A 95,184-nucleotide genomic window follows, 5' to 3' on the forward strand; every position below is an offset into this window, starting at 1 on the left:
CCGTCTGGTGGTCCCGTCTGGTGGTCGCCGATGATCTGGTCGACGACCAGGCCGACGCGCTCCGAGCCCGTGGAGATGACCACGACCTTCTGGTACGGGTCCGGCTTGGTGCCGGTGCGGAAGAGGTCGCGCAGGCGGATGAACGGCACCAGGCTGTCGCGCAGCGAGATGAAGCTGCGGCCGCGCGAGCGCATGTCCTCTTCGAGCGACAGTTCCAGGCATTCCTCGACCGCCGAGAGCGGGATGACATAGCGGCTCGAACCGACGCGGACGAGCAGGCCGTCGATGATGGCGAGCGTCAGCGGGATATTGAGCACGATATCCGAGCCCTTGCCGGGGGTGGAGGTGACGTTGATCGAGCCGCGCAGTGTATCGATGGTGCGCTTGACCACATCCATGCCGACGCCTCGGCCGGAGAGGTTGGTGACGCTCTGCGCCGTCGAGAAGCCCGGCTGGAAGATCAGCTGCAGCAGTTCCTGATCAGAGAGCACCGCATTGGGTGCAATGATGCCGGAGCTTTCCGCCTTGGCGCGGACACGCTCGCGATTGATGCCGCGGCCGTCGTCGCTGATGGTGATCTTGACCTGGCCTCCGGTCTGATGCGCCGTCAGCACGACCCGTCCCATCGCCGGCTTGCCCGCGGCGAGGCGTTCCTCCGGCTGCTCCAGACCATGGTCGCAGGAATTGCGCACCAGATGAACGAGCGGATCGGCAAGGCGTTCGACGACGGTCTTGTCGACTTCGGTGGACTCGCCCTCGGTGACCAGTTCGATCTGCTTCCTGGTTTCGTGGGCCAGATCGTGGATGAGGCGGCGGAAGCGGCCGAAGAGCTGGGTGACCGGCACCATGCGCAGCACCATCATCGTGTCGCGCAACTCGCCCGAAAGCCGTTCGATGTCTTCGGAGACCGCGCGCAAGGCAATGTCGCTGCCGGCTCTGGCAAGCTGCGAGAGCCGCGACTGGGCGATGACGAGTTCGCCGACCCGGTCCATCAGCTCATCGAGGCGTTCGGCGGGAACACGAACACTTTCGCTGACCTTACTGACCTTCGTGTCGCCAGACGCAGCCGGAGGATTTGCCGCTGCGGAAGCCGACGCATTCACCGCCGTCGAAGGCGGCATTTCTATGTGATCAGCTTCGACGTGCTTGAATTCCAATACTGGTTTCTCAACCACCACAGGCGCAATGGCTTCATCATCACCGACCAGAGAAATATCGAGCACCATCTCGTCCATGACGAAGATGAACACATCTTCGATCGCCGAACGGGGTGCTTCGGTTTTCAGGTCGACCGTCCAGGATACATAGAGGGTCGAGGGATTGAAAGCGCYGAGGGCGGGGACAGTGGAACGATCGACAACGAAGCTGCATTCACCGAGGTCGCGAAGTTCATCGAGCAGCGCCAGAGGATTAGTGCCATTTGCCATGGCGTCGGCCGGCAGTGAAAACATCACCTTCCAATGCCGTAATCTGGCGCTGGCGACGGCGGCAGGTACGTCGCCGCCGGCGCGGGCGGCTTCGACAGCCTGATGCAAGCGCTCAAGCAGTGCCGTGCTTTCCGCGTCGTGGTTGCCGCCCGGGATTTCGACCAGAGTGCGCATATGGCCCTGGGTATCGAGGACAGTCGAAATCAGATAGTTGGTTGCGGGAACTTCACCCTTGCGGACGAGATCGAAAGCGGTCTCGCAATGATGGGTGAAAGCGGCGAGCGCTGAAAAGCCGAACATTGCGCCCGAGCCCTTGAGCGTATGCAGGCTCCGGAACACCGAATCGATCTGCTCCTTATCCGAAAGGTTCTCGAGCAGGTCGAGCAAGCCGGCTTCGATCGCTTCGAGCAATTCAGCCGCCTCGGTCCTGAAGACTGCAATCGGATCCGGATAATTCATTTGCCGAGCACCTTCTTGACGATCTTCACCAGATTTTCCGGGTCGAAGGGCTTGGTCAGCCAGCCGGTGGCGCCGGCTTCCTTGGCCTGCTGCTTGATGGATCCGTCGGATTCGGTGGTGAGAAAGATGATCGGAATACCCGTCTGGCTCGGGATCTTGCGCAATTCGCGGATCATCGTCAGGCCGTCCATGACAGGCATGTTGAGATCGGTGACGACCAGGTCGAATTGTTCGGACGTCGCCTTGGCGATGCCCTCGGCACCATTTTCCGCTTCGCTGACGGAATAGCCCGCGCTCGACAGCGCAATATTCGTCGTCAGGCGGACGCTTGCCGAATCATCGACGGTCAGGATCTTGGCAGACATCAAATAACCTCCTTATGAAACCAAAATTGCCCGTCTTCCGCAGAAAGACCGTCAAGGAAGCCCGCACGCCGGAGCGTATCGGTGACAGCTTCATTGACTGGCTTCACCAGCCTGATCTCCTTGCCGGCGGCGCGGCCTTGGATGCGAGCCGCTTCGATCAATTGAATGAGAGACAGATCGCACTCACCGACGCCGTCAGCGTCGATCTCGACCGTGTCCAGTTTCGCGAACTGGGCCAGCAGTTCGACATAGATGTCGCGGATATTGCGAATGTTGACCTTTTCGGCGATCTGATACGCCATGCTTTTTTGCCCGCTATTCGAGTGGAATTCGGCGTTTGGTTGCGTTCTTAACTTGCTATAGTTCGGATAATAAATGGTTAACGCCGCTGGAATATACTTAAATTACTAATTTATAATAAAGTATTTTTATGCTTATATGCACGTTTCACCAAGCAATACAACCAATCATCGCGTATAATAATTGACATATGTCAATGAATTTCGTTATTTTGTATGACGTTATTTTATTTTCTTCCCTCATACTTCGAGTAATATAGCAGAAAACAACAATATATGCGAAACATACTCAAACATATTCACATAAATATAGAAATATCTAAAAATGTAACTACGTTACAACAGCGTCACCGCCAGCAACGTTAGCGAGTAGAAGGATTTTTCCAAGTCCAGGGCATGGCGTTGGAAGAGCGCTAAACAACGGCCAATTGAAGAACTTCGGGTTCTTCATGGCGCGCCTGCTGCAGATATTTACCTGCACCTCGAGGACGCGAGAGTTCGATCCCAGCCGCCTGCCCAGCGACAGAAAGTGGGCGGCAAAACCGGTTCTGCCGATGGGCACCACGGTTCGTTGCGCCCCGAGGAGTATGATGAGATCGTATCTTTTCGCTCGCGCCACATCGACCAGGGGAACCAGGTTGCCGGCGAAGGAACGCTCCTGCGGGCGCTCTGCATGACCGCAATGTCAAGGCGCGGTTTCCCGGCGTTGATGGCCTCGGCCTGAAGCGTCTGTGGGCAGGCACCATGACGGGGTGCGCCAGCGTTTTTCAACAGCGAGGCGACTCACCCGCCCGATTCGCCATCTCCTCGGGCGGAACGGCTCTGCGCATCGATGGCGTCTTCGTCACCATGGGGCGCTATCCAGCGCATCGAGCGGGAATTTGAGGTATCGTCGGCCATTGCTCTCCGGCTCCGGCAAGCGGCCGCCACGAAGGTTTACCTGCAACGCGTGAAGGATCAGCTTCGGCATCGGCAACGTCTTGTCACGTGCTTCGCGCAGCGCCACGAACCTCTCTTCGTCTATTCCGGCGATATGCGGGTTGGCGCGCTTCTGCTCGCCAACCGTGCTTTCCCATTTCGCGTGTCGTCCACCCGGGCGGTAATCATGGCCGGTGAACAGTCGCGTCTCGTCGGGCAATGACAGAATGCGCTGGATCGAAGACCACAATTCTCTCGCGCTCCCCCCGGGAAAGTCCGTGCGGGCCGTCCCCGAATCCGGCATGAACAGCGTATCGTGGATGAAGGCGGCGTCGCCTATGCCATAGGTGACGGAGGCGAGCGTGTGGCCTGGCGAGAACATCACGCGACCTTCGAGGCCGCCGATCCTGAATCCGTCGCCGTCTTCGAACAGGCGATCCCATTGCGATCCATCAGCCGCGAAGTCCGGCATGTTGTAGATGTCCTTCCACAGTCGCTGCACGTCGACGACATGAGCACCGATCGCCGTGCGGGCGCCGGTCTTCTGCTTGAGATAGTGCGCAGCCGAGAAGTGGTCGGCATGCGGATGCGTGTCGAATATCCATTCGACGCTCAGCCCTTGGCTCCACACATAGTCGAGAATAGCGTCGGCATTGCCGGTCGCCGTCGCGCCGGATTTCTCGTCGAAATCGAGCACGGGATCGATGATGGCGCAGACCTTTGCCTGGGGGTCACTGACGACATATTGGACGCTGCCGGTTCGGGGATCATAAAAGCCTTTGACCTCCGGCACGCGGCCATCCTCACGCTCCAGCCAGCGTACAGCACCGGCCAGGTCGAAGCCGAAGCGTCTGCCGAAGCCCTCCACATCGCGGCGCTCCATCCGGCCGTCCAGAACTTCGCCGAGGATGTGGAGTGTGAGCGCGCGCAGGCCGCTGTCGCAATGCGCCAGAACCGGCTTGTTCGCAGCCGCAGCCACGTCCTGGAAGGCGCGGATATCTGCCTCGGTGATGGTGGGGCCGGTGACCGGGACGAAGGCATAGTTGAGACCAGCCGCGCGCGCGGCCTCAGCCTCTGCGGCATTTCCGGGCTGAGCGGGCTCTTCACCGTCGGGTCTTGCGTTGATGATGCCGGCGAAGCCCTCTCCGGCAAGGCTGCCGAAGGCGGCAAGGTCAGGTTGGGCTGACACCGTCAGGTTTTCCGTGATTTTGATGACCGTCATTGTCATTACTCCGCCTCCACATTCACTATACGGCCAAGCTAATCTATATTGAGCTCAGCTCAAGCGGCTGCCGATGCTGCGGCCGGCTCGAGGGCAGTCCAATCCGGCCTGGAGCCGTCACATCATGGTAGAACGGCCCGTCCAGAAATTCGCGTGGCGAGACCTGACAGCCATTCAGCGCTTGTGGCCAAGATAGGTCGTCGAGATCGAGGCACGCCGCGGCGGATCCTGGTACGTATGCAGCTCGAGCGTGTCACCGGTCCCCGCCGCTCCCATATGCCAATCCACCTCACGTCGATCGCCGTTGGCGGTCACCTTATCGGTCCGGTCGTGAGTCTTCAGGGATTGCTCGATGAGATCGGCCAGACCGTCGGTCGAAGCGCTGAGAGAGTGCACGGAACACGAAACGGTAGGACGATCGACAGGGCCGGTGAAATAGGCGGAGAGGCCGACTTTCTGTCCCCGCACCATCAGTTTTGCAAAATACACAATGTCGATCTTGGGTCCGCTTTCCCATTCAGGAGAGACCGGGCCATGTTCGCTGGCGAAACCCACCTCCGAGGCGATGCGGTCCAGTTCGCTTGGCAATGCCGGCCGAAGTGCGCAGGTTTTGACGAAGAGATCGACCAAGGTAGGCGCGTCAACCTCCTCCGCGGCGGCCCCGCCCGTAAGCGTCAGAACAGCAAGTGCCGCGAACGCCAATCGAATCATGCCAAGCTCCTTACCACCCCGGGGCTTGCGCCTCGGTTTCTCGTTATGGGAGATTGTGTCGTCTTCTGCCGCCCTACCCAGCCTATGCCAGCCGCCACCGACCGATCGCCAGAATGGCGCAACATTTGCTCCGCGAGAACGTCAAACAGAACGCGCCAACGGCCAGTTGGAGCAGCTAAGCCGCTCATTCGAATAGTATATCCAGCCGCCCGCTCCCAAGCCTTGATCACTACACCACTTTTGAATCGAAATCCATTGACAGTCCTCTGTCTCTCGCACCCACCTGGCAAACACCACGCACCGTCGGAACAGGACGTCGCCATCAACGAACGATTTGACACCGACATTGTTGTCGTCCGCACCGTTGCGATATGGTTTGATCTACCCTGGTCTCGACCGACCGGCCGAGGTTGAGGAAGAACCGTCGGTCACCAGATGTTTTGCTCCAACCTGTCCGCCTGCTCCGTCTCCAGAGCCAGGCAATGGTTCGGCCAGGCACAGCGATGATTGAAGAGGCGAGGTTTCAAGTTTTGTTTTTGTTTGGTTTTGTTTTCTGTCTCCGTTGTCCGTCTCAGTCTGTGTCTCTGTCTCTGTATGTCGACACCCGTCCGACACCGGTGTCTGACTTCGGCCGGACATTTGTTTGATGACAATCTCGTAGAAGATGTGCGGATATTTTCCGGTCAACTCCTGCGGGGTCGGCTTGAGCGAACCCGGCTCCCACCAGTCCTTGACCGTCTGGAGAGCTTCCCACGCGGTCTGCCGGTCCCGCTCCGACGAAAGCTCGTGGAAGACGCCCTCACAGACCACGCATCGCCAATTCTGATAGTCCGACAGGTGCTCGATCTCGACGCAGACTTTCGGATTGGCCCGCATATAGCTGATCTTCTGCCCCGGCATGGAAAAACTGAAAAAGCGATTCAGCAAATATGCATAGTGGATCGGCACGACATAGGGCTGGTTGTCGTGGCAACAGGCAAGGCGAGCGATCCGCTCGCTTTGAACGAGGCTGTGACATTCCGCTGCACGCATCTCCTGGATAATCATGATTTTGCCACCTATCGCTATGTTTCGTGTGAGCGCATTTGTAACATCATCCGTCCGACATGCCCAAAAGCGGTTGAAACCGCTCCGAGGGTGCATCGTCCGGCAAGGATTGTCCCCTCCCACACGACCGGACGCATTGACCCTGGTCAAACCGGCTTCGTCGAGCGCTCTCATGGAAATCAACGGTCTCAGGCTGCCGGATGGCAACAGGACGCACATCGCGGCAGACAATTGAGTTTGGGCCAAAATTATCCAGTCGGAAAGCCGCGATCCTCGATTTGAGCGCGTATCATGTCGTAGGCGACGGCTGTGTTCGACACCGAACGATAAAAGTTGATCAACTCGTCCCAGGGATCGGCGATCTTGTTGAGGCCCGAAATGAACACCACCAGCGTGCCGACCTGCGTCTCGCCGTGGATCACGAGGTAACCACCAACGGTCAATACCACGATCACTCCCATGGAATCGAGGAAATTGCCGAGTGCAGCCAGCGCATATTTGCGCGCATAGATCGCGATCCTGAGAGAAAATATCCGATGGATGATGCTTGCCCCGGTCACGCGCATGGCGATGGCCGCATCGGTGATGCCGGCGGCGATATGGCCGAGATGGCGGACGTTGATGATCCTGAGACGCGCCAGGCGGTTGATCGTATACTGCGTCAACGGCACGATCAGCGCCTGCGGCAGGTAGAGCGCCAGCGCGAAGGCGGCAATCAGGGGCTGGGCCCAGAGCAGATAGCCCACGACATAGACGATCGTGCCGCCGGTCAGCAGCGGCAGGCCGAAAGCCTCGCCGCCGAAACCGCTAACATCCTCGGTCTCGGCCGCCAGCATGGAGACGATCGTGCCGGGGCTGAGGTCCGGACCGGTTCTGCCATCCGATCCATCGGTATCCCGCACGCGTTCGACGATCCTGAAGCGAATATCGCGGGCAATCCCCTCGATCGCCATGCCCTTGAGCATGTTGAGCGCGAACTTGATGGCGCCTTGCAGGCATATGACTGCGAAATAGATGCTGCCCAGGATGGCCAGAAGAGCGATGTCACCCTTCTGCACCGCTTCATTGACAATCCGGCGCTGCAATTCGAGCGGCACCATCATCATCGGCGCCAGGATCATCGTCAGCACAGAGATCCAGGCCTGCTTGGACCGGCTTTCCGACCAGATATAGCCGTAGAGATCGAGGCTTATCCGCAGGGTTCGTCGGAACGGATCACTCATTCGAAGGTGATGTCGGCAATTCGGGAATCCGCTCTGGCGAGCATCTGAAGCGAGCGGGAAATGGCGTCGAGCCGCATGTCTCAATTCCTCTCCTAAAAATATGACCCTGATCCGAAAAATTCGGCAGGGCCAATGGTGACGGGTGACGGCTTCATGGTCGCCGCGGCGCGGTGGTTCTGGTGCGCTTCAAGAGCAGGCGCCGGACTTTGATCCGGCGCCCTTCAACTCTTGGTCAGTGCGCGAAGAAAACCGGGATCGTCGGGTTGTCGATCATTGAATGCGTGGTCCCGCCGAAAATCCGCTCCCGCAGCCGCGAATGACCATAGGCCCCCATGACGATCAGGTCGGCATTGATGTCGACCGCATGCCGCCGCAACACCTCATCGACCTCATGATCGCCACTCGCCAGCACGTCGACCGTTGTCTTGACGCCATGCCGGGTGAGGAAAGCGGCAATATCGGCGCCCGGCTCCTGACCGGTCGCGCCGCTTGTCGCGTGGGGGTCGACGACCACCACGCGAACATCCTCGGCGCCGGCGAGGAGATCCATGGACTGCCGCAGCGCCCGTCCAGCCGCGATGCCATCATTCCAGGCAACCACGACCCTTTTCGGAGCAAAGTCGATCTCCTTGCCCTTCGGCACGAGGATCGTCGGCGTTGGCGTGTCGAAAATCGCCCCATCGAGCACACGCTTCAGCAGGAATTCATCCTTGAGCATGTCGCCGCCGACCACCGTGACATCGGCATAGCGCGCCCGCTCGCCGATCTGCTGGGCAATATCGCCCTGAATGCAGTAGACCGGCTGCAACTCGCCAGGCAGGCTCTTGTCCTTGAGCAACTGGCGAAGCTCGCCAACCCTGCGCTCGAGGCGATTGTTTTCGTCTTCCCACATCTGCGACCAGGCTTCATAGGCATCGCCGCCCATCTCGCTGAATGGCGGTGGCGGGACACTGGCAACCACAATCCCGCTGAGATGTGCGCCTGAACGATCTGCAAGACTTGCAACTGAAATGACATCGGCATTGTCGTGATCGATACCGATGACAGCGAGAATGGTCTTGAATGTCATATCCGTCTTCCTTCCGTTGACCGATGAAGGCAGACTAGCTGGCAGCCATCCGCTCGCCTTGACTTTGATCAACAGCAATGGCGTTCGAAACGCTTGCGCAAAATCAAAGCCGACCGGCCCTGTCTGCGGGGCCTGACGACGGTTGGGCACACTCTCCTTCGATTGGGTTTGGCGCTGCTGGCAGGGCCGCTCGGTTCAGAATCCAGGTCGCCCGAATCCCAGTGCTTTGATCGGAGTCAATGCCGATCTTTCAGCGCAGGCAAAAATGCGCCCACAGCGCATAGCCACGACAAGGACCCGAAGGAGCGAACAGATGCAAAGCCAATTCTTTCTTCCCCTGATGACCTATCCCGACCAGACGTCCGACGTGACGATCGGCAACGCCGTCAAATTCGCCAGCAATTGCAACGCCCTGCTGCACGCGGTCGCGGTTGAGGTCACCATTCCGCCGATCACCGATCCCTGGGCATCGCTGCTGGTCAATGTCGACACGATGGCACTCGAAGCCGAACGCGCAAGTGCGGAAGCCGGCAAACGGCTGCGGAGCGTGCTTCAGCAGCATGCGGTCGGAACCAACGTCAAGCCGAGTTGCGAGACAGTATCGATCAGCAGTGTCGAAGTGACCGAGGCTGTCGGCGAAATGGCGCGCAACTATGACCTGACATTGCTGCAATCGACCGCACCGTTCGAAGCCCTGTCGCAGGCAGTGATTTTCGACTCCGGCCGTCCCGTCCTCCTCTTTCCCGATACCCCCTCGCTTGGTCGCATCGACCACGTCGCCATCGCCTGGGACGGCAGCCGGGCGGCGGCACGCGCCTTGGCCGATGCCACGCCTCTGGTTGGCGTCGCCACGCAGCTTTCGATCATCTACGCGGTGGACGAAAAGCCGCTCGGAGATGATCCCGGCCGGCGATTGTTCGACAGTCTGGCGGCGCGTGGCTTGCATGCGGAGCCCTATGCGATCCATACGCATGGCCGCGTGGTCGGCGAAGCATTGCAGGAAAAGGCGATCGAACTGAGCGCCGATCTACTGGTGATGGGTGGCTATGGCCATTCGCGTATGCGCGAATTCATTCTCGGCGGCGCGACATTGGATATATTGACCAATCCGATGCTGCCGATCCTGATCTCCCACTGAGATGTGACGGACCTATCGTCAAGTGTGCTGAGGACGAGCCGACTTTGCCCATCCTCGGCACGTATTCGCTGCGGGTGGAATATGCCGCCCGTCACTTCCGGCATCAGGCCGCAACGTGCCTACCGATATCGGCGACCGGCAGATGGACCAGGTCCTTGTCCAGTTCGCCGACAACCGATGCTCTGACAGAGTCCGAAATAACGGCTCTCAGTTCCGCCAGCGCCTTCGGCGGCGCGATGAGGACGACGCAAGCAAAGCCCTTGTCGGCCTTCATGGCGTCCAGAGTCTCCGCAGCCTGTTCGAGGAAGCGCCGGCCGGCAACCGCGTGCCAGTCGGTCTGGTCGACGGTACTATGATGGCTTCCCGAATATACTGTCCCCGGCGCATCCGTGCCCTGTTCATGGGTGCGCGGATTGGCCGCCGCCTGCATCACCTTGCGGACTTCGAGATGCGGCGCAACCGGCGTACCCTTGTTCTCGAGCAGGATCGCTTTGCTATGGTCGGCGACCATGATCCAGGCGCCGTTCGGGACACTGACATTTGCCATTGAACTTCTCCTTCTTGTCTTGAAACCGGTCTGCGCCCGACAAGGTTGCCAAACCTTGATCGAGGTCAACGGCAGTGGCCCCGGCTCCGCTAAGGTCATTGCATCAACGGCCTCATAGGAGAGATGTTCATGCTTGCCGGAGACATCATGACCAAAGCGATCCTGTCGGTGACACCGGATCACAGCATTCGCCACGCCGCCCGGATCATGCTGGACCATCATGTCAGTGGACTGCCCGTCATCGACGGATCAGGCAAACTTGTCGGCATTTTGAGCGAAGGTGACCTGCTCCGCAGGGTTGAGCTGGGTCCTGCGGCGATCAAGAGCGAGGGCCGCCAGAGCGCTGAAGACTATATCAGGACCCATGGCTGGCGCGTCGCCGACACGATGACCAGTCCCGTCGTGACGATTTCCGAGACCACGCCGATCGACCAGATCGCCGCCCTGCTGAGCGCCAACCGGATCAAGCGCGTGCCGGTCATCGACGACGGAAAAGTGGTGGGCATTGTCAGCCGGGCCGATATTCTGCGCGGCATCATCGCAAGCCCGCCGGACGACAGCGCCTGCAGCGACGAAGCGATCCGGCTCGCCATCACTACCCGTCTCCACCACGAGCTCGATCTCGATCTGGCCCAAGTCAGCGTCACAGTCAGCAATGGCGACGCCCATCTCTCGGGCCAGGTCCGCTCCGAAGCGGAACAGAAGGCGGCCTATCTGGTGGCGGAGACGGTCAACGGCGTGCGCGGCATCATCAACGACCTCCGTGTACCCTCGGATGCACCGAACGCAATCGATGCTGCAGTCCGGTCAGCGTGAGCGGCTTTCGACATTTCCTGCTATGCGCCTGAGAGCGACGCTGCATCCGGACACGTGCTCAAATGGTTGTATTCCGCGGTGCAAATTTCTGTGACTGGAAAACGCCATGATCGTGGAAGACCAGAGCGATGTCGTAGCCTTCCTGCGTGACGCCGGCAGTTACGGCCTGACCGCGCCGGTCGAAACCCAGATTGAAACCATTGAGACCCATATTTCGCGCATCTTCCTTGTCGGCGACCGCGCCTTCAAGATGAAGCGTGCCGTCAAGCTGCCCTATGTCGATTTCTCGACCGCAGAGCGACGCCTCGACGCCTGCGAGAAGGAAGTGGTTTTCAATTCCGCCGGCGCACCCGGCCTCTATCTCGGCATCCGCCGGATCAGCCGCATGCCCGATGGATGCCTGGCCTTCTCGGACGAAGGACAATTGTGCGATGCGGTCGTGGAGATGCAGCGCTTCGACCAAGAGAATCTCGCCGATCGGATGTCGGTTGCTGGCACGCTGACGCCGCAGTTGATGACCGCTACTGCCCGGATGATTGCTGCCTTTCATGCGACGGCGCCGGCGGTGCACGCCGGCGGCGGCGCGGCCAATATCGAGGCCGTGCTCGCCATCAACGAGGCCGGTTTCGCCACCAGCCATGTCTTCGACCCTGCTATAGTGCAGGCGATCGGCCGGCGCTTCCGCGACCGGCTGGCAATGCACGCCGCACGGCTCGACCGGCGCGAGGCCGAGGGCAAGGTCCGCCGCTGCCATGGCGACCTGCATCTGCGCAACATCTGCGTCATCGACGGCCAGCCGCGTCTGTTCGACTGCATCGAATTCAACGACCAGATCGCCACGGTCGACACCCTCTACGATCTCGCCTTCCTGCTGATGGATCTCTGGCATCGCGGTTTCCGGTCTCACGCCAATCTCGTCGCCAATCGCTATCTAGATCAGTCGGACAATGAAGACGGATTCATTCTGCTGCCTTTCCTAATGGCCATCCGTGCCGCCGTCCGCGCCCATGTGACGGCAACGCAGATCGAAGAAGGCAGCAGCAAGACCGGCGCGCTCGTCGACGAGGCCAGGTCCTATTTCTCGCTCGCATCCGATCTCTTGGGAGAGGCCCCGCCACGGCTCGTCGCCATCGGCGGCCTAAGCGGATCCGGCAAAACGACGCTGGCTGAGTCCCTGGCGCCGGACATCGGCATGCCGCCGGGCGCCCGGATCATCGAGAGCGACCGGGTGCGGAAAGCGATCCATGGTGTCAGCGCGGAAACCAGGCTCGACGCGTCAGCTTATAGTCCGGAAATGTCGGAAAGAGTGTATCAGGACATGGCGCGACGCGCGGGCGGCATTCTCGCCGATGGCGGCTCGGTCGTTGCCGATGCGGTCTTCGACCGGCCGGAAAACCGGGCGCTGATCGAGGCCGCAGCCGTCGGCGCGCATATCCGCTTCGATGGCATCTGGCTGGAAACCCAGCCGGCGATACTGCATGACCGCGTCGCGGCCCGCCATGGCGGGCCGTCGGATGCCGATGTCAATATATTGGCCCTTCAGCTCGGCAAGACGCTGGCGCCCATCGCCTGGCGCAGGCTCGACGCCGGATTGCCTATACCATCCCTGGTCCGGGACATCCTGAACCGACCCGCAGAGGACTGAGGCCAGCGACGATCAGGCGAGGTCGAAGACTTTGCGGTCATCGATCGCATTCAGACGCTCCGGATTGACCCTGGTCAACATCAGGGCGATCGCTGCAAGCTATACCGTCACTGTGCGGCAAAGGCAGGATCACACCGTGAACGAAATCATAGCCGGACTGACAGAAGATGAGGCACGGGCGCGGCTGATTGCGGAGGGCATTAACGAGCTTCCGGGCCCGGCCAGGCGAACTCCACTTCGCATCATATTCGAGGTCCTGCGGGAGCCGATGTTTGCCCTGCTTCTTGCGGCCGGATTGATCTATCTTCTGCTTGGGGATCTCGGCGAAGCGCTGATTATCGTTGCCTTCGCAGCGCTGTCCACCGTCATCACGATCGTCCAGGAAGCAAGGACGGAGCGCGTTCTCGAAGCTCTGCGCGATCTGACAAGCCCACGCGCCGCGGTCATCCGGGACGGCGAGCGGAAAGTCATCGCCGGCCGCGATGTCGTCAGGGGCGACATTATCCTGCTTGCGGAAGGTGACCGCGTCGCAGCCGATTGCCGGCTCATCGAGGCGCAGGACCTGCAGGCCGACGAATCCCTGTTGACGGGAGAGTCCGTGCCCGTCCGCAAGGCGATGAGCGACCTGCCGAGCCTATCCATCCTGCAGCCCGGCGGAGACGACCTTCCGGTCGCTTTTGCCGGGTCGATGATCGTGCGGGGCAGTGCGAGAGCGGAAGTCACGGCGACGGGTTCACGCAGCCAGATCGGAAAAATCGGCCAGAGTCTGCGCGCACTGGAAAGCGAGCCGCCTCGCCTTCAGGCCGAGACCTCCCGCCTGGTGCGGATATCTGCCGTGGGTGCGGCGCTGGTGACGCTGCTGACGATCGTGCTCTACGCAACCCTGCGGAGCAACTGGCTTGATGCCCTGCTGGCCGGCATCGCCATCGGCATGTCGATGTTGCCGGAGGAATTCCCGGTGATCATGACCGTGTTCATGGCCATGGGCGCATGGCGTATTTCCAAGGCAAATGTCCTCACCCGCCGGGCGGCCGCGATCGAGACGCTCGGGGCGGCGACCGTCCTCTGTACCGACAAGACCGGCACGCTGACCGAAAACCGCATGACCGTCACCGAACTGCGCGTTGCCGGCGATTGCGATCTTCCGCTGACGACCCACACCGTTCCGCCCGGGCTTGGCGAAGATTTCGATCGTTTGGCCGATACCGCAGCGCTCGCGAGTGCTCCGGACCCGTTCGACCCGATGGAGAAAGCTTTCCATGCCTTTGCCCGCGGCAGAGCACTTGCCGCCGCGGACGAGCGGGGTTGGCGGCTTGTCAAAACCTTTGCACTCCAGCGCGATCTCCTGGCCATGACGCAGCTGTGGCGCATGCAGGACTCCGGCCTCATCGCGGCCTGCAAGGGAGCACCCGAAGTCGTTGCCGAGCTGTGCGGGCTGGAGGGTGTGGCGCTCGATCATGTGCGATCGGCAATTGCTACGATGGCCGAGAAGGGCCTGCGTGTTCTCGGCGTCGCCCGCGCTGCCCTGCCGGGCGACACGACGCCTCCGTCACAAAGGCAATTCGATTTTGAGTTCCTGGGGTTGATCGGATTGTCCGATCCGCTGCGGCAAAGCGTACCTGCTGCAATCGCAGACTGCCGTGCTGCGGGCATCAGGGTGGCGATGATCACCGGCGATTTCCCGATCACGGCCCGGGCGATCGGCGAGCAGGCGGGCCTCGAAAAGAGCGGGATTCTGACCGGCGCCGACATCAACCAGATGAGCGATCCGGAACTCGCGGAGCGCGTCAAGACGACGAACGTGTTTGCCCGCATCATGCCGGAGCAGAAGCTCAGGATCGTCCAGGCCCTCAAGGCAAACGGCGAAATCGTCGCCATGACCGGTGACGGCGTCAACGACGCGCCCTCGCTGAAAGCCGCGCATATCGGCATCGCCATGGGCGCCCGGGGAACCGACGTCGCCCGCGAAGCGTCGTCGCTGGTGTTGCTGAACGACGATTTCGGCTCGATCGTCAATGCCATCCGGCTGGGCCGGCGGATCTATGACAATCTGAGAAAGGCGATGGGCTTCATCGTTGCCGTTCATGTGCCGATCGCGGGCCTTACCCTCCTGCCGCTACTCACAGGACTGCCCATCCTCTTCTGGCCAATCCATATCGCCTTCCTCGAAATGATCATCGATCCTGTCTGCTCCTTGGTCTTCGAAGCCGAGGTCGAAGAAAGAAATGCCATGCAGCGTCCGCCGCGGCGACCGGATGCTCCTCTGTTTACATGGCAGTTGATCGGCTGGAGCCTGCTTCAGGGTGCGATCACGTTCGGTGCAGTCGCCGTTGCCTATGTGGTGGCGCTGGACAAGGGCCTGCCGACGGCGGAGGCCAGGGCGTTGGCGTTCTCCTGGCTCGTGCTTGCGCTCATCTGCCTGATCCTCGTCAACCGGTCGTTCAGTACATCCCTCTTGCGTGCCTTCAGCCGCCCCAATCCTTCTCTCGCCTGGGTCGTGGCAGCCGTAGCCGCCATTCTCGGTCTTTCACTCTTCTGGCCGGCCGCTTCCGAACTCTTTCATTTCGGGCGTCTTGCTCTCAACCAATGGGCCGTTGCCGCTGCATTCTTTCTCGGCCTTCTGCTGCTCTTGGAAACATTGAAATCTCTGCTGACGCGGTATGTCCAGCTCTGAAGACCGACGACAGACTGCCAGGTCTCGACCAAACCAAAGCCGCAAGCCTCTCTTATGCTATCCCGAACTCCGATCGCGGCAAAGCGGTGGCCTCCCGACGCCCCGGCGCCTGTCTTCAGAGCCCGACCCTGTCATCGCCCCCGCGACCAATCACGATGTCAACGGCGGTGGACCGGAATGGAAAACCAGATTGATCGCGGAAGATGCACGAGCCTCGCTGCCGGCCATCGACGCTAAAACAACCCAAAGTCCCCCGCCTCCACCGTGGGCTGGCCCCTCAGCACGGCAAACAGAACTCGCCGCTCCGCGCCTATGCCGTCCGGATCGAAGTAAAGCCGGCCATTGTCGGTGTCATAGAGCAGGCGATCGCTGGCATCATGGGCTTTGCCATCCTGGTTCGCGTAAAATGCCTGTACCGACAAGGGTTTTGGGGCGACAGTGCTGAGATGGTTGACATCGATATTGAGCTTGGTCTTCGAAATGCCAGGCATTATCCGGTCGTCGATCCAGATCGAGTCGAAATCTCCCGAAAAATCCCTGATCCGATCGACATTCGTGACAGGGTCCAACTTGGCATCGAAAATGAAGAAATCGTAGTCCCTATGCCCGATCAGCGTATCGTTGCCGGCCCCGCCGAAAAGCCTGTCGAATGAGCCGCCGCCTATGAGGATGTCGCCGCCGCCGCGCCCGTGAAAACGATTGATCCCACCCGCGCTGGTGATGACATTTGCCCCACCCGTTCCATAGATGACGTCGCCACCGTAGCTGTTGAATTTCTCTGCGATGACATTTTCGATGCTGATCAAGGTGTTGGTGGCCGGGAGGTTTGAATTGCGCTCGGGATGGGCCAGATCCAGAACCGTGAATGCAAAACCATCGGGGTCGCCATAGGCGTGAAACTCCGCAAGGCTGAGCGTATCCGACCCGGCGCCGCCGATAAGCGTATTGGTGCCGGTGCCACCGCGCAGGATATCGTCGCCACCGCCGCCTGACAGCCTGTCATTGCCGCCGCGACCGAAGAGGATATCGTCTCCACTGGCTCGGCTGCCTTTGGCATCACCATAGATGAAATCGTCCCCCACCCCACCGACCAGCCTGTCGTTACCATAGCTCGCCGCCAGCGGATCGGCACGGTTATCCGTCATGAAATCGCCGAAGATCGTCACGCCGATGCCGGCATGGGCAGCATTGATGCGGTCGGCGCCAGCGGTGACATCGGCATCGGCCGACACCGACTTGGCATCGCCGTAAAAGATCGGCCGCTCGAAACCGGCTGCCGCCGATATGGCGCCGATCGACAGGATGTCGTCGCCGAAGACCGTTGTGGCGGCTCCGGTCCGCTGCTCCACATCGCCCCAGATCTCCGAAACCACGCCGCTGATCGCGAACCTGTCGTTGCCCATCAGCGCCAGCTTCAACAGGCGCTGAATTTCCGCCTCGTTGGCGAAATCATAGGGGTTCGCACCATTGAGAGTGGCCGCGAGCGACAGGTTGCTGATGCTCATCACCACCGAGAGCGCGTTCGACAGTCCAAAGCCGGCCGAAATTCCGGTAATCGTCTCCTGTCCCAGATCGTCGGTCGACACCGACAGCGTCGCGGTCCGCATATCCGGCGGCGACGTATTGTTGTCGGCGCTGATGCTGGTCAGCTTGGCATCGCCGAAATCATCGGTTCCGGATGTGGCGAATGCGTCGATATAGGAAATATCGTCAAGAACGGCCGTCCCCGTCCCCGTCAAGTAAGTATTGACGCCTGCGAATGTGACACTAGCCATTGGCCTACACCCCCACGGTATTCCTCATGGATATTGGACTATTCCTGGAATACCACAATCGAATTCGTGAATTGGAAGGTAGGAAGACAAATATCTTCCCGGCCTTCCAACATGCTTCGGCAGCGAAAGTACCTTCCAGCGCACAATTTGAATTGCGGATTTCAAATAAAATCGAAATATCGGCCATTGCAAACGGAGTAATCAGCCGAGCCGGGCTTATGGCAAATGGTTAGCAAGTAAGGTTATCACGAGCTTTGAGTTGAAGATGAGCGCGACCGTTGCGATACATTAGCTCTGCCTTATGGAGCAAGGTCATGTTCGGAACGGAATATATCTGCGTCGCGAATTTCACGCCTCATATCCCCAATGTTGCCGCTTTGGAAACGAAGTTGATTGAAATAGGTCTGCACCGTGAAGCCTTCAGTATCACGACGTCGGCGGCCGGAAACACATTGATCAAGTTCTGGGAACCCGATCGACCTGAGGCTGTTCGTCTGCTCGCGAAGCTTGACGAGATGTCGATCAGCTGACGACAATTGCTCGCAGAGCGCTAGCCAAGGAGGCTGACTTTCGAGCGACAGGAGCCGCCGTCGACTTCAAATTTGCTGATGCCTGTCGCCGATGCTGGCCAGGCAACTGACCTTAGCCAATAGAGGTACGACCACTGAACTGAACCCGGCGGGAAAGCAGAACCACCGATGATTTTGTGTCGTCCGAGGCGCAATCAAGCCAAGAGAAATGTGATTTGCCGCAGTCGAAAGCGGGCCTTTTTCTTGCAGATCATTGTTCTAGCCAGCGGATATAGTGTGTTATCCTGCCGATAGCCGGGCTGGTCCTGGCAATAGGGAGCAACAGTGATGGGCGAGACGCGGAAGCTCGCGGCGATCCTGGTTTCGGATGTCGTCGGCTATAGTCGCCTCGCCGGCGCCGACGAGGACCGTATCCTGGCGCGGCTGAGGACGCTGCGGAGCGATCTCATCGATCCGACGATCGCAGTCCACAATGGACGCATCGTCAAACGAACGGGAGACGGAAGTCTCATCGAGTTTCGCAGCGTTGTCGACGCGGTCCGTTGCGCTGTCGAAGTCCAGAACGCCATGATAGAGCGCAATGCCGGGGTCGCAGCAGATCGCGCCATCGTCTTCCGCATCGGCATTCACCTAGGCGACGTCGTTGAAGAGAGCGACGGCGACCTTATGGGCGACGGCGTCAATATTGCCGCCCGCCTGCAAACCATTGCCGCTCCCGGCGCTATCTGCCTTTCGGAAGATGCCTATCGACAGGTCAAATCGAAGCTCGATCTGGTTGCCAATGATATGGGCGAGACCGAACTCAAGAACATTGCCGAGCCGGTCCGGGTCTATGCAGTTCAGGTTGGCGTTGCCGCATCGGTGAAACAGGCGTCACCGGCGCCCCGTCAGGCAAGAGCCGAGCCATCTGCGCCGCCCCTCCCCGACAAGCCGTCCATCGCCGTGCTCGCGTTCAACAACATGAGCGGCGATGCTGAACAGCAGTATTTCTCCGACGGCATCAGCGAGGACATCATTACCGACCTCTCGAAGCTGCACGAGCTGCACGTCATCGCCCGCAACTCTTCCTTCGTCTACAGGAATGTTGCCGTCTCCATCCCGGATGTCGCCAAAGCACTTGGCGTCCGATACGTGCTGGAGGGCAGCGTTCGAAAAGCCGGCAACCGGGTGCGGGTAACGGCGCAGTTGATCGATGCCGAGAACGGCGGGCATGTCTGGGCAAGCCGTTTCGATCGCGATCTCACCGACATTTTCGCCGTCCAGGATGAACTCACCCAGGAGATCGTGGCGGCGCTGAAACTCACACTCGCGCCCGGCGACCAGGACAAGCTCATCCGCTCGCATGCAATCAGCATCGAAGCCTACCAATTGCTGCTGCGAAGCCGAGAACAGGCCTTCACGTCGACGCCTGCCGGAAACCTGGAGGCGCGCCGCCTGGCAGAAGCCGCGATCGCCATCGAGCCGGATTATGCAGCGGCCCATGCTTTCCTCGCCTTCAGTCACGTTCTCGATTATGTCAATGGCTGGAGCGCCGATCCGGATAGCTCGCTTGCGATCGGACTCGAAGGCGCCGAAAAGGCCGTGGCCATGGACGACCAACAGCCAAACGTGCATTTCGCGCTCGCTTTGGCATGCATGTGGAACCGGCAGCTTGATAGGGCTCGGGCGGAAGTCGAGCGGGGATTGGCCGCGGCGCCCAACTCCGTCGAACTGCTGATGGTGAAGGCCCACATACAGATATTCTCCGGTGACCCGGCGACAGCCCTCGATACGCTCGACAACGCAATGAGGCTCGATCCGCACTATCCCGAGATCGTGTTGCAGTTTGTCGCCGATGCCCGCTTTTCGCTTGGCGAATATGAGCTTGCAATCGCCGCCATCGAGCAGCGCCTTGCCCGCAACCCACAATCGGAGACCGCCTATGCGCTACTTGCCTCATGTTACGGCCATCTGGGCCGTCTGGAGGAAAGCCGGCAGGCCTGGGCGCGCACGCTGAACATCAACCCGAGCTTTTCCGTCGAGCGCCGGCGCCGCGTGCTGCCCTTCCGCAACCCCCAGGATTTCGAGCGCCGCGTCGCAGGAATTCGCAAGGCAGGATTGATAGGCTGATGCGGAAATCCGCGCTCGCTCGCACCTGTCTGGCTGAGAGCCTCTGGACACTGTGTCAGGAAATCCAAAGACCGGCAATTGGTTCGCGCAGAGCGACCTACATCGGCGCGGTCGGCATCTGCTTCGCGCCCGTGTCCATGACCGAGTTGAATTCTCCGTCATTGTTGCGAGATTTGCCCGGTGCGGCGCGCCTCCCGGCACCGATGCGTTGCCATACCCGATCATTTATTCTCAACAGCGGAGATATGAACGCGCCGAAGAGAGTGTTGAATTTCTGCAGCTCGGCCTCACTATACCCCGATATGCCGAACGTGATTTCCTCGCCCCTCACCGGTTTGTAACCGGTGTTGAACAGCCAGTCGAAGATCGACAGGTTGTTGCCGAAATTCTTGTCCCAGTGCTGCTGCAACTTGCTGTGATGCACCTGATGCATGTGAGGGCTGATGAAGATCTTGTCGAACCAGCCGAATCCAACTGGAATGTGAGAATGTTTCAGAGGGCTGAGCGTCCAGAGATTGCCGATCTTGTTTGTGAAAGCCTGTAGCGCGATTGCTTCGATGAGGCTGATGCCGAACAGAAACATCAAGAGGCCGACAGTCGCGCCGACGATAATGCCTGAGCAAATTCCGGAATAGACCAATGCGATCGAATGTCCACGCCTCGCCGTCAACGGATTGACGATATCCGCGGAGTGGTGAACTTTGTGCAACTCCCATAGTATGGGTATTTTGTGTTCCGCGTAGTGAACGATATAGTCTGACAGTTCGATTGCAAACAAGATCGCCATCACGCTCAGAAACGCTGTCCAATAGCTGGGCTGGGTGGCCGCATGATCCGGAGCCAGGCCCAGGAGCGATGTGTCGACAACACTCGACACAATGGCCATGACGGCCAATCCGGGAAAATAGAAGATGGAGTCGGTGGCTGCGTGTATAATATACATCTTCACGTCCATATGGACGCTTTTCGAACGAAAAATGTTGTAGGGAATGCAATGCTTGAGCATTTCCTTGAGAGAAAAGCTTTCACGATTTCTCAGAATATGAATCAGGAAGCTTAGACAACCGGCACCGAAGAAAAAAATGCATGTAATTAAAATCTGAGGGCATTTCATAAAATACCTGTACAATTCCTCCACAACCCTACTCCCCACGCTACGCTGCTACTTTGACGCTATACTACTGCTGCCACGGTCGGATTTCAGCGCCACGCACCTCTCGTATCGTAGACCACCTTGCCGCCCAGCCTGGTGTGACGAATGGCCTTGAACGGATCGTGCTCGACGAGCAGCACGACGATATCTGCGCGTTCGACCGCCGCGTGGGCGCTTTCGAGATGCAGGTTGTCATAGCCGGCCAGCAGTTTCGGGATCGTGGTAACGAAGGGATCGGCCGCCAGAACCTCGACATCGGGCAAAGCCTTGGCGATCAGGCCAACCACCTCGATGGCCGGACTTTCACGGATATCGTCGACATTCGCCTTGAACGTCAGTCCGAGGCAGGCAATGGTTGGCGAGCGGAACCGGCGTGCCTTTTCCACCACCTGCTCGGCGACATGATGCGGCCGCCGGTCGTTGACTTCGCGCGCGACCCGGATCAGTCGCGCCTGTTCCGGCGCGGCGGACACGATAAACCACGGATCGACGGGAATGCAGTGACCGCCGACGCCGGGCCCCGGGCTGAGGATGTTGACGCGCGGGTGCCGGTTCGCCAGGCGGATCACCTCCCAGACGTCGATGTGCAGCGTTTCTGCAATCAGCGACAATTCATTGGCAAAGGCGATATTGACATCGCGATAGGCGTTTTCGACCAGCTTTGCCATTTCGGCGCTGGCGGCGTCGCTCAGCAGGATCTCACCCTGCGCGAAAAGCCTGTAGATCGAGGCGGCTTTCTCGGCGCAATGGGGTGTGAGCCCGCCGACGACGCGGTCATTGGTGATGATCTCGATCATGATACGACCCGGAAGCACCCGTTCCGGGCAATGCGCCACGTGGATGTCCGCACCGTTTTCACCATCCCGGGGCATTTTCAGGTCGGGCCGCATGGCGCCGACCCAGGCCGCGAGCTGTGCGGTCGTACCGGGAGGAGAGGTGGATTCCAGCACCAGGATGTTGCCGGACCGGAGGCGCGGCGCGATCCGTTCTGCAGCCGCCTTGACATAGGAAAGGTCTGCAGTGCGATCTTCGTTGAACGGCGTCGGCACCGCGATAATGAATGCGTCGGCTTCCGGGACTTCGAGGCTGGCTGTCAGCCGGCCCATGGCGACGGCACCGCTGACGCCGACCGCCAGATCCGGCTCGACAAATGGCACCTCGCCCCGTGACACCGCGGCGACCGTCGCCGGATTGATGTCCACGCCAACGACATCGATGCCACGCGTCGCGATCGCAACCGCAGTCGGCAGACCGATGTAACCCATTCCGATCACCGCGAGGCGACCCTTGAACACTTCACTCATACACTACGCTCCACTGAAATTCTTCGGGTACTATCGAACCCGACTGCAGCATATTTCCACGACTGATCGACCTTGAACGGCGCCGACGGGTGGATCATTTCGGCGGCCGTCAGCCGGATGAAGCCGCTGTTTGTCGACAGATATCGCCACCACAGGCGACGCGGCTCCTGCAGCACGCGGAATGCCCATTCCAGGCCGGCCTTCTGCCATCGGACAGGCGCCCGCCGCGTCAGGCCGGCCATGACGTCGAACGAGCCGCCGACGCCATGCATCAGGGGCACCCCCAGGGACGCCCCATACGTTCCAAGGAAAATTTCCTTCTTCGGCGAGGTCATGCCGATAAACAGCATGTCGGCGCCCGATTTCCGGATTCCCTCGGCAATCGCATCCGATTCGCCGGTGTGAAAATATCCGTGGTGACTATAGGCGATCCTCAGGCCGGGATATTTTCTTACGATCACGGCCTCCAATCTCGCCAATACGTTCGGCTGGGCGCCGAGAAGCGCGATCGGGCGCCCTTCCGCCTGCGCAAGCGCCAGCAGCCGCTCGAAAATATCGATCCCCGCGACGCGCTCGGGAAGCGGTCGCCGGAGCAGCCGGCTTGCCCAGACGATGGATTGTCCGTCCGCCAGCAGCAAATCGCATTCCAAAAGCGAATTTCTGAGCAGCGTGTCACGGCGCAACTGCATGATCTTGGCTGCATTCAGAACGCCGAGCAGCATTCGCTGACGTTTTGTCAAGGCGAGGTGGCAGCGCTCCATCACCTCATCCATGCTGATGGCGTCCACATGCATGCCGAACAGGAGCTGGCGGTCGCAAGTCATTTCAACCCCCCTAGTGATGAAAACGGTTTCTAATGGCCGTCGTTGGCGAGCTCGGCGACAGCGCCGCCCGAAAGCCATGCATAGAGAAGCCACCCCAGCTCATATGGGCGGCATTCATAGTCCACGCGGCGCGGCGGAAAGAGCGTATCCAGTCCGGGCATATGCAGACCTGGGGAGATTGCCGTCGTGAATGCCGCGATGGCGCGCGACGCCTTGTTAGGCTCGCGGCGCGCGACCTTGCGCCAGACCACTCCCTTTTCCGGTATTACCAGCGGCACCGCGACTTCAGGTCGCTCGTTCAGCCATCTCAACCCCTTGATGATGGCTGGCAGATAATCGCTTCCCCCGGCCTCGCGAAGTTCGAGCAGGATCATCGGCGCCATGGCGTGCTGGTGAACGCTATAGACGGGATAGCCCTCTGCCACCGCTCCGTCGCGGATATCGTAGTGCCACCACCACTGGCCGTCGCGCCCTTGCAGGCCGCACAGATGTTTCGCGCACTGTTCGGCCATGGACAGCAAGCTTCGATCGCCGAAGGCCGCATGAAAACGGGCCAGCGCCTGGATGGGATAGACCTGGTCGGCAAAACTGCCGATGTGCGAACGCATTCGCCCGCTCGCCGCGGCGGGAATCTGATGGGGGAAAAGCCCGACTGCCGATCTCGCCTGAACGAGCTTGTTGCGCGCCAGGACAATGACCTCCGACGTCTCACCCAGGCGCCTGCCTGCGAGCCCGGCGACCAGCGCCCAGGCGCAGGCAACCGTCGGCATCGGGGCATCCGATGCAAGGTCCTCGGCAAGCCTGCGAAACAGCCGTGTCGCATAGACATGCCCCACCTCCGCCGATGCCCAGGCTGCAAGAGCCACCGCACCGATATCGGTCGAGCTTTCAGCGCGTCTGGCCGCCACGCGGGCAAGGTCGGCGGCCGTCAAAGAGCCCAGGACCTGCCTTTGTAATCCTTCGCTCACTCGGGACAGTCCAAGAGCGGCCATGGCCGTGTAACGGAGGCTTTCACCCTCAAGCCGCTCGCCTGGCGCCGCCGCGGAAGCCGGCTTCGTTTTGACGCGGCGTAGCGTGTGCGCGAACGACCCGGCTTTATGCATACGCGACAGGCCCGCGAGGGCGAGATCGATAAGGCCATCGACCTGCAATCCGGCAGAGGCGGACGTCTTCCTCAGGTGCACCAATCTGTCATGCCGAATATTTTCGGTCCAGGCGGTGAAGTGTGTTTGTGGGATGGGGCTACGTGGAAGGACCTGATACGCTGTCGCTTCCTCCAGATCGTTGCCATCGACTGCCATGAGATCCGACCTAAACAAATGGAGTGAAGATTTGTTCTGTGCGTTGTTGGGGCCGCAAAAGCTCTTCTGAACCCTCTGGCATGCTATAAAATTACCGATTGTAAGAAAGCGCTCTCAAAGACTTATGGGAGGTAGGATATCCATGTCCGGCAATGCAGATATGCGCCGATAGAAGGATGCCGAAAGTAATTCTGATCGGCTCTACGACTTAGTGGAGTATGATTGGCGGGGTAGCGCTACCTCTCTCGGCAGTCTTTCGGTGTGAGCCGTCTCGCGAGAGGATATAATGCCTGATCCGAAACCAGGGAGCGGAGATGAACGTGTTTTCCGAACCATCCGAAGCCGCGAGAGAGATGACGACAGCACCGGTTCATACGAAGGCAGCGGCGGCTGTCGCGGTCATCATCGTGACGTACAACAGCGCTGCTGTCCTCCCTGGCTTGCTGGATTCGTTGTCATCGGGATTGGAAGGAATCGATCGATATGAGGTGATCGTCGTCGACAACGATTCTCATGATCTGTCGGCGGAAATTGCCGAGCAGCATTCCGTCAAAGCCAAGGTGATCCGCATGGGGCGAAATGCCGGCTATGCGGCCGGCATCAATGCCGCGACGGATTTGATCGCAGCGGAATCGGATATTCTCATCCTCAATCCGGACATACGTCTGAGCAAGGGATGCATGCACCATCTTTACAAGCGGCTTCGCGGCGACAAAGTCGGCATCGCGGTGCCCCAGATTCTGAATGAGGACGGCACGATTGCAAAGTCGCTGCGTCGCGAACCCAGCCTGCTGACTGTCTGGGCGGACTCGCTGCTTGGCTCCAAAATCGCGGCCTCTCTTGGTCTCGGTGAAATCGTGGCAACGCCGCAACTCTACCGGCGCGGCGGCGCGGTGGAATGGGCCACCGGCGCAGCGCTTGCTGTTTCAGGGCTGGCGCGCCGGACAGTCGGGCTTTGGGACGAGTCCTTCTTTCTCTATAGCGAGGAAGTCGACTATATGGAGAGGGTCCGTCGGGCGGGATTGCAGATCACCTATGAGGCCAGGGCTCGCGCCGTGCATATCGGCGGCGAATATCATGCAAATCCTTATCTTTCGGCACTGATGACGGCCAATCGTATCCATTACTATCGGCGCCATCACGGACCTGCGGCCACAATACTATTCCGGCTAGCCATCATCGTCGGCGAAACCATGCGCTTCACGCTCGGTCCAGGCCACCGTGCAGCACTTTGGGCAGCGCTTTCACGCTGGTGAGGCAACGGCAAGGGGTGCCGACCTTTGGGCCTGTTTGATCAGGTCGGCATAGATGCAATCCATCCGATCCAGTTTTGCCGACCACAGGGCGGTTTGCCGGACATGCTCGTAGGCTGCCACACCCATCTTTCGGCGTAGCGCAGCGTCCGTCGCCAGCCGGCGGATCGCCTCGGCGACATCGATTGCCAGCGCGTCGGGCGTGGTGGCGGAGAGCTTKACGGCACASAGCGGCGAGACCGCGCTTCCCGGACCGCCGCGATCGACGACGATCAGCGGAAGCGAAAACCCCATGGCCTCCAGCGCAACATTCCCGCCAGGCTCGCGATAGCTGGGAAAGACGAAGACATCGGCTTGCCGGTAGAATTGCGAAAGCTCTGCCTTCGACTTCCAGCCATGCAGGCAGATTCGCCCGGCGAGCCCGAGGCTCGACATCAGCCGCTCGCATTCATCCCTCTCCGGCCCTTCTCCGACGATGTCGAGCTCGACCGGCAGGTCGCGCAGCAGATTCATGGCACGGATGACGTCGCGCACGCCCTTCGTGCGGATCAGCCGGCCGACGAACAGCAGTTTGACCGGCCCTGACCTCTGCGAGCGATCGACCGGCTCCGGCACGTCATCGAGACCGGTCTCGCTCATCACCTCGAACCTTTGCAGCTGCAGGCCGGTCAGATGCTCGCGGACATAGCCTGCAATGCCAAGCACGCAATCGGCGCCCTGGAATGTCGAGCGCAGAACCGGGTCCCAGCGAAGCCGAAAACGATCCAGATGCCGCAGCTTCATGAACCATGGGGTGGAGCCCTCGTCCGCCGCGAAGCCCGGCGGGCTCGCCAATCCGCCTCCCAGCGGCCCGATCACCAGCGGCATGCCAAGGTTGGCGGCGGGAGAAGGATAGCGCATCGCCACCGGCACCGGCTGATGCGCGAGATCGAACTGTTCGCCCTTGGCAAGCGCGTTGGCGATCCAGCGGCGCGCCCGGAAATAAAACGGGACGTAGCCCGGTTTGAGGATGCTGTTCAATCGCTCGGCGCGTCCGAGCAGGGGTGGTTCCAGCCATTCGACGATGCGCATGCCGGACAATTGCTCTGCCGCCGGCTTTGCGCCGCGTTTGCAATAGGTCAGCAAGGTGATGTCATGGCGTTCGGCAAGCCGCCGCGCCCATTGATAGGCGACCCAGGCTTCGCCGACGTCCTCGCCATTGCAGGTCGGCGCAACAAGCAGGATTTTCGCCACGGACTCCAACTCCTTGCTGCCGATCGCAGGACGGCATCCCTATCAGTCTATGCGGAAGGCCGGCGAGCAGCGCGAAGGCTGGAGCGCGATCCGCAAGTGTGAATGCTAGCAGGCAGGCTTTGCGGTTCAATGCCGTCATTCGCCGGTGACGGAAAAATAGCGGGTGATTCGGTGGACGAACGGCCCAAAAATATTTCCGATCGGCTCCATTCCACGGTCAAACCCGCGCTGCCATTCCAAAATTTATGCCTTTTTTTAGTGGAAAAATGTTCAAAATTTACAAAAAAACCGAAATTCGAGCGATCGGAAAATGTCAAGTAATATCGGCCGTCAACTCGTTGTTTTTTTTCTAACGATTTCAATCGCTAAATTAGCGGCGAAAGTAATGATATAGCAACACCTTCCATGTCCAAATAGTATAAAATCGAAATTATGGCATCGCACAATTAATTCAATACTTTCAAGTTCCGCACAAGGTTTTTGTGCGCATTGTGGCGACAATGGGGCAGTTATTGCAGGGGCTTCTCGGCGGAGAGCCCGCGTTGCCAACCAGACAAAACTATTTTAGGGACCCTCCGAGGCAGTGAGGACCTACCACGAAAGCACTAACCCCGGATCGCTATTCTGCGGCTCTCGAATTCCAGTCGAGAGCGGCGGGAACAGGCTGGGAGAAAGGCGGATGAAACCTTGAGAAGCCAATTTCACGGTATCAATACCGATATATCAGAGGCGCTAACCTTTGGCGCGGATCCCCAGCTCTTCAGCAATGCGGTCCTGGAGCAGCACGATTGGACCGGAGCCGGGACTTCGGCGAACAGCATGATTGACGGCGCGAATGGCCTTGATGGGCTTTTCCACCATGCCGCGGATCTCTCCGTTCATGACTTCCATCAGGGTCACGGCCACCATGTCGTAGCCGGAACGGAAGCCCCGACGTCCGTGGCCAGCAGCGCCAACACACCGACAGACCTCCAGGCCCAGACCAACGATGTTCACGCCACCCATGCTGATGTCGACATCAACGCTCTTGCCGCGACCGCCCATGCAGCGAATGCGGCCGCATCCTTGGAAACGAGCGCGAGCGCTGCCTTGAGCGCCCCGACTGCCGCTGCGGCGGCGGCGGCAACAACCTATCCCGACGACACCAATACCGGCGTCGCCTCGGGAAGCAAGCTCCAGGTCTATACCGGAACCTATGTCGTCACCCAGGACAATGCCGTCATCAGCAAAGACAGCGACATCGATGGCGGCGGCCACACCGTCAATGCCATTTTCGGCTATGGCACATTCCTGCGAAACAACCTGCATGGTGTCGAGAACGGCATCAATGTCACCGGACCCGCCCTCATCCAGGACAACTATATCCATGACCTGGCTGGTGGACCCGATGCGCATTTCGACGGCATTGAGAACAATGGCGCGCCGGACATGCAACTCATCCACAACACGATCGTCAACGACAACAGCCAGACGTCGGCGGTCATGCTGGACAACTATTTCGGCGGCCTGTCCAACATCACCATAGCCAACAACCGGCTGGTGGGCGGCGGCTATACGGTCTATCTCGACGGCCGTTTCGGTGGCGGCACCGTGGACGACAACTCGATCAAGATCACCAACAACCAGATCGGCGACGGTCTATGGGGCAATTATGCCTTCTACGACGATAAGCCGATCCTCAGCGGTAATGTCGGCCTGGACCAAACGCCTATAAGGGGCTTGAAGGCGACGACCTCCTGAAAGGCGGTGCGGGTGCCGATACTCTCTACGGCGGCGCCGGCGACGACGTTGTCAAGGGAGGTTCAGGCGGTGACGATATCGAAGGCGGCAGCGGCAGCGACCAGCTGACCGGTGGTCCGGGTGCCGACCGGTTCATCTTCCGAGAGGATTCCCTGGCCACTTCAGCCGTCGATCATATCAATAACTTTCGCTCGGATGACAAACTGATATTTTACGCCGACTCCGGTGAGACCGGCACGTTGAATGCGAGTGAATTCAGGGTCGGTACAGCGGCAGTCGACTCCGATGATCACTTCATATTCGACCCCACCAACCATACCCTTTACTACGACAGCGATGGCAACGGGTCTGCGGCGCAGGTCGAAGTCGTCGTTCTTGATCACGGTCACGCAATGACGGCGAGCGACATCCTGCTCATGTGACAAGACGGCCGCCGGCAAATCCCTTGCCGGTGGCCGATCCCGCATGCCGGAAGCCCATCCCAAAGGATAAGCACTGCCCCCATTTGCAGCCCTTTCCATACTCCGCCCGTCATGCGAGATTTGGGCGGAGTTTGCATGCGATCCGGCTTGCCGTGACGTATCTTCGCCGCCGGTGTAGCACTCTGATTGGCGATCACCCGTCGCGGACCCGCTTATGCCGGGCAATGGGAGATAGCTTTGACCGTCAATGTGTCAGTCATATTGCCGACCTTCAATCGAACGAAGACCTTGCGCGCGGCGATGATGAGCGTGCTGACCCAATCCTACGAAGATTTGGAGCTGATCGTTGTCGATGACGGGTCGACCGAAGATGTGGAGAATGTTGTTCTGAGCATCGGCGACACGCGGGTGAAATATGTCCGGCGAAGCCGGAACGGCGGCGCCGCGGCGGCGCGGAATACCGGTCTTGCGCTCGCGCAAGGCAAATTTATCGCCTTCCAGGACAGCGACGATATCTGGTTGCCTGCAAAACTGATGAAGCAGGTCGCGCTTCTGTCGACGCTCCCCGATCATATCGGTGTCGTGACCGGCGCGAAGATACTTTATGGGCGCGATGCCGCCTTCAATTACGGCCCCGCCAGGATCGCCTATGCGCCGGGCCCCGCGGGCCAGCTTAGACTCGACGAGGACCAGGTCGACCGTCTTTTGACGGAAAATCGCATCAGTCTGCAGAATGCGCTCTTTCGATGTGATTGCATGCCGGACCGAACCTGGTTCGACAGCTGCGCACGCGCCAACGAGGATTGGGAATTCGCCATCCGCCTGGTGCAGAAGACTGTCGTCTACGAAGATATCGAACCGGTCGTGCTTGGCTTCATCTCGCCAGACAGCATATCGTCAAGCGGCAGGAAACAGACGATCGGTCTCCTGCGTATCCTGCGAAAGAACAGGGCGGCGCTCGACATCAGGCGGCGTCACCGGTCGAGAATGCGGATCGACCTGGGCATCGCGCTCTACAAATTCGGCAAGAAAAGATGGGGGCTGGCCTTTGTCCTCGCAGGGCTCAAGGACCACCCTGGCCACGTCCTGATGCTGGCCGGTTCGGCGTGCAGAAAACTCTTTCGCATGATCGTCAGCAGGCCCGAGCCCCGCCGCCGCATGGTTCCGGCCACGGCCCGGCAACCCGGTTCGGGCACGGCGTGAACCCTCGTTCCGTCAGAGAAGGATGTGAGACATGGTCGTTCGCTGGAGCGTCCTGATTGCCGCACTGGCGCTCGCCTTGCTGTTGGTGTCGACGCAAGAGGTCACCAACACGACCGCCAACGCGCCGGCCCCTGCGGCCCTGACCCAATATACCGGTACCTACCACGTCACGGAAGATGATGCTGTCGTGGAGCATCTCGAGGTGCACGGCAACATCATTATCGAGGCCAAGAATGTCACGCTGAAAAATATCAAGCTCGTGTCCGCAACGCCGTGGCATGCGCTGCAGCTCATGCCGAAAGCGACCGGCTTTACCTTGCGCGACAGCGAAATCGATGGCCGCGGCACCACCGTCAACGGCGTGCTCGGTTTCGGCCGCTACCTGCACAACGACATTCACGACGTCGAGAATGGCATCAATGTCACCGGCCCCACGGATATCCGCGACAATTTCATCCATGATCTCCGCGGCGGAAAGGATGCGCATTACGACGGCATCGAGATCAATGGCGCCGACCATATCACCATCGTTAACAACACGATCGTCAATTCGCATGAACAGACATCGGCGATCATGCTGGACAATTACTTCACCGGTCTGTCGGAGATCGTGGTGGAAGGCAATCGGCTGATCGGCGGCGGCTACGCCCTCTATATCGACGGTCGCTTCAAGGGCGGGGCGGTTGACAGCGCCTCGATCAAGATCGTCAACAACAAGCTCGGCGGGTCGGTCTGGGGAAATTTTGCGCTCTACGGCAACACGCCGGTCCTCTCAGGCAATATTGATCTTGGCCGCAATGTCCAGGCGGACATGCTCGTCAAACCCTGAGAACCGTTTGCCGGCCGGGGACCGCCCCACAGCGGGATTTTATGGCGCTGCACCGCTGTCCCGGTTCTTGCGGAGCGAAATCTCCTTGCCGATCAAATCGGCAAGCGCGGCATGACGAATTGCCAGAATGTGGCGCGCCGGCCATGGGCGAAAATCCAGCACCGAGCTCGCATCGAAGGCCGTGACCTCGTAGAGCGCATTCTCCTCGGGATGAAAATAGAAGAAGCGATAACCGAGTTCGGCGATCTTCGCATACCATGGTAGCGAGGCAAGCCCGAGCAGCAGGACGAGGATATCGGCGCCTCCTTTCGCCAGAAAGGCCTGGGCTGCTTCGAGAACGGGCGGCTCGAAGCCGGCAACGTTGATCTTCAGCACCGAGACATGCGAGAGCCCCAATCTTTCGAATTCCCCCGACAGTGTGCGCACCGACACGGGCTCGCTGCCTTTGTCGCTGAGGCCGCTTACCCAGGTGCTGGCCGTGGTTTCGAACATCGATTCCGAGTCGGCATTCGAAAATGCTATTTTGTGGCCTTGCACCCGATCGCTGCGCGCGTTCAGCGCGACATTCTCCGACAGCGTCTGGTAGTTTGCACCGCTCGGCTCGAAAGCATGGACACAGGCGACCGGCAAGGCCGCCGCAAATATCGTGAACTGGCCTATCGCCGCACCGACATCGGCCACAATCCAGTCGGGCCGGGCGATTTTGCGCAGGAAAGCGAATTCTGGGTCGACGAAATCGCCGAACATCAATAGCGCGCGCGGCAGCTGATTTGGAAAGGCGAATTCGAGCACCTCGCCCGATCGCAGCCTGAGCCTGCTTCGCTTTGGCCGACGCACATAAAGATAACCCATCCTTGCCACGCCTCTGAGCGCGGCACCGGCGCCGACAATCCGCACCCCCCAGAACATCTTGTCGGTCCAGTAATGGGCCTTGCGAAGAAGTGTCTGCATCGAACCTTTTCCCGAAGACATTTTCACCTCAACCGCCGTTGAGCCTTGCGAGAAGGTTATTGGCAATCCGCGTGTCATAAAACCTGGAAGCAAGGCGTAGGGGCGCCGCGAACCGGCCGCGGAATGCCGCGCGGAAACCTGTTTGGCGTATCCGATGACGTGCGAATAAACCTTTTGGTCAAAGGCTTCCTACCTCTTTTTGGCAGTCGTTGGTGACTCGCAAGCCGATCGTCTTCCGATCAAGCTATGGTAGGGCGCTGACCTCATGGGGTGGCGACCAATCCGCACGCACCGTGAGGTTGGCAAGTTGTGTAGTACCAGCGGAGGCAGAAAATGCGGCATTTGCTGAGAGCTTCTCCCGCGATGGGCGTTGCTCCGGATCTGGATCTGCCCGGGCGAGCCCCATCTCGTTCCAGGCTGATGCCGGAACAGAAGCCTGAAAAGACGACATTGCCGGGAAAAGCGCTGGCATGGCCGGCAATCGCCTTTATCATCACCCTGTTCCTCCCCTGGCTCTGGACGGTCGGCTCGCTTATCGTCTCGCCTTTCCGGGTCGTCCTGCTCATCACCACCGTGCCCTGCCTCTGGATCTGGCTGTCCGGGAAAGCCGGTGGCATCCGTGCGGCCGACATCGCGATCATGCTCTATTGCCTATGGTGCATCGTCAGCCTGGCCGTCATCCAGGGTGTGGGAAGCGGGATACAAACCGGCGGCGTGATGTTTGTCGAGACGGCGGGATCCTATCTTCTCGGCCGCTGCTTCGTCAGAAGCCCGCGTCAATTTCATGCAATGACGCGCCTGCTGTTCTGGATCATCGCCGCTCTCCTGCCGTTCGCAATTATGGAAGCCGTCCGCAATTCGAACGACTTGATGATTTTCTTCGCGAAGTTCTCGCGAACCCACGTCATCTCCGAGGCGGAGCCGCGCTGGGGATTGCGGCGCGTGCAGTCCGTCTTTGAACATCCCATCCTGTTCGGCGTGTCGACCGGCGCCATCCTGGCGCTCGTGCATTTGGTGCTGGGCGATCGGCGGCCTTTCGCTCAGCGCTGGGCATTGTCGGGTGCGGTGCTGCTGACTGCCTTCCTCAGCCTGTCCTCCGGCCCGTTGTCGGCGCTGGTGGTGCAGGTCGGCCTTCTCTCATGGAATTGGGCGCTACGCGACAATGAGATGCGCTGGAGGCTGATGTGGGCGCTTGTCGCCGCGATGTGGGTGGCCATAAGCCTGGTTTCCAATCAGACGGTGCCGGAATTCCTGCTGACACATTTTTCATTTGACCAGGCGTCGGCTTATTATCGCGTTCTGATATGGCATTTCGGTTCCATGTCCGTGATGAATCATCCTCTATATGGCGTCGGATTCGGCAGTTGGGACCGGCCGGACTGGATGCCCGCAAGCATCGACATGTTCTGGCTCTACCATGCCATTCTCTTCGGCCTGCCCGCGGGCATATTCATGATGTCGAGTTTTCTGCTGACAGTGTTTTCGGTGGGGTTCAGGAAGATTGTGGACCCCGGTCTGGAGCGCTACCGGGTCGCATTCCTGATCGTCATGACCAGCTACTTCCTCGCCGGGTGGACGGTACATTTCTGGAATGCGACTTATGTGCTCTTTCTGTTCCTGATGGGAAGCGGGGCCTGGCTCGTCGATTCTCGCCCAGAGCGGGATTCTGGCCCGGTCGATCCACCGCGCCCGGCCGACCCAAATGCCATGTCCYAGCGGCCGGCGAACAGGCAGGCACTACCGCGAACACGGCAACCGTCCACTCGCCCTTCGCGACAACGTTCAGGAAGCCCGCAATAGCGCATTCAGGGCGCGCCAGTTCCGCAGCCCCAAGGTTTCCTTGACGATCAGTTTCGCCCAAGGCAAGGTCGTGCGCGCACCCGGATATATGTCCAGGGCAAAGTGCTTGATGGCTGCGGCGGACTGCAATTGAGAATCGTTGAAAGCCATTCCCGCCTGTCGCAATGCCTCTTTCCCCAGATCCTCGATCAGGAACTGCCGCAAGTCCGGGCTTTCAGCAAGATGCGGCCCTGCATGGGTAAAGAGTATATCGAGCGCGCGCTTGCGCTGCAGGAGATCCGCAAGCCTGTGCTCATTGTTATAGCCGAGCGACATGTTTGATGCATGACGCCGATAGATGCCCTGATCGTCGTTGATGAATCCGACGGCCGCATGCGACGCCAGTCTCAACCACATCTCCATGTCGCCGGTATGCTTGAGCTCGGGATGATGGAGGCCAACCTTGTGATGCAGGGTCGTGCGCACCACCGCCGTGGGGGTTGGAACGATATTCGTTGCCCCCGATCGCCTGATGAATTCAGGTCCGGACAGGACCTGGCGGGCGGGCATGTCCTGGCGATTGCCGAGCGGATAGCCACGCTCGGTGGTGCCGTCACGTTGGATGTCGATGACATTGCCGAAGGTAAAGCCGATTTCGGGCTCGTCTTCCATCAGCGAGGTTGCGCGGTAAAGGCTGCCGGGGGTGATCGCGTCGTCGGCAGACAGYAGAAGCACATATTTTGCGCTTGCTTGCGCCAGGCCTTCATTGAAGGTCGCGATGGGACCTTGATTGACCGTGTGACGAATGACGCGCACGCGACGATCCATCTGGGTCAGTTGCCGGCAGACCTCCGGCGTGTCGTCGGTGGACTGGTCATCGATGATCAACACGCTGACGTCGACATTCTCCTGCGACAGCACGCTTTCGACGCATGCGGACAGGTAACGCGCATAATTATAGCAGGGTACGATGACTTCGACGGATGTCATGACGCTTTCAGGTCCTGTTCGACAGGGGCATGCTGCCCGTAAAGTACTTGCCTCAGCACGGCGCCGAGACGCCGGGTCTGTGTGTCGGCATCGTGGCGAAGCATGGCTTGCCTGCGCGCTTCGCCACCCAATCTCTTACGCAGTGCAGTATCGCCGGCCAGCTTCAGCATGGCTGCAGACATGCCCTCACCATCGCCATCGGCAACGAGAAAGCCCGTGCGTCCTGGCTCGACCTGGTCGGGAATGCCGCCCACCGCAGTGGCGACGACCGGCAGCGCACAGGCCATCGCTTCCACGATCGCGACCGGGGAGCCCTCCTTTATGCGCGAATGCTGGATGAAGACGTCATGCTGCGGCAGCGCTCCGGCAAGACGCACCTCATCGACATAGCCGTGAAATTCTACGCGCGCCTCAAGGCCGAGTTTGCCGACCAATGCTTCGAGTTTTGCACGCGTCGGACCGTCACCATAGATGTCGAGCCGAGCGTTCGGATTGAGAGCGGCGACGCGTGCAAAAGCCTCGATCGAAATATCGCAGCCCTTGTCCTCGGAAAGACGCGAAGCCATGACGAAGCGGACCTGATCGTCCGATCGATCCTGCCGTGGTTGAAACAGCCTTGTCGGTGCGCCGCAGGGGATCAAATGAACGGTCTCCGCCGGCACGCCGTGACGCACCAGCCATTGCTTTTCGGCGTCCGTGACCACGACAATTGCGCTGAAACCCCTGAGGCACCGGGTGAGGCTCCAGCGGTACCATCGATTTCGGACGAAGGAGAAATCGCCGTGGAAATAAGCGACCAGAGGAATGCCTGCCGTGGACGCAGAAGGCAGCATTCGCATCGCTATATCGCCGAAATTGCACAGGATGAGGTCGGGCTTGCTCGATGCCAGCAACGCCTGGAGCGATGACCGTTCCTTGCCGGTCGCAGCATAGAAATTGCCGTGATGCAGGTTTCGCAGCCGATGAAGCCAACGCTCGCGCGTATCGTAGGGCGCCACAAGGCCGCCCAGAACATGCTCCTCGATATCCGCAGTGGCCTGCGACGCAGCATTCTGCCGTTCCCAGCAGACGACTTCCTTCGCGAAGCCGCTGAGGCCCGTCACCTGTCGCCACATCCAGGGCTGACCGCTGGCGCCGAAGACGCGCGTCGCTATCATAAGTCTGGGCTGCTGCTGCATATGATCCCATTCGCTCGATGATTGCCTGCCAGCAGTGCCTGCACGCATTGTTTACAGGAGGATATCGGTTTTGCCGGCACTTTGAATTTCAGACTTCGGATGAGGCTATGGGGTGAAATAGGTAGTGATGTCAGATTCCAACAATTTCATACGCCTTTTGGCGTACTAGTGACAAAGGGAGAAATGCCAATCGAGCAAAAACAGGACTATATAGGATCTACGTGGTTGCAAGCCGGCTAAAGAAGAGCCGATTTGGGCGTATACGTCTTTGTGAGCTACGATACGACTTTTTGCATCGTTTACCAGCCAAGAGAAAATCGCTTTCCTACTTGAACGGCATAGTAGTTGTTCGTTGCAGCCGACGGTAAGAGGCGAATTCGAATCATCCCGCTGCTGCGCCCGAATGATGAGGAGACGTCACGGCATGATCGCGACAAGCGTTATTCTAGATGAGGGCGTCGTCATCCATCATCCCGACCTCGTCAATCTTTACGGCTGCAGGATTGCCGCCGGAACGAGGATCGGCACATTCGTTGAGATCCAGAAGAATGCCGTCATCGGCAGAAATTGCAAGATATCCAGCCACTCCTTCGTCTGCGAAGGCGTGACGATCGAAGACAACGTGTTCATTGGACACGGCGTCATGTTCACCAACGACCTGCATCCCCGCGCCACCAATCCCGACGGCAGCCTGCAAACCGACAGCGATTGGACTGTGCTTCCGACCTTGGTCAAGCGCGGTGCCTCGATCGGCAGCAATGCCACCATCCTGCCGGGTGTGACGATCGGTGAAAACGCGCAGATCGGCGCCGGCGCCGTGGTGATCGAGGATGTTCCCAACCATGCCATCGTCGTCGGGGTGCCGGCCCGGATCGTTGGCTACACACAAGACAAACCCGCGATGGAGCGGGCGGCCGGGAGAGCCAGATGATCGGTGTTGCTGTTGTTGGCTACGGATATTGGGGGCCTAATCTGGTCCGGAATTTCTCGGAAATTCCCGGCGTCCGTGTTGTCTCGGTATGCGATTTGGTGAAAGAGCGGCTGACGAATGTCAAGGTTCGCTATCCGACGATCGAAATCACCGACGATTTCGATGCGGTGCTTGCTGATCCGCAGGTTCATGCGGTTGCTATCGCGACGCCCGTTTCAACCCATTTCCGGCTGGCCATGAAGGCGTTGATGGCCGGCAAGCATGTCTTTGTCGAAAAGCCGATGGCGGCAACCTCGACGGAATGCAGGCGTATGATCGAGGAGGCGGCACGCCGCCGCCTCGTGCTGGCGGTCGACCATACCTTCATCCATACCGGTGCGGTCCGAAAGATGCGGGAAATCGTCGAAAACGGGCTCGGTGACATGTATTATTACGACTCCGTGCGGGTCAATCTCGGGCTGTTCCAGCATGATGTCAGCGTCGTCTGGGACTTGGCGGTCCACGATCTCTCGATCCTCGACTATGTGGTGGACGAGAAACCCGTTGCGGTTTCCGCCACAGGCATGAGCCATGTGGCCGGCGAGCCCGAAAACATCGCCTATCTGACCTTGTTCTTCGAGAGCAAGCTGATCGCCCATATCCATGTCAACTGGCTCGCACCGGTGAAGGTGCGTCGCACGCTGATCGGCGGCAGCAACAAGATGATCGTCTATGACGACCTCGAGCCGAGCGAGAAGATCAAGGTCTACGACAAGGGCATCACGTTGAACGGCAATCCGCAGAAGAATGGCGAGAAGGTCTACCAGATGCTCGTCGGATACCGTTCCGGGGATATGTATGCGCCCCAGATCGATATCACGGAAGCGCTCGGGAGAGAGTTGAGGCAGTTTGTCGACTGCATCGAGACCCAGGGGCGGCCCACCTCGGATGGCCATGCCGGGTTGCGGGTCGTGCGCATTCTCGAAGCCGCCACCCAGTCATTGGCGCAGCGCGGCAAGATTGTCGAACTCGCAGAGGCGAGGCAGACCGCATGATCCCGTTCCTTGACTTGAAAGCGCAATATCAATCGCTCAAGGGCGAAATCGACGCCGCAGTGCTGAATGTCCTGGCGTCGGCACATTATGTACTCGGAGAAGAGGTGGCGAGCTTTGAGCGCGAATTCGCCGCCTATTGCGGGACCAGGCATGCCGTTGCAGTCAACACGGGAACCAGTGCACTGCATCTGGCCCTGCTGGCTCTGGGGGTCGGGCCGGGCGACGAAGTCATCACCGTGCCGTTCACCTTCGTCGCCACCGCATCGGCCATCTGCTATGTCGGCGCCCGGCCGGTTTTCGTCGACGTGGAGTCGCGGACGCTGACGATGGACGCCTCCAGGCTGGAGGCGGCAATTACATCCCGCACCAAGGCGATCATCCCCGTGCATCTCTACGGTCAGATGGCCGATATGGATGCGATCCAGGCCATAGCCGATCGCCATGGCATCCCGGTCATCGAGGATGCCTGCCAGGCCCATGGCGCGGAATATCACGGCAAGCGCGCCGGCAGTATCGGATCGATCGGTTGTTTCAGCTTTTATCCGGGCAAGAATCTGGGCGCCTGCGGTGAAGGTGGAATGGCGGTCACCGACAGCGACGAACATGCCAAAATGCTTCGCATGCTGCGGGACTGGGGCCAGGAGCAGCGCTATCATCATGTGATCAAAGGCTTCAACTATCGCATGGACGGCCTGCAGGGAGCGATCCTGCGCGTCAAGCTCAGGCACCTGGAGGATTGGATCATGGCGCGGCGGCGGCATGCTGCAAGCTATTCGAGCAAGCTCAAGGGCAATACCGTCGTCGAGACCTTGGCCGAAGCCCCGGACCGGCGCCATGTCTACCATATCTATGCCGTGAGATGTCGAGACCGCGACCGGCTCCAATGGACGCTCAACGACGGAGGGATACAGACTGGCTTGCACTATCCGATCCCGGTGCATCTGCAAAAGGCGCATGCCGATCTCGGCTACAGCCAGGGCGATTTCCCTGTCTCGGAAGCGGCGGCGCGCGAAATGCTCTCACTGCCCATCTATCCGGAAATGACCGATCGACAGGTCGATGGCGTGGTCGCTGCGGTGGAGCAAGACGCCTATGTCAGCTGATGCGACCGCCAGATCGAGAATCGTCCCCGCTTTCCACGGTCTGCGCGAAAATCCCGTCGATCCCGAATTTCACATCGGCCTCGTCGCGGAGCTGAAGCAGAGATACGGCACACCCGGTCTCATGGAACTCTACGGTCGCTTCGCGGCGGGCGACGGTTTTGTCGATACGCTGATGCGCAAGGCGATCTGGCAAGCCATCACGCTGCATTGCGGTCCCGGCCTGCAGGTCGGCAGTGGCGCAGGTTTCAAGCATCCGGAGACCTTCGAGATCGGCAAGGGCGTGTTTATCGGCGCGCAGGCCTATATCCAGGGCCGGTTCGACGGCACCTGCAAGATCGGCGACAATGTCTGGATCGGCCCGCAAGCCTATCTCGATGCCCGCGAAGTGATCATCGGGGATCACGTCGGTTGGGGACCTGGTGCTCGAATCCTCGGCTCTGCGCATACCGCCTTCCCGTTCGACGTGCCCATCATCCGCACCGATCTCGAAATCAATCCCATTCAAATCGGCGCTTGGGCCGATATCGGCACAAGCGCCACGATACTTCCCGGCGTCACTGTCGGTGAAAGGGCCATTGTCGCTGCCGGAGCCGTCGTGGTCTCGGATGTCGAGCCGTTCTCCATCGTCGCCGGCGTGCCGGCAAAATTCGTCCGCTGGCGGGATGAGCCCGCCGACCGCACAACATCAAGGACGGTGTCAACATGAAGAACAAACGTATCTTGATCACCGGTGGTGCAGGTCTTATCGGCTCGCATATTGCCGACCAGCTCGCCCTTGAGAAGCCGTCCGAAATCATCGTCCTGGACAATTTCGTCCGTGGCCGGCGGGAGAATCTCGCCAATGCGGCGCGCATGGCGAAAGTGACCGTCGTGGAGGGTGATATCAGGGATCGGAAACTGCTGGCGGAAACCTTTGAGGGCGTCGACATCGTCTTTCACCAGGCAGCCATCCGGATAACCCAGTGTGCCGAGGAGCCGAGGCTGGCATTCGACGTCCTTGCCGGAGGCACGTTCGATGTGCTCGAGGCGGCAGTCAAAGCCGGGGTCTCGAAAGTCGTCGCGGCCTCGTCGGCGTCCGTTCTGGGGCTGGCCGAGAACTTCCCCACGACCGAGGACCATCACCCTTACAACAACCGGACGATCTATGGAGCGGCCAAGCTCTTCAACGAAGGCTTGCTGCGCAGCTTCGCCGAAATGTACGGCTTGAACTATATCGCCCTGCGCTACTTCAACGTCTACGGCCCGCGCATGGATGTGTTCGGCGTCTACACCGAAGTGCTGATCCGCTGGATGGAGAGGCTCGCCGCCGGGCAGCGGCCGATCATTCTCGGCGATGGCCGCCAGACAATGGACTTCGCGCATGTGCATGACATCGCGCGCGCCAACGTGCTTGCCGCGCAGTCTGACGTCACGGACCAGGTCTTCAATGTGGCGAGCGGCGAAGAGACGAGCTTGCGCGAACTTGCGGCCATGTTGTCGCGGGTCATGGGCTGTGGGCTTGAGGCCGAATATCAGCCGGCGCGCAAGGTCAACAATGTGACGCGGCGGCTTGCCGATATCAGCAAGGCAGAGCAGCTGCTGGGCTTCAAGGCCGGCATATCCCTCGAAGACGGTCTGCGCGACCTCGTCGCCTGGTGGCGGCGGGAAAAAGCGCTGGCAATCGGAGGGCAGGCAGCGTGAGTGCGACACGTCCTCAGATTCCGATTGCCAAGCCGATGCTCGATGAAGAGGAGGCCGATGCCGCGCGGCGCGTGATCCTGTCGGGATGGGTGACGCAGGGTCCGGAAGTGGCCGCATTCGAGACCGAATTTGCTGCCTATGTCGGCGCCCCCCACGCCTGTGCCGTATCCAATTGCACAACGGCACTGCATCTCGCGTTGCTCGCCGTCGGTGTCGGCGCAAACGACGAGGTGATCACGGTCAGCCACTCCTTCATTGCGACCGCCAACGCCATCCGGTATTGTGGCGCCATCCCGGTCTTCATCGATGTCGAGGCACATGGCTTCAACATGGATCCGGCGCTGATCGAGGCGGCGGTCACGCCGTCGACAAAGGCGATCCTGTGCGTCCACCAGCTCGGCATGCCGTGCGACCTCGCCCGTATCGTGGAGATCGGCCGGCGCCTGGGCATTCCGGTCATCGAGGACGCAGCCTGTGCCAGCGGCAGCGAGATTCTCTGGCAGGGCGAATGGCAGAAGATCGGCCGGCCACACGGCGATATCGCCTGTTTTTCCTTTCACCCCCGCAAGGTGATCTCGACAGGTGACGGCGGAATGCTGACCACCGCCAATGCCGAATACGACCGCAAGTTCCGTCTCTGGCGCCAGCATAGCATGAGCGTGACGGATGCGGTCCGCCATGGCTCGAAGCAGGTGATCTACGAGTCCTATCCGGAACTTGGCTACAATTATCGCCTCACCGATGTCCAGGCCGCGATCGGCCGGGTTCAGTTGCGCCGTCTTCCCGGTCTCGTGGAGCGCCGGCGGCAGCTCGCTGAGCTCTACCGGCAGCAGCTTCAATACAAATCCGGCCTTCTGCTGCCCGAGGAGCCATCGTGGGCTCGCAGCAACTGGCAGAGCTTCTGCGTCGTGCTGCCGGATCACGTCTACCAGCGAGATACGATGCAGATGCTGCTCGATCTTGGTATATCGACGCGACGCGGCGTGATGAATATTCATTGCGAAGACGCGTATCTGAAAAGCGGCCAGCATCGTGTCGTCGGACATCTCAGCCATAGCGTCACAGCACAGCATCGTGCGATCATGCTGCCGCTGTTTGCTCAAATGACGGAGGCCGAGCTGTCGCAGGTGGTCGACGCTTTCTGGCATGTCACCGCCGCAGTGGCCCGCCCGGCGGCCTGACACCATCATCAGAACTGAACATTTCTCTCCGACGGGGTCGGTATCACCCCCGTCGGCTATTTTGTCTGAAGGCCCCACAGCATGTGTCCCGAAAGCGGTCACCGGTTTCGGGACAAAGACATGCGCAAAAACAAAGGACTGAAGCACCGGAGCGAATCCCGGAGATTTCGCGGCCCGCCTTAGAAAACCGGGTCAGGTCAATAGCGCGGCCAGGTTTCGGACAACGGGCGGCAGGGAGTTTGCCGGCACGAGCCCGACCAGCGTTTTCAGGGAATAGAACCCGCTGGCCAGCATTGCGACAGATCCGATCGCCGTCGACTGCCACAAAGGCAGGAACTGGCTGCAGCAGAAGACGAACCCCGACGCCGTGAGAAAGATCAACCCGAATTTGAGGCTGGATGTCGACCAACGAAAATCGCTCAGGCGACGGGCAATCAGGTAGACCAACGTGCCGTGCCACAGATAAAGCCCGAAAAAGGCAGCGCCGACGCCAACTGCGCCAAACCTGGCAGCAAGCGCCCAGGCAAGCCCAAGGTGAACCGCGGTCGCCGCAGCCTCTGTCCAAAAGAAGATCGCCTGCCGGCCTTTGGCAACGGCGACGAAACCCACGGGCCAGGCGACGATCCTGAGCATCATGCCCAGGCAGATCCAGCGCAGCAGGTCCGCGGCCGCATAAAAGGCCGGGGCGTAGAACAATTGCAATGCGATAGGCGCAAAAGTCAGCGTCGCGATCACGCCCGGACCGGCAAGCAGCAGGCTGATCTGCGTCTGCTCGTTGACCAGGCGGTTGCAGGTGGCATGATCGTGGGCAACGGCAGTCAGGCGCGGATAGAAATCCGTGCCCATGGCCTGCAGGATGAAGCCGGCATAGAGGCCCCCGAGCGCCCATGCCGCTTGATATAGCCCGGCGGCAGCCATGCCGTTCGCATTGACCACGATAACGCGGATGACATAGGCGCTGCCGAATGTGAGAAAGCCGCTGGCCATGAACACGAAGCCAAGCTTCAGAAGCGCCTGCGCTTCCTGTCGGAAAGCCCGAAAGGCGAGTGGGTGGGCGAGCGGCCGGATTTTTCTGCTATACCACCATGACGCCAGCAGCGTGGCTCCCGCAACCCCGATGAGCGACGGCACGATGCCCTCGACGCCGAAAAAGTAGATCAATGGGATAGTCAGCACCGTGCTGGCAAACGCCGCGACGACGTTGACCAATGCCAGGCTGGAAATGTCCCTGAGGCCTTGGATCAAAGCCATCTGCCCTCCGGAAACGACCCTGAGGAACAGCGCGAGCGACAGAAGGGCGATGCCGAGGGCATGCTGGCTGTGGCCAAAAGTGAGATCAGCGATCGGCAGCGCCAGTGCGGCGAGCCCGATGGCTCCGATGGCCGCGAGCAGGATGGATACGCGGCTCAGCACCTCAGCGGTTCGGGCGATGCTCCTGTCGTCACCGCTCCCCGCCGCTTCGGCGATCTGGCGTACGCCGCTGGAAGGGACGCCGAGGCTTGCAACGGTCTGGGCAATGTCGCTGATCGAACTGTAGACGCCCAGCAGCCCGACGCCTTCCGGTCCCAGCATCACGGCCACGGCCTTGTTGCGAATAATGGAGAATACGATGTTGATTGCCGAGGATCCGCCGACCATGAGCGTCGATTTCAGGATCTGGGCATAGGTGTGCGGCGCCGCACCGGCATCCTGTTCGGCCGTCATCGGGGAAGCTTCTTGCGACATATGCCATTCCGAGCCAAATGGTCATGGACCGCCGGGCGCTTCGGCCCTCTCATTGACTGGGACCTGAACGATGATTGTCGGCGGCAGGTATCTGGGCAGTGTTCTCGACGTCTGCGGATCGATTTGATGATTTGCGGGTAACGCGCACGACATCACCGGGCTCGAGCGGGGTGTTTTCCCCGGCGGCCAGTTCCTCAGCCTTGCCATTGTTCGGACGCATGATCGTGAAGGTGAGGACGTCGTCGTCGGCCGGTCCCGCGTCCGGCCCCCGTGAGAGAGCCTCAAGCAACTGTCTTTGGCCCGTGTCGCGCTTGATCTTTAGCTGGTCAAGGTTTGCCTGTTCATTCTGAAGCTCGGATACGACATCGCTATGCTGCCTGTCGTAGAGACCTTCAAGATTGCGCGAGGCCTCGGAAATGCCCTGCCGCGCGCGCATGGTGGCGGTTGTCAGATCCAGGCGACCGGAATAGTAGCTTCGCAGCATGCGCTCGAGATCGGCTTGGCGTGACGGCAGCGCAATACCCTTTTCGACCATGGATTTGACGTTGCGAAGCTCCTTCTCGACCGATTCGACGTCGGCGTCGGCGCTCGTCGTCTTCTCGTCGAGATTTGAAATCTCGGCGGATAGCAGGTCCCGCAATTCCGCGAATGATTTGGATTGGCGGGAAAGAAGATTGGCCCGGGCAGTGAATATGGCCTGCTCCTGCCTGTAGATTGCGTCTGCGGCCTGCTTGTCGTCGCTTTCGCGCGGTTTATAGTTGAAAGTCTCGGCGCCCGACATTTCCGCCTGCAGACGCGCAATCCGAATTTCGCTGCGCAGAATGGAGTCGTCGAGACCGCGCAGATCACCGACCAGCTCGGCTTTCTGGGAGACGTTTGTCTCATGGTCGGGACGCAACACGCCACCGCTCATGGCCAGGGACTGCAAGACGATGAGCCCGTCGTGAAACCGGTATTCGCCCGGTGCCTTGACATCACCCACGACATAAACGGGTGGATAATCGATGATGGCCACGCTGATTTCGGGTGCCTGAATGAGGCCGATCCGTGCTTTCAGTTCCCGGGCGATCACCGCTGACAGCCCGTTCGTATCGAGATTTTCAACGGACACCGTGCCTATGACCGGAAGCGTGATGGTCCTGCGATCCGAGACCTGAAAGTCACCGCCGAGCGCATCCCATTTTTCATATTCGCCTTTGTTCGGGATCCACTGCACGACCGTCAATCGAATGTTTGTTTGCGGCGGCAGCATCGTCTCCGACCATGCAGGCGACTGGCCTGACAGGCCGCCAAATGCAACCATTGTAAAAACCGCAAACCACGCGCGTCTCAATCGACCGCGGCAAAATAAGTCCTCAGGCATAATGTCTCCAAGCCCAGCGCCAGATAGTGACGGCAAAGATACACCTTACATTCTGCCGACTAAACCGGCGTTGAGAAGGGCAGAATGCGCTGGTGCAGTGTCATCAATAAGGGGTAAGGAAGCAGGCAAGGATGATTTGATCGGACTTTTGATCAAGCGGAGCCGGTCAGCGGGTAGCGAGTGGCGACTCCGCCTACGACAGTGGAAAGGGGACCGGATCTCGCCTACCGCTTTTGGACTATGTCTGCCTCGGGACGAATACATCAATCGGCTGGGTTGCTGGAATTGACTGCATGCTGTGCGATTCGCTATCGAGATATCCGATAGTTTCGGGGAGGAATAGCCGGCGCAAGGTCCGGAATTTAGGTGCTTGGGGGCAATGATGAATTCTAAGTCTGATTTACCATCAGCGATTTCGGGGCGAGCGCCAGCGGCGATCGTCGCTTCTATTCGCCTCCATTCATCTCACGTATTGAAGAGCGTGTCATCGTGAAGGTATCGCACGGCCAAAGCGCCCGCAGCGGCGATGCCTTGCCCTTGAAGGCATCGCCTTTCCGAACGATGCCGCGATCCATAGGCCCCGGGGTGAACGATATGCCCGTCCGGGAAGATGCATTGCCGAGGGCTTTCATGCGTGATTGGCGACTTGCCGTCTTCCAACCAGGGGAACTGATGAGAAACACGACATTGCTGGCGTTGACTGCGATGGTTCTTTCCAGTTGCGTGGTTGGTCCCAATTACAAGCCTCCGCACGCAGCGCTGCCGGCTCATTACTCGGAAGCAGGCCGGAAGCCGACGGACCAGGTGCCGCTTAAACCGTGGTGGGAGGCTTTCAGAGACAAAGGCCTCAATGCGCTCGTCGACCAGGGGATGAACGAGAATCTCGGCGTGCGTGCTGCACTGGAACGCATTGCCCAAGCCCAGGCCAACGTCGTGATTGCCGGCGCCGGCGCCCTGCCCCAGGTCGATGCAGCCGCGGCAGCCACCGTCGCCGGCGCGACGAAAGCACGGACCACGACCACGCTGACAGCTGGCCTGGGTGCGTCCTGGCTGCTGGATTTCTTTGGGCAATACAGGCGAGCCAGGGAATCCGCCAGCGCGTCGCTCGATGCAGCTTATGACAATATCGGTGTTGCGCGCCTGGCTTTCCTCTCCGATCTGAGCCAATCCTATGTCGACCTCAGATACAGTCAGGAATCGATCGCGATCGCCCGCCGGAACCTCGCGTCACGGCGGGAGACCCTGAAGCTGGTCACCGACCTCAGGAATTCGGGGGCCGCTTCCCGGCTTGACGTGATCCAGGCCGAAGGTCTGGTCAACCAGACCTTGTCGGAAATTCCCGGACTCGACGCGCGTTTTCACCAGGCGGCGAACCATATTGCCACGCTCCTGGCCGTGCCAGCCGCAACGATGACGGCCAGCTTGAGCCATGGCTATGGCCAACCGGTCCCCCGCACGCCCACGGACGTCGGCATTCCGGCGGATCTCATCCGCAATCGTCCCGACATCAGGCAGGCGGAACGGCTGCTTGCCGCCGCCACGGCCGATGTCGGCGTTGCGGAAGCCCAGCGTTATCCGAGCATCGCGCTCATTGGGTCGATCAATGGATCGAAGACCTTTACCCGCAGCGCGTCCCATGGCCTGTTGTCCTGGTCGTTTGGGCCGAGCATCGATCTTCCGTTGTTTGACGGTCAGACACGTCGGGCAGAGGTCAAGATCGCCCGATCGAACATGCAGACGCATTACATCGCCTGGAAAGCAACCGTGCTGAACGCGGTCGAAGAGGTCGAAAATGCGCAGATCGCGCTGCATCGCGACCGTCAGACGGTTGTCGCTCTGCGGCGGCTCGTCTCTTCCTACCAGGAAGCACTTGGCCTGGCGCGTGTCAGCTACAAGGCCGGGACCGCGACCGTACTGGATGTTCTTGAAGCGGAGCGCAATGTTGCAGATGCAAGAGTGTCGCTTGTTGCGGCCATCAGACAGCTCGCTGCAGACTACATTTCGTTGAATGTGGCAGTCGGAGGCGGCGCGGAACTGGGCGCGCGGGACAAGTCCGACCTCGCGCAGGCGGGTGATGAATTTTAGCGACGAGAAACAGAAGCCGCCCCTGATCCCGGTTCATTCCGGCCGCAATGAATGGGGCTATTTGATCGTCACTTCGTCAATCGACTAAATCGGCTTCGAAGATGGCCCTGATCGCCAGTACTGCTCGCGGCGCGGGATTTCTGGTTCAATCGCCTGCGCTCAATGGGTTCGCCAGGCGAATAACCGAGCTGCGCCAGCCATCAATACCGATGTTGCAGCATCGCGGTAACCTGGTTGAAATTCGGGTCCTGTCGATTAAAAATCACGATGCCATTGAGCGGCCGATTTCTGCGATGATGGGCAATGAGTTCCAAAAGATAGCCTTCGGATGGCGGACCTCCCGCGAGAGGACCATCGATCATAAGGTGAAGTATGCCGGTTCTCTCGTCGAATCGGCACTCAACATCTGCATCCGTGTCAGGCGACACGATCGCATCGCCGGTCCTCAAACGTTTCGGCACGACTTGTCCCCCCTCCGAACACTGATGGATGGAGATTGTTCTAGAGCGTTTCAAAAAAATTCCAACGCCAAATTCAGTGGCGGCCTGCGTGCTTCAGCCGCATGCCCGGCGCGAAAAAGCAGATTGACACGCCCGATCGCGGGACAAGCGTGTCTCTGACGAGCCGTGCGCCGGGGCGGGTAGCCGACGTCTTTCAGGCTGCGGGCGTCTGTTCTCGTTTTAAAATGATGATGTAATATCAGCTTTTCAGCACCTGACGAAGTTGCGCCAACGGTCGAAAATATAATACTGGCCGGAAGGTCCAGCATTTTTCTTCACGATCGAAGGAACGAGGAAAGGGCTTCGTTCCGAGCGAAAGAGATTGTCTCGACCTCTCCTATCCGTTTGCGTCAGGCCTGGCAGCCGGCTGAATATCCATTGGGAGGAGATCATTGATCTTGTAGGCTACTTCCGTGCGGTTTGTAGCCTTGACCTTTTTCATGATGTTCCGGATATGAACCTTTACCGTGCTTTCCCGCATGTTGAGCTCGTAGGCTATGATTTTATTTGCCTTGCCTCGACGGAGAGCTTCAACCACTTCCGCTTGTCTGGCCGTGAATATGCCGTTGAGAGGGCCGGCCGTCGAGGCCGCAGTATTGATGAATTGACGCATAGCCAAAAGACAACTCGCCGGCACGAATATGCCTCCTGCCATAGCCAAAGCGATGGCCTCTATGCACACATCTATACTAACCGATGAGGGTATGTACCCCCCTGCACCACATTCGAGTACGCCTATGATTTCCGTGGGATCGTCTGAATCGGCGAGCACGATGATCGGCGTCGGGAACTCCGATGCGAGCGTTTTGATCTCATCGGCGATAATCCGGTCAGAAATCCTGGCGCTGCCGATATTGAGCAATATCGCCCCCGGCACTGTCCCGTGATCATGGTTACGACGCCACTCCTCCACGGAATCAAAGGCCAGGATGGAAACATCGGGCCGCGTCGAGGTTATGCATCGTGCAAGGCACTGCCGATCCAGAGCCCGATTGTCGATGATAACCAGCGAAGTTTCACGCGTTCCGGACACAGCTGCTGTAACAGACCCTCGAAACGGAGTGGCGAGTTCCGGTTCGATCGGTAGAATAGTAGTTCCTTTTATGCCATCCTTACTGTTTCTTGTCATCAAGTTCATGGCGTCTACTCCCATCACCAAAAACACATCACTGCACACGCTTCTAATGATTGAATCTATTAATTTTTTTATCCGCGAGCGTATCGCGGCGTTAACATTTTTGGATAAAATTTAAGTCAATTGATCGTTAGTAGATTTACACATACACTATTTTATCGAAGCTGTATAGGTTGTTTGAGTACTTAGATTACGTGTGTATGTCTACGCTTATTTCACCCATGTTCCGAGATCGCGGTATTCGTCGTGGAGTTGTTTACCCGACGATCGTGACAATGTTTGAACGGACTTGATGATACTAAAACCCGACCGATCCTTTCTCTTGAATAGGCCCGTCGATACATTGACAGACTTAAATACCATTTCACAAAGAAGCACTCTCCGTGCCGCTTTCCGGGCATCGCGGAGAATATTAGCATGATCGAAATCGCGTAATGTCTGAAGATTTCGTGTAAAAAAGGAGTAAATTCCCGCTGAGCTCGTTAATAATAATGAATTTTTACTTAACCTGCGAGCCGAAGCCGGTTTCTGTGTCGACGAAGTTGACACATCATAGGCGAGAGATCGACAATTAAGCTTATTTCTCGAAGTGTAGGTTGGAGAATGGCCAGCGGACCGTACTTTTTTCGGATCTTCTCACCGCGAAGCAGCTGTCGGGCGGAAATTGGCTCGAGTAGCAGAGAGAATCGGCCATTTTATCTTGAATTTTTCTGGCGCCGAGCAGATTTTTTTCATGCGCATACTTGTCACAGACGGGACAGGATTCATCGGCCGAGAGGTTGTACGCTCGCTATCAGGTGACATGCCGGCATGGAAAATGTGGAAATCCTCTCCTGGATTTCATCCGAAAGCGAGAAGGATAGTGCTGTCAAACCATCTCAAAGGCCGGCTCGACGATCGGATCGCAAGCCTCTTCGAACTTCAAACATGGTTAAAATCGGGGCATGGCCCGACCGATCGCACGCCGCGGGAATGTTTGCTGCGCCCCGAAAAGGGACCGACATCTGGACCTGTCGTATATCAGGCCAACAGAATGGCTCCAAATCGATACAACATGCTCTAAATTCCGGTTCCTTTCAGCACGACAAACGGTGTCTGGGCAAGAATCCATAGATCCGTGCGAAACGAGAACGTGCGTGCGTATCGGGTATCGATCTGCGCCCTTTCCGCAAATGTGCAGGCATTGCGCTTGCTCACCTGCCACAGGCCGGTCATGCCGGGGCGCAGACTGAAGTAGGCTGTATCCGGGTAGAGATTGCGCTGCTCCGGCAGCATTGGCCGGGGTCCGACAAGGCTCATGTCGCCACGCAACACATTGAACAACTGCGGAAGTTCGTCGAGAGAATATTTCCGCAGGTAGAATCCTATTCGTGTGATGCGAGGATCATTCGCGAGTTTTTGACAACGCGTCCACTCGTCCAGCGCTTCGGGACTTTTTGCCAGATGCTCGCTCAGTCGCGAGTCCGCATCCGGCACCATGGTCCGCAGCTTCCAGAGCTTGAACAGCTTGCCGTCACGCCCGACGCGTGACTGCCAAAAAAATGCCCCTCCACCGTCCAGCCTGACCAGGACGGCCAGTGCACCGACGAGTATCAACAAGAACGGCGCAGCCAAAACCGTCAGCACGACATCAAGGCATCGTTTGACAGTTGCATAATTGAGCCGCGAATATATGAATCGTGATCGGAATCCTGAAATATTGAGACCGGAAGAGTAATTTATTATCGCCCTCAGCATTTATTCCTCCCGCCTTGTTTTGTTTTATTTCCGCCATTTTAAGCAAATCGAGATGAAAGCGTATGAAGCCTGTCACTATCTTTGCTTTGGCAGCGGCATGATGAATACTGATTCTGCCCGCTGACGTTCAGCCCGCCTGCACACCGGCACGGCGCCGCCGTCAAATCTTTTCCTTGTTCCAACTCTCTACCATGGTGGGAAATCGTCGCCGGCGCGCCAGATCCAGCATCAGCCGCGCCCTGTAGAGCCGGATACGCACCAGGCAGGCAAGTGCCAGCGACCGGCTCTTGAAGCCCGAAACACGGCTGGATCGAGCGATAGCGATCACTTCACCGAGAGGGGAAGCGGCAACCAGTGCGCATGCAAACAGCCAGCTCAGCCTTGCTGTCAAACCACTTCCGACGTTTCCGAATTCGTGCGCAACATGGCGGTCCCAGCGGCGGGCCAGCTCCCCAAAGGACTTGCAGGAGGGAGTAAGGACCTTCGCTTCCTGAAGAAATGCAATTCGGTAGCCAGACCTTGTCGCTCGCTGGCCCCATTCGGTGTCCTCCATGGTCGCGATGCCGCCAAAAGGCCCAACGGCGTGGAAGACGTCTTTCCTCACCGCCATGTTGCCAGTCGCGGCAAATCCGTAGCGCTCGACATAAAGGCGGGCGCGATAACCATAGATGCTTTCGTAGGATTCTATTGCACTCGGCTTTCCCGCATCGGTCATCAGGATACCGATGTCCCCGCCCATCAGTGCGATGTCGGGACGGCCGGCCATGAATTCGATGATCGATTTGGCCCAGCCGGGCTCTGCGATGCAGTCCGCGTCGATGAAGGCCAGAAGATCGGCGCGCGCCAGTGCCGCTCCACGATTGCGCGCCGGACCTGGTCCCGGAACGATCTCCCGCTCCAGCCGAAGGTCGGCAATGCCGGCGCATGCGGCTTCCGGCATTTCCACCGAGCCGTTGTCGACGACGATGATTTCGAAGGTGGTTTCTTCGGTACGCTGAGCATCGAGCGCCTTGAGACAGCGAAGCAGATTGCCGTCCGGTTCGTTGAGATGTGGTATGACCACGCTGAGTTTCACCGGATTGTTCATGTTTTTCCCAGCAATGAATGCCTAGACATGGTCCGGCAGCTCCGGACACGCCTCTGAGAATGACTTTTCCGGTTCGTACTGTGAATATGAGCAGAGTTAAGGCTTTCGGGGGAGGTCAGGCACCCCTCCACGCGATTGGGGATAGTTTCATTCCCTGCGGCAATTCCTACCTCCCCGGTCGCAAGGCGGAAGTCCGGTTCTCCGGGATCTTGCCACGACTAAGCAGGAAGGCTGCGTGCCGAGACGACGGATATGCGCCTTGCGAGGTATCCGTGCTCGCTCGATGGATGAATCGGGCAGGATAATCTGCCCGAAAGTGCTGCACTCTCGCTCAAAAGGCTTACGTGGGGTCCGTGTGGCGCCAGCCCGAAACGCACAATGGCGGGCTATGATTGACAGCCGGATCGCTCGAAGATGTCGCGTGTCGACAGGCAAAGATGTATTCGCGTAATTGAGTGTCTCACCCATGAATAAACTGGAAATTGGCTTTTACGTCCGGGCGCTTCTGCGCCGCCTGCATGTCATTCTGGCGATCACGCTGGCGCTCCTTGTGGTGGCGACACTCGTGGTTCGCCATATGCAGCCGGTCTACAGCGCCAGCGCCAAGATTCTGGTGGAAGCACCGCAGATCCCCACCGATCTTGCCCGATCCACCGTGCCGATGGGCGGTCTGGTTCAATTGCAGGTCTTGCAACAGCAGATCACCACGCGAGACGCGCTGCTCACCCTTGCGCGAAAACTCGGTGTTTATCGCGACAGTCCCGCCCAACCTGGTGACGAGGATATCGTCCAGGATATGCGGTCCCGCATCAAGTTCGACCAACTGCAGCTCGATTCGCAGAGCCCGGAGCAGGGGATCGCCGTCTATGAAGTCTCCTTCCGTGCGAACAACGCGGCGCTGTCGGCGGATGTCGCCAATGCACTTGTTGCGATCATACTCAACAGGAACAAGCGCGAGCGGGCCGGCCGCGCCGGCGACACGTTGCGGTTCTTCGACCAGAAAGTCGCGAGGCTTAGCGATGAGCTCAAGCGGCTGGACATCGAGAATCTGCAGTTCATGAAGTCACACAATGAAACCCTGCCCGAGAGCCTTGCTTTTCGTCGCAGCGAGCAAGGCAGTCTGCAGGACAAGCTTTCGACACTGGACCGCGAGGAATCCGAGCTCAGAATAAGCAAGAACCAGTTGATCATGACCTACACGAACACGGGCCAGATCACTGGGACAGCGCCACTGACACCGGAGCAACAGACGCTGGTGGACCTGAACCGGGCACTCGCCGAGCAACTCGCGCTGTTCACGGAGAACAGCCCGAACATCATCGCCCTTCGCGACCGGATTGCAAAGGTTCGAGAAGGCATGATCCCGTTGAAGCCGGGTGCTGTGGCGAAAGATCCCGCCAACCCGCAGAAGCCAGCCTTTGGCCTTGAACTGCAATTGCCTGTTATCGAGGAGCGATTGCAGGCGATCGCGCGGGACAAGCTCGATGCGGCCAATCGCGTCGAGGAACTGACCAAATCCATCGCTGCAACGCCCGCGACCGAAACCGAGCTGAACACGCTGCAGCGAAATCGTGAAAACATCCAGCTGCAATATAATGCAGCGATTGCGCAACGCGCGGAAGCATTGACGGGGGAGCAGATAGAGAGCCGCACCGACGGACAGCGCTTCTCTCTGCTTGAGGGCGCCATGCCACCGTCAAGGCCCACGGGCCTGAAGCCCAAGATAATCATCGCCCTTGGCGGCATTGGCGGACTGGGTCTGGGGGTTGCCCTGGTGCTGCTTCTCGAGATCCTCAACAAAACGGTGCGCCGCCCGAAAGACCTCAGGAAGCTGCAGATAGAACCGCTCGGCACCGTCCCGATGATCAGGACCCCGCATGAGCGGCGTGTCTCGCGCTACATGGCTGGTGCTGCGGTCTTGCTGTCCGCCGGCGCGATCCCGGCCTCACTCATGCTGGTTCATTACTATTACGCGCCACTAGACCTGGTGTTTCGGCAACTGCTTTCGAGGCTGGTGTGAACGGAGGCCAGATTGGACACGTTCGAAGAGCACGGTGCAAACAATTCGTCAAAAGAGAAATTCAGGCCGCGAGGTAAAGACATGGAGCGAGCTCCCGCCTTGATACAGGACAGCCCTCAACTGCGCATCGCTGATCGCTCCACGGAGCAACTGGCCGAAGCACGTGCATCCACGGTGCGGGAAAACGCATGGGCCGGCCTGCAGGAAATGCGTCTCAACCCCAAGACCCTTGCCCGAAGCCGCATCATAACGGGAGATCGTTCGACGGCAGCGCATGCCGCCATCGACATGATCCGCACCAAAGTCCTCCAGACGCTGAGGCAGAATGGCTGGACATCGGTGGCAATAACCTCGCCGACGCCGGGATGCGGCAAATCGCTTGTCGCCCTCAATCTGGCGCTCAGCTTTTCCAATCAGATGGATTGCCGGACTTTGCTCCTGGACCTCGATCTCAAGCATCACCGGATAGGAGATTTACTCGACCTCGAGACGCCGTCATCCATGGAAGCCTTTCTACGTGGCGACTGCGACATGACCGCCGTCCTGCGCCGACATGAGAGGAATCTCGCGATCGGCGCCAATCGATGGCCGGTGAAATATTCCGCAGAAGTGCTGCAGAGCCGGGAGGCTGCCAGAGTCCTCAAGGAGATGCGGCAGGTATTGGCCCCCGATGTCGTCCTCTATGACCTGACATCGATGCTCCCGAACGACGACGTTACCGCATTTCTGCCGAATGTCGACTGCGCGATCCTTGTCGTGGAAGCGGGACGAACCACGTTTGAGGAGGTCGATACCTGCGAACGATATCTTTCCGACCGCACCAACGTCCTCGGCGTCGTGCTCAACAAATGCCGCCACCCGGGCAACTGAAAGAGAGTGGTTATGCGAAAGATATTGTTGGTTTATGGAACGCGCCCCGAAGCCGTGAAGATAGCGCCTTTGATCGATGAGCTGCATCGCTCGTCATTCTGCCGGCCGATCGTTGCCGTCACCGGTCAGCACCGCGAAATGCTCGACCAGGTCAACCGGCTGTTCGGCATCGAACCCAGCCACGACCTCAACATCATCACCCAGTCGCAGACGCTCGAAACGATCACGTCCCGCGTCCTTGCAGGGGTGTCGGACATTATCAGGGAGCAGAGCCCCGACGCATTGCTGGTCCAGGGGGACACCACCACCTGCTTCGCTGCGGCGCTGGCGTCTTTTTACTGCAAAATTCCGCTCATCCATCTCGAAGCGGGGTTGAGAACCGGCGACCGCCTCAACCCATTCCCTGAAGAGGTGAACCGGCGCATGACCACGCAGTTGGCAGCCTTGCACCTGGCTCCGACCCAGACGTCCAAGGCGAACCTGTTGAAGGATGGCGTCGCGGAAAAGGACATCGTCGTCACCGGCAATACGGTCATAGATGCCCTGCTGCACGTTTCGCGCCGAAATGCTCCTGTCGAGCATCCGGACCTGATCAAACTTTCCAAGGGCAGGACCGTGCTGATCACCGCGCATCGGCGTGAGTCCTGGGGTGAGCCGATGGCCCAGACTGCGCGCGCCATCGCCCGGCTGGCCAGGCAATTCCCAAGTGTCAACTTTCTCCTGCCGGCACATCTCAACCCGGCTGTCCGGTCCGTGCTTCTGCCGCCGCTCGAGGGTCTGAGAAATGTGATCGTCACGAAGCCACTCGACTATCATGATTTCATCCAAGCGATGCGGGATTGCTTCATCGTCCTGACCGACAGCGGCGGCGTCCAGGAGGAGGCTCCGACCTTCGGAAAGCCGGTGCTGGTCATGCGCGACACGACAGAGCGCCCGGAGGCGGTGGCGTCCGGCACCGCGCGCCTGATCGGCACGGACGAGGATGCCGTCTTCAAAGCGGTCGCCGAGCTTCTCGTCAACCCGCAGGCCTACGAGGCCATGGCGCGTGCCGTCAATCCTTATGGCGACGGGCATGCGGCGCGGCGTTCTGTCCAGGCCATCGAGCATTTCTTCGGACTCAGTGCACGGCCGGAGGAATTCAGCAGCATACGCAGCACCCTCGCGGCCTCGGCGACGCAACGGATCAGGCGCGTGGTGAAGATCCGGCACGCAGCAACGATCAGGATGGAGAGACAGGTGCATTTGCGCAACGAAAGCATCCCACCCGCCTGACGACTGCGGAAAGAGGACATCGATGTCCGGATATGGTGGCTGAAGCGGCGCTGATCGGACGCGAAAAAGCGCGTTCAAGATTGGCCGTGAGCCAAGTTTCCGGAGCATCTGCACCCCGTGTATGACACCATGTTGTCCTTTATCATCGACATTGAATTCATTTGTGCGGCGTTTCATATCAAGCCTACGGGATGCCCAACTACGTCGGTGCCCCGGACAAGCCAAAGGAATTTCTCGCCCGGACCGTTTGCGTTCCGCATATTGCACACATGCAACGCGCAGGCTGCCAGCACGACAGCCTGCTTCTCTTCATTGAGATGAGGTGCGCCGATTCATGATCGCAGCGGCGCTTCCACGTCGGAATAGGCCTGGACGGCATCGGGCAGTCTTGCCCCCGCAACCTTGATTGCTGCCACCGAAGCATTGAGCTCCGCAATCTCGTCCGCCGAGAACCGGACGGAAGGCGCGCCGGCATTTTCGAGCATGTGCGGCATTTGCGTGGTGCCGGGAATGGGCACGATCCAAGGCTTCTGGGCCATCAGCCAGGCCAGAGCGATCTGGCCGGGTTGGGCTTGTTTCCGCTCCGCCCATGTCCTGGCCAGCTGCACCAGGGCAAGGTTCAGGGAAATATTCTCAGGGGTGAAACGACCTTCGACACTACGAATATCCCCGGGAGCGAATTGCGTGCGGCCGTCGATCGCACCGGTCAGGAAGCCGACGCCGAGTGGGCTCCAGGGCACGAAGCCGATGCCGAGTTCCTCGCAGACCGGGATGGCACCGGTCTCAGGCCCGCGCCACAGCATCGAATACTCGCTTTGTACCGCCGTCAGCGGCAAGGCCTTGTGGGCGCGGCGCAGCGTCTGCAGGCCCATTTCCGACAGGCCCCAGTGCAGCACCTTGCCTTCGGCCATCAGGTCCTTGACGGCGCCGGCGACGTCCTCGATTGGCACCTCAGGATCGACGCGGTGCTGGTAGAGCAGATCGACGCGGTCGGTTTTCAGGCGCTGGAGCATGCCTTCGACCGCCAGCTTGATATGATCAGGGCGGCTGTTAAGGCCGGGATGGCGTTCGCCGGTCTTCAGGTCGATGTTCCAGCCAAATTTCGAGGTGATCACGACCTTATCGCGGAAAGAGGCGATGCCTTCGCCGAGAATCCGCTCGACCTCGTGCGGGCCGTAGGCCTCGGCCGCGTCGAAGAACGTGATACCACGGTCAAAGGCGGCATGAATGATGCGGTGCATCTCGGTTCGTGTCGGGATCGTGGTCTGGTAGGTCCGGCTCATATTCTGCACGCCGATGCCGATGCTTGAGACCTCGAGCGAGCCGAGCTTGCGCCGGCCGATGTCCCCGCCAACGCTCACGGCGGGGCCTTCCGTTGCAGCCTTGGCCGGGGCGCCGCCGACATTGGCGGTGGCGGCCAGACTCCCCGCTGCCAGCAGCAGGTTGCGGCGGTTCAGTTCCAGTCCTTGGGTCATATCATCATCCTTTTGTTGCTAGGTGTGATCGGGTCCGGCGCTTACGCCGCAGCCCGCCGGCGACATTGCAAGGCCTGGAGAACCACGAGCCCATAGTGGCCGACCACGGCGGCGAGGCCGGCAATTGCGCCGAGGCGGAGGAAGAAGCCCGTGGCATCTTCATTGAAGTCCCAGAACACGATGGTCGGGACGAGCAGCAGCCGTGAGGCAATATCCAGCTCGAGGAAGCTCAAGGCCCCGAGGACGGCGACGCCGGCGGCGAGGATCCTCAGTATGATGCGCCGGGCCTGGCTCGGCCGCGTGATCCGGGCGAGCCGTGCGGCAGCGCCCAAGATGACCGGCCAGTGCATGCCGAGATGAACCGCGGCGATGATGACGACCCAATAGGCGGCGAGGATATGGAGATCGCGCGCCGTCGGGCCGCCGACTGCCAGGAACCCGAAGAGGGACCGCGAGATCAGCAGGCTGGTGATCAGCAGGGTGATCATGGCGGCGGCAAGCGTGAGGTTGAGCACCAATGTCGCCACCGGCCTCGGCTGTCGCCGGGTCCGGGAAAGGCTCCCCCACCAGCGGCGATTGAAGATATTGTGCAGGACCAGCAAGGCGAACATGGCCGTGCCGACGAGTTCATGGGTTCCGTTGTCCAGCCACCAGTAGGCCATCGCGACCATCAGCAGATCGACCGCGAAGAAATCAAGGACCAGGCGCAGCAGGAAAATCGGGCTCATGGGCTTGCCTTATTCCACCGCTGTGCCGTCGAACGCGCCCAGCGCGTCGAAAGTATAGAGGTAATTCCGTTCCGCCCGGGCGCCCGTGTGGCAGGACTGGCAGCGGGCGGTATTCTCGTCCATGTTGGCCGACTTGTCCGCCCAAAACCATTGAAACTGCCAGTCGGCGGTCCGGCGGACCTCGTCATAGTCATTGCCCCAGCCGGAGCCTTTCTGCATGACGAAATAGCGGTAGACCTTGCCGTCGCGATAATCGACGAGCACGAAATGCGTGCCGTCGGGGATGGGCTGGCCGCTCTTGACGGCCGCAAGCGCCTCTTGCGTGGTGAGGATGCGCTCGGTGACTTCACCGCGCCGGATGGTGGTGTAGTGCACGAGTTTGTCCAGGTCGGCCGGGAACTGGACCCGGTTGGATTCGGCATGGGCCGCCCAGCCGGCGAGCGAAAGGAGAAGTGCGAGAACGAAGCGGCCAAAGCTCATGAGGTCAAACCCTGTCAAAGTAGAGATGATGACAAGGTAGGCGACAACGCAGCTGGGCATTAGCCGCCGGAAACCGTATGAAGCTATTAGTTGTGCTTATTAATCACAGATTTTTGATTAGCCGTGATGCGGCAATCATTCACGGTAGCGCAGCGCCTCGATGACCACGGCGAAGGCCGGCGAGGCATGCCTGCGGTTCGGATAATAAAGGTGGTAGCCTGAGAACGGTTCACACCAGTCTCCGAGCACCCGCTCGAGGCCCCTGCCGTCGAAATATGGCGACGCCTGGTCTTCCGGCAGGTAGGCAAGGCCGAGGCCTGCAAGGGCTGCGTCGAGCCGCATGGCGATATTGTTGAAGGTGAGCTGGCCGTCAACCCGGACTTTGAGCTCCCGGCCGCAATGCTCGAATTCCCACGGGAAAATCCCGCCATGGGTGGGAAGGCGCATGTTGATGCAGTTGTGGCGCGTGAGATCCTGCGGTGTTTCCGGCCTGCCGTAGCGCGCGAGATAGTCCGGGGATCCTACCACGGCCATGCGCATGTCGCCGCTGACCTTGACCGCGATCATATCCTTGGCGACCTGCTCGCCGAGGCGGATGCCGGCATCGTAGCGTTCGGCGACAATGTCGGTCAGCCCATAGTCGACGATAACCTCGACACGGATATCCGGATATTGCGGCACCAGACGCCGGATCGCCGGGGCCAGGATGGAAATCGCGGCATGCTCGCCGGCGGTGATGCGGACGGTGCCGGACGGCTTGTCCCGCAATGCGCTGATCGCGCTCAGTTCGGCATCGATTTCCTCGAAATGCGGCCCGAGTGAGAGCCTTAGCCGCTCGCCCGCCTCGGTCGGCGAGACGCTGCGCGTGGTGCGCATCAGCAGCCGGATGCCCAGCCGCTCCTCAAGGCCGCGCACGGTCTGGCTCAGTGCCGACTGGGACACGCCGAGCTTGGCCGCCGCCTTGGTGAAGCTCTGTTCGCGCGCCACCGTCAGGAAGGCCACGAGATCGTTGAGGTTTTCCTGCGCCATTCATTAGTCCGTCTAATAGGTTCATGCAGATTATAGCAGCTAATCGAAAGCGGCCGCAAACGCTACATTCAGAGCACCAGATCAGGAACGGCCGAGCCGCCCGTCGAACCAACCGGAAAGCACTATGCTGCAGACATCCCACTCCCCGCAGCGTCCCATAAGGGCGCAATCCTCGCCTTTATTCTGATGCGCTACGTGATGATCTGAGATCAAAAATTAGGAGAAACACCATGAAAACACGTAAACTCGGAACTTTGGAAGTGTCCGCCCTGGGGCTCGGCTGTATGAGCATGAGCTCAGCCTACGGGCCTGCGGCGGACACAACCGAAATGATCAAGCTCATTCGTGCCGCCCATGACCGCGGGGTCACCTTCTTCGATACCGCCGAAGCTTATGGTCCGTTCATCAACGAGGTTCTGGTCGGCGAAGCCCTCGCTCCGATCCGTGACAAGGTGGTGATCGCCACCAAATTCGGGTTCGATATCGATCTCGAAACCGGCGCACGGACCGGCGGCACCAACAGCCGCCCTGAGCATATCAAGGCGGTGGCTGAGGCCTGCCTCAAGCGGCTCAAGACTGACCATATCGATCTTTTCTATCAGCACCGTGTCGATCCGAATGTGCCTATCGAGGACGTCGCCGGCGCCATCAAGGATCTGGTCGCTGCAGGCAAGGTCAGGCATTACGGCCTGTCGGAAGCCGGTGTCGGCACGATCGGTCGCGCCCACGCCGTTCATCCGCTTGCCGCCGTGCAGAGCGAATATTCGCTGTTCTGGCGCGGCCCGGAAGCGGAGTTGCTGCCCACGCTCGAGGCGCTCGGCATCGGCTTCGTGCCGTTCAGCCCGCTTGGCGCCGGCTTCCTGACCGGGAAGATCGACGAGAACACCAGGTTCGACCCGACCGACTTCCGCAATCACGTGCCGCGGTTCTCGCCGGAAGCCCGCAAGGCCAACATGGCACTGGTCGATATTGCCAAGGCCGTGGCCGAACGCAAGGGTGCGACGCCGGCGCAAGTCGCCCTCGCCTGGCTGCTTGCGCAGAAACCGTGGATCGTGCCGATTCCGGGCACGACCAAGCTGCATCGCCTCGAGGAAAACCTCGGTGCGGTCGAGCTTGAGCTCACCGCGGCCGACCTCGCGGAGATTGCCGCCGGCCTGGCCAAGGTGGAGGTGCAGGGTGAACGTCTGCCGGAAGCCGTGCTTAAGATGACAGGCCTTTAAGATGCCGAAGAGGGTTACTTCGGACAGCAAACCTACCATCACGCGGCGGGACGGGCTCAAAGGAGCCCTCCTCTTCGGCATGACCGCCGGTCTGGCCTCGGCCGGAGATCCGGCTAACGCCCAGGCCTCCTGCCAAAGCAAGGTGCTTGTCGCCTATCTCACGCGCTCCGGCAACACCCGCGTTATCGCGGGCCAGATCAGCCGGGCGCTGGAGGCCGATCTGTTTGAGATCGAAACCGCCAAGCCTTACCCGGCCGACTATATGCAAATGGTCGCACAGGCGGAGCGCGAGCGGCAGGAAGACTTCGAGCCGCCGCTCAAAGCGACGGTTCCGAACCTTCAGGCCTATGACACGATCTTTCTGGGCTTTCCGATATGGGGCGAAACCGCCCCATCGGTCATCCGCTCATTCCTGAGCAGGCACGACCTGACCGGCAAGACGGTGCGGCCCTTTGTCACTCATGGCGGCTATGGCGTCGGCTCGAGCCTCAGCGTACTTGCCGAGCATGCGCCGGGCGCGTGCATCGAGCCTCCGTTTGTCATGGAAGCAGACCAGGAACGGCGGACGATGATTGAGGTTTGGGGCTGGCTCAGCAAAGTCGAGTAGGTCACCCGACTGCATAGATTTGCGTGGTCTCGACGTGACAGTCGTGCGGAAGAACGGCTTATGCTATTCCCAGATACCACCTTCGGATTTCATAGCCAGCCAACGGCCGTCCACGAAAGCGTATTCGATCGTAAATTGCACATTCCACAGTTTGCCGCTGCCATGGAATGTAACACGGGTTCCGTTTCCGCGAACTCTCAGCGCATATCAACGAGCAGTGGCCGTTGAGCATTCATAGAGAACTTTGTCCCCGGATATATCGTACCCGGCAAGGCTGACATCGTAGCCCCATAGGCGGCGTATATGCGCAAGGGTCGCGTCGCGGGTTTTTTCGTCCAGAAGCACGCCGTTTTTTACCGTATGCCGCAAACGCAGCTGGCGATCTCCCAGCAGATCGACGTCGACCACTTGAATGTCCGGCCGGCTCGTGCCGGGATCATAGTTTCGCGCCAGCGCCGAACGGACGGCGGAGTAGCCCTGCTCGTTATGGATGAACTTGACTTCGCAAAACCTGTCGCGGCTGCGGTCGGACAGTTGGAACAGGCGGAACTTGCGCATCAAGGCGGGACTGAGATATTGCAGGATGAAGGACTCGTCGCGGTGGTTCGCCCAGGCATCGATGAGTGTGCCTCGCCAGTCGCCATTGCCGGCAATGTCGGGAAACCACTCCCGGTCCTCCGAAGTCGGCAGCGTGCAGATCCGCTCGATATCCTGCATCATCGCAAAGCCCAAAGCATAGGGGTTGATGCCGGAGTAACGCGGGTCGTCGAAACCCGGCTGGAACACCACATTGGCGTGGCTCGCCAACAGTTCCAGCATCGCCCCCTCGCTGATCTTGCCCTGGTCGAACAGCCTGTTGAGGATCGTGTAATGCACGAACGTCGCGCAGCCCTCATTCATCACCTTGGTCTGGGCCTGCGGGTAGAAATATTGCGCGATCACACGAACGATCCGCAAAATCTCCCGCTGCCAGGACCCGAGAATGAGGCTGTTCTTCTCGATGAAATAGAGCAGGTTCTCTTCGGGGAGATTGAGCTTGCCTTTCCGCTCCGATGCTTCGCGCTCGACGGCTTCCATGTCGCGGGCACCGCCCGTTTCAGGCAGCGTCCGCCATAGATCATTGTACGTCTGCTCCTCATATTCCAGCCGTTCCCGCGCCCGTTCCCTGACCTTCTCCGACGAAAGACGGGGCGGCCGGCGATAATGAAAGACGCCGTGATCCATGAGGGCGTGCGCGGAATCGAGAATTTCCTCGACAGCATTGAGACCGTGCCGCTCCTCGCAGCTGGCAATATATTTCTTGGCAAAGTCCATATAGCCGAGGATCGCCCCAGCATCGGTCCATTGCCGGAACAGATAGTTGTTCTTGAAGAAGTGATTGTGGCCGAAGGCCGCGTGTGCCGTCACCAGTGTCTGCATCGGCATGGTGTTTTCTTCCATGAGATAGGTGATGCAGGGGTTTGAATTGATGACCAGCTCATAGGCCAGCCCACGCTGGCCCTTGCGATAAAGCTGATTTTCGAAGGCGAACCTCTTGCCGAAGGACCAGTGCTGGTACATCAGCGGCATGCCGATAGAGGAATAGGCATCGAGCATTTGCTCGGACGAAATGATCTCGATCTGGTTCGGGTAGACGTCGAGCCCCATCTCCTCGATTGCAATCGTCTCGATCGCATCATAGGAGCGCGAAAGTGTTTCGAAATTCCAATCCGAGCCGTCGAACAGCAAGTTTGATGCGGCGCGCTTCACCATTCGCCTACCTCTGCCTCACTGCAACGGGCTGATGACGGGCAAAGAGCGCTCGGAACACCGGATAGATATCGGCTGGCTTCGATATCCGCGTCATTTGAAAATTCGGTATGCTGCCGTGGACCGTGCGGTAGGCGCGCCACAGAGACGTGCCGTTGTCGGTCGTCCCGAATATGTCGCTCTCGCGCTCGTCGATGATCTCGACATAGGCGTAGTACTGACAGAGTTTCATCAGCGATTCACGCAGGAGATGCGCACAGCGTTCCGAGTCGCCTGTCGCATTGTCGCCGTCGGAGGCCTGGGCCGCATAGATGTTCCAGATGTTCGGTGGATAGCGGTCCTGCACGATACGCTGCATCTCCTCAAGTGCGGACGAGACCACCGTGCCGCCGCTCTGCTTGTCGAAGAAAAACGTCTGCTCATCGACCTCTCGCGCTTCTTCGGTATGGCGGATGAAGACGATTTCGATCCGTTCGTAGCGACGCTTGAGGAAGAGGTGCAGCAAAACGAAGAAGCGTTTGGCCAGGTCCTTTTCGCGTTCGCCCATCGAAGCCGACACATCCATCAGGCAGAACATCACGGCATTCGCGTTCGGCAGCGGCTGCTTTTCGAAGCGATTGAACCGCACATCAAGCGGATCGACATAGGCGATGCGCTGGCGCTTCCGTTTCAAGAGGTCGAGTTCGTCACGCAGGACCTGCAGTTTTTGACGTTGCGCCTGCGACAGCTTTCCTTTGCTTTCGAGTTCCGCGATCTGGTCGAGGATTTCCTGGAATTCGCGTTCGCTGGGACGCCGGAGCGCGACGCGACGCCCGAAGCTGTTGCGCATGGTGCGACCGACATTGATATTGGTCGGCGTTCCCGATGTCGTGAAACCGACACGACGCGACTTGAAGATGACCGTTTCCTTGAGACTGAGCTTGACCATATCGGGGAGTTCGAGATCCTCGAAGAAAAGATCGAGCACCTCGTCGCGGGACAGGACAAAGATAAAATCGTCGTCGCCGCCGGCCTGCCCGCTGTCGGCATTGCCCTGACCGCCGCCGCTATCTGTTTCCGGCTTAGGCAGCTTGTCCCCGGGCGAAAATTCTTCGTTGCCGGGGAGCACATAGTCCCGGTCTCCGCTCCTGATGGAAGGCCGGAAGCTTGGCTCATCGGCACCGCGTCTCGGCATGGGCACGCCATGGGCGGCATCCACGTCTGTGATTTTGTCCGACTTCACCCGGTCCCTGATCGCCCGCTTGACCTGCTCATGGACCCTTCTCAGGAAGCGCTGCCTGTTCCCGAGACTCTTGTCCTTCGGGTTCAGCCGGCGGTCGATGAAATTCGGCATTGGCCTGCCTCCCCTTGGACAGTGCTCAGCAGGCTCCGGAAAAGCTTTCCATGGTTTTCCGACAAGAATCTGCGACAAAACAGAGGTCTAAGCGGATGAATTTTAGCCGGCCTTGTTGACGCGCATATACCAATCCACGAGCCGCCGGACCTGGCGCACAGTATAGCCGCGCTCCGCCATGCGCTCGACAAATTGGGCGTGCTGCTTTTCAGTGGCGCTATCTTTCTTCGAGCCGAAGCTGATGACCGGCAGAAGATCCTCGACCTGGCCGAACATCCGCTTCTCGATCACCTCCCTGAGCTTTTCGTAGCTGGTCCAGCCGGGGTTTCGGCCGTTGTTCTTGGCGCGGGCGCGCAACGTGAATTTTACGACCTCGTTGCGGAAGTCTTTCGGGTTGGCAATGCCGGCGGGCTTCTCGATCTGCGAGAGCTCGCTGTCGAGGACCTCGCGATTGAGGATCTGACCTGTATCGGGATCCTTGAAATCCTGATCTTCGAGCCATGCATCGGCATAGGCGATATAGCGATCGAACAGATTCTGGCCGTATTCGCTATAGGACTCGAGATAGGCCTTCTGGATCTCGTGGCCGATGAACTCGGCATAGCGGGACGCAAGTTCGGACCTGATGAAATCAAGATAGCCGGCTTCTATCTCCTTCGGAAACTGTTCGCGCCGAATTGCCCGTTCGAGAACATACATGAGATGCACCGGGTCGGCCGCGACCTCTTTGGTGTCGTAGTTGAACGTTTCCGATAGAACCTTGAAGGCGAAACGCGTACTGACGCCCGTCATGCCCTCATCGACACCAGCCGCATCGCGATATTCCTGCAGCGACTTCGCCTTGGGATCGGTGTCCTTGAGGTTCTCGCCATCATAGACCCGCATCTTGGTGAAGGTCGGGGAATTCTCATGCAGGGTGAGACGCGTGGCAACCGTGAAGCGGCTGAGGTTTTCCAGCACTTCAGGCGCGCAAGGGCTCTTGGAAAGCTCGCTCTCCCGCAGCAGTTTTTCGTAGATCAGACGTTCCTCTGTGACGCGCAAGCAATACGGGACTTTGACGACCAGGATACGATCGAGGAAAGCCTCGTTGTTCTTGTTGTGCTTGAACTGCAGCCATTCCGACTCGTTGGAATGGGCGAGCACGATGCCCTGGTAAGGGAATGAACCGAAATTCTCCGTGCCGTTATAGCTGCCTTCCTGGGTGGCCGTCAGCAACGGGTGCAGAACCTTGATCGGCGCCTTGAACATTTCGACAAATTCGAGAAGTCCCTGCGTCGTCCGGTTGAGGCCACCGCTAAACGAGTAAGCGTCGGGATCGGCCTGGCTGAAATTCTCCAACTGCCTGATGTCAACCTTGCCGACCAGAGCGGACACGTCCTGATTGTTCTCGTCGCCAGGCTCGGTCTTGGCGATGGCAATCTGGCGCAGACGCGACGGCATGAGCTTTACGACGCTGAACTTGGAAATATCACCGCCGATCTCGTCGAGACGTTTCGCGGCCCAGGGCGAAATCAGACCGGTGAGCCTTCGCCTGGCAATGCCATACTTGTCTTCCAGCAGGTCGGCCATTCGGTCGGGGTGGAAGAGGCCTAGCGGTGATTCGAAGACGGGGCTCACCTTGCCGTTGATGGCCAGCACGTAGATCGGCTGCTGCTCCATCAGCTTCTTCAGGCGTTCGGCCAGCGATGACTTGCCGCCACCGACCGGCCCGAGCAAATAGAGGATCTGCTTGCGCTCTTCGAGTCCCTGTGCCGCATAGCGGAAATAGCCCACCATCCGCTCGATCGTGTCTTCCATTCCATAGAAGTCTGCGAAACTCGGATAAATCTTTATGGTGCGGTTGCCGAAAATCCGCCCAAGGCGTTCGTCGGCACTGGTATCGATCAGTTGAGGCTCGCCTATGGCCTCGACCATTCGCTCCTGCGCCGTGGCATACATTCTTTTCGACTCGCGGCACGCAAGCAGATATTCCTGTAAACTCAGCGTCTCTTGCGCGCCACTCGTATATGTTTTGGAGAAGAGGTCAAAAACGTCGCTATCGCCCGGCCACATGGAATTCTCCTGCGGTTGCCTCTGCTAAGGTTCTGGTCATGCCAACCGCTACTTGATGAAACGCATTCCAGCCCAGTTTGTTCCGTACATGTTCCAACTTAGAGAGGCATGGCTTTCCACGCGCCGGCGCCGACCGAACACCGCGCCGCAACGATATCTTCAATTCTCCATGCCAAACTAATCAACCAGGTATTCACGCATCGGTCGGCGCGGTCCTGTCGTGCGCTCACAGCCAAAGCCCTCAGAGGCAGCATCATGACGAAGATGCGAGCGCTTTCTTACCAACTTCAACGCACAAACCGCACATCATGAAGCTAACAAAGAATGAATGATAATCTTGCATTATCGTTCGTTTTTGTCAATACATACGGAAAAGAAGTGATCAGGGAAAATCCGCGCGCCCAAGGGCACCGGAAGTCATCGGGTTTTGAGCCGTTGCCGAACAGAAGCGTATAGCTAGACAGGCTAGCTAGATTGGAGCAAGTGGATGGAATGGCAGCTACAGGACGCCAAGAACCAATTCTCAAAAGTGGTGCAGAAGGCGCGCCACGAGGGACCTCAGGTGGTTACCGTGCGCGGTGAGCGCACGGCCGTGGTTCTATCCGCCGATGACTACGATGCGCTGCTGGCCGGCCGGCCGACACTGGTCGACGATCTGCTCGGCGGTCCCGCTTGGGACGAGCCGTTCGCCGATGCGGTCGAGGCGCGCGCCAAGACCCCTCGCCACGACGTGAGCGTCTGATGTACCTCGTCGACACCAACATCATCTCGGAAGCGCGACGCGGCACGCCGCAGGCTGCGGCTTGGCTGCGCTCGGTCGACCCGCTCAGCATCTATTTGAGCGCACTGACCTTCGGCGAAATCATGCGCGGCATCGCCTCGCAACAGACGTCGGATCCGAAAGCGGTGGCTCACCTCACCGAATGGCTGCGCAAGCTGCGTCACGACCATGCAGACCGTATCCTGCCGGTGACGGACGAGATTGCCGTCGAATGGGGCCGCCTCAGTGCGATCCGGGCCTGTGGCGATATGAGCGGGCTCCTTGCTGCAACTGCCATTGTGCACGACCTGATCCTCGTCACCCGCAATGTCGGGGATTTCGAAGACACGGATGTATTTGTGATCAATCCTTGGGAGACACCGGCGTGAGCAACCCGATGTCCAGCGCGAAATTATCAGAAGCCGGTTTCTCCGATCGGGGTCATGGTGCAATCGGCACGGAGCCTGATGGCGCAACCCTCCCCTCCGCTGTCATGGACGCGACCGCGCTTTCGGCGCAGCTTGAGCGCCTCGCGGATCGGGCGCGCAGCTATGTCGAGGCCGCCAGTTCCACCAATACAAGGAAAGCCTATGCCTCCGACTGGAAGCATTTTGCCGGCTGGTGCCGCCGCCAGAATCTGTCCTCCCTCCCCCCGGATCCGCAGGTCGTCGGTCTCTACATCACGGCCCTCGCCTCCGGCAGCGCCTTCGGAACCGCCGGACATGGAACGCGAGGCATGACGGTGTCGACGATCGAGCGGCGGCTGTCGGCGATCAGCTGGAATTGTTCGCAGCGTGGCATGGCGCTCGACCGGAAAGATCGCGCCATTGCCACCGTGCTCGCCGGCATCCGCAACATCCACGCCGCCCCGCCGCACCAGAAAGAAGCCATCCTGCCCGAAGACYTGATCGCCATGCTGGAGACACTGGATCGGGGGACCCTGCGCGGCCTGCGTGACCGCGCCATGCTGCTGCTCGGCTTTGCCGGCGGCCTCAGGCGTTCTGAAATCGTCGGGCTGGACCTTGGCCGCGATCAGACCGAGGATGGACGCGGCTGGATCGAGATCCTCGACAAGGGCATGGTTGCCACCCTGCGCGGCAAGACCGGCTGGCGCGAGGTCGAAATCGGTCGCGGCTCATCCAATGCGACCTGCCCCATCATCGCCGTCGAAACCTGGATCAGATTTGCGAGGATCGCCAGGGGCCCATTGTTCCGTCGCGTCCGCGGCCAAGGCAAGGATGTCGGTCCGGATCGCCTCAACGACCAGGAGGTTGCACGCTTGGTCAAAAAGGCAGCGCTTGCCGCCGGTGTACGCGGCGATCTCAGCGAGGGTGAGCGGGCCGAAAAATTCTCCGGCCACTCGTTGCGCGCCGGTCTGGCTTCTTCGGCCGAGGTCGACGAGCGCTATGTGCAGAAGCAGCTCGGCCATGCCAGTGCCGAAATGACCCGCAAATACCAGCGCCGGCGCGACCGCTTCAGGGTCAATCTGACCAAGGCGTCCGGGCTTTAAGGCACCCTCCCCCACGTGTCGGGTTAGAAACAAGCGGTGACTGACTTGACCTGTGATTCCGACGCGCCCTTATATGCTTTGTGAAGCCTGCAATTTGGCGCATGAAAGGATCCGGCCGTGAGTGTCAAAGACATCTTGAAAGCCACGAAAATTGACGAAGCATTTTCGAAAAGCGACCGCGATTCAATCCTTGGCGTCATCAAACAGGCCTACCAGGAATCGTCCATCGCACGACAGATGTTCGACCATTGGGTTAACGACGATAAGCACGTGATCACATTCAAATATGTTGAAGGCGATTTCGAAGCTTTGCTCAATAAAGGCATCGTCAGGCTTGATTTGCGGGAGCTCGATGATGCGAGCTACATCGACAAGCACGGCAATGCGGTCCAGGACTTCCCGTTCACGGCGATCATCCATGAATTGGGCCACGCTCTCACCGGCCGCACCGACAACTGGACGCCCGCAGAGCCGGCCGGCGATAACCAGCTTTTCGCCAACACAATCTACAAGCAGGCCGGATACGTCCAACAGCTTGCCTATATGGCTTACGACGCCCATGGACAAATCATCGAGCGGGGCGTGCACTATACTGACGGCGCCAAGATAGACAGCGCCTGGGTGAAGAAATATCCGGATTTGCCCAACGATTACGACACCACCCATGGCGGCACATTCACCAAGCCATATCGAGACCTCGTTATCGGAAGTGCCGACCAGAACGTGCTCAAGACCGGCGGCGGCGGTGATTTTCTCTACGGCCTGGCGGGCGATGACAAGCTGGTCGGCGGAACAGGGGGCGATCGATTGAACGGCGGGGCCGGACACGACGCGCTGATCGGCGGCGCAGGTCTCGATTATGCAAGTTACAAACTCGCCACCAAGGGCGTGACCGCCGATATTTCCGATAGCTCGCAAAATACCCACGACGCTGCGGGTGACATCTTCAAGTCGATCGAAGGATTGATCGGTTCCAACTTCGCAGACAGGCTGCTCGGCGACAACCGGCACAACATGATCGAGGGGCGCGGCGGAAGCGATCGACTGGAAGGGTTTGGCGGCAACGACGATCTCGATGGCGGCAAGGGCGTGGACGATGCCTACTATCAATCCGACTTCGCTTCATACCATTTCGACAAATCCGCCGGCACAATCTCCAGCAAGGCCGAGGGCACGGATCACCTCACCAATGTCGAGTTCGCCGTGTTTTCCGACGGCACGCTCGACCTTGCGACCGGAAAATTCGAAAGCAATGCCGCGGAAGACCATGTGCATGCGGAACGGCTCACAGACGCACTGGCTTTAACGAGCGGTGCGGACTATCTTGTCTGATAATCTGCCCATCTTAGGGGCATCTCCCGGCGGCAACGCAGCGATACCAGAAGCGCCGAAATGACCTCCAGATATCAATCTTCCTCGTTGATCTCGCCAAGGGGTCCGGGCTTTAAGGCCCGTCCCCTACCAGTCACCCTCTCACATCTTTGAACCGTGTCGGGAGCGCTCTGCAATGCTGGAGAGATCGACTTTCTTACCGGCAACATCCGCGACGATTTTCAAAGTGCCGCCGAGGGATTCGACATAATCGCGAAGCGTTGAAAGTTTCATATCAGCGCGCTTCTCGAGTCTTGAGACGTTGGTCTGCTTAAAACCGGTTCCGGCGGAAACGTCTTCCTGCGTTCGCCCGGCGAGCACCCGCAGTTCACGCAAATTGTTAGCAATCACAAGCTCCTCAACGCGCTTGACAACTGCATACCGTTCATCGCCGGGGAGCGACTGTATCAGCCTATCGAGATCACCCATGTTTCTCCTCCAAGTCGACCAGATGCTTGTCGTATCGTTTGTCCAACATACGAGAACAAAACGATGAGGGCTCTCGACGACAGAATTATTTTGTACCATCGGCTCATGCCGCCGCTATGCTGCAAAAGCCATGACGCCAACCACGAGGTCCACGATGACGGGCGAATGCCCTACCCAACTGCAGGAACGGATGATCATCCGCGGTGACCACCTGGATGCCCGGTCCTTCGTGCCCTGGATCCAGCGCCACGCCGCAAAGCTCGGCCTCGTACAGAAAATCGCCCACACGAGCGCCAACCGAATCGAGATCGAATTGGCCGGAGCCGCTGAACTGATCGACATGATGGAAATGGGATGCTCGCTCGGGCCGATCGACGTCTGGGTCGAGACGATTGACCGCCTGTCGATCGATCCGGGAACCACCTAGCATTGCTCTCGCCTACGCCTTTCTACCCGAATTGCCGTTAATTTCATCAAGATTGCAATTGCGAAATAATTATGCAAACGTGCCCTGTCGAGCGTCCGGACGATCTCTTCAAGTTTACGTTTTCGCTCGATAAACATCGATATGAAGTACAGAAAGTAAGGTCATGCTGTCCGACCTGAGAGACTCCTGGATACCCGTCGCCCTTTCCCAGGATTTGCCGACAGCAACCGTCATGCCTGCGCTCACACCCGCTGGTCCTGCTGCCCTCTGGCGAAGCCGATCCGGGCAGGTGTCCGCCTCGGCGGATCGCTGTCCCCATCGTGGCATGCGTCTTTCCCACGGCTTCGTGCGCGGCGAAGTGTTGTCCTGCATCTATCACGGCTGGAGCTATTCGCAGGCCGGAACCTGTGTCCGTATTCCCGCCCATCCCGGCCTCACCCCGCCGGAGACGATTCGCGTCGTCACGCATAGGGTCGAAGAGGCCAGCGGGATCATATGGGTCGCCGTCGGCGAACCGAGTGCCGGACTACCACAGCTTGCTGGCCTCGCTCCTCTACGCTCTCTGACAGCTAAGGCCGGATTGGGGGCGATCGAAGCAGCGGCTGGCGCCACGGCAGGACCGGAGGGTCTCGTCTGGCAGTCATCTGACGCGCCGGCCATGCGCCTGCTGCTCGTGCCGCAGCGCGATGACGAAACACTGATCCACGTCCTGCTGGCGGAGGGTTCCAATTCGCCCGAACGCATTACCGCATCGCGGGCCATCGAAAGCCTGCGCCGCGCTGCCGAGGAATTTCAACGAAAGGAATCGCGACATGCCGCATGACGCGATGATCGATGAGTGGTATCCGGTCGGCCTCTATAGCCAACTCGACGCACAAGGACGCCGGACGGCGCTGATGGGCGAGCCGATCGACGTTGCGCTCGGCACCGACGGTCAGCCAAGAGTAACGGATGCAAGCGGCCAGGCGCTGCCTATCTGCGTCCGCTACGGCCATGTCTGGTCCTCGATCGGCAAGCCGAACAAGGAGCTATTCCCTATTCCCGAGGCGGACCAGCCCGGCCGCCGGCTGGTCGATGTCGGCGTGGTGCGCGTGCGCTGCTCGCCCTTGCGCGCCGTGGAGAATTTTCTCGACATCGCCCATTTCCCCTTTGTGCACACCGATATCCTCGGCGCCGAACCGCATACCGAAGTGCAGAACTACAAGGTGGAGATCCGGGACGATGTCGACGAGGTCTGGGCGACGCAGGTGAAATTCTATCAACCGCAGGCGGCCAAATCGGCCAGCGGCGGTATCACCACGGAATATATGTATCGCGTGCCGGCGCCGACCTGTTCGGTCCTCTACAAGACCTGCCCGCCCCGCCCCGGCGAATGGGACGTCATCACCCTGTTTGTCCAGCCGCTGGCCGAGGATTTGTGCGACGTCTGGCCGTGGATGGCGCTCTATGACGACGACACACCGATGACCGACCTCATTCATTTCCAGCAGACGATCTTCCTGCAGGATCGCTCGATCCTGGAGAACCAGATTCCGGCGCTGCTGCCGCTCGATCCCGGTATGGAAACACCGACCCGCGCCGACCAAACCTCGATCGCCTATCGCCGCTGGCTCAAACGCCACAATTATCTCTATGGCGCACAGCTGGTGGCACAATGAGGCTCTACGACTACATTCTCTCGCCGAGCTGCTACAAGGTGCGCCTGATGGCAGCCCTGAGCGGTGTTAAGCTCGATCTCCGGCCGGTGGATTTCCATCCCGGCCTGGAACATCGCGGCCCGGAACTGATGGCGCTCAATCCCGGCGGCTCGATCCCGATCCTTGAGGACGGCGACCTGATCCTCACCGAATCCAGCGCCATGCTCGTCTATGTCGCCGCCAAGGCCGCACCGGAATGGCTGGGCAGCGGCGCGGCGGAAGAAGCGGCGCGCATCCAGCAATGGCTGTCCTTCTCGCACCGGCTGACCGCCAATCTCGGCGGCGCGCGCCTGCATGAAATGCTGCTCCGCCCCGGCAATATCGACATGCTGCAGAGCCAGGGCATAGCGGCGCTGCGCGAACTGGAGGCCGGGCTTTTCGAACAGAGCCAGCGGGGCATGCGCTTCCTCGCCTCCGATCGGCCGACGGTCGCCGATATCGCCTGCTTTCCTTATGTGGCGCTGGCCCCCGATGGCGGCGTGTCGCTCGATCCCTATCCGACGATCCGGCTCTGGTCGCGCGCCATCCGCAGCCTCGATCATTTCATTGAAATGCCCGGCATCCACCGGCTGCACGAGCTGAAGCCCGAGCCGCAGCTCGATCTGGAAGGGTCGTGACATGGCCGGCCACTTGCTAAGGAACTGCGCTGCGGTCATCGTCGACGATGGAACTGGCCCAAGCGTCCGCCGCAATGTCGACATCCTGACAAATGGTCCGGCAATCCAGGCCATTGGCGAAGGACTGCACAAGGGTGAATTGCCCGCCGGCACCACCGCGCAGGATGCCGATGGCTGGTTTGTCTATCCCGGCCTCGTCAACACGCATCATCATTTCTTCCAGTGCTTCGTGCGCAATCGCGCCGATCTCGACTGGACCAAGTTGTCGGTAATCGAGTGGCTCGACCGCATCTATCCGATCTTCTCGCGGCTCAATGAGGACTGTTTCTACCATTCCTCGGTGACCGCCATGGCCGAGCTGATCAAGCATGGCTGCACCACCGCCTTCGACCACCAGTACAATTTTCCCCGCCGCGCCGGAAAACGGCTGATCGACCGCCAGTTCGAGGCCGCAGAACTGCTCGGCATGCGGTTTCACGCCGGCCGCGGCGGCAATACGCTGCCGAAATCCGAAGGCTCGACCATTCCGGACGAAATGCTGGAGACGACGGACGAGTTCATCGCCGACTGCGCGCGGCTGATCGACAGCTATCACGACGCCAGCCGCTTCAGCATGCGGCAGGTCGTGGTCGCGCCCTGCCAGCCGGTCAACTGCTACCGTGAGACCTTCGTGCAATCGGTTTCGCTGGCGCGGGACCGCGGCGTGCAGATGCATACCCATGTCGGCGAGGGCGAGAGCCCGGTCATCGCAGCCCGTCACGGCATGCGGACAGTAGATTATCTTGAGGAAATCGGCTTTGCCGGGCCGGACGCCTTCTATGCCCATTGCTGGGAATTGTCCCATGACGAGCTGCGCACCATGGCGGCAAGCGGCAGCGGTGTCTCCCATTGCCCCGAACCGGTCTATCTGGTGGGCGCCGAGGTGACGGATATTCCCGCCATGTCGGCGCTCGGCCTGCGCATCGGGCTGGGCTGCGACGGTGCGGCCTCCAACGACAATTCCAATCTGATGCACTGCATCCATTCCGCCTATATGCTACAATGCCTGGTCGCCTCGACGCGTGCCCATCCTGTGCCCGAACCGGCCGACTTCCTCGGCTATGCGACGACGGGCGGGGCCGCATTGCTCGGCCGCAACGACATCGGCCGGCTGGCGCCCGGCATGGCCGCCGATCTCTTCGCCATCGACACGCGGCGCATGGATTATGTCGGCACGCGGCATGATCCGCTCAGCCTGATTGCCAAGGTGGGCGTGGGAGCGCCGACCGACCTGACCATGATCAATGGCCGCGTGGTCTGGGAAAAGGGCGCCTTTCCCGCATTGGACGAAGCCAAGCTTGCCGCCGACGCAGAAACAGCGCTTGCCAAACTGGAATTCTAGCAACTCAAAACGAGGGGAACTGACATGCTCTACAATATGACCCGCAGAACACTGATGAAGGGCCTTGCCGCCACCGGCCTCGCCGGCGCTTTCGGCGGCCGCGTGGCCTTTGCTGCCGACGAGCCGCTCGGCATCACGCTCGTCGTGCCGTCGCCGATCGGCGATGTCGGCTGGGGCCATGCGCTCGCTGCCGGCCTCGACCCGGTCAAGGCGGCCTATGGCGACAAGGTGAAGGTCACCATTCTCGAAAATATCGCCGAAGGCCCGGATGCCGACCGGATCATGAACAAGACCGTTGCCGACGGCAACAAGTTCCTGATCGCCGGCTCTTTCGGCTACCAGAACGGCGCCTTGCAGCTCGCCCGCCGTGATCCGAGCGTCACCGTGCTGCATGCTTCGGGCTTCCAGGTGGCGCCGAATTTCTCGCCGTTTGCGGCAAAATATTTCCAGGGCACCTATCTGCTCGGCATGGCGGCGGCGAAGCTTTCCAAGACCGGCAAGCTCGGCTCGGTCTCGGCTTTCGCCATTCCCGAACTCATCACCTCGATCAACGCCTTCACACTCGGCGCCCAGGCGGTGAAGCCCGATATCGAAGTGTCGGTCGTCTGGGTGAATTCCTGGTTCGATCCGGCCAAGGAGCAGGAAGCCGCCAAGGCGCTGATCGCGCAGAACTGCGACGTGATCTTCTCCAATGCCCAGGATACGCCCTCGGTCATTTCGGCCTGCGAAGAGGCCGGCATCTACGTCTTCAACCTCAATTCATCGATGACGAAATATGCGCCCAAGACCTATCTCGGCTGCGTCGAAACGGATTGGTCGCCTTTCTTCAAGGCATCGGTCGATGCCCACATCGCCGGCACGTTCAAGGGCGCCAACACCTTCCTCGGCGTCGCCGACAAGGTCGTCAAGGTCGTCGACTGGAGCAAGGATATCCCGGCCGACACGATGACCAAGATCAAGGATGTGGAAGCCAAGATCGCCGCCGGCAGCTTCTCGCCCTTCACCGGACCGATCACCAAGGCAGACGGCAGCGAAGCTGTCGCCACCGGCAAGACCATGACCGATCCGGAAATCGTCGCAATGGATTGGCATGTCAAGGGTGTCACCACGCCGCTGCCGAAGTAAGCCATGGCCCCGCCCCTTCTGTCGCTCCGCGGCATTTCGAAAAGCTACGGACAGATCCAGGCCAATCGCGAGATCGACCTGGATGTGGCGCCGCAGTCGATCCATGCGGTCCTCGGAGAGAACGGGGCGGGCAAATCGACGCTGATGAAGCTGATTTATGGCGTCGAGCAGCCGGACGACGGAACCGTCGTCTGGCAGGGCGAGCCTTTGAGCCTCGCCTCCCCCGCGGAGGCGCGGCGCAATGGCATCGGCATGGTTTTCCAGCACTTCTCGCTGTTCGAGACCTTGACCGTCGTCGAGAATATCCAGCTGGTCGTGCCGGGCCGCAAGGCCGATCTCATGCAACGCATCCGCAAGCTCGGCCAGGATTTCGGTCTTGAGGTCGACCCGCTTGCGCATGTGCATGTGCTTTCCGTCGGCGAGCGGCAGAGGGTGGAGATCATCCGCTGCCTGATGACCGATCCGAAGCTGCTCATCCTCGACGAGCCGACATCGGTTCTGCCGCCGCAGGCGGTGGAGAAGCTGTTCGAGACGCTCAGGCGACTGCGTGACCGCGGCGTCTCCATTCTGTTCATCTCGCACAAGCTCGAGGAAATCCGCGCGATCTGCGACCATGCCACCATTTTGCGTGGCGGCCGCGTCACCGGCAATGTCGACCCGCGCGACCATGATGCACATGATCTTGCGAAGCTGATGATCGGCCGCGACATGCCGGAGCCGATGCCGGCGCTGCCGCATTCCGGCGGCGAAAAGCGGCTGGAGATCATCGGCCTCGACCATCGGCGCGACGACCCGTTTGCCGTATCGCTCTCCGATGTCAGCTTGACAGTGCGTGCCGGCGAAATCCTCGGTATTGCCGGCATTTCGGGCAACGGCCAGAGCGAGCTCGCAGCGTTGATCTCCGGCGAAACCATGCTGCCGCGGGACCAGCGCGACCGGATCCTGATGATGGGCAAGGATGTGGGGACGCTGGATGCGGCGGCCCGCCGAAAACTCGGATTTGCCTTCGTTCCCGAGGATCGGCTGGGACGCGGCGCCGTGCCGGAAATGTCGCTCGTCCTCAACAGTCTTTTGACCGCCCACCCGCTCGGTCTCCTCAGGCACGGGCTGGTCAACAAGACAAAGGCAACGGCATTTGCCACGGATTGTATCCGGCAATACGACGTCCGCACCCCCGGCCCGAACGCCGAGGCCGGCGCGCTGTCCGGCGGCAATCTGCAAAAATTCATCGTCGGCCGTGAGATCATGCTCTCGCCAAAACTGCTGTTCGTGGCGCAACCGACCTGGGGCGTCGACATCGGTGCCGCATCCGCCATTCGCCGGCGACTTGTCGCACTGCGCAACGAGGGCATGGCGATCCTGGTGATTTCCGAAGAACTCGAGGAGCTTTTCGAGCTCTGCGACGCCATTCAAGTGCTCTATCACGGCAGGCTCAGCCCGCCGCTGGTCACCCGCGACACCCGCCCCGAAGAAATCGGCCGGTACATGATCGGGGCGCATATCTCACCGGAGAAAGTCCCCGCATGAGCGTTTCCGCCGCGACCTTCCTTCCCGCACTTGTTCGCCGGGAGCATGCCTCGCTGACCGCGGCGCTCGTGGCGCCGCCAGCGGCGCTCGGGATAGCCCTCATCCTCAATCTCGTGCTTTACACACTGATGGGCCGCGATCCCGTGGCTGTCACATATGCCATGCTCATCGAGCCGTTCTTCTCCTGGTCGTCGTTTTCCGAGGTCCTGCTGAAGATGGGGCCAATGCTGCTGATCGCGCAGGGATTGGCGATCGGATTTCGCGCCAAGGTGTTCAATATCGGCGCGGAGGGCCAGTTCATCCTCGGCGCCATCTTCGCCTCGGCCATCCCGATATGGTTTCCGCAGGCGACGGGGCAGTGGATCTGGCCGCTGATGCTCATTCTCGGCGCTGTCGGCGGTGCGCTCTGGGCCTCGATCACCGCCTTCTGGCGGGTCAGGCTCAATGCCAACGAAATCCTCGTCTCCCTGATGCTGAGCCTGGTGGCGGCGCAGCTGCTCAATTACCTGTTGCTTGGTCCCTGGAAGGATCCGGCCGGTTTCAATTTCCCGCAATCGGTGATGTTCCAGTATGACGCGATGGTGCCCATCCTGATCCCCGGCACGCGCGTCAACGTTTCGCTGCTCATCACATTTGCGCTCTCCTTCGCCGCCTGGCTCTTCATGCAAAAGAGTTTTACCGGCTATAAGCTGCAGGTCGGCGGCCTTGCGCCACGCGCCGCCGGCTATGCCGGCTTCAGCCAAGGCCGCGCGATCTGGCTGTCACTGCTGATCGGCGGTTTCGCGGCCGGCCTCGCTGGTGCTGCCGAGGTCGCCGGACCGCTCGGGCAGCTGCAGCGCTCGATCTCCACCGGCTACGGCTATTCGGCGATCATCGTTGCCTATCTCGGCGGCTTGCATCCGATCGGCATCATCTTCTCGGCGCTGATCATGGCGGCCCTTTCCATCGGCGGCGACAATGCCATGGTGTCGGCAAACCTGCCGATCGCGGCCGTGCGCGTGTTCCAGGGCAGCCTGCTGCTCGCCTATCTCGTCGCCATCGCCTTCGTGCGCTATCGCCTCGAATGGCGCCACGCCGCCCACCGGAGCAGATCATGAACGCCATCGAGTTCATCCTTGCCGGCATGCTCGCGGCGGCGACGCCTTTTCTGCTCGCCGCCCTCGGGGAACTGGTGGTCGAGCGCGCCGGGGTCCTCAATCTCGGCGTCGAAGGCCTGATGGCTTTCGGTGCGTCGCTTGCCTTCATCATCGTCTATCACGGCGGCGGACACATCCTGGCTTTCATCGCCGCCGGCATCGGAGGCGCCCTGCTCGCTTTGGTCTTTGCCCTGGTGGCACTCGGCTTCCGGGCCAACCAGGTGGCGACGGGCCTTGCGATCAGCATTCTCGGCCAGGGGCTGTCGGCGCTGTTCGGCAAGAGCTACGAGGCGCTGACGGTCAAGGGGATTGCCAAGCTCGCCATTCCCGGCCTCTCAGGAATCCCGGTGATCGGCAAGCTGTTCGTCCAGGACGCAGTCGTCTGGCTTTCGCTGGCCGCGACGCTGGCGATCTGGGCAACGTTTGCCTATTCCAAGCTGGGCCTCGTCATCCGCGCCATCGGCGAGAACCCAAAGGCCGCACATGCCATCGGCTACCCGGTCATCGCCGTCCGCGTCGCCGCCGTCGCCTTTGGCGGCTTGATGGCAGGTTTTGCCGGCGCCTATGCCTCCGTGGTCTATACGCCGCTCTGGGCGGACGGCATGATTGCCGGCCGCGGCTGGATCGCTATCGCCTTGGTCGTCTTCGGCACCTGGCTCACCGGCCGCATCTTTCTCGGCGCCTGTCTCTTCGGGGCCGTATCGCTGATGGGCCTCGCCGCCCAGGCGACCGGACTGGATCTGCCATCGCAATTGCTGTCGAGCCTGCCTTACCTCGTCACGATCATCGTGCTCGGCATCATTTCAGCCGACCGCCGCCTGCTGAAGCTGAATGGCGTCGCCTCCCTCGGCGAACCCTTCGAGCGGTCGTGAGGGCGGGCCAGCACATCGTTGAAGAAATAGGCATAGAGTAAACCGCGGAGCGCTCCGGGCGTGTCTCCGAAGCCGTCGCACGCAAATGCGCGGCCGGTAACAGGGCGCCTACGAATCCCTTCAACTGCCGGCATTGGAAACGACAGGGGCTGTCAGGCACCACTCGAGGCGATGACCGGCGGCACCGAATGCAATCGTTGCGCTCCAATTCCGCGCCTTGTCCCGGAGCCTCAGAAATAAATCCGGCCTCTATCCCAAATGGGACACTCCCCGAGGAGCCGAAACCTGTAGGCCTTTTCCCGAACCGGGATTGTTCCGGCTGTTGGCAGTCCTGAGCCGCAACCAACTCTTGCTCGCGCTCAGGAAAATAGCGAGGTTTCAATGACTTTTACCAATGCGATCACCACGCGATCGGCTGTCTTCGCCATCGACAATTCCGACGAAGCATGGACTTTGGCCGATGGGCCGGAAATCGACAGCGATACACTCACCCTGGAGCACGTCTCCAAGGCGGACCTGCACGCGTCAGATTTTATTTTCTGATCCAGATTCATGCCGGACAGCCCTGTCTTATCGCCCATCCGAAACCGCTCCTCGCTTGGCGAGGGGTCCTGAACCGGCCGGGCAACAGCAAGTCTCCTCGGCCAACCCGAAAACAACGACGGCTCACGCATGACCACGAAAGACATCACCGGCGACAATGCCGGTCAAATGACGGCTGACGCTTCCGATACGGCCTGGCATCTGGTCAAGGGGGCGACGATCACCGCGACCCAGTACGGCTTTTTCGAAGATGTCGTATTTGCGCGCAATGCCTATCGCATCGACGGAGGCATCGAAACCACCTTGCTGTCCGGCATAGGGATCCAGTCTTATGGCGACGATGTCGAAGTCAACATCGGCAGAACCGGCACAATATCGGGAGGCACGGGACTGGACCTTCGGGGTGACGGGGCCTTTGTCAGCAATTTCGGATCGATCCAGACGGATGCCGGCTATGGAATAATCGTGACCGGCCAAGTCGGAGCAATACGGAATCAGGGCCTGATTTCCGCCTCTATCGGCATCTTTGCCACATCAGGCGATCTCGTCGTCAACGGTTCGCATGGCCGTATCGAAGCCGACAATATCGCCATCTTTTTTGTCGCGGAAGCGGGAGACAAAACGAAGGCCATCAACCACGGGCTCATATCGGCGAGCCGTTTCGGGCATGCCTATCTCGGCTATGTCAGTGACGACAGCGTGATCAACGATGGCCGGATGCAAGGCCGCATCGACATGGCAGGCGGCAATGACTTTTTTGACAATCGCGGCGGCGTTTTGACCAAGGAGGTTTGGGGCGGCGCGGGAGACGATACAATGATCGTCGATAATTCCCACGACCGGCTCAAGGAGTTTGCCGGCGAGGGCTTCGACACGATGAAGTCCACGGTCAGCTATGCGCTTCAGGCCAATGTGGAAAGATTGCAGCTCATTGGCTGCGAAAATATCGACGCCACCGGCAATGCGCTTGGCAATGACATCAAGGGCAACAGCGGCGACAATCATCTTTCCGGCGATGGCGGCAGTGATATCCTGACCGGTGGCAAGGGTGCCGATACCTTCATCTTCAAGACCGGTTTCAGTCATGACCGAGTCACCGATTTCGGGCTCGGCGCCGACCGCATTGATCTTTCGGGCCTTTCTGTCGTGACGGATTATGCCGACCTGATAGCCCATCGTGTCAGCACATCCGGCCTCGACCTGATCATCCACGCGGGAACCGATCAGCTTGTCCTTGAGCACGTCTCCAAGGCGGATCTGCACGCCTCGGATTTCATTTTCTGATCGAGGCAATCCGCAAGGCCAACGGAGAGTTCGTCTATGCGGATGCGCTTGATTTGCGCCTTTCACTTCCCCTGGAAATCGACCTGTTGTCGGACGGACATCGAATTCCACCAGCGCTTAGAATAACTCGCCACCCAAGGAACCGAAGCTATGTCATCGAATGCAAGCGGAAGCGACGAAACACTGGTCAATACCTACACCACCGGCAATCAATACGGTCCCTCGACCACCGCGCTTGCGGATGTTGGCTGGCTGGTCACGTGGTATGGCGAAGGCACGGAAGACAATGATGGCGTCTACCAGCAGCGCTATGGCGCGGGCGGTGCGACAGTGGGGGCTGAGACGCTGGTCAACACCTATGTCACCGGCAATCAACACGGTCCCTCGACCGCTGCGCTCGCCGATGGCGGCTGGCTGGTGACCTGGTACGGCGAAGGCGTGGAAGACGCGGCTGGCGTCTATCAGCAGCGCTATGGCGCGAACGGCGCGACAGTCGGGACGGAGACGCTGGTCAACAGCTACGTCACCGGCAATCAAGCCTCTCCCTCGACCACCGCGCTTGCCGATGGCGGTTGGCTGGTCACATGGACCGGCGAGGGCGCGGCAGACGCCTTTGGCGTCTACCAGCAGCGCTATGGTGCGGATGGCAAGGCAATCGGGACGGAGACGCTGGTCAACACCTATGTCACCGGCAATCAAGACTATTCCTCGACCACCGCGCTTGCCGATGGCGGCTGGGTCGTCACTTGGTATGGCGAAGGAACAGGCGATAGCCAAGGGGTTTATCAGCGGCGCTACAGCGCCGATGGCAATACAGTGGGATCTGAGACACTGATCAACGCATACACCACCGGTGGCCAGGTTTATCCTTCAACAGTCGCGCTTGCCGACGGCGGCTGGCTGGTCACTTGGCATGGCGAGGGTACGGAAGATAGCGGCGGCCTCTACCAGCAGCGCTACAGCACCGATGGCAACATGGTTGGATCTGAGACGCTGATCAATACCTATACCACCAATTTCCAAGTCTATCCCACGGTGACGGCCCTCGCCGATGGCGGCTGGTTGGCTACATGGTGTGGCGAAGGAGCCGGAGACCTGCTTGGCATCTACCAGCAGCGTTATGCTGAGGATGGCGCGACAATAGGATCCGAGACACTGGTCAACGCCTATACCACGGGCAATCAACTCATTCCCGTAACCACTGCGCTTGCCGATGGCGGTTGGGTGGTCGCATGGTATGGCGAAGAGACTGGAGACGCCACTGGCATCTACCAGCGACATTTTGCAGCTGATATCGATAGCTCGAACCATGCCGACAAGCTCACCGGCACCGGCTGGGACGAATACCTGATCGGCTATGGCGGCAATGACCGGCTCGACGGCAAAGGCGGCAATGATGTGCTGATCGGCGGCTTCGGCGACGACACCTACATTGTCAATTCCAAGGGCGATGATGTTCAGGAACTCGCTGTGCAGGGCACGGATACAGTGCTTGCCTCAATCCGCTATACGCTTGGCGGAGCCGTAGAAAATCTGACGCTGACCGGCAAGGCCAATATCGATGCCACCGGCAATGCGCTTGCCAATCATATCACCGGCAATTTAGGCAACAACGTCCTCAAGGGGCTCGCGGGTGCGGATATCATCACCAGCGGCAAGGGCGCCGACAAACTCTATGGCGGGGCGGACGCCGACCATTTCATTTTCACGACCGGCGACGGTGCCGACACCATCAAGGACTTCGATGCCAACGGCTCGGATCACGACGTCATCGATCTCGGCCATGTCAAAGGGCTCGCGGATTTCGCCGATCTCAAAGCGCATCACATCGAGCAGGCCGGATCAGCGGTGGTGATCAATTTTACCGCCCATGACTCGATCACGCTGGAGGGCGTGAAGATCAATCATCTGAGCGCCGCCGACTTCACGTTCTGAAGATCGAAGCCGCGATCGATGCCATGGCCATCGGTTGCGGCACAGGTGGAGATGGTGGTGTGAATGAAGAATTTCCGTTCCACGCCAGACGTAAAGCTTGCAGAAGCGCTTTGTACGGTGAGGACAAATCTCCCCATGCCGGCTTTCATCGGCGACATGGGACTGGCAGCCGAAGCCGTGTTGAACCGCAGGCGCGTCCTGCAAAAGGTGGATGGGATCAGGAATGTTTGGGCGCAGCTACGGGCAAATTGCATTTCTGGCGCTGCTGGTCCTCTTGCCGTTTGCCTGCTTTGCCCTGTCCTTCCGAATACAGGATGAACAATGGCAGTATGACCATCCCGGACGTGGACACTATTATCTCGTTTTTGCCGCCGCGGTTCTGTTTGTAAGTATCGGCATGCTGTTCCACATTTTGAGGGAAAACGCCCGGCTCATTTTTGGGATGCTGGAAATCATCTTCTCGGTCATTTTCTTCCGCTCTGCCCTCACAAATGCCGACAACATCCTCCGGGCACTGGCGTCGAACAACTTCAGCTTCGCGTCGGACTTGGTCGTCATTCTGGCATTGCTCACCGCCGCCCTTTATGTCTTCCTCAGTGGGTTTGGCAATGTCGGGCGAGGCGTTTTGGGGAACCCTCGGCTGGAGAAGGCGTGGCGCTGGTTCAGCCTGAAAGTGTGACACCCTCGGACTGTTGTCGCGACGGTGCCTGTCAGCAGCGATACAATTCGGATGGCGGCAGCGCCTGTCCGGCAAAGGACGGCTGATGTAGATCTTTTTCCGCGCCAACCAGTCTTTCCCATCCACCAACCTGCATCCTTGCGAGCGCCGATGAACCACATGCGTATTCTTCATGCATTTTTCCTTATCCTCGCAACAGCGCAAAGCTGTTACGCCTTGGAAGCTTCGACTTACCAAGGTCGTCTTGGCGATTTGCCTGTTATCGTCGAATTGACGGAGGCGGGTCCGGATGGCGCGTTTGTGGGGCGCTATGCCTATATTGCCAAAGGCGTCGACATTCCCTTGCATGGCGTCCGGAGCAAGACCGGAATGACGCTTGAAGAAGAGCGGCCATGCACACCGGCGCTGTGCAGGAAAAGTGACGGGAAAACCGTCGAGCACGCACCGATCGGTGCGGACTGGACGTTGACGGCGGAGGCTCACGCGGCCCGGCTATCCGGCATCTGGCATGACCGGGAAAGCGGCAGGTCGCTGCATATCACACTTGCTCGTGTGGCCAGCCGCGATCTCGGTGATGCCAGTAGCACCGATCTGGATGCACTCGATCCGCTCAAGGTTTTTGATATCGGCCTTCCCGGCGTCTTGACGGCCGGCGACCTGCCCGATGATTTTCTGAAAATGCACTATCCGTTCGAGAAGGGCGAAGAGACCGTAGCAGACCGGGGCCGATTTAGGATGGATAAGGATCCGCGGGTCGGGCTCTCCTATCCAACGATTGTCAGCCTGGGCGGCGCGGACGTCGCACCCGTCAACGCCTATTTGTTGCAACAACGGCTGAAATGGGAATACTTCGGTTTTGATTGTCTCCAGAAGGCATATCTCGGCTACGGCTGGAGCGAAGACCTTGGCGGCCAGACGAACGGTTATGATGGCAATGACAGTGTCAGCATCGCATATCTCACACCGCGTTTGCTCGGTCTTTGGGAGGATGGCAGCTACTTTTGCGGCGGCGCGTATCCGGAAAACTTCTCGCATTATCTGCTCGCGGATGTGAGGACCGGCGAGGCTCTCGCCCCCGAAGCCCTGCTCAAGGGCTGGCTGGTCAAGAATGAAGATGACACCGTTGTCGACCCCGCCACGGTCGACGATYAATCAGGCCTGCGATATGAACCGAGTGAGGACCTCATCAAATTCGTTGTCAGCAAGCGTGAGAGATTCGATGCAGCAACAGAGACCGATTGCGGCTTCGACGACCTCGTGCGCAGCAATCTCGGCGTCTATTTTACCGAGGACAGTCTGGTTTTCACCCTGAAAACGCTGCCGCACGCGATTTTTGCCTGTACTGAAGTTCTTCTGACGGTTCCGCTCAAGCAGGCGCGCCCGCTGCTGACCGATGCCGGTGCCGGCTATTTTGAGATGTTTGATCGTTGATGCCGTTGTCGGGTGAAATGAAACGCCGGCGACAACATCTTCACGAATGAGGGACCTGTGACCTTTGCTGTTTCGACGCCATCTCCAATGCAGGATCGCGCACCATGATACCTCTTAAGATCTGTTTTCTGCCTTTGCTTATCTTGTTGCCGGTCGACCAGGCCACGGCAGCGGCCTGCAGGCTGGACCATGCTGCTTACCGGGAAAGTCGTTCCGGTGCAGCGATCCAGTTCAGGCCCAAGGACAAGGCGAAGGACGCTGCGCTGACGACCGGCTTGTTTCAACTGCGTCTACCCAACGTCTCCGAAGTGTTCGAAGGCGACATCACCTGGAACGCGGGCAGCAACGCGCGACCTGACGGTGAAATCAGCCAGGCATGCACACCAGATGAAAGCGCCGATGGCGGCGGATGCTGGCTCTGGACCGGAAATATCTATGGTCTGGGCGAAAGCAGCGCGAACCTGCTGACGGACGAGGATATGATTGCGCCGAAGGCCATATTGCTCGCGGATTTCGGCCGATCGCTCGCCATGAAAGAGACTTTCGTCCAGGCCAATCCCGCTCTGGCAACCTATGACGTGTTTACCCTGACGGGGTGCCGTCCCTGACCATCTGCCGGCTCAGCCGCCGGCACCGTCGTCCATGGGTGCATCCGTGATCCACTCATAGGCCCTGGTGCATGATTGCAGTTCGGCGCAGTTCGGTACGATCAGCATCGGCGCCACGACGAAGGTCGCGGCAATGAGCATTTGCAGGCACAACCGAACAGCCCTCACCTTTTTACAGATCACCCCCACACCGATGAAATAGAGACTTTGCGCCAGGCAAACACCGACGAGAATCTGGCGTAATCCGCTGGTTTCCAGCTCGTATGGCGTAAAATGCCCATCGGGGAACCCCATCATGCTGAGTTCTACCGCGCAGAACAAAGCCAACAACAGGCCTGTCAACCCCCATATGATTGCAGCGGTTCTCAAGGAAATGTTGAGAGCTTTGCCGTCGGAGGTCGGCGGAGGCGATGTAACTGTCACGACTGATTATTCCGTTGAGGGAAGGGTTGTAGGGCCAGGCGCATCAAGATTCGCTCATGCAGGTGTCGTTCAACAAAAGACTCGGATCGCCGGGATGTGAAGGCAAACGGACATTGTTGCAAACGCTGTTCGCTGCTTCCGGTCATTGCACCCGGTGATAAAAACCGGAGAACGTGACGCCCATGCCCCCACACTCACCATTGTCGTCGGCACGCAAATAAGGCCCGGCAAGCCGCATGCGCAATCGGCATGCGGTCTCCGGGCCTTGATCGAACGGTAAAGTTTCCCCACCAGTAGCGGTGAACGCGAAAAATGCGCGACCGACGGTGGCGTCAGGTTTGATCCTGGCCGAGAACGATCCGGTATTGACTGCGCCGCGCTTGACCCGCCCCGGATCGCTGCCGCCAAAGGTCGCATCGCCTTCAATCTCCAACCCTCCGCTTGCTGCATCGCGCTTCACAGAGATGTTGTGCTCCTCTCCGAAACTCCATTCTCCCGTCCAGTCGACGGCGTCGGATGGAGGCTTGATATCAAGCCCTGTTTCCGGCAGCCAACCGACGTGACCGCGGTCGTTGCTGTCGAAATAGATTGCGCAGCGAAAGCCACCGGCCCGCGCAGCGATGACAACGGTATTGCCGCCGACGAGATAGTCGGGTTCCCGGCAACGCTTGACGGCCGCCGGACAAAGGCCATCGTCCGTATTTTTCAGGAAATGCAGTCGGGTGATGTTCGATCGGACGGCGCCGAGGGCCAAAACTTCGTCGGCCTGGAAGCTGTCCGTGTTACAATCGCGTTCGCTTGCCATGAGCGCCTGTCCTGCCGCCAGGGACAGCAGACTGGATATCATGACGGCAAGGCATTGTTTCATGACGAGAACCTCTGGACGAAACATGAGGGATGGTACTGTCGGCAAAGCGATTGTAAACAGGCTTTAAAATCTGACCGTTTTGTGCCGCACACCGATCCAGGTCGAGGCACGGTTTCTCATTGGCTTATTTGCGCGATTTGGCGTGCCGCCAGGCTAGCCATTCAAAATGCTCGGTCAACGCCCCATCGAAACACATGCTGACGTCACAGGATGAAGTCACCCGCATGCAGTGCGATATGGCCCTTCAGCTCGATGGAGAAATCGGCGTGCGTGTCGCCATCGGCATCACCCTGGACGAAGGTGCTGCCACCCTTGAAACTGTAGCGCAGCTCGCCTGCGGCGCCGAAAAAACCCAATGTGCCGATGAAGGAGAATTTCTCGTTCATACCCGACAGGTCAAGCCTGTCATGCTGGGCGTGGCTGAAATCCTGGATCAGGTCTCGCCCGGCTTTAGCGATGGTGCTGTCGGTGGTGGTGGCGAAGAGGAAATGATCGGCACCACCATCGCCCTTCAGGATATCGCGCCCGGCATCGCCTTGAAAATATTCGGCGTATTTACCCCCGGTCAACGTGTCGTTGCCGTTGTAGCCCTCAACTGTTCCGCTGACGATCATCCCGTTCGCGCCACTATACGTGTCATCGCCACTGCCGAAAAAGATCGTGCCAGTCATCTTGCCGTTATTGGCAATCGCTTGGTCACCGGTTGCGAAAGAGCCATCGTAGGCGGAATTGTTCTCGCTATCGGTGACACCGTTATTGATAAACTGGAAGTCTTCGGAGCCGGCTCTTTTCACTGACGCTTCTGTAGAGTCGATTTCGCCGTTATTGACCAGCTCCGACGCGCCGCTTGCGGCACTGCCGGTAAGGTAGATGCCGTACTCGGCGTCAATAATGCCATCGTTTTCGACCGTGCTGGCAAAGCCGAACACCATGACCCCATGGTAGCTCGTGCTAGCAATGGTGGCATTTTCGCCAATGGTCACTTGCTGGCCGGAATCCAGAGCCGAATCATCGCCAACGGAAATCGCAAGATACGAAGCAACAACGCTGCCCTCCACGGTGACCGAATGGTTTGAGCCTGTCCCGTAGACGCCGGCGCCGAGAGTGCCGGTGCTGCTGATAAAGCCGTTTACCCCGACATAGACGTCATCCGTTTGGCCGAGAGCGACCGGAATACCGGAACTTGAGATCGTCGTGTTATAGATTTGCAGTGCCATGGACATTCACTTTCAAAGGAGAGATGCGATTGCCGGTGACAGGCAAACGCACATGCTGGCGTCACAGGATGAAGTCACCCGCATGCAGTGCGATGTGGCCTTTGAGTTCGATTGCGAAATCGGCGTGCTTGTCGGCGTCCGTGTCGCCATAGATGAATGTGCTTCTGCCCTCGAAACTGTAGCGCAGTTCGCCTTCGTCGCCGGAAAAAGCCTGGGTTCCGATAAACGAGAATGCCTCGTTGGTACCGCTGCTGGAGACTGCGGCGTCGATAAGCAGCAGGTCTATCTTGTCGTGCTGGATGTGGCCGAAATCCTGGATCAGATCGCGGCCGGCCTTGGCAACCGTGCTGTCGGCGGCGGCTGTGAAGATGAAATGATCGGCGCCAGCACCGCCCTTCAGGATATCGCGGCCGGCATCGCCTTCGACATATTCGGCGAATACTCCGCCGGTGAAAGTGTCGTCGCCGGCACGGCAATATGTGTATCCACCGGTGATCCTGCCGTGCGCGCCGTTGTAAATGTCGTCGCCACTGCCAAGGTAGATGGTTCCGGTCATTTTGCCGTTATTGGTCAATATCTGAGCGCCTGTGCAGGTGACGCCGTAATACGCTGATGATGCACCGTCGGTTCGGACCGTGCCATTGTTTATGAAGTGGAAATCTTCGGGGCCGTTTCTCTCGACGGCGTCGAACTTTGTCGCATGGACGATGCCATTGTTCACCAGCACGGACGTGCCGGTTCCCGTCCAACCCGGAACGAAAGCGTCCATGGTAATGCCTTCGGCTCCCAGGATAACGCCGTTGTTCTCCGCGTAGCTGTTGTAGGCGCTTATCCCGATGGCGTAAGATTCCAGGCTGTGGACAGACGCATGTTGTCCGATGACAAGTCGTTGATTGGATTGGGTTGAGAGGACGTTGCCGAGCATGATCGCCCAATCCTGCGCGAGAACCCTGCCTTCAATGGTCACGGATTGGTTCGAGCCTGCTCCGCGAATGTCATAATTGTTGTCCGTGCAGCTGATAAACCCGTCCGGGCCGATATAGAGGTCGTCAGTCGCGCCGATATTGATCTGCGTACCTGCACCAATAATATTCGAATTGTAGATTTGAAGTGCCATGCTTTTTCTTTCAAACGAGAGATGCGACGCCGGATGACCGGCGATCGCCCGGAATTGTTGCCTCAAAGAATGAAATCGCTCGCGTGGAGCGCGATATGGCCCTTCAACTCGATCGAGAAATCGGCGTGCTTGTCGCCGTCAGTATCGCCCTGGACAAAGGTGCTGTTGCCCACGAATTTGTATTGCAGCTCGCCTTCGGCGCCGGAAAAACCGTCCGTGCCGATGAAGGAGAATTTCTCGTCCGTTCCGGAGCTTGAAGCCTCGGCGTCAATGTCTGAAAGATCGATCCTGTCATGCTGTGCGTGGCTGAAATCGGAGATCAGGTCGCGCCCGGCTTTGGCGATGGTGCTTTCGGCGGCATCGACAAAGATGAAGTGATCGGCGCCACCGCCGCCCTTTATCAGATCGCGGCCGTCACCCCCTTGAAAATATTCGGCATATTTTCCGCCAGTGAACGTATCGTCGCCGTTGAAACCGTGAACCGTTCCGCTGACAATCATCCCGGTCGCGCCGCTATAGACGTCGTTGCCGGTGCCAAAAAATATCGCGCCGGTCATCTTGCCATTGTTGACGATCGTCTGATCGCCGGTTGCGAGAGAGCCATTATAGGCAAAGCTCGTTTCGCTATCGGTGACACCGTTGTTGGTAAACTGGAAATCTTCGGAGCCGGCCCTCTGCACAGACGCGTTTGTCGCGTCGATCTTGTTGTTGTTGACCAATTCCGATGCGCCGCTTGCAGCATTGCCAGCGAGGTAGACGCCGATATCGCCATCGATGGCGCCATCATTTTCGACGGTGCTGGCAAAACCGTCCACCACGATCGCGAAGTGGCTGGTGCTGACAACGGCGGCATTTTCGCCGATGATCACCTGCTGGCCGGAATCCGACGTTGCGCTGTCGCCGAGATAGATCGCATTATCAAGTGCGACAACGCTGCCTTCGACGGTCACGGAATGGAAGGCGCCCGTTCCGTAAACGCCAAAGGTATCGGTGCTACCGAGAAAGCCGCTGGCGCCGATATAGACGCTATCAGTGGTGCTGAGATTGGACTGAATTCCTGAACCGATGGAATTTGAATTGTAGATCTGCAGTGCCATAAGCGAATTTCCTTCAAGAATTGGCGCAATTTTGATCGTGTTTTCCCGTCCCCTCACCAGGCGGCACAGCTTCTTTGCTGGTCTCGCCGAGCAAGGAGGTAACCGGCACATGGCCGTGTCGAAAGCGTGCTTTACGCGTTTGAAAGTGCTTGCGAGTGTCCCAAATGGGATGCATGGGGCATTATTTTCTCGATCGCGAACAAATGCCGGTGGCCGCGCGTCGATTGCTATGCAAACATATTTTTCGGGGCTTCTCTTAAGGATGACGTATGGGCGATGAACTGCTACCCGGTCTCGAGGCGCTAAACGCCGCGATCGCCCGTCTCTATGATGCCACCGTCAATCCCGAACTCTGGCCCGAAGCGCTGGACAATGTGGTAAATCTCTGCGGTGCTTGCGGCATCACCGTTTTTCCGATCGTCGACAAGGGGCTCGCCAGACAGCCGGTTTCGCCCTTCTATGTCAGCGCCGACGTTCAGGAAGCCGGGCAGGTCTACTACGAAGAATGGATCGAGCGCTGCCCAATCAATATTTATTTCGAAAGAAATCCGACCTTTGACAGGCCGGTCTTCGACGTCGATGTGCTGGACGAGACGATATTCAGACGAGATCCGTTCTACAACGAATTTGGCCGATATTATCAGTTTATGCATGGCGTGATGCGCGCCACCCGGCCGAGTGCCACACATGCCGGCTTCGCAATGATCTCGGCATTTTCGAGAACCGACGAATTGCCATCGGCCAGCAAGCTGAAGGTCTTCGAGATCTTGTCCGGTCATGCGGCGAGGGCGATTGTTATGCATGCTCAACTCGCGGGGCAGGATAATACGTTCTGTGGCCTCGCCGAATTGCTGGCCAACCAGAATTGCGGTGTTTTCCTCATCGACACGACGGGCGGCGTCGTAGAGGCGAACAGCAGGGCGATGGCCATGTGCGGCGATGGCTTCCGCCTCGGCCAGAGGCAGTTGCGTGCCTGCGTTCCCGGCGATCAACCCGCAATGGACCAGCTGCTGGCTCGGGCGCTCAACCCGGATTTCCGCAATATCGCCAATGCGCCAGTCGCGCTTCGCCGGCCCAATGGCAAAAAGCCGATACTCATCAATGCCATTCCCCTGCGCCGCCGCCCGGAAACCGCCTTTTCAGGATTGCTGCATGCCGGCAATGGCGCTCTGGTCGTGGCGATCGATCCGGATGCCAGCGACGCGAAAAGAAGTCAGAACCTGTTTGCCCTCAGCGGCCTGACCCCGACCGAGTCTCGCCTCGCCTCGATCATCGGTTCCGGAATCAGCCCGGAATATGCTGCCGAAATCGCTGGAATGTCGGTCGGCACCGTCCGAAACCACCTCAAGCGAATCTTCTCCAAACTCGACATCTCCCGGCAAGGCGAACTTGTGGCGCTGGCCGGGAAGCTTTCGATTATCAATGACGGCAGCCTCCACTGACGGCGTAGAATGCCTTCCGAAGAATTCACCGTTGCCGAACGTCTTGTGTTTGCTGGACGATTTTTTCTTTTGCCGATTTACCAGGGATATTGAATGTTTAATGATACGCGCACCGGTTTCGACAACATCAACAGCGCGATCGGCCTTCTCTACGACGCCGTGCTTGCCCCTGACCTCTGGCCGCGGGCGCTGGATGATGTCGCGGCCCTGTCCGGCGCGATGGGACTGATGGTAGGCCCGATCCGACAGAATGAGGCCACGCCCTTCGTTTATGCCAGCAATCCGCTGGAGGAGGCCTGTGCCAGCTTCTCCAGGGACTGGTATTCCTCCTCCCCCTTCATGGTCTATGAACGGCGCTCGCCCGTCATGGGGCGATGCATATGGGATGGCGACGTCTATGCATTGGAGGATATGAAGCGGCTGCAATTCTATCAGGAATATGCAAGGCCGTTCGACATGGCCCATTGCATGATGCGCGGCACCGGTCAGATCGCCGCCTCCGGGCGCTATGTGATGATGGCGCCGTCGCATGTGGCTCAAGGCGTGCCTGATCCGCATCAGCGGCGTGTCTTCGAGACACTGACCGCCCATGCGGAAAAGGCGTTGGCCATGTCCCTGCGCGTGAATGCTGTCGGCGAAGCGCTTGAGGGCGCGTGGTCGCTGATGGATCGAGGCGATTGCGGCATTGTACTGCTGAATAGGTCCGGAACGGTGGTTGCAGCCAATGACGTCGCCCACCGGATGGGCGACGACGGCTTCAGGATCGTGGACGGAAAGATGATTGCAAGCTTGCCCGGCCAGCGGGCGGAACTCGACCGTTTGCTTGGTGCGGCGCTCACAACGTCCGCCGGCCAGCGGCCGGTTGGTTCGGTGGCGCTCAAACGCCGGACAGGCAAGAGGCCGCTGCTCGTCAATGCGGTACCGGTGCGCGCCCAGTCGCGGGATCTGTTTCCGGCGTGCCTGGCGTCGGCCAGCCTCATGATCATCATTGTCGACCTGGACAGCGGCGGTGCGCCAAACGTATCTTCCCTGTTCCGGCTGCTCGGCCTGACCGAAACAGAATCCCGCGTGGCGGCCACGCTCGGCACCGGTGAAAGCCCGGAAACCGCAGCCCGGAAACTGTGCATATCCATCGGCACCGTCCGCAATCACATCAAACGGATATTCTCAAAACTCGATGTCTCACGTCAAAGCGAGCTGGTGGCGCTGGTGGCGAAGCTTGCAATCCTGCCGGATGACGAGGCGCAATCTTTCGGTCGGGCCGCGTATGACTGACATATGCGGCTTTCGTCCGTCGGCTATTTCAACACGACATCGCCTCCTGACGACCACAACTTGAATTTCCTGTCTCGTCGCCGCATCGATGCGGTGTCGGCGGAGCGGCCGCTGCTGCGTGTCGAGGGCAATCTCGCTCGATCGTAACGCATGGAAATCATGTTGAGTGATTTGCTCTTATGCGAGCCAGCAGATCCTCGATCGGCCTAAAGCAGGAAGTCATGCTGCGTGAGCTTCGTGACATCGTCGACCTGCAGGGCGAAATCGGCATGCCTGTCCCCATCGACGTCGGCATGAATGAGGATGTGCGAACCCTGCTTCTCGTAGCGCAATTCGCCGGCCTTGCCGTCGAAATCGTGCTCGCCGAGGAAGGGGAAGGACTGCATGCCCTTGGCCTTGCTGCTGGCATCAATGGCCGAAAGGTCGATATGGTCGCCGGAGGCGAAGTCGAGGATCGTGTCGCGGCTCGATGCCTTTGCCGTGCTGTCAGAGAGATTAATGAAGGCGAAGGTGTCAAGGCCGGCGCCGGACAGCGTGTCGGCGCCATCCTTGCCGGCTAGCGTGTTGGCGCACTGATTGCCGGTCAGGGCGTTCTTCAGCTCGTTTCCGGTGCCGTTGATCTTGCCCTTGCTCGTCAGCACTGCTTTCCTGCCGGCGAGCTCGTGTCGGTCGATGCGCGCGAATGATAATCGGCGCCAGCGGAGTTTTGCTTTCTACGTTACTTTTTGTCCGTCTCCGTCGACTGAACGAACTCCTGGTGCAGCCGCTCCAGATTTTCGCAGATGAAGCGACCAAATTTGGTAGCATCGGTGGATTTCAGGGCGATTGAGTAATTCTTGCCGCTGCTTTTGAACTCGGCTCGGACGCTTGCGTCGGCTGCTTGCCACTCACCACCAATCTTCAGCCGCTTTGCCGGCCGGCCGGCTTTCTTGATCTCAGCAGCGACAAACTCGAAGCGCGCGTCTGATGCCAAAGCCGCAAATGCCTCACGCGAGATCAGTTGCTTTGCCAGAGCCAGCGTCGATGGCTTTTCGATCTGCTGGGCAAGGTCTATCCAGCGATCACGCCCGATGGACTTCGAGGCACCGATTGCGGCGACGATATCCCCCGGCACGCGGCTGGAGACGGACAGCATCCGCGTCAGCATGGGAGCGTCGACGGCCAGCGACGCCTGGATGATCGGCTTCGCATGCCCGAGATCGAGCAGTTTCTGCGCAAACATCGCCCGCTCGATAAAGGACAGATTTTCGCGGGCAGAGTTTTCCTGTCCCTGGGCGACCACATGGTCGGCATCGGAGATGTTTTTGACGATGGCGCGGACCTTCCTGCCGAGATCCCTCGCCGCCCGCGCGCGACGGTGGCCGAAGACGATCTGATAACGGCTGGCTGCTTCCGGATGTGGACGCACCAGGATCGGCGTGTCCTGGCCCCGCTCCCTGATGGCCTCGACCAGTTCGGAATAGGCAGTGTCGTCATCGCCCATGCGATCGGAGACGAAGGAGTTGTCGAGATCGGCGACGTCCAGCTCGACGATCGACTCTCCGGAAAGCCCCTGATCCGCGAGGGCGGCCTTTTCGGCGAGCTCGTTCAACGAGTTCACCATGGATCGCGACGCCCCGCGCGTGGCATATCCCGGCGTCGCGCGGCGCTCGGAGCTTGCATTTTGCGGTGCGGTTATGTTTGCGAACACATCTTTGCGAGCCATGTCAAAGTTCCATCAAGGTGTTGAAGTCATTGCAAGAAAATTCGCTTTGTACGGCTGACAATTGTCTAGAGCGCGCCGCACCTATTTGGAGCCATTCTGTTGGCTSAAGCGGAGTCGYCTGTTGGGCCGGCMGGCGCGYGTCGTACCAGACGTACGGCCAAGCCGGCCGGCCCAACAG

The 95,184-nt window shown here is 59.5% G+C and carries 87 protein-coding genes and 1 pseudogene; 48 read left to right on the forward strand and 40 right to left on the reverse strand.

Features of this window, described 5'->3' with window-relative positions; genetic code table 11:
* The 8 genes from AC1DYF_RS31115 to AC1DYF_RS31150 all read right to left on the reverse strand — a co-directional run.
* Nucleotides 1–1,886 (reverse strand): chemotaxis protein CheA (locus AC1DYF_RS31115; RefSeq protein ID WP_477881529.1); only part of this gene is annotated, 1,886 nt, incomplete at its 3' end.
* The gene (locus tag AC1DYF_RS31120) at nt 1,883–2,251 is read right to left on the reverse strand and encodes a response regulator (protein ID WP_477881531.1); all 369 of its coding nucleotides are present in this window, start codon (nt 2,249–2,251) and stop codon (nt 1,883–1,885) included. The genes AC1DYF_RS31120 and AC1DYF_RS31115, both read right to left, overlap by 4 nt.
* Nucleotides 2,251–2,553, reverse strand: a complete 303-nt coding sequence (locus tag AC1DYF_RS31125) for an STAS domain-containing protein (RefSeq protein ID WP_477881532.1) — start codon at nt 2,551–2,553, stop codon at nt 2,251–2,253. The genes AC1DYF_RS31120 and AC1DYF_RS31125 overlap by 1 nt, the downstream gene beginning before the upstream one ends.
* An 841-nt stretch (nt 2,554–3,394) precedes the next feature.
* Nucleotides 3,395–4,690 carry a bifunctional sulfur transferase/dioxygenase Blh gene (blh, locus tag AC1DYF_RS31130; protein ID WP_477881534.1) on the reverse strand — a complete coding sequence of 432 codons (1,296 nt, stop codon included), beginning with the start codon at nt 4,688–4,690 and terminating at the stop codon, nt 3,395–3,397.
* A 174-nt stretch (nt 4,691–4,864) separates the two neighbouring features.
* A complete protein-coding gene (locus AC1DYF_RS31135) occupies nt 4,865–5,401 on the reverse strand; it encodes a hypothetical protein (protein WP_477881535.1) in 537 nt (178 codons plus the stop codon).
* 381 nt (nt 5,402–5,782) lie between these two features.
* Nucleotides 5,783–6,448: a pyridoxamine 5'-phosphate oxidase family protein gene (locus AC1DYF_RS31140; RefSeq protein ID WP_477881536.1), complete on the reverse strand. Its 666-nt coding sequence runs from the start codon at nt 6,446–6,448 to the stop codon at nt 5,783–5,785.
* A 248-nt stretch (nt 6,449–6,696) separates the two neighbouring features.
* Nucleotides 6,697–7,671 carry an ABC transporter ATP-binding protein gene (locus AC1DYF_RS31145; protein WP_477881538.1) on the reverse strand — a complete coding sequence of 325 codons (975 nt, stop codon included), beginning with the start codon at nt 7,669–7,671 and terminating at the stop codon, nt 6,697–6,699.
* Between the two features lie 232 nt (nt 7,672–7,903).
* The gene (locus AC1DYF_RS31150) at nt 7,904–8,740 is read right to left on the reverse strand and encodes a universal stress protein (protein ID WP_477881540.1); all 837 of its coding nucleotides are present in this window, start codon (nt 8,738–8,740) and stop codon (nt 7,904–7,906) included.
* A gap of 313 nt (nt 8,741–9,053) precedes the next feature.
* Here AC1DYF_RS31150 and AC1DYF_RS31155 point away from each other — a divergent pair, with 313 nt between their 5' ends.
* The gene (locus AC1DYF_RS31155) at nt 9,054–9,878 is read left to right on the forward strand and encodes a universal stress protein (protein WP_477881541.1); all 825 of its coding nucleotides are present in this window, start codon (nt 9,054–9,056) and stop codon (nt 9,876–9,878) included.
* 103 nt (nt 9,879–9,981) lie between these two features.
* On the opposite strand, the gene AC1DYF_RS31160 is transcribed toward AC1DYF_RS31155, so the two are convergent.
* A complete protein-coding gene (locus tag AC1DYF_RS31160; protein WP_477881543.1) occupies nt 9,982–10,425 on the reverse strand; it encodes a host attachment protein in 444 nt (147 codons plus the stop codon).
* A gap of 147 nt (nt 10,426–10,572) precedes the next feature.
* On the opposite strand from AC1DYF_RS31160, the gene AC1DYF_RS31165 reads away from it, so the two are divergent.
* The 3 genes from AC1DYF_RS31165 (at nt 10,573) to AC1DYF_RS31175 (ending at nt 15,560) form a co-directional block, all read left to right on the forward strand.
* On the forward strand, nt 10,573–11,241 hold the full coding sequence (locus AC1DYF_RS31165) for a CBS domain-containing protein (RefSeq protein WP_477881545.1): 669 nt from the start codon (nt 10,573–10,575) through the stop codon (nt 11,239–11,241).
* A 106-nt stretch (nt 11,242–11,347) separates the two neighbouring features.
* Nucleotides 11,348–12,886, forward strand: coding sequence for a bifunctional aminoglycoside phosphotransferase/ATP-binding protein (locus AC1DYF_RS31170; protein ID WP_477881546.1), 1,539 nt, complete (start codon nt 11,348–11,350; stop codon nt 12,884–12,886).
* Nucleotides 12,887–13,022: 136 nt separating this feature from the next.
* Nucleotides 13,023–15,560 (forward strand): cation-translocating P-type ATPase, encoded by a 2,538-nt coding sequence (locus AC1DYF_RS31175; protein ID WP_477881547.1) that lies wholly within the window; start codon nt 13,023–13,025, stop codon nt 15,558–15,560.
* A 233-nt stretch (nt 15,561–15,793) separates the two neighbouring features.
* Here the strand turns inward: AC1DYF_RS31175 and AC1DYF_RS31180 are convergent, their stop codons facing one another.
* Nucleotides 15,794–17,335: a calcium-binding protein gene (locus tag AC1DYF_RS31180; protein ID WP_477881549.1), complete on the reverse strand. Its 1,542-nt coding sequence runs from the start codon at nt 17,333–17,335 to the stop codon at nt 15,794–15,796.
* Between AC1DYF_RS31180 and AC1DYF_RS31185 the strand changes: the two genes are divergently transcribed.
* The 3 genes from AC1DYF_RS31185 (at nt 17,335) to AC1DYF_RS31195 (ending at nt 19,974) form a co-directional block, all read left to right on the forward strand.
* Entirely contained in the window at nt 17,335–17,568 is a 234-nt protein-coding gene (locus tag AC1DYF_RS31185) for a hypothetical protein (RefSeq protein WP_477881550.1), read from the forward strand. The genes AC1DYF_RS31180 and AC1DYF_RS31185 overlap by 1 nt on opposite strands.
* 81 nt (nt 17,569–17,649) lie before the next feature.
* Nucleotides 17,650–17,865 carry a hypothetical protein gene (locus AC1DYF_RS31190; protein WP_477881551.1) on the forward strand — a complete coding sequence of 72 codons (216 nt, stop codon included), beginning with the start codon at nt 17,650–17,652 and terminating at the stop codon, nt 17,863–17,865.
* 327 nt (nt 17,866–18,192) lie between these two features.
* Nucleotides 18,193–19,974, forward strand: coding sequence for a tetratricopeptide repeat protein (locus AC1DYF_RS31195; RefSeq protein WP_477881553.1), 1,782 nt, complete (start codon nt 18,193–18,195; stop codon nt 19,972–19,974).
* A gap of 97 nt (nt 19,975–20,071) precedes the next feature.
* Here AC1DYF_RS31195 and AC1DYF_RS31200 read toward each other — a convergent pair whose 3' ends face one another.
* The 4 genes from AC1DYF_RS31200 to AC1DYF_RS31215 form a co-directional block, all read right to left on the reverse strand.
* Nucleotides 20,072–21,112, reverse strand: coding sequence for a sterol desaturase family protein (locus AC1DYF_RS31200; RefSeq protein ID WP_477881555.1), 1,041 nt, complete (start codon nt 21,110–21,112; stop codon nt 20,072–20,074).
* Between the two features lie 62 nt (nt 21,113–21,174).
* Nucleotides 21,175–22,431 (reverse strand): UDP-N-acetyl-D-mannosamine dehydrogenase, encoded by a 1,257-nt coding sequence (gene wecC, locus AC1DYF_RS31205; protein WP_477881556.1) that lies wholly within the window; start codon nt 22,429–22,431, stop codon nt 21,175–21,177.
* Nucleotides 22,428–23,255 carry a WecB/TagA/CpsF family glycosyltransferase gene (locus AC1DYF_RS31210; RefSeq protein ID WP_477881558.1) on the reverse strand — a complete coding sequence of 276 codons (828 nt, stop codon included), beginning with the start codon at nt 23,253–23,255 and terminating at the stop codon, nt 22,428–22,430. The genes wecC and AC1DYF_RS31210 overlap by 4 nt, the downstream gene beginning before the upstream one ends.
* A gap of 29 nt (nt 23,256–23,284) precedes the next feature.
* Nucleotides 23,285–24,556: a hypothetical protein gene (locus AC1DYF_RS31215; protein ID WP_477881560.1), complete on the reverse strand. Its 1,272-nt coding sequence runs from the start codon at nt 24,554–24,556 to the stop codon at nt 23,285–23,287.
* Between the two features lie 353 nt (nt 24,557–24,909).
* Between AC1DYF_RS31215 and AC1DYF_RS31220 the strand changes: the two genes are divergently transcribed.
* Nucleotides 24,910–25,812 (forward strand): glycosyltransferase, encoded by a 903-nt coding sequence (locus AC1DYF_RS31220; protein ID WP_477881677.1) that lies wholly within the window; start codon nt 24,910–24,912, stop codon nt 25,810–25,812.
* Here AC1DYF_RS31220 and AC1DYF_RS31225 read toward each other — a convergent pair.
* Complete coding sequence (locus AC1DYF_RS31225) at nt 25,801–27,042, reverse strand: glycosyltransferase family 4 protein (RefSeq protein ID WP_477881561.1); 1,242 nt, start codon at nt 27,040–27,042, stop codon at nt 25,801–25,803. The two genes, AC1DYF_RS31220 and AC1DYF_RS31225, sit on opposite strands and share 12 nt — an antisense overlap.
* A 732-nt stretch (nt 27,043–27,774) precedes the next feature.
* Nucleotides 27,775–28,086, reverse strand: a complete 312-nt coding sequence (locus tag AC1DYF_RS31230; protein ID WP_477881563.1) for a hypothetical protein — start codon at nt 28,084–28,086, stop codon at nt 27,775–27,777.
* A gap of 45 nt (nt 28,087–28,131) precedes the next feature.
* Between AC1DYF_RS31230 and AC1DYF_RS31235 the strand changes: the two genes are divergently transcribed.
* Together AC1DYF_RS31235 and AC1DYF_RS31240 are read left to right on the forward strand one after the other, a co-directional pair.
* Nucleotides 28,132–28,782 (forward strand): right-handed parallel beta-helix repeat-containing protein, encoded by a 651-nt coding sequence (locus AC1DYF_RS31235; protein ID WP_477881565.1) that lies wholly within the window; start codon nt 28,132–28,134, stop codon nt 28,780–28,782.
* A pseudogene (locus AC1DYF_RS31240) lies at nt 28,779–28,904 on the forward strand (calcium-binding protein); the annotation flags it as partial. The gene AC1DYF_RS31235 and the pseudogene AC1DYF_RS31240, both read left to right, overlap by 4 nt.
* A 39-nt stretch (nt 28,905–28,943) precedes the next feature.
* Here AC1DYF_RS31240 and AC1DYF_RS31245 read toward each other — a convergent pair.
* Complete coding sequence (locus AC1DYF_RS31245; protein ID WP_477881566.1) at nt 28,944–29,207, reverse strand: hypothetical protein; 264 nt, start codon at nt 29,205–29,207, stop codon at nt 28,944–28,946.
* A 234-nt stretch (nt 29,208–29,441) separates the two neighbouring features.
* Between AC1DYF_RS31245 and AC1DYF_RS31250 the strand changes: the two genes are divergently transcribed.
* The gene (locus AC1DYF_RS31250) at nt 29,442–30,407 is read left to right on the forward strand and encodes a glycosyltransferase family 2 protein (protein ID WP_477881567.1); all 966 of its coding nucleotides are present in this window, start codon (nt 29,442–29,444) and stop codon (nt 30,405–30,407) included.
* Nucleotides 30,408–30,438: 31 nt separating this feature from the next.
* Nucleotides 30,439–31,236 carry a right-handed parallel beta-helix repeat-containing protein gene (locus tag AC1DYF_RS31255; protein ID WP_477881569.1) on the forward strand — a complete coding sequence of 266 codons (798 nt, stop codon included), beginning with the start codon at nt 30,439–30,441 and terminating at the stop codon, nt 31,234–31,236.
* Between the two features lie 39 nt (nt 31,237–31,275).
* Here the strand turns inward: AC1DYF_RS31255 and AC1DYF_RS31260 are convergent, their stop codons facing one another.
* Nucleotides 31,276–32,187, reverse strand: a complete 912-nt coding sequence (locus AC1DYF_RS31260) for an FkbM family methyltransferase (protein ID WP_477881570.1) — start codon at nt 32,185–32,187, stop codon at nt 31,276–31,278.
* Between the two features lie 333 nt (nt 32,188–32,520).
* On the opposite strand from AC1DYF_RS31260, the gene AC1DYF_RS31265 reads away from it, so the two are divergent.
* Nucleotides 32,521–33,987, forward strand: coding sequence for an O-antigen ligase family protein (locus tag AC1DYF_RS31265; RefSeq protein WP_477881572.1), 1,467 nt, complete (start codon nt 32,521–32,523; stop codon nt 33,985–33,987).
* On the opposite strand, the gene AC1DYF_RS31270 is transcribed toward AC1DYF_RS31265, so the two are convergent.
* Entirely contained in the window at nt 33,970–34,908 is a 939-nt protein-coding gene (locus tag AC1DYF_RS31270) for a glycosyltransferase family 2 protein (protein ID WP_477881679.1), read from the reverse strand. The genes AC1DYF_RS31265 and AC1DYF_RS31270 overlap by 18 nt on opposite strands.
* Before the next feature lie 44 nt (nt 34,909–34,952).
* Nucleotides 34,953–36,113: a glycosyltransferase family 4 protein gene (locus tag AC1DYF_RS31275; protein WP_477881574.1), complete on the reverse strand. Its 1,161-nt coding sequence runs from the start codon at nt 36,111–36,113 to the stop codon at nt 34,953–34,955.
* Between the two features lie 445 nt (nt 36,114–36,558).
* Between AC1DYF_RS31275 and AC1DYF_RS31280 the strand changes: the two genes are divergently transcribed.
* Genes AC1DYF_RS31280 through AC1DYF_RS31305 form a run of 6 tightly spaced genes read left to right on the forward strand, consistent with a single transcriptional unit; the run spans nt 36,559 to nt 42,063 of the window.
* A complete protein-coding gene (locus AC1DYF_RS31280) occupies nt 36,559–37,065 on the forward strand; it encodes an acyltransferase (RefSeq protein WP_477881575.1) in 507 nt (168 codons plus the stop codon).
* Nucleotides 37,062–38,099: a Gfo/Idh/MocA family protein gene (locus AC1DYF_RS31285; protein WP_477881576.1), complete on the forward strand. Its 1,038-nt coding sequence runs from the start codon at nt 37,062–37,064 to the stop codon at nt 38,097–38,099. The genes AC1DYF_RS31280 and AC1DYF_RS31285 overlap by 4 nt, the downstream gene beginning before the upstream one ends.
* Complete coding sequence (locus AC1DYF_RS31290; protein ID WP_477881577.1) at nt 38,096–39,202, forward strand: DegT/DnrJ/EryC1/StrS family aminotransferase; 1,107 nt, start codon at nt 38,096–38,098, stop codon at nt 39,200–39,202. The genes AC1DYF_RS31285 and AC1DYF_RS31290 overlap by 4 nt, the downstream gene beginning before the upstream one ends.
* Entirely contained in the window at nt 39,192–39,908 is a 717-nt protein-coding gene (locus AC1DYF_RS31295) for an acyltransferase (RefSeq protein WP_477881578.1), read from the forward strand. The genes AC1DYF_RS31290 and AC1DYF_RS31295 overlap by 11 nt, the downstream gene beginning before the upstream one ends.
* Nucleotides 39,905–40,882, forward strand: a complete 978-nt coding sequence (locus AC1DYF_RS31300) for an NAD-dependent epimerase/dehydratase family protein (RefSeq protein WP_477881580.1) — start codon at nt 39,905–39,907, stop codon at nt 40,880–40,882. Before AC1DYF_RS31295 ends, AC1DYF_RS31300 begins: the two co-directional genes overlap by 4 nt.
* A 35-nt stretch (nt 40,883–40,917) precedes the next feature.
* Nucleotides 40,918–42,063: a DegT/DnrJ/EryC1/StrS family aminotransferase gene (locus tag AC1DYF_RS31305; RefSeq protein WP_477881680.1), complete on the forward strand. Its 1,146-nt coding sequence runs from the start codon at nt 40,918–40,920 to the stop codon at nt 42,061–42,063.
* 192 nt (nt 42,064–42,255) lie between these two features.
* Here the strand turns inward: AC1DYF_RS31305 and AC1DYF_RS31310 are convergent, their stop codons facing one another.
* Together AC1DYF_RS31310 and AC1DYF_RS31315 are read right to left on the reverse strand one after the other, a co-directional pair.
* On the reverse strand, nt 42,256–43,767 hold the full coding sequence (locus AC1DYF_RS31310) for an O-antigen translocase (protein WP_477881582.1): 1,512 nt from the start codon (nt 43,765–43,767) through the stop codon (nt 42,256–42,258).
* Between the two features lie 70 nt (nt 43,768–43,837).
* Nucleotides 43,838–45,151, reverse strand: a complete 1,314-nt coding sequence (locus AC1DYF_RS31315; protein WP_477881584.1) for a polysaccharide biosynthesis/export family protein — start codon at nt 45,149–45,151, stop codon at nt 43,838–43,840.
* A 672-nt stretch (nt 45,152–45,823) separates the two neighbouring features.
* Between AC1DYF_RS31315 and AC1DYF_RS31320 the strand changes: the two genes are divergently transcribed.
* On the forward strand, nt 45,824–47,236 hold the full coding sequence (locus tag AC1DYF_RS31320) for an efflux transporter outer membrane subunit (RefSeq protein WP_477881586.1): 1,413 nt from the start codon (nt 45,824–45,826) through the stop codon (nt 47,234–47,236).
* Between the two features lie 101 nt (nt 47,237–47,337).
* A complete protein-coding gene (locus tag AC1DYF_RS31325; RefSeq protein ID WP_477881588.1) occupies nt 47,338–47,856 on the forward strand; it encodes a hypothetical protein in 519 nt (172 codons plus the stop codon).
* Between the two features lie 217 nt (nt 47,857–48,073).
* Here AC1DYF_RS31325 and AC1DYF_RS31330 read toward each other — a convergent pair whose 3' ends face one another.
* The 3 genes from AC1DYF_RS31330 to AC1DYF_RS31340 all read right to left on the reverse strand — a co-directional run bounded on the left by AC1DYF_RS31330 (nt 48,074) and on the right by AC1DYF_RS31340 (nt 51,695).
* On the reverse strand, nt 48,074–48,874 hold the full coding sequence (locus tag AC1DYF_RS31330) for a LuxR C-terminal-related transcriptional regulator (RefSeq protein WP_477881590.1): 801 nt from the start codon (nt 48,872–48,874) through the stop codon (nt 48,074–48,076).
* A 1,056-nt stretch (nt 48,875–49,930) separates the two neighbouring features.
* Nucleotides 49,931–50,608, reverse strand: a complete 678-nt coding sequence (locus AC1DYF_RS31335) for a sugar transferase (protein WP_477881591.1) — start codon at nt 50,606–50,608, stop codon at nt 49,931–49,933.
* Between the two features lie 160 nt (nt 50,609–50,768).
* Nucleotides 50,769–51,695 carry a glycosyltransferase family 2 protein gene (locus tag AC1DYF_RS31340; protein WP_477881593.1) on the reverse strand — a complete coding sequence of 309 codons (927 nt, stop codon included), beginning with the start codon at nt 51,693–51,695 and terminating at the stop codon, nt 50,769–50,771.
* A 466-nt stretch (nt 51,696–52,161) separates the two neighbouring features.
* Here AC1DYF_RS31340 and AC1DYF_RS31345 point away from each other — a divergent pair, with 466 nt between their 5' ends.
* The 3 genes from AC1DYF_RS31345 to wecB all read left to right on the forward strand — a co-directional run bounded on the left by AC1DYF_RS31345 (nt 52,162) and on the right by wecB (nt 55,857).
* The gene (locus AC1DYF_RS31345) at nt 52,162–53,715 is read left to right on the forward strand and encodes a GumC family protein (RefSeq protein WP_477881596.1); all 1,554 of its coding nucleotides are present in this window, start codon (nt 52,162–52,164) and stop codon (nt 53,713–53,715) included.
* 81 nt (nt 53,716–53,796) lie between these two features.
* Nucleotides 53,797–54,585: a CpsD/CapB family tyrosine-protein kinase gene (locus tag AC1DYF_RS31350; protein WP_477881598.1), complete on the forward strand. Its 789-nt coding sequence runs from the start codon at nt 53,797–53,799 to the stop codon at nt 54,583–54,585.
* A 12-nt stretch (nt 54,586–54,597) separates the two neighbouring features.
* A complete protein-coding gene (wecB, locus tag AC1DYF_RS31355; RefSeq protein ID WP_477881600.1) occupies nt 54,598–55,857 on the forward strand; it encodes a non-hydrolyzing UDP-N-acetylglucosamine 2-epimerase in 1,260 nt (419 codons plus the stop codon).
* Nucleotides 55,858–56,189: 332 nt separating this feature from the next.
* Here wecB and AC1DYF_RS31360 read toward each other — a convergent pair whose 3' ends face one another.
* The 4 genes from AC1DYF_RS31360 to AC1DYF_RS31375 form a co-directional block, all read right to left on the reverse strand.
* Entirely contained in the window at nt 56,190–57,332 is a 1,143-nt protein-coding gene (locus AC1DYF_RS31360; RefSeq protein ID WP_477881602.1) for an aldo/keto reductase, read from the reverse strand.
* 41 nt (nt 57,333–57,373) lie between these two features.
* On the reverse strand, nt 57,374–58,060 hold the full coding sequence (locus AC1DYF_RS31365) for a DUF4405 domain-containing protein (RefSeq protein ID WP_477881604.1): 687 nt from the start codon (nt 58,058–58,060) through the stop codon (nt 57,374–57,376).
* Nucleotides 58,061–58,069: 9 nt separating this feature from the next.
* Nucleotides 58,070–58,540 (reverse strand): cytochrome P460 family protein, encoded by a 471-nt coding sequence (locus tag AC1DYF_RS31370; RefSeq protein WP_477881606.1) that lies wholly within the window; start codon nt 58,538–58,540, stop codon nt 58,070–58,072.
* A gap of 135 nt (nt 58,541–58,675) precedes the next feature.
* On the reverse strand, nt 58,676–59,569 hold the full coding sequence (locus tag AC1DYF_RS31375) for a LysR family transcriptional regulator (RefSeq protein WP_477881608.1): 894 nt from the start codon (nt 59,567–59,569) through the stop codon (nt 58,676–58,678).
* A 230-nt stretch (nt 59,570–59,799) separates the two neighbouring features.
* On the opposite strand from AC1DYF_RS31375, the gene AC1DYF_RS31380 reads away from it, so the two are divergent.
* Both AC1DYF_RS31380 and AC1DYF_RS31385 read left to right on the forward strand, forming a co-directional pair.
* Complete coding sequence (locus AC1DYF_RS31380; protein WP_477881610.1) at nt 59,800–60,789, forward strand: aldo/keto reductase; 990 nt, start codon at nt 59,800–59,802, stop codon at nt 60,787–60,789.
* Between the two features lie 79 nt (nt 60,790–60,868).
* Nucleotides 60,869–61,396, forward strand: coding sequence for a flavodoxin (locus tag AC1DYF_RS31385; RefSeq protein WP_477881611.1), 528 nt, complete (start codon nt 60,869–60,871; stop codon nt 61,394–61,396).
* Nucleotides 61,397–61,603: 207 nt separating this feature from the next.
* On the opposite strand, the gene AC1DYF_RS31390 is transcribed toward AC1DYF_RS31385, so the two are convergent.
* The 3 genes from AC1DYF_RS31390 to AC1DYF_RS31400 all read right to left on the reverse strand — a co-directional run bounded on the left by AC1DYF_RS31390 (nt 61,604) and on the right by AC1DYF_RS31400 (nt 66,530).
* Entirely contained in the window at nt 61,604–63,148 is a 1,545-nt protein-coding gene (locus AC1DYF_RS31390) for a SpoVR family protein (protein WP_477881613.1), read from the reverse strand.
* 4 nt (nt 63,149–63,152) lie between these two features.
* Nucleotides 63,153–64,478, reverse strand: coding sequence for a YeaH/YhbH family protein (locus AC1DYF_RS31395; protein ID WP_477881615.1), 1,326 nt, complete (start codon nt 64,476–64,478; stop codon nt 63,153–63,155).
* A 102-nt stretch (nt 64,479–64,580) separates the two neighbouring features.
* Nucleotides 64,581–66,530 (reverse strand): PrkA family serine protein kinase, encoded by a 1,950-nt coding sequence (locus AC1DYF_RS31400; protein WP_477881616.1) that lies wholly within the window; start codon nt 66,528–66,530, stop codon nt 64,581–64,583.
* A 487-nt stretch (nt 66,531–67,017) separates the two neighbouring features.
* On the opposite strand from AC1DYF_RS31400, the gene AC1DYF_RS31405 reads away from it, so the two are divergent.
* The 4 genes from AC1DYF_RS31405 to AC1DYF_RS31420 all read left to right on the forward strand — a co-directional run bounded on the left by AC1DYF_RS31405 (nt 67,018) and on the right by AC1DYF_RS31420 (nt 70,132).
* Complete coding sequence (locus AC1DYF_RS31405) at nt 67,018–67,272, forward strand: type II toxin-antitoxin system Phd/YefM family antitoxin (protein WP_477881618.1); 255 nt, start codon at nt 67,018–67,020, stop codon at nt 67,270–67,272.
* Nucleotides 67,272–67,679 (forward strand): PIN domain-containing protein, encoded by a 408-nt coding sequence (locus AC1DYF_RS31410; protein ID WP_477881620.1) that lies wholly within the window; start codon nt 67,272–67,274, stop codon nt 67,677–67,679. Before AC1DYF_RS31405 ends, AC1DYF_RS31410 begins: the two co-directional genes overlap by 1 nt.
* On the forward strand, nt 67,676–68,800 hold the full coding sequence (locus AC1DYF_RS31415) for a site-specific integrase (protein ID WP_477881622.1): 1,125 nt from the start codon (nt 67,676–67,678) through the stop codon (nt 68,798–68,800). Before AC1DYF_RS31410 ends, AC1DYF_RS31415 begins: the two co-directional genes overlap by 4 nt.
* Before the next feature lie 117 nt (nt 68,801–68,917).
* Entirely contained in the window at nt 68,918–70,132 is a 1,215-nt protein-coding gene (locus AC1DYF_RS31420) for a calcium-binding protein (protein WP_477881624.1), read from the forward strand.
* A gap of 141 nt (nt 70,133–70,273) precedes the next feature.
* On the opposite strand, the gene AC1DYF_RS31425 is transcribed toward AC1DYF_RS31420, so the two are convergent.
* Nucleotides 70,274–70,600, reverse strand: a complete 327-nt coding sequence (locus tag AC1DYF_RS31425; RefSeq protein WP_477881626.1) for a helix-turn-helix domain-containing protein — start codon at nt 70,598–70,600, stop codon at nt 70,274–70,276.
* 154 nt (nt 70,601–70,754) lie between these two features.
* On the opposite strand from AC1DYF_RS31425, the gene AC1DYF_RS31430 reads away from it, so the two are divergent.
* The 15 genes from AC1DYF_RS31430 to AC1DYF_RS31500 all read left to right on the forward strand — a co-directional run bounded on the left by AC1DYF_RS31430 (nt 70,755) and on the right by AC1DYF_RS31500 (nt 85,862).
* On the forward strand, nt 70,755–71,027 hold the full coding sequence (locus AC1DYF_RS31430; protein WP_477881628.1) for an acylphosphatase: 273 nt from the start codon (nt 70,755–70,757) through the stop codon (nt 71,025–71,027).
* Between the two features lie 163 nt (nt 71,028–71,190).
* Nucleotides 71,191–71,850: a Rieske 2Fe-2S domain-containing protein gene (locus tag AC1DYF_RS31435; protein WP_477881630.1), complete on the forward strand. Its 660-nt coding sequence runs from the start codon at nt 71,191–71,193 to the stop codon at nt 71,848–71,850.
* Nucleotides 71,840–72,685, forward strand: coding sequence for an aromatic ring-hydroxylating dioxygenase subunit alpha (locus AC1DYF_RS31440; RefSeq protein ID WP_477881631.1), 846 nt, complete (start codon nt 71,840–71,842; stop codon nt 72,683–72,685). The genes AC1DYF_RS31435 and AC1DYF_RS31440 overlap by 11 nt, the downstream gene beginning before the upstream one ends.
* Nucleotides 72,682–73,341, forward strand: a complete 660-nt coding sequence (locus AC1DYF_RS31445) for a glutathione S-transferase family protein (RefSeq protein ID WP_477881633.1) — start codon at nt 72,682–72,684, stop codon at nt 73,339–73,341. Before AC1DYF_RS31440 ends, AC1DYF_RS31445 begins: the two co-directional genes overlap by 4 nt.
* Before the next feature lies 1 nt (nt 73,342).
* Nucleotides 73,343–74,722, forward strand: a complete 1,380-nt coding sequence (locus AC1DYF_RS31450) for an amidohydrolase (RefSeq protein WP_477881635.1) — start codon at nt 73,343–73,345, stop codon at nt 74,720–74,722.
* A 24-nt stretch (nt 74,723–74,746) separates the two neighbouring features.
* Complete coding sequence (locus tag AC1DYF_RS31455; RefSeq protein ID WP_477881637.1) at nt 74,747–75,847, forward strand: BMP family ABC transporter substrate-binding protein; 1,101 nt, start codon at nt 74,747–74,749, stop codon at nt 75,845–75,847.
* A gap of 3 nt (nt 75,848–75,850) precedes the next feature.
* Nucleotides 75,851–77,374, forward strand: coding sequence for an ABC transporter ATP-binding protein (locus AC1DYF_RS31460; protein ID WP_477881639.1), 1,524 nt, complete (start codon nt 75,851–75,853; stop codon nt 77,372–77,374).
* Complete coding sequence (locus tag AC1DYF_RS31465; RefSeq protein ID WP_477881641.1) at nt 77,371–78,471, forward strand: ABC transporter permease; 1,101 nt, start codon at nt 77,371–77,373, stop codon at nt 78,469–78,471. The genes AC1DYF_RS31460 and AC1DYF_RS31465 overlap by 4 nt, the downstream gene beginning before the upstream one ends.
* On the forward strand, nt 78,468–79,382 hold the full coding sequence (locus AC1DYF_RS31470) for an ABC transporter permease (protein WP_477881643.1): 915 nt from the start codon (nt 78,468–78,470) through the stop codon (nt 79,380–79,382). Before AC1DYF_RS31465 ends, AC1DYF_RS31470 begins: the two co-directional genes overlap by 4 nt.
* Before the next feature lie 381 nt (nt 79,383–79,763).
* On the forward strand, nt 79,764–79,925 hold the full coding sequence (locus AC1DYF_RS31475) for a hypothetical protein (RefSeq protein WP_477881645.1): 162 nt from the start codon (nt 79,764–79,766) through the stop codon (nt 79,923–79,925).
* Nucleotides 79,926–80,054: 129 nt separating this feature from the next.
* The gene (locus tag AC1DYF_RS31480; protein ID WP_477881647.1) at nt 80,055–81,209 is read left to right on the forward strand and encodes a M10 family metallopeptidase C-terminal domain-containing protein; all 1,155 of its coding nucleotides are present in this window, start codon (nt 80,055–80,057) and stop codon (nt 81,207–81,209) included.
* Nucleotides 81,210–81,359: 150 nt separating this feature from the next.
* Nucleotides 81,360–83,144: a calcium-binding protein gene (locus tag AC1DYF_RS31485; protein ID WP_477881649.1), complete on the forward strand. Its 1,785-nt coding sequence runs from the start codon at nt 81,360–81,362 to the stop codon at nt 83,142–83,144.
* 223 nt (nt 83,145–83,367) lie between these two features.
* Nucleotides 83,368–83,823, forward strand: coding sequence for a hypothetical protein (locus AC1DYF_RS31490; RefSeq protein ID WP_477881651.1), 456 nt, complete (start codon nt 83,368–83,370; stop codon nt 83,821–83,823).
* Between the two features lie 150 nt (nt 83,824–83,973).
* Entirely contained in the window at nt 83,974–85,254 is a 1,281-nt protein-coding gene (locus AC1DYF_RS31495) for a hypothetical protein (protein WP_477881653.1), read from the forward strand.
* Between the two features lie 104 nt (nt 85,255–85,358).
* A complete protein-coding gene (locus AC1DYF_RS31500; RefSeq protein ID WP_477881655.1) occupies nt 85,359–85,862 on the forward strand; it encodes a hypothetical protein in 504 nt (167 codons plus the stop codon).
* A gap of 12 nt (nt 85,863–85,874) precedes the next feature.
* Here the strand turns inward: AC1DYF_RS31500 and AC1DYF_RS31505 are convergent, their stop codons facing one another.
* The 5 genes from AC1DYF_RS31505 to AC1DYF_RS31525 form a co-directional block, all read right to left on the reverse strand.
* Nucleotides 85,875–86,285 carry a hypothetical protein gene (locus AC1DYF_RS31505; RefSeq protein WP_477881657.1) on the reverse strand — a complete coding sequence of 137 codons (411 nt, stop codon included), beginning with the start codon at nt 86,283–86,285 and terminating at the stop codon, nt 85,875–85,877.
* 142 nt (nt 86,286–86,427) lie between these two features.
* Nucleotides 86,428–87,090 (reverse strand): hypothetical protein, encoded by a 663-nt coding sequence (locus AC1DYF_RS31510; protein ID WP_477881659.1) that lies wholly within the window; start codon nt 87,088–87,090, stop codon nt 86,428–86,430.
* A 266-nt stretch (nt 87,091–87,356) separates the two neighbouring features.
* Nucleotides 87,357–88,370, reverse strand: a complete 1,014-nt coding sequence (locus AC1DYF_RS31515; RefSeq protein ID WP_477881661.1) for a calcium-binding protein — start codon at nt 88,368–88,370, stop codon at nt 87,357–87,359.
* 61 nt (nt 88,371–88,431) lie between these two features.
* Nucleotides 88,432–89,487: a M10 family metallopeptidase C-terminal domain-containing protein gene (locus tag AC1DYF_RS31520; RefSeq protein WP_477881663.1), complete on the reverse strand. Its 1,056-nt coding sequence runs from the start codon at nt 89,485–89,487 to the stop codon at nt 88,432–88,434.
* Between the two features lie 62 nt (nt 89,488–89,549).
* Entirely contained in the window at nt 89,550–90,584 is a 1,035-nt protein-coding gene (locus AC1DYF_RS31525; protein ID WP_477881665.1) for a calcium-binding protein, read from the reverse strand.
* A gap of 269 nt (nt 90,585–90,853) precedes the next feature.
* Between AC1DYF_RS31525 and AC1DYF_RS31530 the strand changes: the two genes are divergently transcribed.
* The 3 genes from AC1DYF_RS31530 to AC1DYF_RS31540 all read left to right on the forward strand — a co-directional run bounded on the left by AC1DYF_RS31530 (nt 90,854) and on the right by AC1DYF_RS31540 (nt 93,448).
* Nucleotides 90,854–92,026: a helix-turn-helix transcriptional regulator gene (locus AC1DYF_RS31530; protein ID WP_477881667.1), complete on the forward strand. Its 1,173-nt coding sequence runs from the start codon at nt 90,854–90,856 to the stop codon at nt 92,024–92,026.
* 93 nt (nt 92,027–92,119) lie between these two features.
* Nucleotides 92,120–93,301 carry a helix-turn-helix transcriptional regulator gene (locus tag AC1DYF_RS31535; protein ID WP_477881669.1) on the forward strand — a complete coding sequence of 394 codons (1,182 nt, stop codon included), beginning with the start codon at nt 92,120–92,122 and terminating at the stop codon, nt 93,299–93,301.
* Nucleotides 93,302–93,304: 3 nt separating this feature from the next.
* The gene (locus AC1DYF_RS31540) at nt 93,305–93,448 is read left to right on the forward strand and encodes a hypothetical protein (RefSeq protein ID WP_477881671.1); all 144 of its coding nucleotides are present in this window, start codon (nt 93,305–93,307) and stop codon (nt 93,446–93,448) included.
* A gap of 59 nt (nt 93,449–93,507) precedes the next feature.
* Here AC1DYF_RS31540 and AC1DYF_RS31545 read toward each other — a convergent pair whose 3' ends face one another.
* Nucleotides 93,508–93,942, reverse strand: coding sequence for a M10 family metallopeptidase C-terminal domain-containing protein (locus tag AC1DYF_RS31545; protein ID WP_477881673.1), 435 nt, complete (start codon nt 93,940–93,942; stop codon nt 93,508–93,510).
* Between the two features lie 77 nt (nt 93,943–94,019).
* Nucleotides 94,020–95,006, reverse strand: a complete 987-nt coding sequence (gene repB / locus AC1DYF_RS31550; protein WP_477881675.1) for a plasmid partitioning protein RepB — start codon at nt 95,004–95,006, stop codon at nt 94,020–94,022.
* Between the last annotated feature and the right edge of the window lie 178 nt (nt 95,007–95,184).

The organism is Rhizobium sp. P2_G9 (genome assembly GCF_056403475.1).

Coding starts and splice junctions, on each gene's coding strand:
- AC1DYF_RS31120 (WP_477881531.1), bottom strand. CDS start 2,251: ATGTCTGCCAAGATCCTGACCGTCGATGATTCGGCAAGCGTCCGCCTG.
- AC1DYF_RS31125 (WP_477881532.1), bottom strand. CDS start 2,553: ATGGCGTATCAGATCGCCGAAAAGGTCAACATTCGCAATATCCGCGAC.
- blh (WP_477881534.1), bottom strand. CDS start 4,690: ATGACGGTCATCAAAATCACGGAAAACCTGACGGTGTCAGCCCAACCT.
- AC1DYF_RS31135 (WP_477881535.1), bottom strand. CDS start 5,401: ATGATTCGATTGGCGTTCGCGGCACTTGCTGTTCTGACGCTTACGGGC.
- AC1DYF_RS31140 (WP_477881536.1), bottom strand. CDS start 6,448: ATGATTATCCAGGAGATGCGTGCAGCGGAATGTCACAGCCTCGTTCAA.
- AC1DYF_RS31145 (WP_477881538.1), bottom strand. CDS start 7,671: ATGAGTGATCCGTTCCGACGAACCCTGCGGATAAGCCTCGATCTCTAC.
- AC1DYF_RS31150 (WP_477881540.1), bottom strand. CDS start 8,740: ATGACATTCAAGACCATTCTCGCTGTCATCGGTATCGATCACGACAAT.
- AC1DYF_RS31155 (WP_477881541.1), top strand. CDS start 9,054: ATGCAAAGCCAATTCTTTCTTCCCCTGATGACCTATCCCGACCAGACG.
- AC1DYF_RS31160 (WP_477881543.1), bottom strand. CDS start 10,425: ATGGCAAATGTCAGTGTCCCGAACGGCGCCTGGATCATGGTCGCCGAC.
- AC1DYF_RS31165 (WP_477881545.1), top strand. CDS start 10,573: ATGACCAAAGCGATCCTGTCGGTGACACCGGATCACAGCATTCGCCAC.
- AC1DYF_RS31170 (WP_477881546.1), top strand. CDS start 11,348: ATGATCGTGGAAGACCAGAGCGATGTCGTAGCCTTCCTGCGTGACGCC.
- AC1DYF_RS31180 (WP_477881549.1), bottom strand. CDS start 17,335: ATGGCTAGTGTCACATTCGCAGGCGTCAATACTTACTTGACGGGGACG.
- AC1DYF_RS31190 (WP_477881551.1), top strand. CDS start 17,650: ATGTTCGGAACGGAATATATCTGCGTCGCGAATTTCACGCCTCATATC.
- AC1DYF_RS31195 (WP_477881553.1), top strand. CDS start 18,193: ATGGGCGAGACGCGGAAGCTCGCGGCGATCCTGGTTTCGGATGTCGTC.
- wecC (WP_477881556.1), bottom strand. CDS start 22,431: ATGAGTGAAGTGTTCAAGGGTCGCCTCGCGGTGATCGGAATGGGTTAC.
- AC1DYF_RS31210 (WP_477881558.1), bottom strand. CDS start 23,255: ATGACTTGCGACCGCCAGCTCCTGTTCGGCATGCATGTGGACGCCATC.
- AC1DYF_RS31215 (WP_477881560.1), bottom strand. CDS start 24,556: ATGGCAGTCGATGGCAACGATCTGGAGGAAGCGACAGCGTATCAGGTC.
- AC1DYF_RS31220 (WP_477881677.1), top strand. CDS start 24,910: ATGACGACAGCACCGGTTCATACGAAGGCAGCGGCGGCTGTCGCGGTC.
- AC1DYF_RS31230 (WP_477881563.1), bottom strand. CDS start 28,086: ATGGGCGGTCGCGGCAAGAGCGTTGATGTCGACATCAGCATGGGTGGC.
- AC1DYF_RS31255 (WP_477881569.1), top strand. CDS start 30,439: ATGGTCGTTCGCTGGAGCGTCCTGATTGCCGCACTGGCGCTCGCCTTG.
- AC1DYF_RS31260 (WP_477881570.1), bottom strand. CDS start 32,187: ATGCAGACACTTCTTCGCAAGGCCCATTACTGGACCGACAAGATGTTC.
- AC1DYF_RS31275 (WP_477881574.1), bottom strand. CDS start 36,113: ATGATAGCGACGCGCGTCTTCGGCGCCAGCGGTCAGCCCTGGATGTGG.
- AC1DYF_RS31280 (WP_477881575.1), top strand. CDS start 36,559: ATGATCGCGACAAGCGTTATTCTAGATGAGGGCGTCGTCATCCATCAT.
- AC1DYF_RS31285 (WP_477881576.1), top strand. CDS start 37,062: ATGATCGGTGTTGCTGTTGTTGGCTACGGATATTGGGGGCCTAATCTG.
- AC1DYF_RS31290 (WP_477881577.1), top strand. CDS start 38,096: ATGATCCCGTTCCTTGACTTGAAAGCGCAATATCAATCGCTCAAGGGC.
- AC1DYF_RS31295 (WP_477881578.1), top strand. CDS start 39,192: ATGTCAGCTGATGCGACCGCCAGATCGAGAATCGTCCCCGCTTTCCAC.
- AC1DYF_RS31300 (WP_477881580.1), top strand. CDS start 39,905: ATGAAGAACAAACGTATCTTGATCACCGGTGGTGCAGGTCTTATCGGC.
- AC1DYF_RS31305 (WP_477881680.1), top strand. CDS start 40,918: ATGCTCGATGAAGAGGAGGCCGATGCCGCGCGGCGCGTGATCCTGTCG.
- AC1DYF_RS31310 (WP_477881582.1), bottom strand. CDS start 43,767: ATGACGGCCGAACAGGATGCCGGTGCGGCGCCGCACACCTATGCCCAG.
- AC1DYF_RS31315 (WP_477881584.1), bottom strand. CDS start 45,151: ATGCCTGAGGACTTATTTTGCCGCGGTCGATTGAGACGCGCGTGGTTT.
- AC1DYF_RS31320 (WP_477881586.1), top strand. CDS start 45,824: ATGAGAAACACGACATTGCTGGCGTTGACTGCGATGGTTCTTTCCAGT.
- AC1DYF_RS31325 (WP_477881588.1), top strand. CDS start 47,338: ATGGCCCTGATCGCCAGTACTGCTCGCGGCGCGGGATTTCTGGTTCAA.
- AC1DYF_RS31330 (WP_477881590.1), bottom strand. CDS start 48,874: ATGAACTTGATGACAAGAAACAGTAAGGATGGCATAAAAGGAACTACT.
- AC1DYF_RS31335 (WP_477881591.1), bottom strand. CDS start 50,608: ATGCTGAGGGCGATAATAAATTACTCTTCCGGTCTCAATATTTCAGGA.
- AC1DYF_RS31340 (WP_477881593.1), bottom strand. CDS start 51,695: ATGAACAATCCGGTGAAACTCAGCGTGGTCATACCACATCTCAACGAA.
- AC1DYF_RS31345 (WP_477881596.1), top strand. CDS start 52,162: ATGAATAAACTGGAAATTGGCTTTTACGTCCGGGCGCTTCTGCGCCGC.
- AC1DYF_RS31350 (WP_477881598.1), top strand. CDS start 53,797: ATGGAGCGAGCTCCCGCCTTGATACAGGACAGCCCTCAACTGCGCATC.
- wecB (WP_477881600.1), top strand. CDS start 54,598: ATGCGAAAGATATTGTTGGTTTATGGAACGCGCCCCGAAGCCGTGAAG.
- AC1DYF_RS31360 (WP_477881602.1), bottom strand. CDS start 57,332: ATGACCCAAGGACTGGAACTGAACCGCCGCAACCTGCTGCTGGCAGCG.
- AC1DYF_RS31365 (WP_477881604.1), bottom strand. CDS start 58,060: ATGAGCCCGATTTTCCTGCTGCGCCTGGTCCTTGATTTCTTCGCGGTC.
- AC1DYF_RS31370 (WP_477881606.1), bottom strand. CDS start 58,540: ATGAGCTTTGGCCGCTTCGTTCTCGCACTTCTCCTTTCGCTCGCCGGC.
- AC1DYF_RS31375 (WP_477881608.1), bottom strand. CDS start 59,569: ATGGCGCAGGAAAACCTCAACGATCTCGTGGCCTTCCTGACGGTGGCG.
- AC1DYF_RS31380 (WP_477881610.1), top strand. CDS start 59,800: ATGAAAACACGTAAACTCGGAACTTTGGAAGTGTCCGCCCTGGGGCTC.
- AC1DYF_RS31385 (WP_477881611.1), top strand. CDS start 60,869: ATGACCGCCGGTCTGGCCTCGGCCGGAGATCCGGCTAACGCCCAGGCC.
- AC1DYF_RS31390 (WP_477881613.1), bottom strand. CDS start 63,148: ATGGTGAAGCGCGCCGCATCAAACTTGCTGTTCGACGGCTCGGATTGG.
- AC1DYF_RS31395 (WP_477881615.1), bottom strand. CDS start 64,478: ATGCCGAATTTCATCGACCGCCGGCTGAACCCGAAGGACAAGAGTCTC.
- AC1DYF_RS31400 (WP_477881616.1), bottom strand. CDS start 66,530: ATGTGGCCGGGCGATAGCGACGTTTTTGACCTCTTCTCCAAAACATAT.
- AC1DYF_RS31405 (WP_477881618.1), top strand. CDS start 67,018: ATGGAATGGCAGCTACAGGACGCCAAGAACCAATTCTCAAAAGTGGTG.
- AC1DYF_RS31410 (WP_477881620.1), top strand. CDS start 67,272: ATGTACCTCGTCGACACCAACATCATCTCGGAAGCGCGACGCGGCACG.
- AC1DYF_RS31425 (WP_477881626.1), bottom strand. CDS start 70,600: ATGGGTGATCTCGATAGGCTGATACAGTCGCTCCCCGGCGATGAACGG.
- AC1DYF_RS31430 (WP_477881628.1), top strand. CDS start 70,755: ATGACGGGCGAATGCCCTACCCAACTGCAGGAACGGATGATCATCCGC.
- AC1DYF_RS31435 (WP_477881630.1), top strand. CDS start 71,191: ATGCTGTCCGACCTGAGAGACTCCTGGATACCCGTCGCCCTTTCCCAG.
- AC1DYF_RS31440 (WP_477881631.1), top strand. CDS start 71,840: ATGCCGCATGACGCGATGATCGATGAGTGGTATCCGGTCGGCCTCTAT.
- AC1DYF_RS31445 (WP_477881633.1), top strand. CDS start 72,682: ATGAGGCTCTACGACTACATTCTCTCGCCGAGCTGCTACAAGGTGCGC.
- AC1DYF_RS31450 (WP_477881635.1), top strand. CDS start 73,343: ATGGCCGGCCACTTGCTAAGGAACTGCGCTGCGGTCATCGTCGACGAT.
- AC1DYF_RS31455 (WP_477881637.1), top strand. CDS start 74,747: ATGCTCTACAATATGACCCGCAGAACACTGATGAAGGGCCTTGCCGCC.
- AC1DYF_RS31460 (WP_477881639.1), top strand. CDS start 75,851: ATGGCCCCGCCCCTTCTGTCGCTCCGCGGCATTTCGAAAAGCTACGGA.
- AC1DYF_RS31465 (WP_477881641.1), top strand. CDS start 77,371: ATGAGCGTTTCCGCCGCGACCTTCCTTCCCGCACTTGTTCGCCGGGAG.
- AC1DYF_RS31470 (WP_477881643.1), top strand. CDS start 78,468: ATGAACGCCATCGAGTTCATCCTTGCCGGCATGCTCGCGGCGGCGACG.
- AC1DYF_RS31475 (WP_477881645.1), top strand. CDS start 79,764: ATGACTTTTACCAATGCGATCACCACGCGATCGGCTGTCTTCGCCATC.
- AC1DYF_RS31480 (WP_477881647.1), top strand. CDS start 80,055: ATGACCACGAAAGACATCACCGGCGACAATGCCGGTCAAATGACGGCT.
- AC1DYF_RS31485 (WP_477881649.1), top strand. CDS start 81,360: ATGTCATCGAATGCAAGCGGAAGCGACGAAACACTGGTCAATACCTAC.
- AC1DYF_RS31490 (WP_477881651.1), top strand. CDS start 83,368: ATGTTTGGGCGCAGCTACGGGCAAATTGCATTTCTGGCGCTGCTGGTC.
- AC1DYF_RS31500 (WP_477881655.1), top strand. CDS start 85,359: ATGATACCTCTTAAGATCTGTTTTCTGCCTTTGCTTATCTTGTTGCCG.
- AC1DYF_RS31510 (WP_477881659.1), bottom strand. CDS start 87,090: ATGGCAAGCGAACGCGATTGTAACACGGACAGCTTCCAGGCCGACGAA.
- AC1DYF_RS31515 (WP_477881661.1), bottom strand. CDS start 88,370: ATGGCACTGCAAATCTATAACACGACGATCTCAAGTTCCGGTATTCCG.
- AC1DYF_RS31520 (WP_477881663.1), bottom strand. CDS start 89,487: ATGGCACTTCAAATCTACAATTCGAATATTATTGGTGCAGGTACGCAG.
- AC1DYF_RS31525 (WP_477881665.1), bottom strand. CDS start 90,584: ATGGCACTGCAGATCTACAATTCAAATTCCATCGGTTCAGGAATTCAG.
- AC1DYF_RS31530 (WP_477881667.1), top strand. CDS start 90,854: ATGGGCGATGAACTGCTACCCGGTCTCGAGGCGCTAAACGCCGCGATC.
- AC1DYF_RS31535 (WP_477881669.1), top strand. CDS start 92,120: ATGTTTAATGATACGCGCACCGGTTTCGACAACATCAACAGCGCGATC.
- AC1DYF_RS31540 (WP_477881671.1), top strand. CDS start 93,305: ATGCGGCTTTCGTCCGTCGGCTATTTCAACACGACATCGCCTCCTGAC.
- repB (WP_477881675.1), bottom strand. CDS start 95,006: ATGGCTCGCAAAGATGTGTTCGCAAACATAACCGCACCGCAAAATGCA.